The organism is Gilliamella sp. ESL0441 (genome assembly GCF_019469185.1).
Lineage (GTDB): Bacteria > Pseudomonadota > Gammaproteobacteria > Enterobacterales > Orbaceae > Gilliamella.
On sequence record NZ_CP048264.1, the window covers coordinates 1,786,335 to 1,901,677 of the forward strand.

Sequence of the window (115,343 nt, forward strand, 5' to 3'; positions counted from 1 at the left end):
ATCATAAATTTTGGTACTTTGTCCAATAAATACACCCATTGAAATAACAGAACCTTCTTCAACAATCACGCCTTCTACAATTTCGCTGCGAGCACCGATAAAGCAGTTATCTTCAATAATGGTCGGATTTGCTTGCAATGGTTCTAACACGCCACCTATTCCAACACCACCTGACAAATGAACATTTTTACCAATTTGAGCACATGAACCAACAGTTACCCAAGTATCAACCATCGTGCCTTCATCAACATACGCACCGATATTCACATAAGATGGCATTAATACAGTATTACGAGCAACATATGCCCCTTTACGTGCTATTGCCGATGGAACAACACGAAAACCTTCTTGCGCAAATCTGGTTTCATCATAATCAGCGAATTTTAATGGAACTTTATCATAATAATTTGTCGGACCGCCATTGATAAGTTTATTTTCATTAATACGAAACGAGAGCAATACCGCTTTTTTTAACCATTGATGTGTTACCCACTCACCATTAATTTTTTCAGCAACACGCATTTTACCGCTATCTAATAAATGAATACATTGATTGATAGCATCTCGTGTAAGGGTATCGACATTCGATGGTGTAATTTCAGCGCGACGCTCAAATGCAGCGTCAATAATAGTTTGTAAATGTTGCATCTCTTGTTTCCTTTAACTTTGAAGTCCGTAAACAAATTAAAATAGGCAAACAGTATATTATAATAAATGGCACTTTTTAAGCGGTTTGTCATATTATCTTAATATCCTTTGTAAAAAACAGATTAAATTTGTGCACTACTGCTCAGTAAACTAAATAAAAACGTCGCTTGATGATTTGATTTATAAAATCAATATTATTTATTGTTTATTTGATAAATTATGCAGGCTTCTGGTTATTCATTATTAGAAATATTAGTTATCATTTGCATCGGTGCCATTTTAGTTTCAATTGGAATACCACATTGGAAAACACTACAACTGCGTGAAGAACTGGTGTCCACCACTAAGCAATTAGCCTATTTTCTAAACGAAGTTCAAATTAAGGCAAATACCTATAACGATACTTATCATTTTTATCTTTTTTCATCTCCATGGTGCTTAGTTGCGAGTAAACAAGAAGATTCATCTTCTTGTTTAGAAGAAGAACTAAAATTTATAAAACCTGAAAATTCAGTTGAAATAAGTGGGTTAACAGATAAAAAAACCATTTCATTTTGGGGACGACGAAATATGGCACAAACCGGCTCTTTGATACTTCGCAATCAAATAGGTGAAACAAAAGTTTTAATTTCCTTTCGAGGTAGAATTCGGTTTTGCTACGAAACAGGCTATTTATCAGGTTTGCCACCATGTTGAAAAATCAGGGGTTTTCACTGCTTGAAATGATAATCAGTATGCTAATATTAAATCTAATTATTACGGGTACCTCTATGTTTTATAAACAATTACATGCAACTAACATGAATTATTATTTAAACACTCATCTGGAACAAAATATTGAGCAAGCTATCTCAGGATTATTTAAAGACATCAAACGAGCAGGATTTATCGCTAACTCACCATCCAAAATTAATCAAAAATCAATTGAAATTAATGATAACAATAACTGTATCATTATCCGTTATGATAGCGAAATTCGTCATGATTGGATTAACGATCCACAACACCTAAATAATTCAGATATATTTAGTTATCGTTATTACCAAAATAATCTTGAATACAAAACTGGGGCAATGAATTGCCATGGTACAAATTGGCAGAAAATATTCGATCCAAATGATATAAAAGTAACAAAATTTGTCATAAAACAGGATAACAATACTATCGAAATGACTTTAGCTGCAGAATTAAAAAAACATCATCATATTAGTCATCAGATATTTAAAATCATTAGAAATGAAAATAGATTATAAAACGCCTAATCAATCCGGATTTAGTGCTATTGTTTTAGTGATGATTTTAATGATAATTGGCTTAACGCTATTAACCGCTTTTAATTCTTTGGTTAGCTCATGGCAAAAAACTATCCTAATAGAAAAAGACTATTATCAACAATTTAATACCGCAAGATCCTCTTTACACTGGGCGAAAACGCAAAAATGGAATGTGCCTACTGCGAATTGGCAATGCAAAGAGGAGGTTAATTTACACTTAAAAACTTGCATTAAAAAATCAAAATTAAAAATAGGTAATTTTACTTTAGTTCGAGGTGAAGCAGATAAACTTTATTTATATGAGTTAGCTTCATTTAATAACAATAAATTAATTATCGATAAAGGAAATTGGCTTGATTACTGCCCAGAAAAAAAACACAGTGATTGTGAATAATAAACATACCGATGGTTTTAGTATTATTGAGGTGATGATTGCATCATTGATATTTTCACTATTTCTGATTGGTTTTATGAATATTCAAAAAAAACTATTGGATAAACATCATTATTTAAAAAATAAATTACAAGCGGATCAAATTGCTTTTCAGCTACTTGATAGCTATCCTTTTGTCCCTCAGCATATTATTCCAAAAGGTTGGGAATACAGTGTACAAAGACAAACTTATAATAATCAATGTACACTTGTAAAAGTGATTATCAATACATCCCAAAATAATAAAAGTCAACAACAAAGACTGTTTTGTAATTAAATAATCGCACTCAGTTAATTCATTATAAAATCATGCAAAATTTGTAAAACTTGTTCTGTTTTCTCAGCATGAACATTATGACCAGCCCCTGCAACAGTGACTATTTTTGCATTAGGAAATTGTGCCATAATGGTATTCACATATTCATCTGTTATGTATGTTGAATTTTCGCCTCGTATAAAAAGTATGGGTTTTTTACAAGGTTCACCATTGCTATGCCAATCACATAGATCGGAGTATTGTTTAACGATAATTCTAGAATTAAATAACCAGTGTCCGTCTTTGAATGATTTTAATAAAAAATAGCTCGTGGCTAAATCAATGCCTTGTTGTTTCATAATATCCATAATGTGTTTTTTATCAGTCACCTGTTGCAAATCACATTGTTTTAACGCTTCGATTACATTGAGATTGGGGGACTTAACATATTTAACTGGTGCAATATCAATAACCACAACTTTTTCGATAATATCCGGGATTATTTGCATTAATTGCATGGCAACTTTACCCCCCATTGAATGGCCAACAACAATCAAATTTTTTAATTGTAAATGCTGACATAGTGTCGCCACATCTTCTGCCATAACCTCATAGTTCATCTCATTTGACCATGGTGAAAGCCCATGATTACGCAGATCAACTTGAATCGTTTGAAAATTTAAAACGAACTCTTTAGCAAGCATATTTAAATTATCCAAACAGCCAAACATACCGTGCAAAAATAAAATGGGTTGCCCATTACCTTGGATTTTATAGTTTAATTTCATTATTTTCTCAGTTAATTAATTTTTTTATAAAAAATTCCACGCTAAACATGGCTAGCAATTAGTAATTAATTCAGTAACAACAAAAGATATAAGTATGTTAGAATTTAATACTATTTTTTTCATTATATATTAAGTCATATGTTTCAAAATAACCCACTACTCGCACAATTAAAACAAGAACTTCATCAACAAACACCTCGAATTGAAGGCACTATTCGAGCACACGAAAAAGGATTCGGTTTTCTGGATGTTGATGTTAAAACTAGTTATTTTATACCAATGGCTAAAATGAAAACTGTTTGTCATGGCGACAAAGTTTCAGGAATCGTTGTCAAAAATAATGACAAAGAATCTTTTGAGCCTGAAATATTGATTGAAAGTGCTTTAGAAAAATTTATTGGTCGAATTGGATTCCAAGAACGTTCAATGGTTATTTATCCTGAAAATATGCCGAGCAATTTCGCTATACCCTGCAAAATAAGTAATCATATCCAACAAAAATTAAAGGAAAACGACTGGGTGGTTGCAACGCTTACTACACATCCTTTAAAAGAAGGTCGTCAAAAGAACTTTTTTGCTCATGTCACCGATTTTATTATTGAAGATGATTCTATTTTTAAATTATGGTTCAAGACTCTAGCTCGTTATAATTTAGAAAGAGTAGCACCCACAGCAGACAATTTATCAATCAACGCAAAAGAGCTTGAAAATCGTCAAGATTTAACAGATGTCTGCTTTTTTACTATAGATAGTCAAGATACTCAAGATATGGATGATGCCATTGCTATATCTCAAGATGAAAACGGTAATTATGATTTAAAAGTAGCCATTGCCGATCCCACTGCATTTATATCACAAGACAGTACCACCGATAAAATTGCAAAAGAGAGAAGTTTTACGACTTATTTGCCAGATTTTAATATACCAATGTTACCTAAAGAGTTAGCTGATGATTTATGCTCTTTAAAAGCAAATATGAAACGCCCAGCCTTAGTATGTCAGATAAAACTGGATCAATCTGGAAATATCTTGCAGGACAATATTTCCTTTACTACTGCTTGGATTGAATCTAAAGCAAAACTTTCTTATCACAATGTTTCGGACTTTTTAGAAAATAATGAAAAGTTATCATCGGATGTGCCATCTTTATCAGGACAACTTAAGCTATTAGCCGATCTAGCTAATATTCGCTTTAATTGGCGACAAAAGAATGCACTTGTTTTTAAAGATATAAGTGACTATCGTTTTCAACTTGATGAAAATCGGCAAGTAAAAGGTATAATCAAAGAGCCACGCCGTATTGCAAATCAAATTGTTGAAGAAGCAATGGTTATTGCAAATCAAGCATTAACCATGTTATTACAAGATAAAATTGGATTTGGTATCTTTAATATTCATACCGGATTTGATACCAAATATATCGATCAGATTGTAAAAACACTCGTTGACCATGGTATTGCAGATTTCAATAAAGAATACCTAACCAGTTTTGAAGGATATAAAACACTTCGACGATTAATTGATGATAATCCTTTTTTAACAACTCGATTACGTAAATATCAAACCCCCGCTGATTTTTCGATTGAAGCACAGCCTCATTTTGGTATGGGATTCAATGCTTATGCAACTTGGACATCACCAATCCGTAAATATGGAGATATTGTTAATCATCGTTTAATTAAAGCTTATCTGCGTAATGAAGAATTGATTTCACCTGATAAAGAACAACTTAAAAACATGAATGAAAGGCGAAAAATGTTAAGATTTGCTGAACGTGATATGGCTGAAAATCTTTATGCTCAATACTTATCAAATAAAGTAGGAGAAACATTTAATGCTGAAATTGTCGATATAAATCGGGGCGGTGCACGCGTTAGACTTACCGACATCGGTGCTTTTGCTTTTCTACCTTTGTCGATGTTACATCCTGTTAAAGAAGAGATTATATCGCTACCAGAAGAAGGACTTATCAAAATTAACGATACAATACGTTATAAACTTGCTGATAATATATCTGTGTCAATTTATCAAATCAAGACCGAAAATCAATCAATTATTGCAAAGATAACAAACAACGAATAATCAATAAGTAATAAATATGATGTCAAAATTGCTACACAACTTGTTTTTACTTAAAACTGCTGTTTTTTAGAAATTTGACATCGTATATTGACGATAATTTAACGATTTAACTCTTTTTTTTCTATATAAGATCTGTTATCTTTTTGGAATTACTATCAAAAAGAGTGATAAATTGTATTAAGAGGAAGTTATGTTATCAATTCATGGGCACGAAGTTCTACACATGATGGAAGGAAATAATTACACAGAATCATCTTTACTGGAAGCTATTGAACAACGATTTGGCAAAGATGCAAAATTTCATACCTGCTCAAAGACTGATATGGATGCGAAACAGCTGATTTCTTTTTTAAAAACTAAAGGAAAATTTTTACCTATAACAAATAGAGAATTTACAGTAAATAGAGAAAAAATCTGTCATCATTAATTCTTTAAAATTGTGCGAAATTTCATTTCACTTTTTTACAAAAAAATTATCGTGTGTTTAAAAAAATATGAGTATATAATTTTTGCGCTAACATTAGTTAACCTGCCCATAAATTACAACTCAAGAATATAATCATGGAATTTTATATATGAAAATAAGTAATATTTTGACATGCGCCATTGTTTCTATTCTTGTTTCAAGTTGCGCCTTAAACTTTTTTCCATCGCTTCAAAGTGATAAACAAATTAGTAAAATAGAAGAACTAAATCTTTTAAAAAAACAGTCAGAGAAAAATAATACTTTTGTTGTTAATGCCAAAAACCAATTAGCCCAACTTATAGGAAACAAAAATTTCGACAATTATATTATTAAAAATGGCATTCTAAACTGTAAAAATAATGAAAATCAATCATTTTGCGTATTAAATTTTTATCTCAATGAATATTATAAACTGAAATATGATTTACAATTAAAGAAAATAACAGAACAAAACCAAGTTGAACGAGAAATTGAACTTAATAAAATAAAAGCTACTGATAGCAATATTAAAAATTATTGTCAGCTTAGTGCCGATTTTATGTCAGCAATTTATACACAAGATACGGCTAAAATTTCTAGTTATTATCAACCACTTTTTAAAATGTCTGAAGCAGATTTAACCCATTTGTATGGCAAAATCAATAAAGATAATTATTCACACTTTTTGATTGAGCAAAACCCAACTATTCTTTTTGAAATGAAGAGCGATTATGTTGAAAAATGCTTAACTGATCCTAAAAATAATATTATTAATTATCTCAACATTTTTAGACAAAACTAATGTGAGCGTTATATGAACAATTTATTGCCTTTAAATCAATCTAGTAAGATTTTTACCTGCAAAATATTGGGTATTCTTACTGCCTCGTTGATTAGTTTTTCTTCGTGGGCATTTTCATTCGATGACGTGATAAAAAAAGCTGAAGATTTATCACATAAAGCTTACGAACAACCATCGAAAAATTTACCAAAAGAGTTATCATCACTTCAATTTGCCGATTATCAAAAGATTGCTTTTAATCATCAGAAGGCCTATTGGGGAAATCAAAAAACACGCTTTAAACTTGAGTTCTATCATGAAGGTATGTATTTTGATACACCAGTTAAAATAAATGAAATTGTGAACAATCAAGTCGAAGAAATTAAGTATGATCCTAGTTATTTCGATCTTAGCCAACTTCATTTAGATAAACTTGATACCAAACATCTTGGTTTTGCCGGATTCAAAGTTCATTATCCAATCAACTCACCGACTAAAACTGATGATGAAATATTTACCGCACTTGGGGGTAGTTATTTCAGAGCCGTAGGTAAGAACCAAATATATGGTTTGTCTGCAAGAGGGCTTGCGCTCGACACAGGAGAAATTACCGGTGAAGAATTTCCTCGTTTTAAAGAGTTTTGGCTTGAAAGACCAGAACCAAACCAAAAGCATTTAGTCATTTATGCATTACTCGACTCACCTAGTGTAACTGGAGCATATAAAATCACGTTAATACCAAGTGTAGATACAACTGTGACAGTGGAAGCTAAAGTTTTTTTTCGATCATCTGTTAAAAAACTTGGTGTAGCACCTTTAACCAGTATGTTTTTGTATGGACCAAATCAACCTTCACCAATATTAAACTATCGTCCAGCTATGCATGATTCAAATGGATTATCCATTTTAGCCAACAATAATGAATGGATATGGCGACCATTAAATAATCCTAAACGACTATCTTTTTCTTCTTATAGTCTAGAAAGCCCGAAATCTTTTGGTTTAATTCAGCGAGACAAAGGCTTTGATGATTTCCAAGATCTTGATGATCACTATGAAAAACGTCCTAGTGTTTGGGTTGAAATTTTAGGGGATTGGCAAAAAGGTCGAGTTGAACTCGTTGAAATTCCTACCGCTGATGAAACCAATGATAACATTGTCACTTTCTGGGTACCTAAAAAGCACTATGACGCAGGTGATATTCTTGATATAAAATATCGCTTACACTATTCTCTCAATGAACTTCAACGTTATCCAAGTAATATAGCCAGAGCAATTAGCACTCGTTTATCCTTAGGTGACATTAAACAAGCTAATTTGATTCGTAAACTTGATGGTTCTAATGCTTATGTCATTGACTTTGCGGGTCCACAATTGTCCAATCAAGATCCGGTTAAAGTAATTTCAAGTATTAACAATGGTTCAATCGTCAGTACTGAATCACAATACAACTCTTTCACCAAAGGTTGGCGTGTAATTGTACGATTTAATGTTGAAGATAGTAAAAAACCAACTGACATTCGTATTCAATTAGCTTCTGAAAAAACCAACGAGATTTTATCTGAAACTTGGAGCGGTCAATATCCTGCACAATAAAGATAATCAAATGAAAAAAAATTACTTTTCTAATACTTCTGACACCGAGAATTGGTGTCAGATAGCAAAAAACAGTGAAATGCCATCTAATGATGCCGCATTTTTAAAATATCGCTTAAACAAAATCAGTGATACTGAAACGTTCATTGATGATAGGCAGCAACTCCCTACTTACCCTAAACTTGAACGTGTTCCGGTTCAACCTCAGCTTTGGAATAAACCTTATAAAGCAAAATTAAAACCTAAAACAAGTTTAATTGCTCTTTTCCGCCGCTTGGTCATGTTTTTTCTTATTGTCATTCAAACCTATGTAGGCACAAGCTATCTATCTTCACTATTACCTTATCAAAGTTGGCAAAAAATCAACTTTATGGCTAATTGGGAATTAAACCCTGAATTAGCAATTTATAGCGTAATTCCCTATATCATCCAAGGATTTATTATTGCGTTATTTGCCATACTGTTTTTGTGGATTTCTATTGGTTTTTGGACCAGTATAATGGGACTAATTTTAGCTATCATAGGAAAAGATCGTTATACGATCCCAATCCCTAGCGATCCTGCGTCTCATATTGACAACACTCATCGAACAGCACTTGTTATGCCAATTTGTAATGAAGATGTTGCACGTGTATTTGCTGGATTAGAGGCGACTTATCAATCATTAGTTGAAACGGGTCACGCTAAACATTGTGATTTTTATATTCTAAGTGATACCAACGATCCGGATCTTTATATTAATGAGCTTAAAGCATGGACTGATTTTAATGCCCAAAAAGAAGATAATGGTTGTAATATTTTTTATCGTCATCGCAAACGCCGTGTAAAACGTAAAAGTGGTAATATTGATGATTTTTGTCGTCGTTGGGGACATTTATATGAGTATATGATGATTCTCGATGCAGACAGCATTATGACCGGTGATTGTATTTTAAAAATGATCGCCATGATGGAGATGACGCCAAACGCAGGTATTTTACAATCACCACCAAAGTCAGTCAGAATGAAAACCCTATATGGACGAATTCAACAATTCGCCAATCAAATTTATAGCGACATATTCTGTTCAGGAACCCACTTTTGGCAATTAAATGAAGCCCAATATTGGGGACATAATGCAATGATTCGTTTAAAACCTTTTATTGAACACTGTATTTTATCCCCACTACAAAAACGTAAAGGTCCACTTCATATATTGTCACATGATCTCGTTGAAGCTTCATTAATGCGACGAGCAGGTTATGGCGTTTGGATAGCTTATAATTTACATGGAAGTTTTGAAGAGCTTCCTGGCAATATGATCGAAGATCTAAAACGAGATAACCGTTGGTGTATGGGGAACTTAATCAACTTAAGATTAATCTTCAAAAGTGGAATTACACTAACCCATCGAGTCATGTTTGCCACTAGTGGTATGGCTTACATTTCATCTCTATTATGGTTAGTATTTTTAATCTTTTCTACCCTACTTTTATTGGTATTTAATTTCTCTGAACCCCAATATTTTTATCAATCTAATCAATTTTATCCCACTTGGCCTAAATGGGATGAACAGTTAGCAATAAGACTATTATCGACGACATTAATATTATTATTTGCACCAAAATTCTTTAGCTACGGCATTATTCTTGTCAGAACAAGAGCTAAGGATGTTGGTGGTATTTTTAAATTAACGTTGTCTATCATTATAGAAATGATTTGGTCAATGATTTTAGCGCCAATTCGTATGATATTTCACAGTAAATTTGTAGTTAAAGCTTGGTTAGGTAGCAAAATTCAATGGAAATCACCTTCAAGAAATGATGATTCTCTCACTTGGGGTGAATCATTCTACTTTTGCTGGCCATTGTCATTATTAGGAATTGTTTGGTTAGGTGTAATCATTTGGCTTAATCCTCAATTTACATATTGGTATATAGCCATTTTAATACCATTAACAATTTCTCCGTTAGTAATTAGAATTTCTGGACTTTCAAGTATTGGTATGAAAGCAAAAAAAGCCGGATTATTTTTAACACCAGAAGAAACACATCCAGCTAGAGTTGTAGAACTAACAGGAGAGTATTTAGTCAAAACAGAAGCAGCGTCTGTTGAACACGGTTTTATCATGGCATTAATTGATCCTGTTTATAATGCACTTGCTTGCGCATTATCGACTTCTCGTCATTTAAAGAATGATAAAAATCAGCTTCTGCGAGATGAACTGATTAAACACTATGAAAATACTGATCTTGAAAAAATTACTAAAGAACAACAACTAGCAATTTTAGAAGACCCATTCATTCTTTCTGCTTTACATTGCCATGTATGGCAACAACAAGAAAGATACGACAATTTGTTCCTAATATGGCAAAATGAACGTCAATATTAATAAATAGGGCTTAAGCCCTATTTTCCTTTTTTTATAAATAACCAAACTTCATGGATTTTTTATGACTTGGCAACCTTCTGCATCTATCAATAATCTTCTTAAACGAGCAAAAATTGTGTCTCAAGTAAGACAATTCTTTGCTGACCGTTGTATTTTAGAAGTCGAAACTCCAACCTTAAGTCAATATGCCGTCACTGATGTACATTTGAGTTCATTTGATAGCATGTTTTTCAAACCTGGAGAATTTGAGCCATCTAAAGGGCAGAAAATGACCCTGATCACCAGTCCCGAATACCATATGAAACGCTTACTTGCTGCGGGCAGTGGTCCAATCTATCAAATCTGTAAATCCTTTCGTAATCATGAAGAAGTGAGCCGAATTCACAATCCGGAATTTACCATGCTTGAATGGTATCGAATACAATTTGATATGATGCAAATGATTAACGAAGTCGATGATCTTTTACAATTTATCTTAGATTGTGAACCCGCAGAAAGGATCTCATACCAAAAAGCCTTTCAACGACATTTGAATATTGATCCTCTTGAGGCAGATCACCAAACTTTAATCAATGCAGCAAACCAACTGGATATGGGTATTAAGACCGATGATTATGATCGAGATTCATTATTACAGTGCTTGTTTACTTTAGGTGTTGAACCTCATATTGGGCAAGATAAACCTATTGCTGTATTTAATTTCCCCGCTTCACAAGCTGCCCTAGCCGTTATTAGCCAAGAAGATCATCGTGTTGCTAGTCGCTTTGAGTTTTATTATAAAGGCGTTGAGCTAGCGAATGGATTTAAAGAACTGACAAATGCGCAAGAACAAAAGCTACGATTTGAACAAAATAATCAAGACCGTATTAAACTAAACTTACCACAACAAAACATTGATATTGAATTATTAGCGGCGATGGAGGCTGGTTTACCTGATTGTGCTGGAGTCGCTATAGGGTTAGATCGTTTAATTATGCTAGCGCTTGATGCTCAGAGCCTAGCGGATGTTGTATCATTTACTTTTGATAGGGCTTAATTATGTTGAATGCATTAAGCCTAACTGATTGGATAGCAATTTTATTTAGCTTGGTATCATTGATTTTATTGATTATCCTTTTTAAATGCCAATTAACAAATACCAATTTGAAACAACTATTTGAAATTCAATTGTCTCAAAAAAAAGAGGAGTTACAAACTTTAGCCAAGCAAGTGATGCAATTAGAAAACGAGTTGAATCAATATCGCCAACAACATGTTGCCCAAAATATGAAAATTAGCGAGCTGAAAACTCGCTTAGAAGAAACACTTAATTCAGCGCATGAACGACAAACGATACTTGAGCAAAGCGAGCAACGTCTCACTACCCAATTTGAAAACCTTGCTAACCGTATTTTTGAGCACAGCGGCAAAAAAATTGAACAACAAAATAAACAAAGTTTAGATTTTTTATTGTCACCACTTAAAGACCAGCTAGAAGGCTTTAAAAAACAAGTCCAAGATAGTTTTGGTCAAGAAGCGAAAGAGCGTCATACACTGACACACGAAATTCGTAATTTGCAGCAACTCAATGAGCTTATGACTAAAGAAGCAATTAATCTTACCAATGCCTTAAAAGGAAATAATAAAACTCAAGGAAATTGGGGCGAGTTTATTCTTAGTCAAATTTTGGATAATTCTGGATTACGTTTAGGTTATGAATATGAAACACAAGTAAATTTAACCAATGACGATAATCAACGATTACAGCCTGATGTTATTGTACATTTACCTCAAGGTGGTGATGTTGTGATTGATTCAAAAGTCACCCTTGTTGCTTATGAACGCTATTTTAATGGTGAAGATGATGTCATCAAAGCTAAAGCTATGTCAGACCACTTGATAGCTGTCCGTAATCATCTTAAACAACTTAGCCAAAAAGACTACCATAAACTGATTGGGATTAATTCTTTAGACTATATTTTAATGTTTATTCCAGTCGAACCTGCTTTTTTATGTGCTATAGATCAGGATCCGTCATTAATCAATGACGCACTAAAAAATAATATTATGATAGTCAGTCCAACCACACTTTTAGTGGCATTGCGAACTATTCATAATTTATGGCGATTTGAGTATCAAAACCGCAACGCTGAGTTGATCGCCGATAGAGCAAGTAAACTCTATGATAAAGTCCGTGGTTTTGTTGAAGATATGGAAAATCTAGGCAACTGTATAGACAAAGCTCAACAAACCTTTCAAAGTTCAATGAATAAACTATCTAAAGGTCGGGGTAATGTAATTGGACAAATCGAAAAATTCCGTGAACTTGGAGTTGAAGTAAAAAAACCGATCAATCCAGACCTAGCACTGCTCTCAATGGATGAGTTAGAGCGTACAGATGATAAAATTTCAAATTAGTCATCCTAAATCAAGGATTAACAATGCTATAAGTTAAAAATTGCTAAATACCAGAATATACAGAAAAAGTGTCATTCACCATTAATAAAATAACGTGTATACTCACTGAGTAAAAAGAGGAATATCTGATGCCTAAAAAAACGATTAAAGAACCCAGTTTTGAAGAAACGCTTAAACAACTTGAGACCATCGTTACACAATTAGAAAATGGCGATTTACCCTTAGATGAAGCATTGAATGAGTTTGAGAAAGGAGTAAAACTCGCCAGAGCAGGTCAAAAACAGTTAAAACAAGCAGAACAACGAATACAAATTTTACTATCTGAAAATAGTGATGCTGAACTTTCAGATTTTTTAGTTGAGAATAATGAATAGTTTAAAATCGTTACAAGATCGGATCGATGCTTTTTTAGTATCATATTTATCTGAACAACCTGTATCCAAATTACAACAGGCTATGAACTATAGTTTGCTTGCTGGAGGTAAACGAATTCGCCCTATTTTAGTTTATTTAACAGGTCAAATGTTTGGATGCCCTCTTGCTAATCTTGATGAACCAGCAGCGGCTATTGAGTCAATACATACTTATTCGCTTATTCATGATGACTTACCTGCTATGGATAATGATGATTTACGCAGAGGTAAACCAACTTGTCATATCAAATTTGATGAAGCTCAAGCAATCTTAGCAGGTGATGCATTACAAGCACTAGCATTTACACTATTAGCTGAAAGTCAATTGATTGATGCACAATCTAAAATTAGTATGATTGCAGAACTTGCTCAAGCAAGTGGTTTAAATGGTATGTGTTTAGGACAATCCCTTGACTTACAAGCCGAACACCAATCGGTCACATTAGAACATTTACAAAAAATTCATTGTTATAAAACTGGCGCATTAATTAAATGCGCAATTCGCCTAGGAGCTTATGCTAGTGGTAACGGTGCTAAACCTTATTATGAACATTTAGATCATTATGCCGAAGCGATTGGACTTGCTTTTCAGATTCAAGATGACATTTTAGATATCATCGGCGAACAAGCGATCATGGGTAAGCCACAAGGTTCGGATGTTGCTCATGAAAAAAGCACTTTTCCAGCATTAATTGGCTTACAAAAGGCTCAACAAATGACTCAACAACTTTATCAACAAGCTATCGATAGTATTAAGCAAATACCTTATAATAGTAAGCCATTACAAGATCTTGCTAGCTTTATTATTAATCGTAATAGTTAATATACTAACTAAATGATAAAAATGAATTTAGATAATTATCCTCTTTTAAGACAGATTAATTCACCAGTCGATCTTAGACGTTATCCGCTTTCGCAATTGCCAGCAATTTGCCAAGAGCTTAGGCAATTTTTATTAACTTGTGTTAGCCAATCTAGTGGCCATTTAGCATCAGGGCTTGGCGTAGTTGAATTAACTACTGCTTTACATTATGTCTATCAAACCCCATTTGATAAAATTATTTGGGATGTCGGACACCAAGCTTATCCACATAAAATTTTAACGGGTCGTCGTGATCAGATGCTCTCTATTCGCCAAAAAGACGGTATACATTCTTTTCCATATCGAGAAGAAAGCGAATACGATGTATTAACAACTGGACATTCCTCAACATCAATCAGTGCAGCTCTGGGGATTGCTATTAGTGAACAAGCAAAACAATCAGGTCAAAAAGTTGCTGCCATTATTGGAGATGGTGCATTAACAGCAGGTATGGCATTTGAAGCAATGAATCATGCTGGTCATATCAAACCCGATATGTTAGTGATTGTAAATGATAATGATATGTCCATTTCTGAAAATACCGGAGCATTAAATCAGCATTTGACACAAATTTTATCAAGTAAAGCTTACGCATCTTTTCGAGAAAGTGGTAAACGAGTGCTTTCCAATATTCCGCCTTTAAAGGAACTATTCAAAAAAACTGAAGAACATTTAAAAGGTTTAGTCACCCCTGCCATTTTATTTGAAGAACTAGGTTTTAATTACATTGGTCCCATTGACGGACATGATGTCGAAAATTTAGTCGCAACGTTACAAAGAGTTAGGCAATTAAAAGGACCGCAATTATTGCATGTCATTACACAAAAAGGTAAAGGCTATGAGCCTGCTGAAAAGAATCCTACACTCTGGCATGGTGTACCAAAGTTTGATCCCATTGATGGAACATTTCCTTTAGATAAAAAAATAGCCCCCACCTATTCACAAGTTTTTGGTGAATGGCTGTGTGAAATGGCGGAAAAAGACAAACGATTGATAGCTATTACACCGGCAATGAGTGAAGGTTCTGGCATGACAGAATTTGCTAAACGCTATCCGAATCAATTTTATGATGTAGCTATTGCAGAACAACATGCGGTAACGTTAGCGGCAGGTTTTGCTATTAGTGACTTTAAACCGATTGTGGCAATCTATTCTACTTTTTTACAACGTGCTTATGATCAGGTTATTCATGATATTGCAATACAAAATCTACCAGTTCTATTGGCTATTGATCGGGCCGGCATCGTTGGTGCAGATGGCGAAACCCATCAAGGAGCCTTTGATTTAAGCTTTTTAAGATGTGTACCCAATTTTGTTATTATGACGCCGAGTGATGAGAATGAATGCCGACAAATGCTCTATACGGGTTACCTTCATCATGGACCAGTAGCTGTACGATATCCTAGAGGTGAAGGAACGGGTGTGAATTTAGAACCATTAAAAACAATACCGCTTGGACAATCTAAGCTATGTCGAGAAGGTGAAAAGATAGCTTTACTTAATTTTGGCACATTACTCCCCGAAGTTTTACAAGCAGCAGATCAAATTAATGCTACAGTTATAGATATGCGTTTTGTAAAACCATTAGATGAGAAAGTACTTTTGCAGATCAGCCAAACACATAATATACTAGTGACTATAGAAGAAAATAGTATCAAAGGCGGTGCGGGAAGTGGCGTCGGTGAATTTTTGTTATCGAAAAAAATAAAATGTGATATTTTAAATATTGGATTACCTGACAGATTTATTCCGCAAGGATCACAAAGTGAAATTCGTGCTGAAATGGGATTAAACTGTGAACATATTATCGATAAAATCAATAAATTTATAAATTAATAGGTAAAATATGGAAACTCAAGCTGTCACTATTCAAATTTTTGGACGAACATTAAAATTTAATTGTCCAGTTGATGAAGTTGACGCACTAAATAATGCCGCAAAAGATCTTGAATCACGTTTAACAAAATTACGTGAAAAATCACCTCAAGTTGGTAGTGATCAATTGATCATGACTGCGGCACTAAATATTTCTTATGAACTCACAAAAGAAAAAGAAAAAAGTGATCAATTTAGTGGTCGATTAAAATTATTACAACAATTGCTTGATTCAGCTTTAACAACGAACAGTGAATCATTTTAATTGTAAATTTAATAAAAATACAGTTGTGTGATTTTTTAAATTTTGTATTATGTTATTCATCTCTGGGATGTTCGCGATTAAGGGTTAGTCCCCTGAGCCGATATTCTTTATTTTAGAATGACGTGACTTTTAATTGGTGTGTATGCCTTTATATAAGGAAACCTAAAAATTAAAACGCGTTGTTCACCTTGAGCCTTGGGTTCAAGGGTTACGACCCTAACGACATCTTGGAGTGTTATTCTTTCTTATAAGTGATAACGTCATGAATATCCGTCAGATTATTCGTCAAAAGAGGCGCCAATTATCTCATCATGAACGTGCAATGGCACAGCAATTAGTCTATCAAAAAATAGCTAATCATTCTGCGATTCATCAAGCAAGTAATATAGCCATATTTTTATCTTTTGATGGCGAAATCGAAACAAAACCTATTATTGAATACTTGTGGCAACAAAATAAATCTGTCTATTTACCTATTATCCATCCTTTTGTGTCCACTCATTTACTTTTTATTCAATACACTCCTAACAGTCAATTAATCAAAAATAAGTACGGTATACTTGAACCTGTTTTAAATGTATTAGATGTCATTCCCTATCAAAAATTGGATATTGTTTTCACCCCTTTAGTTGCATTCGATAATCGAGGTTATCGTCTGGGAATGGGGGGAGGATTTTATGATCGCTTGCTAGCTAATTATAAAGCAGACCAAATTTTACCTATTGGTTTAGGTTTTGCCTGCCAAAAAGTTCAGCGGCTTCAAAATCAGCCATGGGATATACAATTACCCGAAATTATTTATGCCTAAATCGCATTTACAATTTAATTTGGAAAAATGGTTAAAATTTGTATCATTTAATATTAATAAGCGGTATACTTGTTCTTGCTTCATTTCTTAACATTGTTTTTCAAACAATGGCAATTCAAAAGTAATATTTGTAAATTACAATCTTTTTTTACAGTATGTTATTCATCCTTTTAGTTCTTTTTTTGTTATGTATTATTGTTTCATATTTAAGTCTTAAAGAATAAACATTCTAACTCATGGTGGAATTTTATTCCTTTAAGACTTTTTTTTATATAATAAAAAGGAGTGCTGCAATGTCAGAAAAAAAAGCCTTAACCACCAACAATGGAGCACCAATAGCCGATAATCAAAATTCCCGTACCGCTGGTCCTCGTGGCCCTGTGTTAATTGATGACTATCAGCTTATTGAGAAACTTGCACAATTTAATCGTGAAAACATTCCTGAAAGACGTGTACATGCCAAGGGTTCAGGTGCGCACGGTACGTTTACCGTGACTAATGATATCACTCAATATACTTATGCCAGTATTTTTGCCAAAGTGGGGAAACAAACTCCCGTATTTGCCCGATTTTCTACTGTTGGTGGGGAACGTGGTTCATCCGATACAGCTCGTGATCCAAGAGGATTTTCCGTAAAATTTTATACCGATCAAGGTAACTGGGATATTGTAGGTAATAATACACCAGTATTTTTTATACGTGATACCCTCAAATTTCCAGATTTTATTCATACCCAAAAACGTGATCCCAAAACCAACTTAAAAGATCCACAAATGATGTGGGATTTTTGGTCTTTATCACCAGAATCACTCCACCAAGTCACCATCCTCTTCTCTGACCGTGGTATTCCTGACGGTTTCAGGCATATGCATGGTTTTGGTAGTCATACTTACAGTATTATTAATAAAGATAATGTTCGGACGTGGGTTAAATGGCATTTTAGAACTGAACAAGGCATTAAAAATATCCATCCTAAAAAAGCAGCCGAATTAGATGGGAGTAATCCAGATTCAGCCCAAGAAGACTTATTTAATGCGATTGAACGCGGTGACTATCCTAAATGGCGCCTTTACATGCAAGTAATGACTGAAGAACAAGCCAATCATCATCCCGAAAACCCTTTTGATGTCACAAAAGTGTGGTCACAAAAACAGTATCCATTAATTGAAGTGGGCGTAATGGAACTTAATCGTAATCCAGAAAACTATTTTGCTGAAGTTGAACAAGCCGCATTTGAACCAAGTAATGTCGTGCCTGGAACGGGGTTATCGCCAGATAAGATGTTACAAGGGCGAATTTTTGCGTATGCCGATGCACACCGTTATCGTATAGGCACAAACTACCAACAATTACCAATCAATGCGCCGAAATGTCCGGTACACAATTATCAACGTGACGGAGCAATGCGCTTTTATACACCAGATAATGCGCCTAATTACGAGCCAAATAGTGTTGATAGCGCACCTAAACAACAACCACAATATGCTGAGCCACCGATGCATGTGCCTGCGGGTACAATGGATAGGCATGATCATCGTGTTGACGATGATTATTATTCACAGCCACGCGCATTATTCAATTTGATGAATCCCGATCAAAAACAGCTATTGATTGATAATATTGTCGGTTCAATGAAAAATGTTGATCGTGATATCCAAATTAGGCAGCTTAAGCATTTTTATAAAGTCCACCCTGATTATGGTTCAGGGATTGCCAATGGGTTAGGAATTGAAATCGATCTTATCAAAAGTTAGTTCACCTCATAACCAATGTGCCGACTTTGCTTAATCGGCACGATTTAATTTATGGTTATAATAAATCTGGCGTCAAGTTAAATAGACATGCTATTTATATGCATTTATTCTTATTTTGGCTGGCGAACAGGACTTAACTTTATTGTTGAAATTTAACACGGTTTTGATGGCTATTTGGAAGAATTGTTTGAGAAAAGAATAGAATATTGTTTAATTTACAGCTTGGTTAGTGGTTTAACTAAACCAAGCTTTTTATCCTACTTAGTTATTTATTTTTTTGTCTGACTATCTCAAATAAGCAAACGCCCGTTGCTACCGAGACATTAAGCGAAGACACAATTCCCGCCATTGGAATACTGACCAATTCATCACAATGTTCTTTGGTTAATCGTCGCATTCCTTCCCCTTCTGCGCCCATAACCAAAGCCAATGGAATACTCGTTGATGATTTGTAAAAGTCAGTTTGATAAAGTGTACGTTCTGCTTCTCCAGCCGTGCCCACAATCCACACGCGATACTCATCTTGTAACATTCGCATGGTACGCGCTAAATTGGTAACCCGAACAACAGGGATACTTTCAGCGGCTCCACAAGCTACTTTTTGTGCCGTCGAATTAAGCGGAGCCGAACGATCTTTCGGGACTATAATAAAATTAACCCCTGCTGCGTCTGCTGTTCTGATGCAGGCGCCAAGATTATGCGGATCTGTCACGCCATCTAAAATCAAAATAACGGGATTGGGTTGCTGTTCCATCAATAATGGAATATCATTTTCCTGATAACCACGACAAGGTTTTACTACAGCTAAAATACCTTGATGTACACCATTTTTAGATTTGTCATCTAACCACTGGCGGTGGGTTATTTTAACGATTAAACCAAGTTGCTCTATTTCATGCACAAGACTATTAAGACGTTTATCTTCTCGCCCTTTAGCGATGTAAACCTCAATAATTCTTTCAGGAGCACGTGTTAATAGTGCTTCGATAGCATGAATACCATAAACTGTTTCACTCATCTATTTTTTACTCTTTACTTTCTTACTTTTAGCCGTTTTACTTGTTGATGTCGAGGCGATTTTAGTCGCATTTTTATCTACCTTTTTGCGCTTTCCTTTATTTTTATTTGTCGCTTTGACCTTTTTTTTAACGCTGCCACTCACTACCGATTTTTTATTTTTACGCTTTTTAGTCGACGCAACATCCTTATCATTTTTATCATTTAGCTGTTTAGCCTTAGTTTTTGCGGTTTTGCCTTGCCGTTTAGGCTTATTATTACTACTGACCAAGGCAAAATCAATTTTTCTTTCTTCAGGATTAACATTTTCTACTTTAACGCTAACTTTATCACCTAAACGGTAACTGTAATGGGTATTTTCACCAATTAAACGATTTCGTGAAGCGTCATAAATATAATAATCATTCTCAAGCGATGAAACATGTACCAGACCGTCTATAAACAGATCATCTAATCTGACAAAAAACCCGAAGTTCACAACACTTGATATGGTACCATTAAAGACTTCACCCACATGATCTTGCATATAATCACACTTGAGCCAATCAACCACATCACGCACAGCCTCATCGGCTCGACGCTCAGTCAGTGAACAATGTTCGCCAAAATAGAGCATTTCGTTAACGGTATAACGATGCCCTCCTGTCTTACTGGTTTTATGCTGTTCATTGGCTAATATCCACTTAATGGTTCGATGTAACAGTAAATCCGGATAACGTCGAATTGGCGAGGTAAAATGGCCATACTCTTCAAGTGCAAGCCCAAAATGACCCCGATTTTCTGGATCATAAATCGCTTGTTTCATCGATCGTAAAATAACTGTCTGTAACATATCACTATCAATTCGATCTTCTATCGCTAGCATCAATTCGGCAATATCTTTTGATTTTGGATTAATACCGCCACCTAACGATAATCCTAGTTCTTGTAAGATGCTACGTAAGTTATTCATTCGCTCTTCATCTGGACGATCATGAACACGAAACAAAGCAGGTACTTCGGCCTCAATCACCAGTTTTGCCGCTGCAACATTAGCTAAAATCATACACTCTTCAATAATCTTATGTGCATCATTACGTTGCGCTAACTCAATACTTTCGATCCGTTTATCAGCATTAAAAATAAATTTCGGTTCTTCCGATTCAAAACCAATCGCTCCACGAGTAATTCTCGACTTATCCAATACTTTGTATAAACCATATAAGTTTTCTAAATGTGGCACTAAATCATGATAATGTTGACGGAGTTCTTCATCACCATCTAAAATTTTTGCAACTTTGGTGTAAGTCAATCTTGCATGTGAGTTCATCACAGCGTCGTAAAATTGATAACCGGTCAAACGACCTTTGTTTGATATGGTCATCTCACAAACTAAACATAGTCTATCTACCTGTGGATTAAGCGAACAAAGACCATTTGATAACGCTTCTGGCAACATCGGCACGACACGAGAAGGAAAATAGACTGATGTACCACGTAAGCAAGCTTCTTTATCAAGTGCTTTATCGGGTCTGACGTAATAGCTAACATCAGCTATTGCCACCCATAATCTATAACCTCCACCACGATTTTTTTGGCAATACACGGCATCATCAAAATCACGTGCATCTTCACCATCAATGGTGACTAAAGGTAGATCCCGTAGATCTTTACGTCCTTTTTTAGCTTTTTCAGGCACTTCATCACCGAATTTACTCACCTCTTTTTCAACAGCTTTAGGAAATTCATATGGGATTTCATGATTACGAAGTGCAATATCAATGGCTAAGTTTGTGCCCATGATTTCGCCAAGGACTTCTTTAATGATACCGACCGCTTTTTGGCGACGTTCAGGGCGTTGTTGTAACTCAACAACGACGACCGCTCCCATGCGTACAGTGCGTTTCGGTTTACCAGTGATTAAAATATCAAAATTTAAGCGACTATCATCCGGCACCACAAATCCAACGCCTTGTTCAATAAAGTAGCGACCAACAATTAAATTACTGCGGGGCTCTAAAATACGCACAACACGTGCTTCTGTTTTTCCGCGATATTGGTTACTCAGTGGTTGGGCTAAAATCACATCACCTTGTAAGACTTTTTTCATCTGTTCTGGCGATAAAAAGTAATCTTCAGGTTTTCCTTCAACACGTAAAAAGCCAAAACCATCACGGTGTGCAATCACCTTCCCCTTAACCATATCTAACTTTTCAGGAAGTGCATAACATTTACGGCGAGTGAACACGACTTGACCATCGCGTTCCATTGCACGCAAGCGACGATGTAATGCTTCTTTTTGTTCTTCATTTTTGATAGAAACGGCTTGAGCAATTTTTTCTAAGCTAGCAGGTTTCGCCTCTTTGGTAAGGTAATCTAAAATTAACTCACGACTGGCTATCGGAGAATCATATTTCTGCGCTTCTCGTTCATAAAATGGATCGTTTATCATAAGGAATATCCAGAGATCATATTTAATCGGTAGCATAACATAGAGTTATGTAACTTAAAATAAACATTCCTTTTTACTACTAATCTTTATCGATATAATTTACATAGCTAAACAAAACTAAATTATTAAAATTAAAACCGAATATCATTCGGCTCTTTTAAGTCTATAACTGACATAAATTCAATCATGTTTTAGTTATCTATTGAGTGTTTTTTTCACGTTCAATGGCGCGATAACCGATATCATGACGATAAAAACAGCCATGCCAATGAATTTTATCAACTTGCTGATAAGCACGTTGCTGAGCTTCCAGTACTGTATTTCCTAAAGCGGTAACACAAAGCACGCGTCCACCATTAGTATAAACCCGACCTTTTTCCAAACACGTGCCTGCATGAAAAATTTTACAATCATCAGTTGATTCAACTGGTAAGCCTGTTATAACGTCTTGAGTATTATAATCAGCAGGATATCCGCCTGCAGCCATCACCACGCCAAGGGCAGGTCTTGGATCCCATTTAGATTTCACCGTATCTAATTTGCCATTTACAGCAGCTAGACACAATTCAACTAAATCTGATTGCATACGCATCATAATCGGCTGTGTTTCAGGATCACCAAAGCGACAATTAAATTCAATTACTTTGGGGTTACCCTGTTTATCAATCATTAATCCTGCATACAAAAAGCCAACATAAACATTGCCTTCTTGTGCCATGCCATTTACAGTTGGATAGATGATTTGTTCCATGACTTTGGTAAAGACTTCGTCTGTCACAACAGGGGCCGGAGAGTAAGCGCCCATTCCCCCCGTATTGAGCCCCGTATCACCGTCTCCGACTCGCTTATGATCTTGACTTGTTGCCATTGGCTCGACATGCTTACCGTCAACCATAACAATAAAACTGGCTTCTTCTCCCGCTAAAAACTCTTCAATAACCACACGATGACCAGCATCACCAAATGCATTACCGGCTAGCATGTCACGAACGGCATCTTCTGCTTCTTTTTGAGTCATGGCAACAATCACCCCTTTACCGGCTGCAAGTCCATCAGCTTTAACGACAATTGGAGCGCCTTTTTTTCTGAGATAAGCAAGTGCAGGCTCAATTTCAGTGAAATTTTGATATTCAGCAGTAGGAATATGATGTCGTGCTAAAAAGTCTTTAGTAAATGCTTTTGAACCCTCGAGTTGCGCTGCTGATTTAGTAGGACCAAAGATTTTTAATCCTGCCTTTTGAAAGCTATCAACCACGCCTAACACTAACGGATTTTCGGGACCAACAACGGTTAAGTCTATTTGCTGGAGCTGAGCAAAATTGAGTAAACCATCAAGATCATTCGCTTTGATATCAATGTTTTCTATATTAGGTTCCAGTGCAGTACCTGCATTACCTGGTGCAACAAACACTTTTGTAACGAGTGGTGATTGTGCCACTTTCCAAGCTAAAGCATGTTCACGTCCACCACTACCGATAATTAATACTTTCATCCCCATTCCTTTAACCTGTTATTGAATCACTTTTAATTTGTTAGAATTAATGTCTAAAATGACGCATATTAGTAAAAATCATTGCAAAATTATGTTCATTAGCTGCTTGAATAACTTCATCATCACGAATAGAGCCGCCGGGTTGAATCACGCAAGTTACCCCTACTTTAGCCGCCGCATCAATGCCGTCTCTAAATGGAAAAAATGCATCAGATGCGACCACACAGCCTGCTACTTCTAAATTTTCATCTTGCGCTTTAATACCAGCTATTTTAGCCGAATAAACACGACTCATTTGTCCTGCTCCAATTCCAATGGTCATGTTGTCTTTGGCATAAACAATGGCATTGGATTTAACAAACTTTGCCACTTTCCAGCAAAACAGTGCATCGGATAGTTCTTTGTCAGTGGGTTGTCGTTTGGTCACCACCGTTAATTGATTTTCGATGACCATATCCACATCATGTTCCTGAACTAACAGTCCACCATTTACTCGTTTGAAATCTAAACGGCAATTGGGTGTTTGCGACCATTGACCACACGCTAAGATGCGTACATTTTGTTTAGTTTGAGTAATAGCAAGCGCATCTTGATTGATTGACGGTGCTATAATCACTTCGACAAATTGGTTTTCTACAATCATGGTTGCCGTTTTTGCATCTAAAGGACGATTAAAGGCAATAATCCCACCAAAGGCAGACGTTGGATCGGTTTTAAACGCATTTAAGTAAGCATTAAAAATGGTATCACTCACAGCTACTCCACAAGGATTAGCGTGTTTAACAATCACACACGCAGGTTCATCAAACGATTTAACGCATTCAAGTGCGGCATCCGCATCCGCAATATTGTTATAAGAGAGTGCTTTACCTTGTAGCTGTTTAGCGGTCGCAATCGATGCGTCGTTTATATCTTCATCAATATAAAAAGCCGCTTTTTGATGTGCATTTTCACCATAACGCATATCCTGTTTTTTGATAAATTGAAGATTCAATGTTCGTGGAAATTGTCCAGACACTTTGTCGGTTTCACCATAATAAGGCGGCACTAATTGCCCAAAATAATTGGCAATCATTCCATCATATTTAGCTGTGTGTTCAAAAGCTTTAATTGCTAAATTAAAACGATATGGGTAGCTAAGGGAATTGTGTTGTTGATCCATCAATTCAATGATTGGCTCATAGTCCTTGTAATCAACAACAATAGCAACATCTTGATGATTTTTAGCCGCTGCACGCACCATGGTAGGTCCACCGATATCAATATTTTCAACGACATCTTCTAAACGGCAATCTGATTTAGCGACTGTGTCAGCAAAGGGATACAAGTTAACCACGACCATATCAATAGGTGCAATTTGATGTTGATGCATCACATCATCATCTAAACCTCGCCGCCCTAAAATTCCGCCATGAATTTTAGGATGAAGCGTTTTGACTCTTCCCTCCATCATCTCAGGAAATCCGGTATAGTCTGAAACCTCAATGACGGGAATATTGTGTTTCATAAGCAATTTAGCGGTACCACCCGTTGAAAGAAGTTCAACGTTTCGTTGATGAAGAGCTTGGGCAAATTCGATAATACCGGTTTTGTCAGAGACGCTTAGTAAAGCACGATGAATAGGACGAAACTGCTGCATGATGGGGCTCCGAAGTTAAGACTTTAAATCCAAATCAATTGAATCGGTATTATATAGAAAACCATCATCGATGTTTAGTGATTAGTTTATATTCTGATAAATTTAATTATCTCCAGCAAGGTTAATATATTATCTCAAACGTATATTTAAAAATTTTTGTTGAAAAGATATAAAAAGCTTTTTAATTTTTAGGAAATCTTCTTTCAAAGTAAAAATGAAGAGTATTGTTTTATTGATAAAAAAGGATAACATGATAATTATAGTAATGAATTCGTATCATAATACAATTTCAGTTGAAACAAAATTAGTTATCAATAAGCGAGATAATCAAAACTTAATTGATAACTAATCCAATATCTAAGTAATGAGATTTAATCGTCACTATAGCCAAGACTGCGTAATGCTCGCTCGTCATCAGCCCAACCAGCTTTGACTTTTACCCACAACTCTAAGTGAACTTTGGTATCAAAAAAAGATTGCATATCTTTTCGAGCTTCAATACCTATTTTTTTGATCTTTTCACCTTTATTACCAATAACCATTTTCTTTTGACCATCACGTTCGACTAATATCAAACCATTGATACGATACATGCCCGTACGTTCATCAACTTTAAATTGTTCAATTTCAACGGTTACCGAATAAGGCAACTCATCTCCTAAAAAACGCATTAATTTTTCACGAATGATTTCGGATGCCATGAAACGTTGCGATCGGTCAGTAATATAATCTTCTGGAAAATGGTGTTCCCCAACCGGTAAATGTTTTTTCACAATATCTTTGATGATATCAATGCCCTCACCCTTTTCAGCGCTAATTGGTACGACATCAAGAAAATTGATTTTTTGGCTGATTTCTTGAATATGAGGTAACAATTGGGTTTTATCGGTAACATTATCAATTTTATTGATCACTAATAAGACTGGCGACTTACAATCTTTCAATTTGTTAGCAACCATTTCATCATCATCTGTCCAGTGTGTCCCCTCAACGACAAAAATCACCAATTCTACATCACCAATAGAACTACTCGCCGCTCGATTCATAAGGCGATTGATGGCTCTTTTTTCTTCGATGTGAAGACCCGGTGTGTCAATATAAATTATTTGGTCATTATCTTGAGTATCAATTCCAACAATACGATGGCGTGTTGTTTGTGCTTTACGCGAGGTAATTGAAACTTTTTGACCTAATAATTGATTTAATAATGTTGATTTGCCGACATTTGGTCGACCTACAATGGCAACGAATCCACAATGTTGTGTTGTTTCTGTCATTTTATACCTAATTGATTGAGTGCTTGTTGAGCGGCAGCTTGTTCGGCTTTACGGCGACTAAGTCCTCGCCCTAAATATTGATGGTCATCATTTTCAAGTTTGCATTGAATCAAAAATTCTTGCTCATGTTTATCACCAGTGACTTCAAGGATCAGATAACATGGTCGTTCTTGATGTATACCTTGTAAGTATTCTTGAAGTCTTGTTTTTGAATCTTTTTGTTTCACGCCCGGTTTAATTTCAACTAACCGGCTCTCATACCAAGACAGTATTAATCGCCTTACATTTTCAATATCGCTATCTAAATAGATGGCACCAATAATGGCTTCAACCGCATCAGCAATAATTGATTCCCGACGAAAACCACCGCTTTTTAATTCACCTTGTCCTAAAATCAGATAGTTACCTAAATTAAATGCTTTGCCTATTTCAGCCAATGTTGTACCGCAAACTAAACTTGCTCGCATCTGACTTAAATCACCTTCATCTTGCTGTCTAAATCGATGAAAAAGATCATCTGCAATTACAAAGCTCAAAATAGAATCGCCTAGAAACTCTAGGCGTTCATTGTGTCGTTTATTCGCACTTCGATGAGTCAGCGCTAATTCAAGTAAAGAAAGTTTTTGAAATTGATAGCCTATCGACTGTTGCAATGATTTTAAATTTTTAATACTCATAGCGACTAGTGGATGCCTCCAATACGACTAAAGCGAATACCTGTTGGCCATTCATTTGGTTGTTTTTCAAAGCTAATCCATATTGCTGTCGCTTTACCAACGAAGTTTGATTCAGGCACAAATCCAAAATAACGGCTATCGCCACTATTATCACGATTATCACCCATCATGAAATAATTGCCTTCTGGTACAACCCAAGTCGCAATCGGTTGCCCTTTTTGGTGAAAGAAATATTCTGATTTTTCCATGATTCCTTTTGTTGTTAAGATATCGTGAGTATTATCACCAATAGTTTCTTGCTGTACTTGCATATCAAAAGATCTCAAAGAGTTGGAATCGACAATTCCCCTTTCTTTATAATCTTCTAAAGTATAAAAATCGGGATTTGATTTACTTTGTCGATTAACTTGTTTCCAATCGCTTAATTTCGGTTCGCTATAGTTCATATTTAATGGTTTTGACTCTTGTCCTATACAATTTTTATCAGTGCTCTTACAAGCTGGATAGATAAAAATTTTCTTTTGTTCCACAGAGTAAACAATCTTGTCGCCAGGTAATCCAATAACCCTTTTAATCAAATCTAATTTTGAACCATCGGGATGTTTAAAAACAGCGATATCACCTCGTTTAGGATGTCCAGTTGATATAATGACGGTATTGGTGATGGGATCTCGTAATCCATAAGAATATTTCTGAACAGCAATAAAATCACCCACTAATAGTGTTTTCATCATTGATCCTGAAGGAATCTGAAATGGTTCATATAAAAACGATCGAATAACGAGCACGACAAAAAGGACAGGGAAAAAAGATGCTAAACTTTCGACCCAACCTTTTGGCTTACCAACTTCTGCTAGCACTTTACCATCGATGTCACCGTTACACTGTTTACGGACTTCTTCAACTTTACGTTGCCTTGCAGGCTTCCAACGGTATTTTTCTAAAAACCAAAAGATTCCTGTTATCAATGTTGCTATTGTTAATATGATGGCGAATGTATTAGCCATTTTTTTCCCTCTTTTGCTGGTTAATCTTTACCGACATGTAAAATAGCTAAAAACGCTTCTTGTGGTAATTCAACATTACCGACTTGTTTCATGCGTTTTTTACCTTCTTTTTGTTTCTGTAAAAGTTTTTTCTTACGACTAACGTCACCACCATAACATTTAGCTAAAACGTTTTTACGTAGTTGCTTAACGGTTGAACGAGCAATAACATGATTGCCAATTGCAGCCTGAATAGCGATGTCAAACTGTTGTCTTGGTATGAGATCTTTCATTTTTTCGACTAATTCACGACCACGATAAGGTGCATTATCCTTGTGGGTAATTAATGCCAAAGCATCAACACGCTCTCCATTAATAAGAACATCTAACCTGACCATATCTGCAACTTGGAAACGTTTAAAACTATAATCCAAAGACGCATAACCTCGAGAAGTTGATTTTAGTTTATCAAAAAAGTCTAAAACAACTTCGGTCATAGGTATTTCATAAGTTAGAGCGACTTGATTGCCATGATATACCATATTTGTTTGTACACCGCGCTTTTCGACACATAAGGTTATCACATTACCTAAATAAGTTTGTGGAACTAAAATGTTACATTCAGCAATCGGTTCACGTAATTCATTTATGTTATTCACTGCTGGTAATTTTGCTGGACTATCGACGTAAATAATTTCATTAGATGTGGTTAATACTTCATACACAACTGTCGGTGCTGTTGTAATCAAATCTAAATTGTATTCACGTTCTAACCGCTCTTGAATGATTTCCATATGTAATAAACCAAGGAAACCACAACGGAAACCAAAACCTAAAGCACCAGAATTTTCAGGCTCATAAAATAAAGAAGCATCATTCAAACTTAATTTACCTAATGCATCTCGGAAAGCTTCATAATCATCAGAACTCGTTGGAAATAACCCAGCATATACTTGTGGTTTTACTTTTTTGAAACCAGGTAAAGGTTTATCTGCTGGTGATTTAGCAGAAGTTAACGTATCACCAACCGGAGCACCTAAAATATCTTTGATTGCACAAACAACCCAACCCACTTCACCACAATGAAGACAAGTTTTATCAACTTGTTTAGGCGTGAATATTCCAAGACGATCAACATTGTAAGTCATGCCTGTACTCATGACTTTTATTTTGTCACCTTTATTTAATTCACCATTTTTAATACGAATTAACGATACCACACCTAAATAGTTATCAAACCATGAATCAATAATCAAAGCTTGCAAAGGTGCGTTTGGATCGCCTTCTGGTGCGGGAATATCGTTAACAAGTTGTTCCAAAACATCAATAACGCCAACCCCAGTTTTAGCTGAACATCGAACCGCATTGGATGCATCAATACCAACAATGTCTTCTATCTCTTCTGCAACGCGTTCAGGCTCAGCTGCGGGCAAATCAATTTTGTTCAAAACAGGAACAACTTCTAGATCCATATCTAAAGCAGTATAACAGTTAGCAAGTGTCTGTGCCTCAACACCTTGTCCTGCATCAACGACTAACAATGCGCCTTCACATGCAGCAAGTGAACGTGAAACCTCATAAGAAAAATCAACATGTCCTGGTGTATCGATGAAATTAAGTTGATAGGTTTCGCCATTTTTTGCATGGTAATCTAGGGTAACACTCTGTGCTTTAATAGTTATACCACGTTCACGTTCAAGATCCATTGAATCTAACACCTGTGCTTCCATTTCACGATCTGAAAGTCCACCACAAATTTGTATAATGCGGTCGGAAAGTGTGGATTTACCATGGTCAATATGAGCAATAATTGAAAAATTGCGGATATTTTTATTCATATCAATAAATTATAATTTGTATTTAGTTATAAACTATTAATTATTTAAATACTTCTTAATAATAAGCGGTATTAATAATAATTATTCAGCAAGAAAGATTAGCATTTTACACATTTATCACTACTAAGCATAGTGTTATCGAGAGGTTTGCGGTGATTTCTCGACAATATTTTGTGCAATGCGCTCTATAGTGGTACGAGGTAAATTACCTATGATAATAATATTTTTATGAGCAATATTCGTTGAAAAAATAGTACGACCACCTTGTTGTATTAATTGATTAGATAAATTAGCTTGCTCTGATGATACATTAACAGTGAATGAAAATACACCATCTGAATAGAGTTTTGTTGCTATATCAGAGTTATAAAAATTTACGTTATAAGCAGCAATTTCTTTAAACCCTTTTGGAAGCCATGCTAAACGCCAAGCTTCTAATACGTTTTCTTGTTTTTCAATTGATAATAAAATAGGATAAGTTCTAGTATCAAGGTACTCTTTAACTTTTTGTTTATCGAAATTTTCATCAAGATCAATGACTTTAAATTGACTAATGACTTCACTATGTTGATCTAATAAATCGATACGAATAGGTAAATGAATCTCTTCATCAATCCATATCACATAACTGTAGCGATCTCTATCTTTTGCAATCATTTTTACTAGTTGAACACTTCGGTTTGCAGTTCTTGTTTTTCCTAATAAAGTAAAATCATAGATATCTGCCAGTTCACTAAAATTATTATAAATCACATCAGGAAAAGCTTCGACAATGCGAGGGCTAGTGATCGAGAAGGACTCACTATCTGGTTGAAAATAGCTAGTAACTCCATCATGTAAAATAATTTCTTTCGCCGCTCCCTCTAAAAATAGTAATAGAGCTTTGGTATCTTTTTTTTCTTTTGCACCTAAATGCGTATATTCATAGGTAGTAACATATTGGTTTTTATCCTGAGAAAGAAAGTGTATTTGGTAATCAAGATTTTGAACCGCATTACGCATTTTATTGAGTAATGAAATAGGGGCATCATTATCTAGAGCACAGGCAGGTAAAGAAAGAAAAACGAAAGAAAGAGCAGCAATAAATTGGCTACTCTTCTTTTTAATGATATCAATACTAAAATTAAATAAAGATTTCATTGTAGGTTAATGAGCATTTAATCTTTTTTGTAATTCGTAGTCTTGTACAAGTAATCTGATTTTATCATACTGCCTTTTATCAAGCAGTTGCTGATCATTTTGCTGTTGAAAGCCTCCAACTGGCGCAACATTAACACCAACAGGTACAGTATTGAACATCGGAGCACCATCTTTGTTTTCAGTTTGGCTTTGTTGATACTGAACACCGGCAATAATAGCTAAAGTAACACACGCAGCAAGCCCAACCTGACTCACTTTTGCAAGCGCATCTTTAAAACGAATCCAAATTAGATTTTCTTTTTTAGGAATAGCGACGTTATGGATATTTGGTTGCTCAGTCAATTCATTATAAAGATTATCACTAGCAATGACTTGTGCAACTTGTTTAGAAATATCCATAGTTAATGAACAACTATGCAATTCACTTCGCATGGCTTCTCTTACAAGATGGTAGCGATGCCAACAAGATTGCAAACATTCATCTTTTGAAACTTCATCAATAAAACGATTATCTATAGACTCGCCATCCATGAGTAATGAAAGTTGCTCTTTTTGTTCTATTTGCATAGTAGATACCTTAAATTTATGACTATTCATTATCAATTTAACTATTGTTTTCTAACCAATTAATGGTTTTATTTTTTCATCAATCGCATCTCTTGCTCTAAAAATGCGTGATCTAACTGTTCCAACTGGCGTGTCCATAATTTCTGCAATCTCCTCATAACTTAAACCTTCAATTTCACGCAATGTTATTGCGATTCGTAAATCATCAGGTAGTGAATCAATTGCTTCAAAAACCGCCTTTTTAACTTCTTCTGAAAGTGCTAAATTTTCAGGATTTTCTAAATCCCTGAGCGATTCAGCACCTTCGTAAGTCTCCGCCTCACTTGCATCAATATCAGATGAAGGCGGTCTACGTCCTTGAGATGTTAAATAATTTTTTGCTGTGTTAACAGCTATCCTATATAACCAAGTATAAAAAACACTTTCACCTTTAAACAAGCTTAAAGATCGATAAGCTTTAATAAAGGTTTCTTGTACAACATCAGGGACTTCCGATGCTAATACATAACGAGAAACCAAATGAGCTAACTTATTTTGATAACGAATCACAAGTAAATTGAACGCATTTTTATCGCCGTTTAATACACGATCAACTAAAACTTGGTCTGTTACTTGCTCCCCCATTAAAGGCCATTCCTCATTATGTTAATAACTGTTAATCGGCCCACATTAGTCCACTTAAACAGTTAGAGTCTAAAATTTCAAAAAAGTTCCATTATTTTAATAGAAATATTATTTTTTTTCCAATTGATAAGCTTTGCAAATTGGTTACTATATAATAATTATAGATTTTTTATTAATTTCGCTATTGAGATTTATTGCAAAAAATTTGATCTAATTTAATAAAAAGATCTCACGCTTACCTTTATCATTATAAGTGATTTGATAAAATTGAGGGAGATTAAAATTCACCGAACTACTCGTTTTAAAGGTAAAACGATCATCAGATAATACATAAAAATCATTAATATCTTTGACCATATTTTCTTTCGTTCCATTGCAATTACGATAAATTTCTACTTGGTTGTTTTCGTTTAGAATATAAAGATCAAAACCAGAATCAGTATCTTCAAAGAAAAATTGAATGATCCCTTCATAAGCAACACTATCAATTTCTTTAGGTAATTCATTGGTCTGATCTAACATATTTAAAGGTCGACCCTGTACTTTATTATTCGATACGGCACCATAAAAATCGATCGCATTTTCGAATTGATGAACTGATACGCCCAGTCGTTCGAAAAACAGATACCAAGAAGATCCATCGATCCGCAATGGTTTAACTTGCGTTGAATTATTCTGGGTTGTGGTTAAACGTAACTCAATACATTCATCCATTAATTTCTTCATTTGTTGTTTAATTTCATTACCAAGGTATTTACTGTAGCAAAAGATCTCCATTAAATCTGGTAGATCTGCATCTTTATGCATCCGATTAAGGAGCGTTTTGATGGCTTCTAATACACATAGCGAACCGCTAAAATGCAATACCCGAATCTCATTCCAGGAATTTCGGTATAGTAAATCAACTGACCCCACTAAACTAAGTTCTTTTTTACCATAGTTCAAAACATTCTTACTTATCTCAAATTCAATATCTAAATTTGTACTAGGATCATCTTCAAGATTTAAAATAATAGCTAAATGGCGAATTTCGCATGGACCATAAAGTTGTTCTTCAGTTGCAGCAGGGACTTCAATAGGAAAATATTCTTTCAAGTTTTCAATAAATTTATTAATTTTTGTATTACCTTGCTCATCACCATCTCGATAATGAAATTCGGTTGTGTCCGCTATCAAACCATTGAAATAACACCATCCAACTAATTTAACAAGATATTTACTGTACTCAAGATATTGATGACCTGAAATAGATTCTAATTCAGGTTTTTGGTTATAAACATACCAACCCGCTCGATTTATTCGATCTTCTTTTACGTGAATAAACGTTAACGCTTCTTCTTGCAAATTATTAGAAATATTAAGTTTTAAGGTAGTTATTTTACCCGGCAATACTTCGTAGGATGCATAAAGCTTACGGGTTAAAACAGCCATATCTTGCGGGCTTATAATAGAATCTAAATTATTGCGACGACCAAAATTTAATAAATTACGATATCCCGTCATCATCGTTTGTAATAGTATTTCATGCATTTCACGAACTTGTTCAATTTTCCACGTATGGCTTGAATCAAGTTTTGCTATACGTTCGGAGCTCCACCCCCACTCTTTAACGATATTTTCTAATATTTCACGTCGCCATGAAGATATGTATTGAGTTTGAGATAATTTTTCATTCACTTTAAGATAGAAACACATTCTTATCAGCTCGAGCCGTTCAAAATCCTTAATTTCAACAAGATAAGCGGTTATTCTTTCTAAAAGCATATAATAAGAATCTAGGTTGATTCCTTTCTGAGAGTTAAATTCTTGAATAGATTTCCTCATTTCGTAGGCAATAGGTCTATTTTCGGGGTATATCCAAGAATAAGCTTCTAGCAATAATGTTTTTAACACAGCTTTAAATGGTGAATCAATACTTTTATAAAGTTGCCATAAACTGGCTCCAAAATACTCTTCTGCTGATAACCCTGTTAATGGCCCAAAATCTAACCATTCATCTCTGTTTATCAAATCCAACTCAATTAAAGCTTTCACGCATTGTTTATAGGTAGGATATTTTATATTGTTAATCGTAAAATTATGTGGAACAACAAACCACAATAGATATTTTCCAGCTAATAGTGTTGCAGTTCGATAAAACTCTTCAAGTAATAAAATATGTTGTGCCGAACCACAGTTTTCACCCATCAAACATTCATGATGATTATTAATAAAACGATCAACATCTACCACAAATAATGTTAACTTAACGTTTTGTTGCTTTGCCCATTGTTCAACCAGTCGACATTTTTCATTTAAAGCTTGCTTTCTTGTTTCAGATAAATTACTTTCTACACAGACCCAAATATCAAGATCTGACTCTATTGATTGACCTATAGAACATGTACTTCCCATCGAATATAATGCAGATATTGATGGAATGGAATTTTCTTCAGTACAAACAAAATCAAAATCATTTTTAAGCTGAGCACAAATTGAATCTGGTATTTGATAAAAAGCAATACCGCATGGAGTATCTAATTGGTGAAAGCCAGGTAATTTTGGATCATTAAAATGAAAAATAGCAGGTAGCAACGAAAATACACGTTTAAATTCAACTGACATTCCAGCCAAAGCACGTTCATGTTTAAGATGAACAAGATGTTTAAGTTCTTTTTTTACGTTACTAATATTATATTGCATAGCATTATCTAGATTAGACACATGAACTCCTTACGGACTTTCTAAATCTAACATTTTATGAGTAGAAGGTAAATAGAATAAAAATTTTAAACACAACAATGAAACGGCCATGATTACCCTAGAAAACATTACCCAACGAATAAAAAAGCGAAACAACAGCAAATATACGAAAGATAAAGCTGCTGTTTTACTCCCCATTGTCAATATTGAAGGAAAATTAGCACTATTATTTCAAGTTAGGTCAAAAAAGCTTAGATGGCAGCCGGGTGATATTTGTTTTCCAGGCGGACGCATGGATGACTCAGATTTAACTCCAGAACAGACTGCCAAACGAGAAACTTGCGAAGAATTAGGTATCCCATTGAGTGAAATATTTATTTTAGGTGAATTACCTAAATTTATTGCTTCATTCGGATTGATGATTTACCCATTTGTAGGTCAAATAACCACATTAGCCAACCTTAAACTGAATACCAATGAAGTTGAAGAGGTTTTTACCGTGCCGATAGAATGGTTTATAAATAATTCACCTCAACATTCCATAATAAATCTGGGTCATAAAGGTACGGATAACTTTCCTTTTCACCTAATACCTAATATCACCTCAGAATGGCAAAAAAGATCTGCTCATAACATCTTGTATTATTCCTACAATAATCATATTATTTGGGGATTAACAGCTCAAGTTTTAAATGATTTTATTAACACAATCCGTTGATAAAAATAATAAATAAACATCGTGTTATTTGTCAGAATAAAAAAACTATTACTGATTGCAATTTTAGCAAATAATGCTAAACAACATATCTATATAACAAAAATCCTTGAGAATCACTCCGTAAATATTTTTAATAGATAACGTTGTTCAATTATCTCTCGTTAGCAACTTTAAGTCTGAATACTTTTAAAAGTAAAAAAAGACAATATCTGAGAGCAACTTAAGATTTCAACACTCTCTTTTATAGATTTCATCTCTACCCAATGAATAACGGTTAAACATTGATTATCAATTTCAATCATTTAAAAATAAGGGTATTATCATGAAACGTTTCAATAAATCATCAATTGCATTTGCTGTATTATTATCTTTACCTTTTGTAAATGTTTATGCTGCATTACCATTAACTGACGAAGAAAGTAGTCATTTAATTCCGATGAAAGAAATTTCGGTAACGGGTAATTATTTGCAGGCCCAAAATGCAGCAGATGATATTTCAAAAGCTGCCGATGAAGCTGGAGCTAAGTATTATCATATTACTGCACTTGAAGCAGCAGAAACATCAAATTCAGCTGATTCTGCTATTGTTTATGCTGATATTTATCAATCAAATGCACCGATAACATTAAATGAAGAAGAAACGACATACAACGGTATTGTCGCTTATGAACGTAACAAAGCGCTTTATTATTTACCATTTGAAATTGTTAAATTTAAAGGAAGTTTTAACAATACTTCCGAAATAACTACTGAAGCTAGCAAAATAGCAGCAGAAAAAGATGCTTATGCATTTTACATCAGCTCAATCGAGCCTTCTAATTTAAAAAATCAATCACAAGATATTGAAGTTGCTTTATACAAAAAAGATGCACCTGTAAGAGATTATATTGTCACAAAAGCAATTGCAGGTGAAAATGCTTATGAAATCAGTAGTGATGCATTTAAAACAATGAAACCTTATGCAACAATTGTTTTCCATGGTGTATTTAACAATACAACAGAAGTAAGTGCCGCCGCACAAAAACATGCGATTGCTAACGGTGCTCAATTTTATTATGTTAAAGAGGTTTCAACCAATCCAGCCAATACTGCACAAACAATCTATGTTAATTTATACAAATAAAATATTTTAATTGCATTTTCCACGTGTTAGAGGATTACTTTAACCCGTGGAAAACATAAAATCTTAATATATTCAACTAATGAATAATATTGATTTAAAAGCCAACCTTTATCTATTTAATAATTTATTTGTTAATACAATATATTTCTAAATTCATTAAAAAATATAATTTAAAAAAAGATTCGTTATTTCTAATTTTCAATCATTGCATTAAAACGGTTGGGAAACGTATGTTATTAAAAAATGTTAGGATTAAACGATATTTCCATATCACGAAAAAAATATTAAATCACTATTGTTTTATCATTATGTTAATTAGCTCAACAACCTATGCTTTAGATGCTAAAACAGCTCAAGTTATTCAAGGTACTGCGCCTTATTTTACTCAACCTGACTTAGTGGGTTATGAAGGTGCTCGTGAATACGATAAAGCAAATTTTATTTATTTTGGCGTAAAATTTAATGGTACGACCTATTCGGGAATGAATGATTTAAACATAGCAATAAAACAATCTGGATTTCCTGCTGTCGACCCAAACAAAACGACACCAAATCAACTGTTAGCGCTGCTAAAATCCAATTATGGATTAGCAGGGACATTATTACCTTTTAACCCTATGTTAGTTGACAGTGATAGAAAGAATGTTGCTGATGATGAAGGTGATTTACCAATTAAAATAAATCCACCAGAGGCAGGATTAAATATCGAATGGTTTTACCGCTCCATCAATCAATCTTTTTTATTACTTGAACCTGATAGAAACAGAACCTTTTGTGAACTAGCACGATTAGGTTGGAATCCTTATATCCGAATATCAGGACCTGTTGTGTTAGTTACTGAATTTGGTGTGCCCAACTTTAGAGTTTATGCAAATCCTAAACACGACTTCTTTATTTATAATGCGATAAAACCCACAGTGTGCGCTGCTAAACCGTCTATAGCTTACTCATTTGTTTTCGAAGGTCGAGATTATACGGGAGACTGGGCTAAACTGACTTGGGGTGAAGATAACGAATACACCTATGATTCAGGTCTCGTGAATAAGGTACGATCAGGCGGTTTTCCAACAACTGGATTTGATCATGCCCAATTCACCATGTCTTTTGCAGGTGTTCCATTTGATTTATCAACCATTTCAACATCAACAAACTCTAATGGTGTAAATCTGACAACAAATCTTCTTAAAGATAATGATATTGATGACTACTTAGTTAATACAGCGCTTCAATTTCATTTAACTGGTAAAGCGACTAACAAACCGACTTTTTCAATTAAGTCCAATGATAATGAAATATACTCTTTTACAATTAATAAATGGTTTGTCACATCTAATTTGAGTGCAACAACTTATGACCAAAGTTCACAGGCTTGCCAAGGTAATTATGTTGTTCCAACGATTGAAGACTTTACCAATAGTGATCAAACACTCATCACTTCAGGAGCATGTAAATCAGATAACAATTCTAAGAATTGTTTGGCAATCAACAGTAATCATTATTATCGAAAAGTTGGAAATAGTCTTTTTGCGGAATGGGGTGATATCACTAATGAACAAAATCAATATTATCATGCTTATCCGGGTAATAACTTCCCTAAAAATATTTTATATTGGACATCTGAACAAAGGGATATGAATAATCAATATGCCGTAGGACCATCTATAGGTGCGATTGAATGGATAGCAAAAGATGAACCAATTAATTTTGTTTGTGTGTTGAAATAAGTAATTCTACGTCTAATATTTATTGTTAAAACACATTTTTTATATGTGGAAAAAACAAAAAAGCTAAATGTTTTTCAAGAAATAGAAGGATTAAAGATTATTGAATGACAGTCAATTTTAGACACCATTTGTTAAGACTTAGGTTTAATCTTATGAGAAATATAGGAATTATTAATTGTTTATGTTTAGAAAAGCAGCATAAATGGCTGGGGTACCAGGATTCGAACCTGGGCATGGCGGGATCAAAACCCGCTGCCTTACCGCTTGGCTATACCCCAATATTATTCAGGAAAAAGATATCTAGTGGTACGGGTAGTGAGATTTGAACTCGCACACCTTTTCGGAACTAGAACCTGAATCTAGCGCGTCTACCAATTCCGCCATACCCGTATTGGAATACTCAAGAAAGTAACAAACAGAGATAAAACAGATTAACTAATAGATACCAAAAAACGCAGATTGGAATGGCTGGGGTACCAGGATTCGAACCTGGGCGTGGCGGGATCAAAACCCGCTGCCTTACCGCTTGGCTATACCCCAATAAAGGATAACATTAAGATTAAAATGGTGCGGGTGAAGGGACTTGAACCCCCACGCCTCGCGGCGCCAGAACCTAAATCTGGTGCGTCTACCAATTTCGCCACACCCGCATGATATACTTTCGGTAAAAGTATAACTTAATCTTAATGGTGGCTACGACGGGATTCGAACCTGTGACCCCATCATTATGAGTGATGTGCTCTAACCAGCTGAGCTACGTAGCCATTTCATTCGCAACGTCATAACCAACACTGCGAGGCGCATTATGCTTGTGTTACGGCAAATCGTCAACCCTTTTTTTAAGATATTTTAAAAAAAAGTGATGAGTGATTAAGTTACAATCAGATCCAGTTTAATAACGCTTCATTTCGTTTTTTTTGTAACTCAATACCAATTGATTTACCCGTATAACCTTCGGCAATAATATTCTTTACATCGACATCATTAGCGATGTGATAAGCTTTTTCAAGATATTCAGCTTGCGGAAAGGTATTCTGTTTACTCAACGCTTCACTCGCTATAACTAACTGTCTAAGATGTTGGGGATTACGCCAGACATCAATACCATTAAACAAATTCAATATTTCTTCAGTCGTAAGTTTCTCAGCATTAGCAACTTTCTTCCAATATTGTTGAACCATGAGCGCCATTTTAGAATAATGGTTAGGGGCCTTAATTTGATTACATAATAGTTCAACCGATTTTTTATCAGCTAAATTGCCACATAAAACACTAAAACGAATAGTAAGCTCTTTGGTTAGTTGTACCGATTTTTTTAAAGCATCGATTAAATCATCAGATAAATTTAATGTTGGAAATAAAATTGATAGCGCACCACACTGCTCTAGAACTTGAAAATAAATTTGAGGATCTTCCGTCGATAGAGCTTTTTCAGTTTCTTTCCAAACGCGTTCAGCAGTAAGAAAGCTAACTTCGCCTATTGAAACCATCTCTTTCATTAAATCCATGGTCTGATGCGCAATGACAAAACCTAATTTATGGTAGCGAGCAGCAAATCGCGCGACTCGCAAAATACGTAAAGGATCTTCTCTAAACGCAACAGACACATGTCGTAATAATTTATGATTAAGGTCATCAACCCCATGATAAGGATCCACAATATTGCCCTTATCATCCATAGCAATGGCATTAATAGTTAAATCTCGACGGATTAAATCTTGTTCTAAGGTGATATCTTTACCGAAATCACAAATGAATCCATTATATCCTTTACCAGATTTACGCTCTGTACGAGCCAAAGCGTATTCTTCTTTAGTTATAGGATGTAAAAAAACGGGAAAATCTCTACCAACTTGTTCAAATCCTAATGATATAAGTTCATCAGGGGTCGCCCCTACCACTACCCAATCATTATCGATTACAGGTAATCCAAGAAGTTTATCTCGAACGGAGCCACCAACAAGGTAGATTTCACTCATTTTAACGCATCCAACGGTCTTTTTTACGGCGACGAGGAAGAATGATCGGTAAAATGAGACCCAACAAGAATCCGCCACCAGCAACAAGCCCACCATATGTAAACCAAGTAATGATAAGGTCACGGCGTTTATCATCAACTTGATTTAGCATTGATTCCAATTGCGCTCCCTGTGTTTTTACTTGCGATTCTAATTCACTATTTTTACGTTTTAATGTTTGAACCAATTCTTCAGATGTGCGTAATTTCTGAACATAATCACTGACCATTTTTTGTTGATACTGCTCGGCATTATCAACTTTATCTTTATATTCAGCTATTTTTGCTTCTAAATCAGGAATACGTGTTTTTAGACTAGGCTGATCGCTCAGCTTGGCTGTTTCAATCCAAGCAGCATTACCATTTTTAAGCTGGATTCTTGTGTATTTACCGTCTGCGCTTCTTTCAAACGCATTGACTTTAGAACCACTTTTAATGGTACCAGAAAAAGCATGTTGCTGACTTGGACCACGTCGTAAATAAACTTCAACTTCATCGACAACATATTTTTCAACAGCACTAGCATTGAAAGCTAATGCAATAAAAGAAATAAGAGTAATAATATTCTGTTTTTTCATAAAAATTCAACTAATCATCCATAAATATTTACATAATAACATAAAAAATTATCTTTTCGCATAATCATTTTACTATTTATGCTTTTAAATTAATCATTACGAATTCATTCCGATGAATGGAAACGATTACATTTTTATGCGATCTGAATCACACATTAAAAAAAATGTTATTCCCCTATTAAAAAATAATCGATATCTTATTTCAAAAGACATAAACTTTGGAGTATTTATGAACTATCGCCTTAATAACAACCGTATAGATATCCTTTTACGCACTACCCCCTATGCTGAACTTTGCTACTTTGGAAAACGATTACATCACTTTCAACCAGAAAATGTTGAAATGTGTATGTCTGCTGTTCCCAATTCACGTATTGATGTCAATGTACCATTTACGCTTTGCCCTGAAGAAGGATTAGGTAATTTTAGTACACCAGGTCTTGAAGGGCATAGAAATGGTAAAGATTGGTCTCCCGTTTTTAAAACAAAAGAAGTTATTGAAAATGATAATAATATTACTATTATCAGTGAAGATGAAATAGCCAATTTACGTTTAACCTGTCAGTTTATTCTTGATAATAGTGGTGTTTTACAATGTAAAAATAGTTTAACAAATTTAGGTGAGCAACCTTATCAAGTAAATCGACTTTCAATCACCATCCCCATTCCCGAAAGAGCACAAGAATTAATGGCTTTCCACGGTCGTTGGATAAAAGAATTTTACCCACATAGAACAAAAATAGAACACTGCGGATATTTACAAGAAAATCGCCGAGGAAGAACTTCACATGAATACTTTCCAGGAATGATTGTTGGTACAAATGGATTTAAAGAACAAACTGGCGAAGTTTGGGGATTTCATTTAGGTTGGAGCGGTAATCATCGTATTCAAGTTGCGGTAAAAAGCAATGGTAAACGTTTTATTCAGGCGGAAGCGCTATATCTTGCAGGTGAAATATCGTTAGCCAAAGGTGAAACACTTGATACACCTTGGCTATATAGTACATATAGTGATGAAGGTTTAAATAAAATGAGCCATCATTTCCATCAATATTTACGCAACAATATAATTAATTTTCCACAAAATAAAGCTCGTCCGGTACATTTAAATACTTGGGAAGGCATCTTTTTTGACCATAACCCCGATTACATCATGAAAATGGCAACAAAAGCGGCACAAATTGGTGTTGAACGTTTTATTATTGATGATGGCTGGTTCGGAAAACGAGACGATGACTATCAAGGTTTAGGAGACTGGTATCTTGATGAACGAAAATATCCTAATGGTCTTGAGCCGGTGATAAAACATGTGAAAGATCTCGGTATGGAATTTGGTATATGGGTTGAACCTGAAATGATCAATAAAAATTCAGATCTTTATCGTGCTCATCCTGATTGGTTACTTGAATTATCGGGGTATCAACAGCCAGAAGGTCGTCATCAATATTTGCTGGATTTGCAAAATCCTGATGTGTTTGATTATTTACTTGAAAGATTAACATGGTTGTTGGGTAGTTATGATATAGATTATATCAAATGGGATATGAATCGAGAAATTGTTCAACCTGGTCACAATGGCAATCCAGCTATCGTTGGACAAACAAAAGCATTGTATCGTTTACTCGATATTTTACGTAAAAAATTTCCTAATGTTGAAATTGAATCATGTTCATCTGGTGGTGGTCGAATAGACTATGAAATTTTGAAAAGGACTCAACGTTTTTGGGCTTCAGATTCTAATGATGCATTAGATAGACAAACGATTCAACGAGGCATGAGTTACTTCTTTCCTCCTGAAGTGATGGGCGCGCACATTGGTGGTGCTTTGTGTCACACCACGTTTCGTGAACTCGATATGAATCTTCGGGGACTAACAGCTTTATTTGGTCATATGGGCGTTGAACTTGATCCGGTTAAAGAGTCAGAAAAAGAACAACAAGCTTTTTCCCACTATATAAATTTACATAAAAAATTACGTCATTTATTGCATAATGGTAAAAGTTATCGCTTAGATGTCGATGATAGCCTTGCAATGCAAAGTTATGGGGTTGTAAGTGAAGATCAAACAGAAGCAGCGTTTATTATTGCACAGTTGATTTTACCCACTTATGCTTTAAGTGGAAACTTACGCTTAACAGGTTTACTTGCAGATAAATTTTACAGGATTGAAATTCTTGATATGCCAGACAATATTGATCCTAAAATTAATGGGCATGTAATGAAAGCACTACCTCGCTGGATGACTGTTCAAACAACATTATCAGGAGAATGGTTAATGAATATTGGCTTACCTTTACCTGTTTTAGACCCAGCGACAGCAATGTTAATTAGTCTTAGAAAAGAATAACTTTAAAGACATTACAAATAATTTACAATTTTTTAAAAATTTGAAACAGAACCTAATTTTTAATTCAATTTGTTAACAAATTTTAAGGTGAACCGATTCAGGTGTAAATCGAGTTATTGGCAAATAGACTTTTTTACTTTATTATAATTAATTAGGAATAATAACAAGTTAAGTCAAATTTCTAGAGTATTATAAACTGAATCAACTTAAAGATGTAAGTAAAAGATATTTTAAATGAAGGTTCCCTCCCGCTTTACAAGCCTTTTCGTTTTTATCGTTGATATTCGACAATGCTCTATGTTGACAAACTTTAATTATAAAAATTACAGAACACAGGTATAGTTTCAGTAATCATTTTTAGTTGAAGTAATTTATTAAAAAGGTTTTTTTATGGCGACAATAAAAGATGTTGCATATTTAGCAAAAGTTTCAGTTGCAACAGTATCTCGCGTTATTAATAACGCAAATAATGTTAGTGATAATACGCGAGAAATCGTAAAAAAAGCCATGGAAACTTTAAATTACTATCCAGATGCTAATGCACGAGCGTTATCACAACAAAATTCTAATACTATCGGTATTGTCGTTGCGGATGTTTCCGATCCATTTTTCGGTTATATGGTCACAACCGTTGAAAAAGTCGCGTCTCGAACTGGACATTTTTTGTTGATCGGTAATGGTTATCATAATGAAAAACAGGAATATAATGCCATTACTCAACTTATCGAGCATCGTTGTTCATCATTAGTTGTTCATGCGAAAATGTTGACAGATGAAACCCTCATCAAATTAATGCAACAAGTTCCTGGAATGGTTTTGATAAACCGAATTATTAAAGGATATGAAAAACGTTGTATCGCTTTAGATGATCGTTATGGATCATATTTAGGTGTAAAACATTTGATTCAAAATGGTCACAAAAAAATTGGGTATTTATGTTCTGATCATGAAATTACAGATTCTTCAGATCGTTTAAATGGCTACAAGGATGCATTAACAGAAAACAATATAGAAATCGATCACAATCTTATCGCCTTTTCATCACCAAATGAATTAGGCGGAGAACAAGCCATGAAATCATTGTTAGAACGAAACCGCAAAATAACTGCCGTTGCTTGTTATAACGACTCTATGGCTGCCGGAGCGATGTCCATCTTATATGATAACGATTTAAAAATTCCCACCGATGTATCAATAATTGGCTTCGATGACATTTTAATTGCTAATTATCTGCATCCCAAATTAACAACCGTGAGATATCCATTACATGCAATGGCTGAACAAGCTGCTGAACTAGCATTAATTCTAGCCAAAGGTGAAGAGCCATCAAGCAATTTAGTAAACGTGTTTTCACCTACGTTAACCAAACGCTATTCCGTTAGTTCTATAGGTTAAATTATCTACATAACTGCTATAAACTCATCTTAACGTTGTTAAGATGAAACACTTTTAATATGTAAATTTAGTATTTTGTTTTTATTTTATCAAAAAGCTAAAGCTTTAAATCAAATTAAAACTTTATTCATTGAAACCCATTCCTGCTATCGTAATAGTTTCCGATTCAAAAAAAGTATAGAGACTGATATCTGCTCATGTAAACTTTATAAATAAAATCAGACTTGATTAAACAGTTTAATATTGACAGATTAAGTCTCTATGACATTATAAAAAATTAAAACCACACTTCAGTCTGTACACCAAAACTAATTTGGCGTTTTTTGCCATTAAATTCAAATTTACTAATATCATTATTTAATGACTCAATATAAGAAAGATAAAAACGAATGTCAGGTCGTGAAGATAAAATACTTTCCCCTACTTTAAACGAATGATACAACGTTGTTTTATACCCCTCTTCTTTATAAGTTTTTCCATTAACTTTATTTTTTTGGTTAAAGTAACCAAATTCAACACCACTTTGATTATATTGATCCCAAATATAAGCTGGTCTTACTGCTGATTTAAAACTGGTAAAATCGGTATGAGGTAAATTTAAATCATAAGAATAAACATCTTTACCGGTTGTTAAAGCTAACGCATGCGCCATGATAACATTATCAGATAAATACGCCTCGCCTTCTGAAACTAATCGATAAGCTTTACCACCAGTATGTTTACCTATATAGTCGTTATTCGCATTAGCAGCAAATTCAGGATTATTGGTGTTGATATTGGCTAAATGAGATGCAACGGAATTGGTTGCTGTCTGTAATGTTAACTGATTAAACCCACCCAGAAAATTATTTTGGCGTAAAACAACGCTTCCTACCCAAGCATTTTTAATGGTGACATCATCTTGAAGTTTCGATTTGTTTGGCGCTGAATATCGAGCATTAACCGCAAAAAAAGCATCTTTCCATAAAGGAATATCTCGGTAACGCACTTCAATTTCATTGACATCAACATCTTCATGTTTGACTTTTATTTCATCAGTTCCGGCTATTTTTTTATTAACTTTCACGTTCACATCAGCACGCAATAGCGCTAAATCAAGTTTACCAACACCTATTTCCAGATTTTCAACACCAACACCGCCACCAGCTGGAGATTTTTGGGTTTTCCAATCCAGCATTTGAATTTCATTATACGGTAAAGAGTGCTTACCTACCCACAAAGTCGCTTCAGGAAAGTGAGGAACAAATCCTTTAGTTGCTAAGTAGATATCAGAAAACTGCATAATATTGTCGTCTTGTGTATTGAATAATCCTGCTGCTTTATCGGTTGCCACATTACCATCAATCATGACAATTGCATCAACCCGATGACCATCTTGATCATAGACTTTTTGTTTAAAGACGAGATCATACCAACCTCCATATTCATTCCCAAAGCGGCCTAAAGCACCTTCAGCATAATTTTTTGGTTTACCATTGGTGGATGTTGACCAACCACCACGGAAATATCCATTAAAGGAGAATCCAATTTCTTCTTTAATATAATCTTTAAATTCAGTTAAAGTGAATGACTTTTTATACTCAACAGTTTCATTATCTATGACATCGACAGGATTATGATTAACTAACACAATTTGTCTATCATTATTAGGATGCGTAATACCGACTGGTTGTAAATCAACTGATTTTTGTTGTTTAATTGCAGCGGTATGAATTTTAATTTCTTTTTGTTGATTATTAATAACCAACTGTTGTTTCTGTAAGTTTTGATTTAACTGTGCTATTTGCTTATTTGATTCAATTATCTGTTTTTTCAAATCAATTGACTCTTTTGTCAGACTAATTAACCTTTGCTCTAATGAATTAATTCTAGCTTCTAATTCATCTTGAGAAGCTGCCATCGCATTTGGCAAATAAAACAAACTAAGCAGAGTAATTAATACAATTCGTTTTGGTTTTACTTTATATCCAGATTTTGATAAGTATTTCATTTTTTCCCACTCATTATTGATTAATTCATTAATACATCTCATAAATTTGAGACAAAAAAAAACCTAAAGAATAGGTAATCACTATTCTTTAGGTTTTGCCCGCTTTATATCGGTAGCAATCCAACAGCTAATAATAAGCACTTTCAATATAACAAAGAAAAAAAATGATTCAAAAATTAAATCCTATTGTTGTGACTTAAATCACATTAATACTGAAAATATTATCTTATACATAATTTGTTACCGTATACAAAAAAAACTATTAAAAATAATCAAAAAACATTAAATTTTATATATGTATCCGATTACACAAATGATATATTGATCACTGTTTTATTATTTAATTTATTTATAATGAATACGCATTCAAAAATTAGTTAGATTAACGTAAATCATTTGGTACTAAATTGTTAAGATTAAAATGGTGAAAAAATGAATCTCTCTTTAGATGCAATCATAAACAGAAATGATTGGAATAATTTATCTGTTCTAAGTATTAATAGGCTTCAGACGCATCCTAAATTCCACAGTTGGCGTGATAAATTACAAGCTAAAAATAATATTGATTCTGAATCAATATTATCTTTAAATGGCGATTGGTTTTTTAGCTATTTTGATAATCCCAAACAAGTGCCAGAATCATGGTTAGAGAAAGAAATAGACACTAAAACTATTCCTGTTCCATCCAATTGGCAATTACATGGCTATGATGTGCCTGTCTACACCAATATACGTTATCCATTCCCCTATAACCCTCCTTTTGTTCCAGATGATAATCCTACCGGTTGTTATTCTCGTTATATCAATATTACCCAAGCATGGCTTGAAAAAGGTGAAACAAGAATTATTTTTGACGGTGTCGGATCTGCTTTTCATCTTTGGTGTAATGGTCAATGGGTTGGTTATTCACAAGATAGTCGGATAGCAGCAGAATTCGATTTAACACCTTATTTAAAAATTGGACAAAATAGAATAGCAGTATTAGTTTTAAAATGGTGTGACGGAAGCTATCTAGAAGATCAAGATATGTGGCGCTTAAGTGGTATCTTTCGAAACGTATCGCTGTTGAATAAACCTAAATCACACCTTAAAAATATACAAATTGAAACAGCTCTTGATGCATGTTATCAAAATGCTACATTAAATGTTCAAGTTGACGTTAAACACAATGAAAACATGGATCAACTTAATATTGGGATTGAATTATGGGAAAAAGATGAATTAATTTCGGGACAATTTCAACTAATTGGTACCGAAATTATTGATGAAAAGGGAAATTATCATGATCGCCTGTTTTGTCATATTCCGGTTACCTCACCGAAATTATGGAGTGCTGAAACACCAAATCTTTATCGTATCGTAATCAGTTTATATCATAAAAAGGTCGGACTAATTGAGTCCGAAGCTTACAATGTTGGTTTTCGAGTAGTGGAGATCAAACATGGTCAACTTTGTATAAACGGTAAACCTTTACTCATTAAAGGAACCAATCGCCATGAATTTTATCCTGCGTTAGGTTATGCCATAACAGAAGACGCAATGCTACATGATATAAAATTAATTAAACAGCATAACTTTAATGCCGTACGTTGCAGCCATTATCCGAATGATCCTCGCTGGTACGAACTTTGTGACCAGTACGGTCTTTATTTGGTTGATGAAGCCAATATAGAATCTCATGGTATGTTCCCTATGTCCCGTTTATCAGATGATCCTTATTGGCTAGCGGCTTATAGTGAACGAGTTACACGCATGGTGCAACGGGATCGCAATCACCCATCTATTATTATCTGGTCACTAGGTAATGAATCCGGACATGGTTCATCACATGATGCACTATATGCTTGGATCAAAAGTAATGATCCTACACGACCTGTTCAATATGAAGGTGGAGGAGCAAATACGGCTGCTACCGATATTATTTGCCCTATGTACGCTCGAGTAGACCAAGATCAAGTTCATCCCAAAGTACCTAAATGGGCAATTAAAAAATGGATTTCACTACCCGATGAACATCGCCCATTAATTTTATGTGAGTATGCACATGCTATGGGTAACAGTCTCGGCGCGTTTTATAAATACTGGCAAGCTTTTAGACAGTACCCACGATTACAAGGAGGTTTTATATGGGAATGGGCAGATCATGGCATTGGTTGCCGTACCTCATCCGGGGAAAATTATTGGGCTTACGGTGGAGATTTTGGCGAGGCATATCACGATAGACAATTTTGTTTAGATGGTTTAGTCTTTCCTGATCGAAAACCACATCCAAGCTTAATCGAAGCCAAAAAAGTCCAACAACCTTTTCAATTCAAACTCATTAGTCAAAAACCGTTAATTGTTGAAATTACGAATGAATATTTATTTCGTCAAACTGATAATGAATTGTTGCAATGGGAGATCTTGATCGACGGCAAAAAACAAAAAAACGGTCAAATTACATTAAATATGCAACCAGATAGTACGCTAAGAATAAAATTACTAGAAAGTTTGCCTAATTATATCAATTGTGAAGATGTCCATCTTTCTGTCATTATCATTCAAAAAGAAGAGACACCTTGGTCACCGGTGGGGCACCTTGTCGCATGGGAACAGTGGCGACTTGAAAACGTATTCATTCCACCTCTTAAGTTAAGCAAATTGAGAACACCAATGACATTAGAGGAAAATAAAAACAATTATTTGATTTCTCATCAAAGTCAGAATTGGTTATTTGATAAAACTACAGGTTATCTTAGTCAATGGACTAAAAATGATAAACCCTTATTGGCTTCACCATTTTGTGACCAATTTATCCGAGCAGCGATTGACAACGATATTGGTATCAGTGGCGACTTTGATAGCAATAATAATCCATTTGCATGGGTTGAACAGTGGAAAGCTGCTGGTTATTATGATCTAAGCCATAAATGTCTTGGTATGCAAGCTTCACAATCATCTAGCAATATTATTATCGAAGTGTTACACGGCTATTTTGTCGAAAGCCAGAGAGTTATTCAAAGCAAATGGATTTATCAATTTGATCAGCATGGTTGTTTAACATTATCTGTTGAAGTAGATATTGCCAATAATATGCCTGCTCCTGCTCGTATTGGTTTAACCTATCAACTTACTGAAATCCCAGAAAAAGTTGAATGGTTAGGATTAGGTCCCCATGAAAATTATCCCGACCGCAAAGACTCAGCTATTTTTTGTAGATGGTCATTACCATTTTCTGAACTTTATACACCTTATATCTATCCTTGTGAAAATGGTCTACGCTGTGATGTAAAAAAATTACAACTTAACGAAATGACAATTACAGGTCAGCAATTTCAATTTAACATCAACCAATATGGTACAAAACAATTGATGGCTGTTACCCATCGCCATCTTTTGGTTCCGGAACCTTATGCTTATGTCAGTATTGATGCCTTTCATATGGGCGTTGGTGGCGATGATTCATGGACACCAAACGTTCATCCAGAATTTTTATTGACCAATAAACATTATCGTTATCAATTAACCTTTGAGGTTAACTAAGAAGATTACTAATGCAATAAGGTAATAACTATAAGACATAATATTTTATGCCTTATAGTTATGTACTTTATATGAAAAACAATTACAAATAATTAAATATCCGAATTTTGGAGCAACGATTTAAACAATTTGAAACTGTTTTAATTAACACCATCAAATAATTTGTCTAACTCTTCAATAAAAGCTTGTTCAGGAAGATGATAAAAAATACCGTGCTCAGGCATACCTCGTAAAAATAGATAATAAATTCCGCCAAAATGAGTTTGATATTGATAATTAGGCAATCGTTTTTTTAAAAAACGATGCAACGCAAGGCTATAGAGTTGATATTGCAATTCATAGCGATGTTCACACATCACTCTTTCTAATGCTTTTGGCCCATAATTCTCCGCAGAATAACCTAGCCAATTTGATTTATAATCAACAATATAATATTTACCTTGATATTCAAACACTAAATCAATAAATCCTTTTAGCATACCTTGTACTGTTTCAAAATTGAGCATAGGACATTGAGAAGATAAGTTATCATAGGTTTTACAAATACTATCAAGTTGTTCACAACTTATTGCTTGACGTATAGGAAAATAAAATTGTAATTCATTAATACATTTTCCTGTTAATACATGTGATAGAACTAAACCGTGTTGATTAAGATTTGTGGATAATATTTGGTGTAACCATTCTAATAAAATCGGTTGCCAAGATTTATCTAAATTAAGTTTTACAATCGTATCGCTACATAATGCTTCGATATTCTTCTCTGAGAGATTTTCCATTATATGATGCAGTAATGTACCAACATAAGCCCCTTTGGGAAAATGATGAATATCATATTTTAACGCTGTCTCTAAAGCAGTTTGAGATTCTATCGGCTCTTCATCCCAATCGTCTGTTATTTCTGGATTGACCATCACAATAGGATGCTGTTTTTGCAGTTCGGTATAACTTGTTACACGCCAATGATTATCAAGTTTTCGTTTAAATACATTAGCCGTTAAAGATTGGTTTGGTTGATGACTAGTTGTGTATTTATCACTGATCAGCGGTAATTCCACTTGAACTAAATCACCCATTTCAGCAATATTTTTTAACTCATTCTTTAAAAGATAATGAATCGCTGATTGATTCTTCTTCATTGAAGCAAGACCAATACTACAATGATAAACTGATCGCGTCATTGCCACATAAAGTAATCGTAAGTCTTCAGCTATGCGTTCATCTTCTATCTGTTGCTTTATTTCATCTGTTAATAACCAAGCATAAGTTTGCTGAAAATCGTTATTTTTGTCATGATAAAATTGCGTATCTGCAACACGATATTGGCAGATAAAAGGTAACCAGACTAGAGGAAACTCTAAACCTTTTGATTTATGTATAGTGATAATCTTGATAAGATTTTCATCACTTTCAAGGCGCTGTTCGTGATTTTCGATATTAAAATCAGGATTAACAATCTGTTTTGTTAACCAGCGTACTAGGGCGTGTGGGCTATCTAAATCATCCGCTGCTTCTTGTAACAACTCACCTAAATGCATAAAGTTAGTTAAGATTCGCTCACCGTCTTGCCGTGCCAGAATATTTTCCGCTAAATGACGTTTTTTCATCATTCGACGCAACATCACTAATACACCATAATACTGCCAGGTAACCTGATACTGCTTAAATTCTTCTACTAAACTTTCCCATTTATCTTGATCCTCGGTGATTTGTTCAAGCTCAGACATCGTCTGTCCTAATAAAACTGTCATCATAGCCAAACGTAAAGCGGCTTCATTTTCTGGCATCAATACTGCTTGTAAAAGGCAAAGTACATCCTTTGCTTCATCAGATTCAAACACACTATTACGATTGGATAAATAGACACTTTTGAGACCACAGACGGCTAATTTTTGCTGAATAATCTCAGCCTCTCTACCCGTTCGTACTAAAATCGCTATATCTGAAGTCGATATTGGACGATAAGCTTTACTATCACCAATCAAAATTGAAGTGTCAGATAACCAATGAACTATTTGCTTAGCACAACAATTTGCCATCTGTTCTTGATAATCCGCTTTGGTTGTCACCTCTTCTGGCAATAAATAAGCGGTTAAAGCATTTGCTTCTTGTTCCCTAATTAGTAATGATTTTTGCTTATTTTTTTCTGCACAATTCATTGGTAAAAAAGGAATATCATTAAAAACAAACGGATTTTCATGGTAAGCAAATAATTGATTCACTGCTTTTACCATAGCTGATGAGGAACGATGATTCACATCCATCGTAAAATAGTTATCACCAGTTGAACGTTTTGCCTTAAGATAAGTAAAAATATCCGCACCACGAAAACTATAAATAGCTTGTTTAGGATCGCCTATAAATAGCAACCCCGTGTCAACACGTTTATTATCATAAATACGATCGAAGATTTGGTATTGAATCGGATCGGTATCTTGAAATTCATCAATTAACGCAACCCGATATTTACTTGAAATACTTTGTGCTAATCGTTTCCCTGTTCGTGTTACTAACGCCCGATTAAGCTGCCAAAGCAAGTCATTAAAACTTATCTCAGTGCGTTTAATTTTCTCATCATAAATGCCTTTTTGGATTATGGCTACAATATCCATTAGAATATGGCTTCGCAAATCCAGTTTACGCTTATGTAACATCTCAATTTCAGTAAAAACAAAATGATTTGGAACGGTTTTTCCTTCTTTTGTTTTACTCGTCAGAACGGATTGACAAAATTTCTCTAGCTCATTAGGTAACACAAAAGTGTGGGTTGTACTGTTTGCCCATTCTGAGACTTTTGCAAGCCAAATAGGCAGATATCGGCTACTATAGGATTGTTTACTGACTCCTGATTGATTAATGATATCCGCTAATTGATCAACATGCTTTAACCACGCCTTTTTTACCGTTTCAATCATTTTAAAATTTTGCTGATAAAATTCAGCTATAGCTTCGGCAACATTGAGGTTTAACTCAGTTTTCTCGTTACAGGTTTTCGATAAATAAGGCGTAATATCGGCTAATAATTCCGTCGGGTCTTTCCAACAGTCTCGAACTAAATAAACATATGATTTTTCAAGTGGTGTAAAATAGTAACGCCAGAAATCTTGCACGACTTGTAATTGCAATTGATACTCATCAGTAACTAATTTTTGTTCAAACAGCACTCCTGATTCGAACGCATGGCTAGTCAGTATTCTTTGACAGAAACTATGAATCGTGTAGATTGCTGCGTCATCCATTGATTGTAGAGCATCAGTTAGCCGTTGAATCGCTTGTTGACGATCAATAATTAATGCTATTAGTTGCTGATAAATAGGATCATCATGTTCACCATTTAATAATGCAAGCCTTAATTCTTGTATGTTTTGTCTTATACGTGAACGTAACTCTTGAGTGGCTGCTTTAGTAAACGTCACCACTAAAATTTGGCTAACATCAAGTGGTGTAGGATAGCTATTTTCGCCAATGCCAAGCAATAACCTTAAATATATAAAGGCAAGCGAATAAGTTTTACCAGTACCTGCCGATGCTTCGATTAATGTTCGACCTGTTAACGGTAAATCAAAGAGATTGAGCTTTCTTATTCCGCCTGATGAAACCATTCAAGCTTTCCAATATTTGTTGTTAACTCAATGCAGGCAATTGATGCCGTAGTAAACATTGGTGGAGCGACATCAGGACAAAGTTCATTAACCAAATATCCAACTAATGGAAGATGTGAAACAATAATCACTTGCTCGACACCTTGAGAAGGAAATGTCGATAATAAATTGGCGATATAGGCAGGATTACCACCTGGAACTAAAAGTTTTTCAGTTTCGACTTTTAAAACAGAGACTTGTGTCGATAATTCTGCCAATGTTTGCTGGGCACGTAAATAAGGGCTAACTAAACCAAGATCAAATTGGAAACGTTGCTGTTTAAGCCACAGCCCTGCATGGTTTGCTTGACGAATTCCATAAGGAGTAAGGGAACGGCTTGAATCAGATGAAGCAGAATAACCTGCTTCACCATGCCGCATTATACAAACTTTCATTTATATCCAATTAGCGTAATTTTAATTGAAAAATCAGACATTCAGCACCACAACAAAAAGTAAATTTTGCCGTTAATTTAAAACCACCGTCAACTTTGTCAATACTACTGTTAATTTCGCAAGGCTCAGTTGCAACATCTTTTGCAGCTTGAGTTAAAGATGCTAATTTAGCTTGAGCTTCTGGCTCTGTCGCAAATACATGCTCGTACTCAGCGGTGCAATCTTCATTATCTATGATTGTGCCAACATCTACGCAACAACAAGCTGGAGTATCATTTGCTTTACATTTATTTAGAGAATCTGTCATGCCTTACCTCTGTTTTACCGATTAAATTGACAGTAGTATACTCTCAATCATATCTAAGGGCAAAATTCTCATCATGATTTATTTAGAATAGCTTTACTTTAATAACATTTTTTAAAAGATAAAACAGCCTTGTTATTGACTAAACGGAATTAAGAATCCAAGTGGTGATTTGAATTTTTTCAAATCAAAAAAATTAAAACAAACCTTGTCTATATGTCAGTAACGTTCATCAGCAAATAAACGATCAGTTGATAGTTAACTTTGCCTTATTTTCAGTTCTGTTAAGGTATTCTTTTGTTATGAATCCAAATCCGTTTAACCATGAAGGCGTACAACTTAGATTATTGCGATTGAATTTGATTGAGATAGTTAATGTTTCGGTAATTTTAAAAAGATTTAGAGCATGCACAAAATAAAAAAACCTCTACCAGATGGTAGAGGTTATGATGATTAAAATTTAGGTGCAGATGAACGACCGCGTTTTTTTGCAAAACTTTTATCGTTCGATTCTGCTCGGTTACTTTTACGTCCCCGTTTAGCATCAGACTGAGCACCGCTTACTAAACTCATTTTCATTGGTTGATTAAGTACACGGACTTTTTCCAAATGTTTAAGGATATCTTTTGGCATTCCTTTTGGTAACTCAACCGTTGAATGGGTTTCATAAAGTTTAATGTTACCAATATAACGGCTACTAATATCCGCTTCATTAGCAATAGCGCCAACAATGTGACGAACTTCAATACCGTTCTCTTTACCAATTTCAATACGATACATATCCATGTCACCCACATCACGTCGTTCCCGGCGTTTTGGTGATTCTCGATTATCACCTCGTAGTCGACGCTCGCCACCACGATTATCTCGATCACGATTTTCACGAGATGGTTTAAATACCGGATCAGGTGGTAAAATTAATGGACGCTCACCTTGGGCAAGCTTCAATAATGCAGTTGCAATCGTTTCAAGATCCGCACCACTTTCAGTTTGGATTTGGCTCAGTATTGCTTGATATTGATCTAAATCATTACTTTCTAGCTGTTGTTGAACTTGCTGATTAAACTTAACTAACCGACGTTTTTCTAATAATTCTTTAGAAGGTAAGCCCACTTCTGGGATTGGTTTTTTAATTGTTTGTTCAATATTTTTTAGTAAACGACGTTCACGGCTATCAACAAATAAAATTGCACGACCTGCACGACCTGCACGCCCTGTTCGCCCAATGCGGTGAACATAAGATTCTGAGTCTAAAGTAATATCATAGTTAATAACTAAACTAATCCGTTCAACATCTAATCCGCGCGCTGCCACATCCGTTGCGATTAAAATGTCTAAGCGACCATTACGTAATCGATCGAGTGTTTGCTCTCTTAATTGTTGAGTCATATCACCATTTAATGCAGCACAACTATACCCATGTTTCTCAAGCACTTCAGCAACATCAAGGGTCGCTGTTTTTGTCCGCACAAAAATAATTGCCGCATCGAAATCTTCAGCTTCTAAAAAACGAATAATTGCTTCATTTTTTCGCATTCCTCGTACTAACCAATAACTCTGTTCTATATCAGGAGCAGTTTGATTGGTACCTTTAATTTGCACTTCTTTTGGGTTATGCATAAATCGTTTAGTAATACGACGAATAGGCGCAGGCATAGTCGCAGAAAATAATGCCGTCTGATGATCTTCAGGAATAGCAGCCATGATACTTTCTACATCATCAATAAAGCCCATTCTAAGCATCTCATCAGCTTCATCAAGCACTAAACCTTTAAGATTTGAAAGATCTAATGTTTTACGATTCAAATGATCCAATAATCGACCAGGGGTACCGACTACAATTTGTGGCCCTTGTTTCAAAGCACGTAATTGCACATCATAACGTTGACCACCATATAATGGTAATACTTTGATTCCTTTCATGTATTTAGAATATTCAGCACATGCATCAGCGACTTGTATCGCAAGCTCACGTGTTGGTGCTAACACTAAAAGCTGCGGCGCTTTTAAATTGGCATCAATATTCATTAAAAACGGAATTGAAAAAGCTGCGGTTTTTCCACTACCGGTTTGTGCCATTCCAAGAACATCATTACCATTTAATAATAATGGTATACATTCGGCTTGAATTGGAGATGGTTTGCTAAAACCAAGATCATTTAACGCATTAAGGATGTCCTCAGATAAACCAAGGTCAATAAAAGAAACTTCTTTTGTCATGTAAACTCGCTTATAAATTTATGATATATATAAACTTTCTAATTAAATTATTTTCGATCGATATTATTAAATCGATATAGTTATCTAACAAAGCTAAATAACCTATTAATTTCTGCTTTTCCATCAAATGAAAGTATATATAAATTTATGCCAGCTCACTAAATTGAAAATTTACGATTCACAACAAAAAATCAATCTCCATAATGGTTAATCAATTTAAGTCGTGAATGTTATATGGACAAAGTTAATTTTTGTACCATACTCTGATCCGATAAAGGATAAACCAATTAGTATTATCAGATATATTAGAATAACTATTGGCAAAATCAGAACTAAACTATAACAATATTTTCACTTTTAAAACTGGCATGACCCATGTTACTTTTCCTCAAGTAACTTAATTTCATAGAGTGCCTGTTGATGTTCAACAAAGTTATAAATATTATTAGCTAAAGCATATTTAAATAACATTTTGGCACGCTCATTATTACCTTTATTTTGGTAGTATTTTCCTAAATAAAAGTAGATTTCACAAAGACGCTCAGCTAATTGCCGATTATTTTCAACGTCCTCCTGAACAATTTGCATTAACTTAGATTCATTAATTTTACCTAAATAAAATGCAATGATATTGCTACCATAAATCGTTTTATCATTTAGCTGATCATAACGATTTTGTAACATATTTAATGCTGATTTTTCATCAATTTCTTTTTCAATAAGATAAAGCCAAATAATTCTAATTGGCTCGTTGGTATCATATTGATAAAATCTAACTGCATCCCTTACAGCTGATTGATAATGACCTGTACGATACAACGTAATAGCACGATTCAAATAAGCATATGCATAAGCAGAATCCAACTCTAATGTCGTGTTGAAAGACACTAAAGCAACATCAAAATCACCTTCTCTAAGCGCATAAGTACCTAAAAAGTTATAAACGTCCGGTATTTCAGGATTGTAACTTAATAGTGTCGAAAAATCTATTTGTGCAAAGGCTTTAAAACCTAATGAATCATACACAATACCCCGCTCAAAAATGAGTTGCATTCGGGTAACAGTATCAATATCTTTCCGGGATAATTGTTGGCTGATCTGAGCAATTTTCAATTCATCATCATATGAAACTTGCTCAGGAACAGCGAGCACTAAATGAGATTTTGAACAACCTGACATAAGAATAACAGCTAACATAAAGCATAAAATCCTCAGGTTGAACAGTTTCATTTTAAAACCCCTAGTGAGTAATTTTTTATTCAGCAGTTGGTATATCTTCTATTGCTGGTTCTATAGCATCCTTCATACTTAAACGAATTCTACCTTGACGGTCGATCTCAAGAACTTTCACATTCACTTCCTGACCAACCTTCAAATAATCTGCCACTTTTTCAACACGATGATCGGCTATTTGAGAAACATGAACTAATCCCTCTTTACCACCGATAATAGATACAAAAGCACCAAAATCAACAATTCGTGTTACTTTACCTGTATAAATCTTACCAATTTCAACATCAGCAACCAAATTATTGATACGCTCCATAGCATCTTTAGCTTTGTTCGCATCGGATGCTGCAATCTTAACCGTACCATCATCAGAGATTTCAATGGTTGTGCCTGTTTCTTCGGTTAATGCACGAATCGTTGCGCCACCTTTACCGATAATATCACGGATTTTATCCGGATTAATATTCATAGTGTAAATGCGTGGAGCAAATTCTGATATTTCTTGACGCGGTTTGTTAATCGCTTGATCCATTACCGTTAAAATATGCAATCTTGCACCTTTCGCTTGATTAAGAGCAACTTGCATGATTTCTTTGGTGATACCTTCAATTTTGATATCCATTTGTAAGGCACTAACACCTTCACGTGTTCCGGCAACTTTAAAGTCCATATCGCCAAGATGATCTTCATCACCTAAAATATCTGATAATACGACAAATTTATCGCCTTCTTTAACTAATCCCATTGCAATACCTGCAACTGATGATTTAATTGGCACACCTGCAACCATTAGAGCAAGCGAAGCACCACAAACAGAAGCCATTGACGATGAACCATTTGATTCAGTAATTTCAGATACTACACGCACCGTATAAGGAAATTCTTCTTGGCTAGGCATAACCGCAGCTACACCTCGTTTAGCTAAACGTCCATGACCAATTTCGCGACGTTTAGGTGATCCAACCATACCTGTTTCACCGACAGAATATGGCGGGAAGTTATAATGCAATAAGAAACGTTCGGTGTATTCGCCTGTTAATTCATCAATAATCTGCGCATCACGTTCAGTACCTAATGTTGCCGTTACTAATGCTTGAGTTTCACCACGCGTGAATAAGGCGCTACCATGTGCTCTTGGCAATAAATTAGTACGGATATCCAATGCCCGAACCATATCTTTCTCACGACCATCAATACGAGGCTCACCGGCAATAACACGCTGACGAACAATTTGACTTTCTAAATCAATAATGATGTTCATCACTTCGTTTTCATCAAGTTCTTCATCTTGTGCTTTTAAAGTGGTTAGTACATCTTCTTTGATCAGATCGATTTGCGCATAACGAGCTTGTTTTTCTGTGATGCGGTAAGCTTCACCAAGACGATCTTTCGCTAGTTCAGAAACAGCATTGTATAATGCTTCATTTTTAACTGGTGGAACCCAATCCCATTTTTCACGATTCGCTTTCGCCACAAATTCATTAATGTTATCAATGACAACTTGTTGTTGCTCATGACCTAACACAACAGCAGCTAACATTTGCTCTTCGCTTAATAAATCTGCTTCAGATTCAACCATTAATACTGCGCTTTTCGTACCAGCGACAACTAAATCTAAACGGCTATCTTGAAGTTCTTTTACTGATGGGTTTAATACGAATTCATCGTTGAGTAAACCTACTCGAGCGGCACCAATAGGGCCATGGAAAGGCACACCTGACAAGCAAAGTGCAGCTGAAGCACCTATCATTGCAACTAAATCAGGACTGACATCCGGATTGACTGACACAACTGTTGCAATAATTTGAATTTCATTAACAAATCCCTCAGGAAATAATGGACGTAATGGACGGTCAATTAAACGTGCAATTAATGTTTCTCCTTCACTTGGACGTCCTTCACGTTTAAAAAATCCCCCGGGAATACGACCGGCAGCATAGGTACGTTCTTGGTAATTAACGGTTAAAGGAAAAAAGTCTTGCCCTTCTTTGACTTTTTTATTAGCAACTACCGTAACAAATACAGCGGTATCGTCCATATTAACCATGACCGCAGCCGATGCTTGACGTGCTAAAATACCTGTTTCTAAAGTAACAGTGTGACGTCCATATTGAAATTTTTGATATGTTGGATTAAACAAAATAATATCCTCTTGTTAATAAAGCTGTTGAAATGAAAATCTCGACAGGCAGTAGTATTAAGTACAACTTATTGATTTTTTTATTTCAACTATGTAGGGTCATCAACAAAAGATTATTTCACTGTCACGACTAATGACAGATCTATAAATTATAGAGCTCTCATTAGTCGCGCGAAACATGAGATACAATCTTTTAATATGTTGATTTACAATAAACAATTTAATTTTACTTTTGAGCTGAGCATTATATCAAAGCTCAAATTTTTAACAACGAAAAAGAGGCCTAAGCCTCTTTCAAGTAGATTTTGATTAGCGACGTAAGCCTAATTTTTGAATCAATTGGTTATAACGTTCGATATCTTTACGACGTAAATAATCTAATAATTTACGACGGCTAGATACCATGCGTAATAAACCACGACGGCTGTGGTGATCTTTTTTGTGCTCAGAAAAATGACCTTGTAAATCATTAATACGTGCAGTTAAAAGAGCAACTTGAACTTCAGTTGAACCAGTATCGTTAGTTCCACGACCATATTCAGCTACGATTTTCGCTTTAGCTTCTACAGTTAGAGACATAATAAACCTCATAAAATTAATATAAAACATGGTATGTCCGATCTCTAATTCAGACACACCTCGGCATTCATATAAATATGAATTGTGCGCAATTATACTGGATTCTACCAAAATAGCAATTTGAATTGTATAGCATTAGCTTTGTTTAAGCTCAAAACCATACTCTTCTTGAATGAGTTTTTTTAACGCTTCAATATAATTTTGGGCTGACAGGCTGAGTTGTACTTTTTGCGAAGTGATCCAACCAATCAAAATTTTTTCATCAACTTCAAGTGGTATGGATAAGATATCAGAACCATTTAAATCCGTACTTAACACACCTGTACTAATCGTATAACCATTTAACCCATGCAATAAATTAAACAAAGTGGCTCTATCACTCACATGAATGCTTTTTTTATGATAAACCGTACTTAAAATCTCTTCTGAAAAATAAAATGAATTATATTCTCCCTGTTCAAAAGACAAATAAGGGTAGTTTTCAAGGTCATTCAACGTTAACGATTTCATTGATGATAGTGGGTGATTGGTACTGATAAATACATGGGGTTGAGCTTCAAACAGTGGATGAAATGTTAGCCGATGTTCTTTCAGCAATCGTAGAATCACTTTTTGATTAAAATCAGTTAGATATAAAATCCCAACTTCGCTTCGTAAATTAGCCACATCAGTAATAATATCATATGTTCTGGTTTCTCTAAGGGTAAACTCATATTCATCAGTGTGATTTTTTTTGATAAGATTCACAAATGCATTAACAGCAAATGCATAGTGTTGAGTGGAAATACTGCAAAGTTGTTTTGAAGGGACTTTTTTTGAATAGTGTTGTTCTAATAATTCAGCTTGATCTATAACTTGTTTTGCATACCCCAAAAATTCAACACCATCAGTGGATAATGAAACGCCTTTAGACGTTCGTACAAAAATTTCAATACCAAATTCCGCCTCTAATTCTTTAACTGCTGTGGAAAGACTAGGTTGGGTAATATATAAATTTTTTGCTGCTTCATTGATTGAACCTGAACGAGCAATTTCTAAAATATAACGTAATTGTTGAAGTTTCATATCATCACTTATTAAGTCTTATACGCTCATTATTAAATAATATTACGTTTACTATATACCAAAAACTCGCGTATGTGCAGTAACCTGTTGTTTTAAATTGAATGTAAGTAGTAAAAGTAATAAGATTCAATTTGTTTAAATGTGATTGGGATATATGAATAAAGGGTGAGTTGTAAATCTAAAATAATATGTTCTATGAGGAATTGTTGATAGGAATTAATGGAAGGCTCAATTTTGCAAATTGATTAAGTGAGTTAATAGGTATATTTGATGAAATATACTACTTAACATTGTTTAAATGAACAGCAATAGAATCTTTTTAATTTAATACTAAATTATATGAACAATGATAACTTATTAATCGATTTAAAAAAGTTGCATTATCATTGGATGATTCTATTTGCGATTAAATAAAAAAGTTTTCATAGATTAATTTGATGCTCATAATAGTCGAAACAGTGATTAACATGGGTCTAATTAATCTGCGACCTTTAGTTACTACCATTTTTGCACCAAGCCTTGCTCCGATAAATTGACCGATTAACATAATCAGACCAATTGACCAGACGACTTCGCCACCTAAAATAAAAAAGATTAGCCCAGCTAAATTAGAAGTAAAATTTAAAACTTTGGTATGTGCGGTTGCTTTCGTTAAATTAAAACCTGCAAGGGTTATATAAGCCACAGCGTAAAATGAACCTGCACCGGGGCCAAAAAATCCGTCATAAAAACCGATTCCTAATGCTGGTATTAGTGCAAATTGAATGATAGAGAACCGACTTTTACGATCATCTTCACCTACTTTTGGCGAAAGTAAAAAATAAATGCCTACGCTAATAGTTAGTATGGGTAGTAAAAGTTTTAAAAATTCAGCTTGAATATGGATGACTGAAATCGTACCTATAGCAGAACCAATAAAGGCAAATACAATCGCCCACTTTTGCTGTTTCAAATCAACCATGTGTTGACGAATAAAATAGAGACTAGCGGAAAAAGATCCACCACAACTTTGTAATTTATTTGTTGCTAAAGCACTAGCAGGAGGCAATCCAACCGCTAATAAAGCTGGCACAGTTAATAAGCCTCCACCACCAGCGATGGAATCAATAAAGCCGGCTAAAATGGCGATGGCAAATAATAAAACGAGTATTTCATAACTCATAAACGATTACTCATCATAAATTGACATCGCTGCATTGTGCCCGATAACGGAGATAGTGATCCATAAGAACAATAGCCACCATTGCCTCTGCTATCGGAACTGCACGTATACCTACACATGGGTCATGTCGTCCATGCGTAGAAACATCAACCGATTCACCAACTACATTTATTGAACGACCTGATATTTCGATACTTGGCGTGGGTTTCAGCGCAATATTGGCGATTATCGTTTGCCCGGAACTTATCCCGCCTAAGATACCACCAGCATGGTTAGATAAAAAACCATTTGGTGTGATTTCATCTCGATTTTCACTTCCTCGTTTAGTGACAACCGCAAATCCGTCGCCAATCTCTACCCCTTTTACTGCATTAATGCTCATTAAAGCATGGGCGAGTTCAGCATCTAATTTATCAAAAACAGGTTCCCCCAATCCTACTGGAACATTTTCAGCCACAATACACACTTTAGCACCAATCGAATCTCCTTCTTTTCGTAACGATCTAAGCAATTGATCGAGCGATTCAAGTTTCGATTCATCTGCACAAAAAAATGGATTTTGTTCAACTTGCTGCCAATCTTTTAATTCGCACACAATATCTCCCATTTGTGCCAAATATCCACGTATTTGAATACCGAATTTTTCATGTAGATATTTTTTGGCTATTGCTCCTGCAGCAACACGCATCGCTGTTTCACGGGCAGAGGAGCGCCCTCCTCCCCGATAATCTCTTATCCCATATTTGTTGTGATAAGTATAATCTGCATGGCTAGGTCGAAAAATATCTTTTATTTGGCTATAGTCTTGCGAACGTTGATCGGTATTTTCAATCATTAAACCAATGCTGGTACCCGTTGTTACACCTTCAAAAACACCTGATAATATTTTAACTTGATCAGGTTCTCTGCGTTGAGTTGTATAACGAGATGCGCCTGGACGACGGCGATCTAGATCTATTTGTAAATATGATTCCGTTAATGTAAGACCTGGTGGTACACCGTCGACAATACATCCTAATGCAACGCCATGTGATTCACCAAAGGTTGTGACTTTAAATAATTTTCCGATTGAGTTTCCAGACATAATAACCTTATTCCGATTAATGCATAAATTTATTTAAAATAGTGATGATATTTAATCAAGTCTTGTTGTGTTATTGAAAACACGCCAAAACCACCACGCTCAAAGTCTATCCAATTGAATGGAACATCTGGATATTGTTCTTGCAAACTAATCCAACTATTCCCTACTTCACAAATAAGAACGCCTTCAGGTGTTAAATAATTTGTTGCATCATGCAAAATTCGTTTTACTAAATCCAATCCATCAAATCCGGCTTCCAGCGCCAGTTTCGGTTCATATAAATATTCTTCAGGCAAATCATTCATATCCTCATCATCAACATAAGGTGGATTGGAGACAATAAGATCGTACTGTTTTACCGGTAAATCATCAAAAAGATCCGATAAGATAGGCGTAACTTGAAAGTTCATTTCGTGCAAATTGATATTGGTTTGAGCAACATCAATTGCCTCAAGCGAAATATCAGTAATATCAACATGCGCTTCTGGAAAAGCATAAGCACAAGCAATACCAATGCAACCACTCCCGGTACAAAGATCTAAAATATTTCGAGGCGGTGTGGTTAGTAGCGTTTTAAAATGATTATCAATTAATTCACCAATCGGTGAACGAGGTATTAAAACTCGTTCATCAACATAAAAGCTATGCCCACAAAACCACGCTTGATTCGTTAAATAAGGAGTTGGAACACGATCGTCAATTCGCTTTTGAATAATATCAAACAGAAACTGCCTTTCTTCTTCCGTCAGATTGGCTGCGTAAAATTCTGGAGGAATAGATAATGATAAGCCTAAACTGGCTAAAATAAGTTGTTTTGATTCATCGATAGGATTATCCGTTCCATGTCCTAAATAAATATCTGATTGACTGAGTTGTGAAGTTGTCCAGCGAATAAAGTCCTGAACGGTACTTAAGTTTTCCATAATGGCTCCAAAAGATCGAGGAGAGGAAGATATCATTCGTCAATGAAGGTCATCTTATTCTCAAAAATATCGCAAATCGAGTGTTTAAACAAACCTTTAAAATTGTATCACTCATTTATTTCAACAATTTAATTATTCGCAATATAGGGTGAAGAAAGTAAGTTAAATAAATTAAATATATTCATTATGATAATCTATCATTTTAGAATTAATTTTAATTCATTTATGAATTTTTTAACTACGCAAAATATTATCAAAGTATTTTATTATATTCAATTATTCATTCTCAATCATAATAGTAAGTCATAGAAAGTGTTTTTTTAATAATGACTTGATAAATATAAATTTAACAGATATAAAAAACATTTTAGCTTAATGAGGCAATCATGTTTTTTCTTTCTAAATTATTTAAACCCCTAAATACTCATCCAAAATCCGTTAACAATTGGCTTGATGAATATATTACAATTCTTGCCGAACGTAATTTAAAACCCAAAACAATCGAAATAAAAACGTATTTGCTAAAAGTTATCCGTCAGCAAATAGGCGCTAAACCGATCTCCCAAATAACACCACCCGATGTTGCAAAAATTATCAAAATCTATACAGATCAAGATAAAGCTCCGTCCGCTAAGTGCATGTATCACTTACTTAAAGATATCTTCCGAGAAGCATACGCACTGGGCTGGAATGACAGGAACCCCGCCGAACCAATAAAATGTCCTAAAGTTACTGTGAAACGTTCACGAATGACATTTGTTGAGTTTAAGAAAATTTTAAATGAGGCGGAAAAAACAGGAAATAAAATAATGTATGATGCTATGACGCTTGCGCTAGTTACAGGGCAACGCCGTTCAGATATAGCAGAAATGAAAAAATCAAATATTAAACGAAATTATTTATTAATAGATCAATATAAAACAGGTGCAAAAATCGCGCTACCGATAAAATTGGAATGTAAAAAAATAAGCACTAGTTTACGAGACATTATTGAATCAACTGATAATGACTATTTAATATGTCGCAACAATGAAAAAATAAAATTAGACGATATAACGCGTCAATTTTCACGATTACGTGATAGAGTTTATAGCCGAAATTACTGGGACGGAACACCTACCACATTTCACGAAATCAGGTCGCTGTCAGAGCGTTTATATAGAGAACAACGCATTGACACCATGACATTATTGGGTCACAAATCCCAGCAAATGACTGATAAATATAATGATAGTCGAGGTCGTGAGTATAAAAAACTGAGAATAAATTAAACCTATTTACGTGGTAGGTAGTCATTTAGTTTGTTCTGACTGGATAGGGAGATGGGAATTAATGCCATTTCGTCGTGATGAATTGCCGTTCGGCTGGTATTTTAGGAACGGAGACAATTATTTACTCAGTTCGCCACAGGGGCAGGCTCTAAATAGTTTATCTACTAATTATAAAAACGATCATCGTATTACGATTAAAATCATTAACGGTTTACAATATATTAATGTTCCGACAGCGTTTGCGCCAGATGGTCGAGGTTTTTTTATACGTGCTGTTAATGGGATTACTCGACAGGTAGGTCATGTTGAGGATGACGCAATTCGCAATATACGGGGTGGTTTAGTGCATGTTATGCAGTGGCGTGGTAGTGTCCCGTCCGGTGTTTTTAGTTTACGCCCCTCGAATGGCGGGTCAGGGTTAAATAATAGACATGCATCGGTCGTTTGTAATGTTAACGATTCCGATTACCCAGAGAGACCAATAATATTTGACGCATCACAATCGGTACCAACAGCAAATGAAAATAGGGTTTTGAATGTTGGAGCGACCCCAGCTATCTATTTAGGAGTTTAAAATGATTAATTACTATTTTGATAACACAAACGAATTCAGACCGTACACGCATCAATTAGAGGCTAACAATGACACAATGCCACCCGACAATGCGTTACGGATTGCCCCAGAATTTAGGCGTGGGTATTATCCGTGCGAAAAAAAAGGTGCGTGGGTGCTCGTCGAGGATCATCGAGAAAAAACAGCCTATAATATCGAAACACAGGAGCCTGTTAAAATTGATTATCTAGGTAAAATAAAATCCGGTTATACGTTGTTAGAGCCGTTCGAGTTTTGCAAATGGGAAAAAAATAAATGGGTGCTGGATGAGGAGCAAAAAAACACCTATGTTACCCAACAAAACCAATCAAAATTAGTAAATTTGTTATCTGAGGTTAATAATGAGATAGATATATTGACCGACAAAATAGAGCTAGATATAGCAACAGATGATGATAAAAAACTACTGAAAAAATGGAAATTGTATCGTATACAGCTAAAATCCATTGATACAAATAAATTAGATATTGAATTCCCAGCTAAGCCCTAAACGGGCTTTTTGGGGAATGTGACATTTATATTTGAGGTATCCACACGAGTTAATAAAATGCGGTGTTTCTTCCAGTTTTTTAACTGCTCGTCTTCATTAGATTCTTGCATATCCAAATCTATAACATCCTGTAAAATAGCTATTTTCTCGTTGGCTTCAGATATTAATGCTGTTTTTATTGATTGATTTTGCAATATAATTTGCTCATCAGACAGATGAATAGGCTCAGGATCAACCAGCTTTAGCTTTCCTTTTACCTCTTTTAAAGCTTTGCCTTCTTCATTCGCTTTAATAGCCATTTCGGCGTACTCTTGACTTGTATATATCATGTTAATGTCCTCTTACTGTCCATCTAATCCAAGCCTCGCCAGCCACGGGTGAATATGATGCTAACCACAGCGAGGCTAGGAATAATTCTGCGTATGAATATTCAATATCACCCCATATCCCATTATTTATTTTGTCAATGCTAACCCCGTAGTTTTGTGTTTTCATTGGTATTAACAAATTAATAAAATTGCCGCAAACGGCATTTGCGTATGGGGTTTTAGCTAGAATTACACTAGATTGTTCAATGAATCCGTTTGAATATTTGTTATACCAGCTATCGCCGTGCACATATGACTCAACAATGTATATTCTATTGTTTAACTGATCGATTTTGTTGTTAATATTAGACACATCAGTAATAACTGATTCCCCGTTAACGGTTAATTTAGCAAAATCAACAGAGTTACCTACCACGTAAATAGGTGATCCGTTTACCTGTTTTTGAACAGCAGGGATGGTACCAATATCATCCGCCGTTGGTTTATTATTAGGTGAGTAAACTCGCTGAGAATTTTCAGTTAAATTTTTAACATCTAATGAGCCGTCAATTAACTGACTATCTACACCAGATTTTTTAATGAAAACTGAAGTGTCAATTGAGGATGCGGCTTTTTTGGCATCCTCTGCCGATTTTTCAGCATTCAGTTCAGATGTTTTGGCGTTGCTCTCGGATAGGCTGGCTGAATTTGCACTATTACTAGATTTTTGAGCTGAATTACTTGAAGCTGTGGCTGATGAGCTGGCGCTATCAGCACTGTTTTTTGCTGATGCCGCACTATTGAGCGCCGATGAGCTAGCATCTATGGCTGTATCGGCGTTTTTTGCTGTTTGTTCCGCATAGCTTTTACTTTCCTCTAACAGTTTAGCCAGTTCATTTGAAATTGCATATTGTGATTTTATCGTAACCTGTCGCCCGTCTGGAGCGGTTAGGGTGACCTCGTTTTCACTTGTTAATATTGTGTGCCAAGCGTCAAGTTGAATTTGATAATAATTCAGCATTTCGGATATTCGCAACGCTAAAGCCTCAATTGAAACATTGGGCGATGTTGGGATTTCGTAATTAACCCCAGTTTTTGTATCGCCAATATATTCATTTGCTAGCGTCAACTGTGTATCAGATTGAACAGACGCTATTTCACATATTTCTATTGAATTTTTTGTTTTTAATATTAACATTTGACCTGAACAAACACCAATTAATGGATTTGCCCATTTAGTCTCAATACCCGTTACTGATTTACTACCATTAGTAATTGTAATTGTACCTGTTTTATACCAAGACATAACTTTCCTCAAAGTTAAACAATAAATATAATTAAAGTATTTTTAAAAGATAAGGTTCAGAAAACCTGATTCTATTGATATTTTCTAATATCTATAAAGGGGATGTTTTCAATTTTTGGGAAATTTGTAATATGCTTTCCTTTAATATTGACTAATAGATGAAGACAAACACTCTCATTTATTGCTGTAGAAAAAATATCAAATATCAAATTCCCGAATGTTGGCAAGTTAAATAATTTTGATCCGTAAACAGTACATAAAACAGCGACAGGAAAACCAAGTTCAATTTTCAAGCTATTTCTTTCAAGAGTTTGTTTGCTTTTATTAAACAAATTATGGTCTGGCACCCTACAAAAATCCATTTCAAGCGGTTTGCATGAATTGTTATAAACAAGATTATGTTTTTCATTATAAATTTCTAACCCATAACTAGTTAACCTTGGTACATAGTTTGCAAACAAATAAACTTCTAAATTAAATTCAAAGTTATTACTATAAGCAATTTCTATAAACTTAAATCCGTTAATTGAGCGCACAGATGAAACCATCGCTGGAGCATCTTCAATTAACCCTACAGCTCTCACGAATGGAAGCACAATATGTACATCTGAAATTCCCGTATTAATATTTATTTTTCTGATTTTTATATTTCCCCTAGGAATTGTCACATTTATTTTTTTTATAAAATTCATGGGGGTTACATTTGGTGATATAAAAACTTGCCCAGCATTATTTTTGATTGTCAGTCCATAACTCATTTATTACCTCTCAAAAAAACAAAAATATCAAATGAATACCCCCTACTGGTCCAAGTCAAGGTTTCATTGTCGATCCTAACATCTAAAAAAACTTCTGAGATATTTTCACCGAATGACGAGACCCAATTCATTGTAAACATATCAAGATCAAAGCTATATTTTTTTTGCCCACTACTTCCCGAATTAATGCGAAAAAAATCTAAAACATAGACAGGACTAATAAAATTAATAACATCTCGTTGATTATCATCAAAAACCTGTATTCCAAACATAATTATTACCTCAACTTCCCAAGTTTGACACGCAACAATCCTCTTTCATCGAAAACTTTAACGCCCTCATTATTAATTAACACCTTACTTTGTCCCTCAAAAATTCCATTTATTTCAAATTGTCCATTTTTATGCAAAACCCATCCAGTCCGACCCTGCACATAATTATCGGATTGAATTGAATTCGCAATTTTTGCGCTAGTGATTGATGCGTCCTTGATTTTTGCGTTTGTGATTGTTCCATCCCCTATAACAGCATCATTAATAATCACTTGATCTCCATGCGTTGTGAATACTGTTTGAGGATTTCCATTGGCTGAGTTCATGATTGAAAAACGATCTTGAAGAAAAATGACATTGCTTTGCATTCCATGTTCAGTGTTTTCAACCCCCATTGTCATACCTGCAACATACTGTTGACCTTTGTCATCCACTTCAACTTTCATTGTGCGATGAGCTGAAACTTTACCATTTAAATTGTTTACCGTTTCACTGACATCTGAAATGGTGGTAGAAACATCTCCAACTTTTGTGTTAATTGCCTGTATTGATTTGGCAGTAGCGGCATTTTGTTCCGCTGTTGTCTGTTTTAATTCGGATAAGTTGCTATTTATACTACCGTATTTGGTGTTCAGCTCCTTTAAAGCAATGGCAGTTGTTTCTTTCTCAGTTAATAACACTGAATGAGTTTCTTGAATTTCAGCGGACAAGTTGCCGTTTTCAATTCTACGGCGTCGTGTCTCTGTATCATTTGCCAACGCATTTTCAATAATTGATTTAGCGTTCTCAATTGAACTTACAGCGGTATTATCCACCGAATCTACAATCGAGTTCCAAGCGTCTGTTTCTTTTATTTCTTCAAAAATATGGTCTGTCAAATCGTTAGTATTGGTACTTGAAACACCTCTAACCCAATCTGTCCAATCACTGATGTTACCAATTTTATCGACAAGACGAGCACGGTAGAAAAACTGTTGACCTATAGCTAACCCTGTCTGAGAATAATTGCAAGTTGGGTAACTAACATTGCTTAATAGCAGGGCATTTTCTTCATTTTCAGTCAAACTATATTGAATTTCTGTGTAACTACTATCTCCGCTTCCAATTGGAAACGACCAATTAAGGTCAATACCAAATACCACACTTTCGCTAGCAGTAAAGTCTACTGGTCTGTCAGGTTTACCAACTTTTCCTTTGATTGCTTTGGCTTGTGAATAGGCCCAAGGTGAAGATGCATCAATCGCATTTACTGCTCGTACTCGAACTTCATAAACACCGGCGTAAACACCTTCGACGGTAAAATTCGTTCCATTAGTTCGACCAATATTAATCCAAGACGAATTATCTTTTCTCCATTGAGCAATATAGTTTGTCGCACCCTCTACCACATCCCAAGAAGCTTGTAATGATGCCACTGACAGGCCTTGAGATATATAACTACTTTCTGATAAAACAATATTTTTGGGGGATGAAACTGAACTTGGCGGAGTAACTGTTATTGGTTTTGGCTCTAATCGTATACCTTGATCTATATATTTGAATTTATTTGGATCATGATGAATAGCCGTAATTGTAAACTGACCTTCATTAGACGATGATATTGAGGTTACTCTATAATACTGAATAGCGATATTATCACTATCAATACACCATACTGCGCCAGCAACTGGTGTCAGTTTATAATTAGCCGTAACAGTGAGTGTTTTTTTGTCTGTACTAATCGCTCTAATCGTTCGGCTTTGCGCAGTGCCATCCGGTAAATTAAGGACTAACCGATCGCCCACATCATATTCAACGGCTCTATCTAATGTGATTTTTCGTCCTTCAACGGCGTGAATACGCCCGCCATTTTCTTTGCCAGAACGAGAAGGGTCAGCAATCCCAATGATTCGCGCAGGTAAAGGAATATAGCCATCGAGTCCTACTGAAAATGTGATCACTTCATCTTTTGCATTAGAAAGTAAAGCCCAACGTCCACGTCGTTGCGCTTCAGCTTGCGAAGTACAACCTATCGCTGTTAATTTCATGACATTGACATCATAACGACGCATCAAGTCATGGTCCCACACAGCCTCAACATCATCACAATAATGATTGTTAGGATCAGAATATGCAACTAAACAGGATGTATAACGATTTTTATATGAACCACCAGAATAGGTAAAATCGCCAATAACATTAGAAGGATGATAGATAAAATCTGGTTCATCTTGCGGCATATCTGCGGTTAAACAGATCTGATCATTCCCCCAAAATATAATGCCCCGAAATGAAGCCACTAAATCTTTTAGAACGTTATAAGCCTCTTCTTGACTTTGTATATATTCATTACAAGCAAAGCGAGGTTCCATGCCACCTCGACCATCCGGCACCATTTGATCACAATACTGACCTAATTGGTAAATTGACCATTTATCGAGCATTGTTGAGTCAATTCTTACCCCCATACCTGCTATCTCATCACGCATCAAATAATAAGAAAGCCAAGCAGGATTATTGGTATATGCCATTTTAAATCCACCTGTCCAAGTGCCTGAATAGGTCCTGTTTACTGGATCATAATTGTCTGGTACTTGGACAATTTTTCCTTTCAGTTTACAACTAATTTTAGGAATAGAACCATTAAATTGGCTAGCATCTAACTCGATATAAAGTAGAGCGGTATTAGGATACCGTAATTTACTGTCAATAATTTCCGCATATGAAAAAACACTAAACGCATTAATCAATTTATTCGATTTTGAATCAGGTGTTAGTCGTCTAACACGTATACTCCACCCTTCTAATGCATTTGGTAAATTGATGCGATGATCTCGCTGATATTCTGAGGTTGTTTTTCCATTAAATTCACCACGAATAATCGTTTCAAACGCACTGCCATCTGTTGATAAGTCAATAGTATACTTGGTAACAGTTCCTACCGTATCACCATTTTCTTTATAATGTAAATGACTTGGTAAACTTAATTTGATTCTTATGGCATCTAATTCTAGATTACTAAATGATCGTATCCAAGGATTGTCAGATTTTACTGTAAAAGCGGCTTTTAACTCATTACTTATCTCAGGTATTCCTTGAATATAATCTTGCGTTTGGGCACCATTACGAAATTCCCATGCAACACCATTAAAATTACGTGTGCCATCGAGATTGGCTAGTGGAGTATTATCAATGAATATATTTTGTTCTGTTAGATCGCCTTGAATTTCCCCTTCACTTAATGCTAAAAGCACTTTGAGCTTTGCTGTTGAAAGCAAATTATCGGGTTGTTCATAAGGTCTATGTTGTTTTTTTTTACCGCCCTTTTGACCTTCTATTAATTGCATAATCCACCTATTGTTGATCTTCTGAATAAATACCCGCGTTAATCACTGCGCCACCAATTTCACGATTACCTAATAAAACAGGAACAGGATATCCCACCGCATTGGTATTAACGGGCGCCCCAAAACCATAATTAGGCTTATTTTCAGTATTTGATGCCCCACCTGCGTTAAATTTAGGCTGAGGGGTAAGTAATTGCACAATGCCACCTAATGCCATGCTCAAACCAATACTAGCTAAAACTGAAGATGCAGTAATTTCAGCACCCAATAGCGTTAAAGAGGCACCACCAGTAAAGAAAGCACCAATTAAAGCAACGGCTCCGATCACAACTTGTAATAAACCACCACTTTTGGCGCCTTGAGCTATCGGCATAATCATATAATTTTTGCCATTAACATTAATATCAAACTCATCGATTCCAATATTTTTTCCATCCACAAAAAAGGCAAACTTAATGCCTTTTAAATGAGCCGTACTCATATATTTTTCAAATCCTTTTATTGTCGCACAAAGTGCGCGTAGCAATTCACGGATATTGTTTACGTCATACGTATGCTTTTTTCCAAATTGCCTTGCCATTGCACCTTTCAAAGTTAACTTACTGAGCATTAAATAACTCCTTATGCCGCACAATGCGAACAGTTCTATCTCGAAAATATTTACCGTAAGGTGTACGTGTAGATAATTGACCGTACAGGTGGTGTAAAATAAGATTATCCCCCACATAAATAGCAGCATGATTTGTGACTTGCGAACCAATGCGCATCATAACTATGTCCCCGACTTTCATTTCATTCAGACCGACTTCAACAAATCCTTCTGCTTGCCAATTATCATCATAAAGATGCTCTTTCCCACTATCCCACCATTCTCGTGGCACTGAATAATTGTTTAATTTAATCCCATATTCACGATCATAATAATCCATTATTAATGACCAACAATCAGCGTGACCAAGCAACCATTGCCGTCCGGTATAATCTCGATTTATTCGTGGCGATATTGTGCAAAAATCACCATCAGGGGCAGACATTATTCCCCATTCAATACCTGTATAATCACATTGAATACGGTCAAACTCTGACGGAACCAGTGACGTAACATCAGGATGAGAATGAATAATCATGATAATTTCACCTTGTTTTTCTGCAGCTAACTGTTCTTCTGGTGATATTAAAAAATGCGCTTGTGGATTATCTGAAATGTTTTTACAAGGTAGATAGATCTGTTTTTTTCCCGTATCAATAATGAATCCACAAGCTTCATTTGGGTATTCGCTATCCACATGCTTTTTGATTGAATCAAGTAATTTTTGTCGCATATTACTTACCTTGAAGATTAGCCGCAGGAAAACCGCCAAACGGAAGAGGTTTATTACCATGTCGGGCTTTACAATCTTTTAATAGTCCTCCACATTCATCTTTTGCCGGATCATCAACGGCAATTCCGTCTTTGGTGAAAAACTTATTTCCAGCATAATCACAGCCTGTACCTGAGCGGTACCATCCGCGCATACACCAAGTACATAGTGTTGTGATTTGCCTGGTAGGCAATTGTAAATTTTGAATATCAAATGGCGAACAAAGTTCAAATTCAACAATAGCTTTCGTTTCTTCGCGTTTATTATTAATAAAAAATAATTGAACTCTTTCTTGAGTTGGATCGGCTGTGGCATTACCTGCTAACCAGTTGTCTGAATCAAGGTATTTTGCCATTGTGGTATGAATTTTTACTCTCGCTTGAACTAAATCATCATAATCTATACACAATCTAGTCACTCTTCCGTCAATATTACCGATTGACAATTTAGGGGTAGGTTGTGCACCCGTACTACTTAATTCAAGATCGCTTAATTCATACGGATACGGTAAATATTCTTTACCTTGCCATTTTATAGAAGGTAAATTTCCAACAGCAAAGGAAGCCCACCCTTCAGCAGAGATATTATGAGAATGAAATCGTAAAACCTCATCAAGCCCAAATTTTGTACAATCAACTTCAATAAGTTGTATCAGCTCATTGCCTTCAATGGCTTGTAAATCTTGTGTTATTGACATGTTCTCTCCATCAATCCCCAAAACTTAATTAAGAAAATTTTTTGAGGTCTACATTTGAATAATTAAGGTGCATAAGATTGGACAAAAGTAAAACTTAGCTTTACCACATTCGAAGAGATAAATTCAGATTTGATTGATTCGTTTTGAACACGATATAATCTTTCTTCTCCCCAAGGGTTAACCCACTGAAAGGAATGAATAATATGGCTGTTAAGAAACTGACGGATTTCAGATAATTCGTTACAATGACCCGTATAGGACAAATCCCATGTTTCACCTGATTTATTGATTCCAGAACTCCAAATTTGCGAATATCCATCGTTAAATTTTACTTCTGTGATACTCATTTTTTCCCCTCCATTGGGGGAATGCATTGTTTTCCATTTAAATTTATCTACTTTCATATACTCCTCAAACAAAATTTGGTTTTGAATATGTCTAGGTAATTTAGTTGAATTAAAAACATCAAAATTGAGTAATTAACAATACAATTTTTTGACATAAGCGTGAAAACGGATATTTATTAATGTGATCAATTCTAACTTTATGTTTTTTTTTGCAATAAGAAATTAACTTAATTTTGTTGAACTGAATCCATTTACGCGCTATAGACGACTAAAATACGATGATATTCCAAGAAATAGGGATGACTAAAAATGAGTTGTTATTGTGTTTTAATATTCGAATAAGTATTAAAATTATGCCATTTAGAGATTTTAATAAGAATCTAAATGGTTAATATTATTACTTCATCGCATACATGACGTTGTATAACTCTCCTCCCGGTGAAACTGATTTTTTAAACATCTCATTCATTTGCCGTCTAATAACTGCATCTACTTGAGATTGAACTTGTTTTGGATCGGTATTTTTGCCATGAGTAGAAGTACTATTTTCTGAAGACATATTTAATACAATATTGGGATTAACAGTGATTGCATTTGAAGAAGGAGTTGTGCGTTGGGCTAATGCTATCGGAGCCGAAATAGAGGTATGAATATAACCACCGCTATCGTATCCTTTATGAGAATCATTCATCAGACTATAAAGATAGTCTACACCTAATCGTTTAGTTGCCTCTTTTGTAAAAACAAACTCGCCTTTATGAACAATTCCTGCTGGTTGGTACTTATTACCTCGTCCGGTAAAACCGCCCGGTTCCAATGCATATCCCACACTTCCACCCGAAGCATATCCAAGAATTCCCCCCCCTGTATAAGCTTGTTGAAGCCCTCCGGTCGCTTTTCCTCCACCACCAAAACTCGTTAAAGCAGATTGAATAATCTGCGCTAAAATCAATTTATTAATAATTTCAATTAGATTAACTAAGATAGTTTTTGCAAACTCTTGAAAGTTTGCTTTGCCTGTTGTGACAAGCGTTGTCATCATTTGAGACATAGATCCAATTGAATTTTGCGCAAAATCTTTAGCAACACTAAAAACATCTTGAGATGTTTCAGCAAATTCTTTCAAACCAGTTGTTAAACCAGCTATCCAATCTCCTTTTTGTAAATCTTCTTGCACAAAACTTTCTTCTAAAAGTTGAGCTGCCTCAAGGTAGTTTTGGGTTATAGTGATGATGTTTTCTTGACTTAGATTATTACTCGGATCTAAATCTTGTTCCTTGTTTCTTTCTAAATTAATTCGACTTTGATACCTTGACGATTGAGATGATGTCATTCCAAAGGTCGCTTTTTTATCTGCAATCTCATTTTGTAATTGAGTAGAATTGTGAGTACTATTTTGTAAAATCTGTTGGACTTTGATTCGACCATTGATTTCTTCAGAAATTGACGCATTTTTTTCATATTGAGTAAGTAACGACGCTTTATTGGCTAGTAAATAACGTTCTTCTGCGGTTAGTCTACTTTTATTGTTTTCTTGTTCCAAGATGTTAATCTGAGCTTGCAAATCAAAGTATTTTTTACGTTCTGCCGTTATCGCACCGATCGTTGCATTCTGTTCTTTTAATGATTCTAGTTGAATTTGAAGATTTTTTTCATCCCGTTGACTAGTTTTTAATAATGACGGCGCACTATTTTTTGAAGAAAATAAAGTATTTATTTTATTTACATTGCCTTTATCGCCTTGAGGGTTGCCAGTTAAATCATTTGATGACTTCAGTATTTTTGTTGAATTGCTGACTTTGGTAATAATTTCTTTAAATTTTATTATAAAATTATCTAAATTATCATTTCCTTTACCAGCTATTGATGAAATGTCTCCAAAATAAGCTCCAAGATCATTTAATTTTGCTTCAAACTCGAATGAATTTGAGGCATTTTTAATTTCTAACAATTTATTTAAAAAAAGCTTAGCTTCTTCATTAGTTATATTCCAGGTTTTAGCAAGTTGCTCAGTGCTTGATTTAAAAGAACTAAAGATTTTATCATACACCTCTTGATTAGCCTCTCTATATTGTTCTTTACTCTCCCAAATATTATCAATTTTTTCAGGTACTTCAATTCCATTTGGATGTTTTTGAATATAGTCCAATTCATTAGTTATTCTGTTAAATTTAATCTTTGATTCTTTTAAAATTTCTTCAAACACACCTTTTGAAGACGCAATTGATTTTTCTGAAAGTCTTTTTGAAGTCTGAATAAATGCCGTCGCAAATTTGGGATTTATATTTGCTAGTTCCTTTAATTCATCAGTAAATGAAACTGTTCCATCTTTATTTAGTTTAACAATACTATACAGTTTTTCTTGAGACTCACTTAAACTATCAGTGGCAGATACAGCATTATCAAAATAGTCAAACAAATCCTTACCGACAACGGCACCCACTTTAACTATCGTACCAATAGCTTTCCCAACAGGACCGAACAATTCACCAATTTCTATTCCATGTTCCGCCAGTGTCATTAATGGATTTTTCTTCACATTCGCTTGTGCTGACATCTGTTTCATTTGATTTGAAATCTGACTTAATGCCGCACTCATTTTTTCACTTGTATTGGCAAATGTTTCTTGCGATTCAATTATCCCAATTAATTGATACTTAGAGCTTTCAATTATTGAATTAAAAACTTGAAAAGCATGAGCATCAATAAATCCATTTCCATTATTGTCAGATAATTGTTGTTGCACGTAAAGCAGATTATCCAATGCTTTGTTGACCGGATGAATGATCCCTAATAACTTATTATAGACTCCAATTTGGTTATACAAAGATTCCAATTGACGTTTACTAATATTGTTATGCATTAGTTTAGATGTATTTAGTGTTCTCAAACTTTTATCAGTGGTTTTAAGCTTTACATCTAACTCGTTAATTCTTTTAATCTCTTTATCAAGATTGCCTGTATCAACTTTTAATGATAATGTAGTTGTTTTTGACATAGATTACCCATATTAAATAAACCGACTTTCGTCGGTTATTTTGATTTGTGTATGATTGTTAAGGCCTGACTTTCCATTAACCGAATATCATTAAAAATTTTTTGGTTTCCTTTAATATCAAGCATTTGCATTACCCAAGGTAAGCAATTATAGTCAAGACCTAAAATACCACTCATGCTTGTTCTCCACTGCGTTGACATGGCTTGGAATAACTGGAAAGCATCCCAGTTATCTGACCATATTTCTATATACTCATCTTCATAATCGACTTCCGATAGCCCAAAAGAATCAAGTTCAGCTTTTGAAGGCATTGATGAATAAAGTGCAGTGGCAAGCTCTATGAGTTTTTTTCTCGCTGTCCCAACATCTCTTTATAATAAGTATTGGTTATTGCTTGCCAAGCAGCAGGATAGTTATTTAATAAGATATTTAAATTTTCTTGATTAAACTCTTCATCCAAATTCCAACCGGATACAATTTTCATCATAAATTCAATGATAGGTTTATCCTTAAGCTCGGTCTCAAACACGGTCAGTTTATCAACTGAATAATGTTTGAAATCAAAACTAATTTGACCATCGTCCAATCCAGGACGCGGAATGGAAACTTCACATCTAAATGTCGGATCTGCAATAAGTTTAAATTTTGCCATGATTAAAATATCCTAGTTAATCTTTATAGAAAGTAATTGCTGGTGATTCAACTGTGGCACTCACTTTTACAGTTTCAATATCATTAATGGCTGTTGTTGGCGTTGGATCAAAAGCAATACGGACAGAGTCATAACGTGTTTCTTTAGCTTTAGGAACATACATTTTCATTGCAACAACATTATTGGTTAAATCCAACTGCTGTAACAATGTGTAGATAGGTAATGAGCTGTCATGAGCAATGGTAAAACTTTTACTTTTCGCTGATTTGATAGTCGGTAATTGACGTTCTGCATCATCATCAAGGAACTGAATTTGAATAAATTGCTGTTCACCACCTTCAGTAGCAACCTCTTTAATTTGAGGTAGTTGTTCCCATTCTGTGATTTTGGTGATAGTTCCTTGTCCTTCTCCAACAGGGAATACCGTTGTATTACTAGTATTAATATTACCCAAAGTCACTTCATTGTTATTTACATGAGAAATTTTTGCGACAATATTATTCAATTTAGTCCATGATGAAGTGAGCATGACTTCGTCCCCGACCACTAGTCCATGCCCTGAATTTAAAGTTACCACTGCTTCTTTAGCATTAGAAATTGAATTAAAGTTAGTTACTTCATTGTGTGATTTTTGTACATATACACGTGAACCATTAGGTAAAGCAAAACCCATAATATATATCTCCTTAGATTTTATTTAAAATATAGAATCAGCACGATAGTTAAAGCTGATCGGTAGTGTATAACAAGCATTATCCATTTTTGCTGGATAAACACTTGGTATAGAATTTACATAAAGTGAAAAGTTAGGACTTGTTAACTCTAAATTGAGTGGAAAATGCTGAATAATATCATCAGATATTTGTTGAGAACGTAACTTACCGCTATTGATAGGTGCGACAACAGAAATTTGATAAACACCTCGATAAACCTTCAATTTTCCTTCTGAATCAACGCTTGTTGTTACTTCTGGTAAAATATAAGTTCTGAGATAAATATCGGAATGAGAAAGTATTTCACTATTTTCAGCGAAAACAGGTAAGTTTAGTTTCTTTGCAATAATATCAAGGTGAGATTCAAGCAATGCTGAGATTGTTGAAATCAAATTATCATCTCCTTAGCGACATTTTATAAATAGATCTTGTTAATTATTGTTTGCTCCTAAATTTCATAAAAACTTCAAAAATTAAGGAAGAGTTTTTTAAATTTATTCAATAAATTCGATTAGAAAAAGCTATTTACACCTGATAAAACAATTATCTATTACACATAAACAGTGTGTTATTTTGAGGTGCAATGACTTGACAATAATATTGCTGCCAACCTTCAATTATGGCTCGGTTATAGCCGATTGCGTTGGTGAGACGGTAATAATCTTGTTGAGAAGACTTTGCAAGTCGTAAGGCTTGCTCAGCAACATCGCCGGTGGTGGCACTATTTCGCTCGATGGCGGCAACTTTGACGCGCAACTCGACAAGACCATTATCCACATTATCACGTAAATTCTCTGTTTTAACCTGTTCATCTTTTATTGTCTCAATGATAGTTGACTCAATTTGTTTAATGGCATTATTATTTTGTTGATATGCTTTAAATTGCGCTTCTAACGTAAGGGTTTTAGTGATAGCTATTTGTTCATCCTTCCAACAGCGATACGCAAAATAGAGCGCAAAAAAAGTGATAAAAATACAACAATACGGTAATATTTTAGGGAGTAACGTAAACTTGTTCATCACATCAAACCATTTAAATACACTGTTTTACCGCCATTTTTAATTGCAGTGAGTACTATTTGACGGTTTTTGGTTGGACTAAATCCGATATGCACCCATTGATTATGCTCTTGGATAAGCTTATCAAATACCACACCGGCATCAATTAAGCGTTGACAAATTTGTTTCGGCGTACCAAATGGAGAACGAAAGTCAACCGCTAAACCCTTTGTATGAGCACTATTTGCAGCACCACCGATCCGGGCATTTAATGCCGGACAACGGTAACCGGAAGTAATGATGATTGGGTGCTCAAGGGCTTTTCTGACCAGTTCAAGTTTTATTGCTGTTAATTGGATATTGGGCATCAGTGCTGCCGGTACTGAATTGTCTATTTTTAGTCGACTGGCGGTCAGTGAATAAGTAAACTCTTCCAGTTTGAAGTGTTCAGTCAATTTCATTTGTTTTAATTTCCTCTCAATTATCATGTTCACGTGTTTTTTTTAATAATTGTTCTTCAAGTGTTTTGATTAATGTGGCACCTGACCACCCCGCTAACCCAGCCACACCGCCTGCCAGTTCAAACTGCCAGTTAAAGTAACTTGCCGCTAGCAAAACCAAACCGCCAGCAAAGGTGGAGATAAAGATCTGAGCAATTAAAATCATCAGATTGAACTTATTACCATTGATAATTTGATAGCAATAACTGGCAAGTGAACCAAGTAAAGTGATAAAAAATAAATAAACGACAACATACCAATTGATATGGTCAGGCTCTTTGATTGGCATAGGTTTCATCTTCATCGTGAGCCTCCTGCTGAGGCAGTTAAAAATAAGAAAGGGTTACGCAGCACTTATGTATAAATTATTTTCTGAGATTGCTCTGCGAACCCGTTGAATTGTGATAACTGATAGTTAAATCGTAGACATAAAAAAACCGCAATGAAGCGGTTTAATAAAAGAGACTTATATTAATGAAGTTTATTTAATTTATTTTGATTATTTTATATGAATAAACAGGATGTTAAATAACACATTGCAAATTAAAGGCAATAAAAAAGCCCGCTTAGCGGGCTTAAGTAACAATTCTTGATTTTGAGATAATTATACATACATTAGCGTACGTTGTCAAGATTAACTATCCCATTTTTTAAAACACTAAATGTTGCAATAACTCCAGTTCAGTGCCGGTTAACATCGTTTGCATCGATAATGCACCAATAATGTAACTTTCACCACTACTTTTAATTTTTCGGATATTACCTTCACTACAAGCTAAATCCTGAGCTATTTGACGTAAATTTTTAGGTTTAATGATTAATGTAGACGATTTTTGTGTTTTATTTCTTTCGATATAAATATGATCATCGACAATCATTTCATCACCATAATAGAATTTGATGAGAACTTTCGCTTCTTCTTTTATTTTCGCTATTTTGCTATTTTTCATTGTCGAGATAATTGCATCAATAATTAATCCATCTTTATCTAAACAGACTTGTTTATATTCCTTTTTCTGTGATTGATAAAGACTAAAACCTTTTCGTTGTATGTAAGCTTCTTTTCTAGCCCAATTACCCCATCTGGTTAATACTTGAGTAATATCATAATCAGCGTTCAAGCTTACTTTATTGAGCCATTGTTTCGGGGTAGGACATTCTTCAACATTGATCTGTTTTGCTAGCATTATTCACCTCAGGTATTATTTTATTTCTAATCAAAAATTTGTATTTATGCGTCAGTAATAGTTATTTAAATTATTAATCCGCTATTTATTTGCTTGCTGCTTTTATTAACTTTGTTATTAACATGCTTGTTCATTGAATGAAAAATTAAAATCAGCGCTTAAACTCTTCCTTTACTTTATTAAGTTCATATTGATTAATATGTCTTCGACGGTATTCATAAAGTTGTTCAATAAGTTTTTCTGCTTCTTTTATTTTTTCATCAATAGCATCTAATTGTTGTTGAGGCGTCATTTTTTTTCTTCCATTCTGATAATTTATGTTATTAATATTATCAACAATAAACTGCAAAATCAATAACTATTGTTATTTAAATTTAACTTTAACAATATAATTTTACACAAAAATAGAGATAATTTATTTAAAATCAATTAAATGAAATAAAAATGTTTATTTGCATCTATTAAAATTCGATAACAAATCCTTTTTTTGATAACTTTAGATATTGACAAATTTAATAACTTATATTATCATAATCACCATCAAAACTAATTGAGTTACCAAAAAATTAGCAATACTTCGAGTTACTAGTGGGGTAATAAGATTCAAGTAGCTAGCAGGGGCATATGAACATTCTGCAGTTTTGATGAGATATTGAAAGAACAATTCATTTAATATGATTGTTATTAGATATCTGATAAGTGAAACAATGGTTACATTTCACACTCTTTTGCCCCGAAATCGGGGCTTTTTTAGAGGTTATTATGACTAATCGAGATTTTGTAAAAACAGAGAGAAGATTAAAAGATCGATTTCACAATGATTATCAATTAACACACAGTGAAATTCAATTTGCCCTTTTGTGTACTTTTATTCTAATTATCGGTGGTTTATTTGGATTTTTTTATTGGATTTTACAAATTGCAACGAGTTAAGTGATGAATAGATTATATCAGTTAGTTGAGAATGGCTATGAGCGAAATTATTGGAAAATGATGGAGCGCATTGAGGCTCAAGATGCGATAGAAGAATGGATTGATGAACGAGCGTCTACACTTATTAAAAACTTTAGTAATGAAAATGATTGTCAAATACTTGAACTGATAAAATCAAAGCTCGATAATCACGCTGTTAATGTTGATATTTACCATCAGTTCATTATTGATATTTGTTATTCGCAAGCTAAACAAGAATTAAATAATAAATTATATTAATTGATAAGTCACTTTATTCAAACTAACTAAATTTTCATAATGAGTTTATAAAACAATCAAATAGAATTCTGATAACTCATAAATTTGAATAATATATGGCGGTGAGGAAGGGATTCGAACCCTTGATACGTTGCCGTATACACACTTTCCAGGCGTGCTCCTTCAACCACTCGGACACCTCACCGTTTTATAGAGCCTGCTTTATATTGGCAGGCTGCATACTATAATGATCGTAACAAAATTTTTCAAGTATTTTTAATTCATGCACACAATAATACCGAAAACAGCAATCACCCCCAACGAGGCGATTACAGTTAATAATGCATATTTTAAATCTGTATTCATACTTTATCTCCTATTTTTATTTATTCGCTTTTGTTGTCTATCTTACGGAAATATTGAATGAAGTTATTTCTTCATCACCTTGCCGTAACGCAACATTTGCATAATTTGGAACAAAATCCAGTAATATTTCAATTGCTTCATCTAAATAAGCATCGGGTTTTTTATAATCCTTAGGTAGATCTTCCATTTTTTTAATTGGCGATAAACCAGCACGATTTAAACGCTCATTCATTCGTCGTAAATCACGATCTTCGTCATTTTTTTGTTCTGCTTCACGCTCTTTCTTATTTAACGAAACAATATATTGGCTATCTTTTTTATTGTTGAATCTTTTTATATCTTGTTCAAGATAAATAAACTCAGGATTATTTGCAATTCGCGATAAATGCTCTTTTTTAAGTTTCGATAGCATTGGTTTAAGATTTGCAACTTTAGTATATTTTGCCGAAGGTATCTTATCCCATGGCAGAGCATTATCTAAGAATCGTTCACCTGTTTCATCAACATACTTAGTTCTACTCATTTCAATGTCTGGTTCAACACCTTTTAACTGCGTACTACCACCGTTAATGCGATAAAATTTTTGAACCGTATATTGAACGCCACCCAATTCTGGCCAATCAGGATGTAAACTTGCATCCACTGGATAAGCAATATTTCGAGATGTTTGAACTGTACCTTTACCATAAGTCGTTTCACCTACAATTACGGCACGTCCGTAATCTTGCATTGCTGCAGAAAATATTTCGGAAGCAGACGCACTATATCGATTAACCATAACAACAATTGGACCGGAATACTTGATGCCTTTATTTTTATCGTCATAAACTGTCACTTTTTGTAAGTTATCGCGTACTTGAACAACAGGGCCTTTATCAATAAATAATCCAGTTAATAGGATAACTTCACCGAGCGAACCTCCCCCATTGTCACGCAAATCAATAACAAGACCTTTTAAGTTTTCTTTATTAGCTTGCGTTAATAATGATTCTACTTTATCTGTTAATCCAATATAGAAACTTGGAATCTCAATAACCCCGACTTTTCCTCGTTCATTATCGATGATCTTCAATTTTGCTTCTCTATCTTCGAAATGAATTTTATCGCGAGTTAATTCTATAACTTTGGGTTTACTATTGTTACCTGCTGGTAAAATTTCTAATTTAACTACTGTCCCTTTCGGTCCACGGATTTTATCAACCACATCATCTAAACGCCAACCAATCACATCTTCTATCGCAGCGTTATTTTGACCTACACCAATAATTTTATCACCCACAGCAAGTTGCTTACTTTTCTCAGCTGGACCACCAGTTACAAATGACATAATTTCAGTATAATCATCTTTTTGACTTAGGGTTGCGCCTATACCTTCTAATGATAGACTCATTTCAGAATCAAAATCACGTTTTTTACGTGGTGCCAAATAACTTGTATGAGGATCAATTTCACGAGCAAAAGCATTCATGAAAACTTGAAAAGCATCTTCAGTGTTTGATTGAACTAAAGTTCTTAATACACGGTTATAACGTTTGCTTAGTATATCTCGTATCTCTTGTTCATTTTTACCGGATAAAGATAAGCTCAGTTCATCATATTTAACTCTTTTATTCCAATAAACATCAAGTTCTTTCTCTGAACTTGCCCACGAAATATCTTCCCTTTTAAAATCGATACTATCCTTAGATGAAAAATCCATTGGGCGAGCGAGTACTTTTAAAGCATATTGATAACGTTTATATCGTTTTTGAATAGCTAGATTATAAATATCGTAAGCTAGTTTTAAGTTACCATCTAATAATTCTTGACCTATTGATTCTTGCTTACTTCTAAAACGATTAATATCACTTTGCGTAAATATCGCTTTATTTCCGTCTAATAATTTGAAATAACGATCAAAAATCTTAGCTGAAAAGGCACCATTCAAATCAAAATTACGGTAATGTGCTTGAGTAAAATAATTCGTTACTCGATTCGCTACGATTTGATGGATTTCATCTTGTTTTAAAGTGGGTAGTTGTTCAGCTGTAGGTTGCTTAGCATGAGCACTGTGGCTAACTATAAACATCACTAAGCTTAATTTTAAAATACCTTTTAATAAGTTACTCATGGCAATTCTCTATTTAATTATGTGCTCAGGTTTAACGGTTAATTGCATACCAGAGCCAACTTTTACTTTGATATGATCTTTTTCAATATTGACGATTTGTACCTTTAATGTTTTATTACTTAAACTCACTTTGACAAAATCACCAATCTGTAGAGTTTTGGGCGCTTTCTGTAAGGAAGAATGAACTAAGTTAGGTTTCAAATCTGTTCGCTTTTTAAAATTCTCTTTAGCCTTACCTTTGCTTTCTTTTAATTGTTGCTGTGCATAATCCATTTGTTGTTGGGTAATTATTTCGCCTTCGTTACCATCTAAATCAACACGATGCACGCCCGTTTTAAGACAATATAAGTATCGCCAATTATTAGTATAAACCCTTAAAGCAATGCGAAGCTTTGTTTTGCTAATTTCTTCTTTACCGTCTAGGCGAGAAAGAATATCTTGAAAGATACCTATTTTCAGAGGTTTGGCTTCACCTTCAAGACTAAAACATTTCGGAAACTGTTGAGCCAGATAAACAATAATTTCTTTACTGTTTGTCAATTGAAATTGCTTTTCCATTCTTTTCGCCGTCTCGACTAAACTATTAGAACGAGGTGAAGAATGCACATTTGCTCCAGTTTTATCTTTATTCTCTTTTTTAGATCGTTGTTTAGCTTTTTCTTTACTAATCTTTAGCTGCTCCTGAGCGAGATCCATCTGTTCTTGTGTAATAACTTCATGATCATGTCCATTCAAGTCTATCCGATATTTACCTGTTTTAATACTATGCAAATAACGCCAACTTGTTGTATAAGAGCGTAATGCTAAACGTAGTTTAGATTTACTCAATTCTTGATTTGAATCTAATCGTGAAAGAATATCTTCAAATATATCTATTTTTAATGGTTTAGCTTCACCTTCAAGCGTAAAACAATTAGGAAATAGTTGAGCTAAATAAGCTATAATTTCTTTATTATTTGTCAATTGAAACTGTTTTTCCATTAGTTTTTCCGTAGCATTAAAATTTTAAATTATGAAAGGGAAATATTGGGTTTTTATTTTGTGCTAATAGTTTTGAGTATTTTTCAAATTTCTGATTACTAGCTTCTGGCTGTTGCTTAACATACCGTATTTTTTTCTGATTAACCTCATCTTTTCTGCTTTCAATCCTATTGGGCTTAAACCGTTTAAAAAGGATTATGAAACTTTTTAAATTCCACCTTTTTATAATATCGATATTTAAGATAATTCGTGATTTAACTTTACTCATTATTTCATAGACTTTCAAACGATAAACAATATCGCGTAAAATATCAATCTTTAACGGTTTTGTTATCGTTTGAAAAGTGAAACAAATAGGAAACTGCTGAACTAAATAAGCAATAATCTCTTGACTATCTGTTAGTTGAAATTGTTTTACCATTTGTTATTCCGTTGCAACAAGTTTCCTAATCTTAAGGCGCTAAAGTATATATCAGCTTATGCAATAACACCTAATCATCTTTTTTATTATGTTTTTTGATGAAAGACATAAAATCTTTGATACCATTTCGCATTAACCATGAGGCAACAATGGATTTTTCTTCTGCGGTTAACTGGTCAAAAGCTGTCATCCAAAGTTGAAAAGGTTCGATTGGAGGTATTACATAACTCGCACTCTCTTCTTCAATATATAATGCTTTTTTGACATCAAAAGGTAAACTGCCAATATGGTATTCAAGCGCTTTACCACGAACACCTGTACGTTTACGTGATGTCCATTTTTCGGCTCTTGCTTTACGATTTATACCTTGTATTGTCGAAGGCATCCCTGCAATGTTTGATAGCTCTTTTGATGAGAACCATTCTTTCATTTTAACCATCCTACTTTTAAATAACCAGAAAAAAATACAGAAATTTAAGAAACTTTGATACAATAATTAAGAAACTAATTATTAAAACTTTTAAGCCTTTCATAAGCAAATTACTAGTTTTAATAACTTAAAATCATAACATAGATAATCAAAGTTATAAACTAAGAGGGAATAAAAAAATGGAAATTAAATCCAGCGACTGGCATCAGGCCGATATTATAGCTGCATTAAAAAAGAGAGGGACAACGTTATCTGAACTATCTCGTCAATCGGGATTTAGTTCAACAACTCTTTGCAATGCTCTTGTCAGACCATGGACTAAAGGAGAAATTATTATCGCAACAGCCCTTGATTTAGAGCCTAAAGAGATATGGCCTAGCCGTTATATTGATTTCAAAACTAATCGCCCAATAAAACGAGTGGTAAGAAATATAAAAAGAAAATCAACAACACATAAAGTTGAAAAAAACAAGGAATAAATTCTTAAGAAATAATATGGAAATATAAAGAAATTTATAATTCTATATTTCCATATTATATGCATTTATTTTCTTAATATTCATTTTGTATTATTTTTGTTGAAAACGATAAAACAATCATTGTTGGCTTAAATATTTTATTTTGCTTACTTATCAAATAGATAATTGATAAATAATTTACATATTAAATCAGCTTAAATTGTTTATTTTATTCCGTTCAATAAGAATCGTTATGCCTGTGCATTAAAAGAATATATTGAGCAAGATATTTTTTAGAAATATAACATAGTTAACATGGTGAAAAAACTTTGTTCGAAAAGGAAATAATTAATTTATCAAAAACTCTTTTAGAAAAAGCATAAGTAATAATATAAAGTTATAGATACAAGAAAAACTTAACAGGTTATTCAATGATGGTAAAAAGCAGATTTTTAATAGTTGAAACAAATAACATTGACATTCCTGTGCTCATCAATTCACTGAATTATTAAAGTATTTGAAAAATAAAAATGGACGTTAAATTCAATTAATTTTTAATAATTTCGAGAATTTATGATGTAACGCGCTAACATAACCTAATAATAATTCAATCTTCGTAACATGACGAATAATATAATCATTCCTTTTATAAATCACTCAACCGTTTTAAAACAAAGATTCTTTGCTAGACAAAAAGAAACATTCCGCTATACTTACTGCCGAAATTAACCAGACAATCGCTGCTTTGTTGTAGTCCTTGTAAAAGAGGAGACAAACAGAGGGGAGGAAAGTCCGGGCTCCATAGGGCAGAGTGCCAGGTAACGCCTGGGGAATTTTGGCGTGAGCTAAAATTTACGACTAGTGCAACAGAGAGTATACCGCCGATGGCTTATATTTAAGATCAGGTAAGGGTGAAAGGGTGCGGTAAGAGCGCACCGCGCAACTGGTAACAGTTGTGGCACGGTAAACTCCACTCGGAGCAAGGTCAAATAGGGATTCATTGGCGCGGCCCGCGTTGAATCCGGGTAGACTGCTTGAGCTAATGCGTGAGCATTAGCCTAGAGGAATGATTGTCCACGACAGAACCCGGCTTATCGGTTAATTTCAATTTTTCTCTTGAGGATTCCCGTTTTCAGCAACATTAGCTTGCTTCTTTTTAGTTAGCCAACGTTTTAAAGCTAGCCAGATTGAGAAGATCAATCCTAAAATCAATAAAAATGCAGGAATAAGCATTAAAAGTGACATGATCTGCTTCTCATAGGTTTTAAAAATTGGTGATAAACCAAATAGATAGCCTAATGTAACAATCAAGAAAATCCATAATGTTGCACTAATCCAATTATAAATATGAAATTTTCTGCTATGTAACCCAGACAATCCCGCCATCATCGGTAATAATGTTCGTACAAAGGCGATAAAACGACCAATAAATAGGGCTTGTAATCCATATTTATGGAATAAAACTTCAGATTTATGATGATATTTTTCAGGCAGGTGTTCCATCCAACCTTTTACAAGTTTGGTATTACCTAACCAAAGGCCTTGTATATAACCTAGCCAAGTTCCTAAGGCAGCAGCAGCTATTAATATGACATTAATTAACCCGAAATGGAAAACATCAAGACTAATTAGCACTCCTGTTAAAAACAGTAAACTGTCACCTGGTAAAAAAGCCGCCGGCAATACACCATTTTCTAATAATATAATAACAAACAACATACCATATAATGTCCACAAGACATTAGGGTTTGAAAGTGTTGCAACATCCATATTTATAAAAGCTTGATAAAGAGTAATGATTGTTTCCATTTATTTTAAAATCCTATTCATCTAAGTTATTAGTGGTTAATAGTACCACCTACAGTTAAATTATTCACTTTCAATGTTGGTTGCCCAACACCTACTGGTACACTTTGTCCGGCTTTACCACAGACACCTACGCCAGAATCTAATGCAAGATCATTGCCTACCATAGATATTTGTTGCATCGTTTCAATGCCGGAACCAATAAGCGTTGCACCCTTTACCGGAGTAGTAATTTTGCCTTTTTCAATCAAATAGGCTTCTGAAGTAGAAAAAACAAATTTACCTGATGTTATATCCACTTGTCCACCTGCAAAATTAGGTGCATAGAGACCATAATCAACACTGCTGATAATCTCTTCAAAACTTGAATTACCTGGCAACATGTAAGTATTCGTCATGCGTGGCATTGGAAGACAAGCATAACTTTCTCGACGCCCATTACCTGTTGAGTGGGTATTCATTAACCGAGCATTAAGCTTATCGAACATGTAACCTTTAAGTAAACCATTCTCAATAAGTACAGTTTTTTGACTTGGTGTACCTTCATCGTCAATAGTCAACGAGCCACGGCGATTCTCTATCGTTCCATCATCTACGATGGTACAAAGTTCAGAAGTCACTTGTTCACCGATTTTATTTGAGAATACAGAACTATTTTTACGGTTAAAATCACCTTCTAACCCATGCCCTACTGCCTCATGCAATAATACTCCAGGCCAACCAGCCCCTAAAATTACAGGCATTGTCCCAGCAGGTGCCGCTTTTGCCGATAATAAAACTAAAGCTTGTCTTACCGCCTCGTGAGCAAAACTGTCTGCTACGGTTTCGGAGGTTTTGGGATTAATGGTTAAAAAATGCTCATAACCAAAACGACCACCTCCTCCACTTGATCCTCGCTCACGTTTACCATCTTGTTCAACTAACACTGAAATAGATAATCTTACCAATGGTCTAATATCCGCACACAACGTACCATCAGTTGCAGCAATTAAAACATCTTCATAGCTACCTGTTAAACTTACTGAAACTTCAGTTACTTTAGAATCCAAAGAACGAATCAATTTATCAAGATGTTTTAACAACGCAATTTTTTGTTCTTGGCTAAAACTGTTTATTGGATTTAAAGAATGATAAATCGGAACGGTATCAACGTTTTTAAGTGGTGTGACTAAAACAGGTGCTTGCACTTTAGTAATCGAATTCGCTGCCACTACACTTTGCTCTAAACGCATTAAAGATAGCTGATCCGTATAAGCAAATCCTGTTTTTTCACCAACAATAGCTCTAACTCCGACACCTTGATCACGATGAAAAGAGGCATTTTTAATAATGCCATCCTCAATAGACCAACTTTCATAAAAACCCGATAAAAAGTATAAATCGCCATAATCAATTTGTCTTGAACTCAACATATCTAATAAACGCAAAATATCCGTTTGACTTAGATTATTTGGTTGGAGTAATCGATCACTTACTTCAGTTACAATCATAAATTCCTTTATATTTTCTTCTAAATTAAATACAAGTTTAAAGTTGGTAATACCTATTTGATAGATTAATGTTTATCTCAAGCGTAAACGCTCTACAATGAAATATATTGTTCATTTTTGATATTTCAATACCTTATAGGATTTACATCAATACTACATCATATTGTTCTTGGATATAAAGTGGTTCAACTTTAACTTCAACACGTTTTCCAACAAACACTTTAACTTCAGCAAGTGCATGCGATTCATCATTGTTTAACGCATTAGCAACTGCCGCTGAGGCATACACCAATAGATATTCAGAACGATGTGCTTTATGAACTCGAACTATTTCACGTAATATTTCGTTACATACTGTTTCAACAGATTTAACAATACCTCGCCCCTTACAAGCAGGACATTCTTCACATAAAATATGTCCTAAACTTTCACGGGTACGTTTTCTTGTCATTTCAACCAAACCTAGACTTGAAAATGAATTAATCGTTGTTCTGGCTCTATCTTTTGATAGAAAGTCTTGCAGTGATTGGAGTACACGTTCTTGATGCAAACTTTGTTGCATATCAATGAAATCAATAATGATAATACCACCCAAATTTCGCAAACGTAACTGACGAGCAATAGCAATGGTTGCTTCAATATTGGTATTAAAAATTGTCTCTTCAAGATTTCGATGCCCGACAAATGCCCCAGTGTTAATATCAATCGTCGTCATGGCTTCGGTTTGGTCAATAATTAAATATCCCCCTGACTTCAATTTAACTTTACGATCAAGTGCACGTTGAATTTCATTTTCTGTATCGTAAAGATCGAATATTGGCGCACTTCCACGATAATGTGATAATTTGTCCGTGACTTCAGGCATAAATTCTTGGGTAAACTCAACTAGCAAATCATAGGTCAATTTTGAGTCAACTAAAATTCGCTCAATAGGGTCACCAACGAAATCACGTAACACGCGTTGAGATAATTGTAGTTCACCATATACCAAGTTTTTTGTGGTAGGTCGAGCCATACGCTCTTGAATCTTTGACCATAGCCGTTTTAGAAAATTAGCATCTTGTTCTAATTCATGGGCGCTTGCACCTTCCGCTGCGGTTCGAACGATAAAACCACCTTGTTCAGTGACATATTGCTCAACAATTTTTTTTAATCTTTCTCGTTCTTCTTCGCTATCAATACGTTGCGAAGTCGCCACATGGGCTGAATTAGGACCAGGCATTAAAACTAAATAGCGGGAAGGTAAGGTAATATCAGTAGTCAATCTTGCACCTTTAGTACCTAAGGGATCTTTGACGACTTGTACCATTATATCCTGCCCTTGACGGACAAGTTCCGAGATATCTTTAACTTGAAATTGCTCTTGTTCACTATCTGAAACACATTCAGTATGTGGCATGATGTCAGAAGCATGTAAAAAAGCTGCTTTTTCAAGACCTATATCGACAAATGCAGCCTGCATACCTGGTAATATTCGGATAATCTTTCCTTTATAAATATTACCAACAATACCTCGTCGTGATTCACGATCAACATGAATCTCTTGTAAAACACCATCTTCAATATAAGCGACACGCGTTTCTGAAGGAGTGACATTCATTAATAGCTCTACAGACATAAAAATTTCCTTGATTGAAAGTCAATTAATTGATCGCATAACGTCGTCTTACAAGTCGCAAAAATAGGTAAATTACTATCCATAATAAACTGTCAATCAAACTTGATAGTAAAATAAGTGGGGACATAGTTATAATGTGATAAATAGCTATCTGAAATAATATTAATAATAAATTATAACATATTGAGATACCAAATATGATGAAGGATTGCTGCCATAATGCTAAATTACGCACCAATTGATATCTAAAAATTAATAGATAAGCAATTATCGAAAAAATGAACGCATGGATACCTAATATCGTACCAGAAAATAGATCCATGACAAGCCCAAAAATAAAAGCAGTACCTATTCCAACACGATGTGGTAAAGCAATAAACCAGTAAGCCAATATTAACATCAACCAATGAGGTTTAAAAATATTGTAAGATGACGACCAAGGTATAATTTGCAAACACAACCCAAAAAATAGGGTAATCCAAATAATTAATATTCCTCTATGGCTCCTCATGTTTTACTCCTTGGTCACCCCATAGTAACAATAGATAACGCAGACGTTTTAAATCGGCTGTTGGTGTTGCTGAAATAAGTGGGGATGAATCGCTAATATCAATCTTCACTGATGTCACTATCGCTACAGGGTATCCTTCAGGAAATCGCCCATCTAGTCCAGAAGTGACTAAAACATCCCCTACTTTAATGTCAACATTATTCGGTAAAAAATCAAGGGTGAGATCATTGTTACATCCATTACCGACAGCAACCATTGATATATCATTTCTTTGTATTTGAACGGGTATTGCATGTTGATAATCACAAACTAAAATAGCTCTGCTAGTGTTCTGTGCGATTTCGTAAATTTGCCCAACGATTCCCTTTTCATCAATGATAGGTTGCCCTATATATACACCATCATTTTTTCCTTTATTGATTACTACCTGATAAGCATATGGGTTAGTATCAGCCAATAAAACTTGTGCAGCCATTTTATGCTCTTCATGCCATAAAGGTGCTTTCAATAACTCTCTCAACCGATTGTTTTCATGTCTCAAATGTTCAAGCAACAAAAGATCTGCTTTTTTATTCATTAACTCTTCATTTAATTTTTCATTTTCAGAGGCTAACTCTTCTCGTGTTTTTGCCATTTCATGAAGTGAATCAAACGAAGCTCTAGGTGAATTTGAAACATGATAAAGTGGTGAAACAATACTATCTAAGTAATAACGAACTTCGTTAAAAGGACGATAATTTATATCAAGTATTATTAAGATCAAAGCGAGCAATATTGAGGTCAATAATTGCACACTAAGAGGAGAACGATTAGAAAAAAGTAATTTCATTGTTCAGTACTTACCTATAAAATACTCAAGTTAAATTTGAATAAAGATATGTTTCCGCCGAGAATATCGACGGAAAAAAGTAAGATACATAATTACGACGAACATAATTGATAATGGCTTCATCAAATCGGTCACCACCAATACGTGCGGAAGCAGAATAAACAACGCCATTAAGCGAAATCACGGCAACTTCAGTTGTTCCACCGCCGATATCAACCACCATCGATCCCGTTGGTGAAGATACTGGTAATCTGCAAAACGTAACATTTTTTCCGTCACAGAAAAGTCAGCAATAACACCATCTTTCATTGGTCTAATTGCTGCAATATTACCCGGAGTACGCCCTAACATCTGTTTCGCAGCCTGTCCGACAGCAGCAACACTTTTCGGTGTTCCAGAACGGTCTTGTCGAATGGCCACAACGGAAGGCTCGTTCAACACGATCCCCTGCCCTTTTACATAGATAAGTGTATTGGCTGTACCTAAATCGATCGATAAATCATTTGAAAACAGGCCGCGAACTTTTTTGAACATAATAAAAACTCTTCCTAGAATTAATCTTGTTTAAGTATATTTTAGAGTTTGAAGCAAGCTAATTATAAAACAATTTTCTTTTAAAATTGTACAAATAATATCTTATTTAATCTTGTAATTCCATAGCTAGCCCCAATAATAATTGAGTCTTATTATTGTAGCGCAATTCTAAAATAATACCTAGAAAATAGTATAGAAATAGAATGTAAAGGAGATATATAATGACAAATAGTATTTTACAGTGTATCCTTCGGCGTTAATGTTGAGTTACAGCCTTATTATCACCTTAAAAGATTACTTTTAAGATATTAAGGATGCATTAAATAATCGTTACTTATATCAAATAAACACGGTGTAATTCATGGATATACGCAAAATTAAAAAATTAATCGAGTTAGTTGAAGAATCAGGTATTTCAGAACTTGAAATATCTGAGGGTGAAGAATCAGTACGCATTAGTCGCACTGTAGCAACAACAAACTATTCTGCGCCTGTACAAAATATTCAAATACCTCAACCAGCTCCTGTTGTTGTAACTTCAGCTTCTTCAGCAGAAGAAGTCATCAACGATGTAGCATCAGTTGATGTTTCTGGTTCAACAATAAAATCTCCAATGGTAGGGACCTTCTATCGTACTCCAAGTCCTGAGTCAAAAGCTTTTGTTGAAGTTGGACAAACTGTCAATGTTGGCGATGTACTTTGCATTGTCGAAGCGATGAAAATGATGAATCAAATTGAATCAGAAAAAGCAGGGACTATTAAAGCTATTTTAGTTGAAAATGGTCAACCCGTTGAATTTGATCAACCATTATTCATTATTGAATAATCAGAATTTATTTAATTAATTTATACGATTAAGAGATTGAATATGCTTGATAAAATTCTTATTGCTAATCGTGGAGAAATTGCTCTACGCATTTTACGTGCATGTAAAGAACTTGGAATTAAAACTGTTGCTGTTCATTCTTCGGCAGATAAAGATCTGAAACATGTGCTTCTTGCAGATGAAACCGTTTGTATCGGTCCTGCAGCATCTGCCAAAAGTTACCTTAATATTCCAGCATTAATCTCTGCAGCCGAAGTAACAGGTGCAGCAGCTATTCATCCAGGATATGGTTTCTTATCAGAAAATGCTGATTTTGCTGAACAAGTTGAACGTTCTGGTTTTATTTTTGTCGGTCCAAAACCTGATACAATCCGTTTAATGGGTGATAAAGTATCAGCCATTGAAGCGATGAAAAAAGCGGGTGTGCCTTGCGTACCTGGTTCAGATGGCCCGTTGAGCAATAATATTGAAACAAACAAAGAAATTGCTAAAAAAATCGGTTACCCTGTTATTATCAAAGCATCTGGTGGTGGCGGTGGTCGTGGTATGCGTATTGTTCGTGAAGAAAAAGATCTTGAACAATCGATTAAAATGACCAAATTAGAAGCCAAAACCGCATTTAATAATGATATGGTTTATATGGAAAAATTCCTTGAAAATCCACGTCATATTGAAATACAAGTGCTTTCAGATGGTCAAGGTAATGCAGTTTATTTAGGTGAGCGTGATTGCTCAATGCAAAGACGTCACCAAAAAGTAGTAGAAGAAGCACCAGCCGTCGGTATTACGCCTAAAATGCGTAAATTTATCGGAGAGCGTTGCGTTAATGCTTGTATTGAAATTGGTTATCGTGGCGCAGGTACATTTGAGTTTTTATTTGAAGATGGCGAGTTTTACTTTATTGAAATGAACACGCGTATTCAAGTAGAACATCCTGTTACAGAAATGATTACTGGTGTTGATTTAATTCGAGAACAAATCTTAATTGCAGCAGGAAAACCGCTTTCAATTAAACAGAGTGATATTCATATTAAAGGTCATGCGATTGAATGCAGAATTAACGCAGAAGATCCAAAAACATTTATGCCATCACCTGGTAAAATTACCCGTTTTCATGCTCCGGGTGGGTTTGGTATTCGTTGGGAATCTCATATCTATGCCGGTTATACTGTACCGCCATATTATGATTCGATGATTGGTAAATTGATTGCATATGGAGAAACTCGTGAAGTAGCAATCGCTCGCATGAAAAATGCGTTAGCAGAACTCGTTATCGATGGTATCAAAACTAATATTGATCTTCATATCGAAATTATGAATGATAAAAACTTCCAAAAAGGTGGAACAAATATCCATTACTTAGAGAAAAAATTAGGCATTTACGAGTAGTCTGCTAATGTCTAATCTCGACAATAATATTGATATATTATTATGTTAATTATCTGATTTATCAGATTATTAACAAAACTTAATGATTCCACTTATCCGCCGACTTATGTCGGCGGTATTTTTTTACCGCTTAGCTTCTTAATCCTTTACCGCTCTCAATTAATCGCCATACAGCAATATACAGAATCACCACAAACAAGATAAGCATAGAAAAAGTGATCCATAGCGAAACATCGGTGGTGCCAAGAAAACCATAACGGAAGCCATTAATCATATAGACAATAGGATTCAATTTAGATACCCATTGCCAAAATGTCGGTAGTAACGTAATTGAATAAAATACACCACCTAGATAAGTCAGTGGCGTTAATACAAATGTAGGAATAATACTAATATCATCAAATGTCTTTGCATAAACTGCATTCAATAATCCAGCTAGCGAAAATAGAATTGAAGTGAGTAGTAATGTGAAAACGACAAATACCCAAGAGTGAACTTCATATGTCACAAAAAAGAGCGATACTATTGTCACTAAAGTGCCTGTTAAAATACCTCGAATAACGCCACCACCAACAAATCCCCAAATTAAGATATGTGTTGGTACCGGTGCAACTAAAAGCTCTTCAATATTACGTTGAAATTTGGCACTAAAAAATGATGAACAAACATTCGTATAAGAGTTGGTAATTACCGACATCATAATTAATCCTGGTACTATAAATGCCATATAACTATGACCACCCATATTGCCAACTCGTGACCCAATTAAATTGCCAAAAATTATAAAATAAAGTGACATAGTAATAACGGGTGGTATCAAGGTTTGGATCCAAATTCTTAAAAAACGTATGACCTCTTTGCGCCAGATACTTTTTAAGGCTATCCAGTATAAATTATTCATTATCGGCTCCTTTTGTTTGAGTATCATTACGCACCAAATCAACAAATAACTCTTCAAGTCGATTGGTTTTATTGCGCATGCTGATTACGTTGATTTTTTGTTGATTAAGTTGCTCAAACAATTGATTTAATCCATGCTGTTTATCGACTTTAACTTCTAATATACCTGGCTCAATGTTAGTAAAGGTATACCCGGTTAGCTCCAAGGGGTGAGAGGTTGGCAAATAATCAATAATAATCGTTTCAGATTGACTATTCGCCAGTAAATCACGCATAGAGGAATTAGCAATGAGTTCACCATGTTGAATAATACCAATATGCCGACATAACATCTCTGCTTCTTCTAAATAATGTGTAGTCAGAATAATAGTAATACCCTGACGATTAATTTCTCTTAAAAAATCCCACATGGAACGTCGTAATTCAATATCAACCCCTGCCGTTGGTTCATCGAGAATTAATAATTTAGGTTCATGAACAAGCGCTCTTGCTATCATCAATCGTCTTTTCATGCCACCTGATAACATGCCTGCCCGGCTATTACGCTTATCCCAAAGATCTAAAATCCGTAAATATTTTTCAGCACGTTCGAGTGCTAATTTACGGGGTAATCCATAGTATCCTCCTTGGTTTGCAACAATTTGGAGTACTTCTTCAAACTGATTGAAATTAAATTCTTGTGGCACTAGCCCTAACTGCCTTTTGGCATTGACGATATCTTTATCTAAATCAAATCCAAAAATTTTAACTTGACCCGATGTTTTGGTAACTAGCGAACTAATAATACCAATTGTAGTCGATTTCCCGGCACCGTTTGGTCCAAGCAAAGCATAAAAATCACCTGCCTGAACAGTTAAATTAATACCTTTTAATGCTTCTACACCATTTTTGTAAATTTTTTTGAGTTCAATTAACTCAAGAGCAGGAATAGATGACATGTATGTATCCTAAATGAGTAATTTATGATTAAAATGATATAAGATCCTATTTGATGAGATTTAATATTGACAATATAATCAATCATTGTAAAGCGCTTTTTAGCATTATTTGAATTGATATTAAGATAAAATTATTACTAAATTTAAAAAATTATAAATTTGCTTAATTTAATATTTATTAATTTCGTAAAGCTCTAATACGCTATAATTCTTAAAGAACTAGTTTAGATATATATTATTGTTGAGGTAGGAATACTATGCTAAAAATCGGACTCGTTTCTGTATCAGATAGAGCTTCAAAAGGAATTTATGAAGATGAAGGTATTCCTTCACTGCAATCTTGGCTTACAATGGCGTTGAAAACACCATTTAAAATTGAAAAACGAATTATTGCCGATGAAAAACCACTTATTGAACAAACATTATGCGAACTCGTTGATAATTTACATTGTGATTTAATTCTAACTACTGGCGGAACCGGTCCAGCAATAAGAGATGTAACACCTGATGCAACCTTGGCAATAAGTGATCGTGTTATGCCAGGTTTTGGTGAGCAGATGCGTCAAATTAGTCTCCATTTTGTACCTACGGCTATATTGTCCAGACAAGTGGGTGTAATACGAAAAAAATGCTTAATTTTGAATCTTCCTGGTAGACCTAAATCGATCAAAGAAACACTCGAAGGAGTAAAAGACACTCAAGGTAATGTAATAGTAAATGGAATTTTTGCTAGCGTTCCTTATTGTATCGACTTATTAGAAGGACCTTATATTGAAACGAATGAAAATATTATTAAATCGTTTCGCCCCAAAAATGCGATAAAGACCTAACTTTAGTTTTATGCAAATTTCATGCATAATTATGACGATAATATAGTAGATTTAATTGTTAAAAATGAAAAACGTTAAATCAATAACTATTACAAGTCGTTAAAACGAATCAATTTCAAAACTGTTATAAATAAAATCCCAAAGGTACATTATGAAACAAGATGATCTCACTAAAGTTTTTAAAGAGATGCTTAGCCAAGAAAAGTTTAGTTCGCAAGTAGAAATAGTACAAGCGCTTCAAGAACAAGGATTTGATAATATTAACCAATCTAAAGTATCAAGAATGTTAACTAAATTTGGCGCGGTGAGAACTCGTAATGCAAAATCTGAAATGGTCTATTGCTTACCAGCTGAAATTAGTGTGCCAACGACAAGTAGCCCTTTAAAAAATTTAGTGCTGGATATCGATTATAATAGTTCCATGGTCGTGATTCGCACTAGTCCTGGTGCAGCACAGCTTATCGCAAGATTACTAGATTCAATTGGTAAATCTGAAGGCATATTAGGCTCAATTGCTGGTGATGACACAATTTTTAGTACACCAACGAAAGGGTGTACAGTCAAAAAATTATACCAGACCATACTGGCTCTATTTGAACAAGAACTGTAAAGTCATCAAAATTATATTTTATTAATATTCACTGATTTTTAGTGATAACCTATTGACACAATTATCAGAATCGTTAATTCTATATGACACTGATTTTGTAACCTATGTTACAAGAACGAAGAGGCGCATTACTCAGGTAAATCATTTTAAGGACTGGAACTGTTGACAAATGATTGAGGGGATGTAGTGCCGAGATTTGATAACTGTCCAGGAAGTTATTAAATCGACTGCAAGGGCTGAATCCCTTGGGTTGTCACCTTAACAGGTGGAGCGCTTCGCGGTGTGTACTTGTTTAACGGTAAATAGAACATACCCCGCTCTATCTCTGTTAAAAATAAAAAATTTTTAATATGAGGAATCCATGGAAACATCATTTGTAATTGCTAAATTTGGTGGTACCAGTGTTGCCGATTACCAATCTATGGTAAACAGTGCAAATATCGTTATCGCCAATCCGAATGTCAAAGTTGTGGTATTATCTGCATCTGCAGGTATTACAAATTTGTTAGTAGCCTTAGCTGAAGGACGAGATGCTGAAGTAAGAGCACAACACATCGCGAAAATTCAATCCATTCAATATAGTATTTTAGAACAACTTCCTGAAAACCCTACATTGCGTGCTGAGATAGATCAGATAATTGCTAATATTGCCTCTTTATCAGAAGCTGCTAGTCTAGCTACATCATCGGCCCTAACCGATGAACTTGTCAGTCATGGCGAAATCATGTCATCTAAACTTTTTGTAGAAATATTGAAAGAAAGACAAAAAAATGTGTTATGGTTTGATGTGCGTAAAGTAATGCGTACAGATAACAAATTTGGCAAAGCCACACCAATAATTGAAGATATTAAACAGCTCTGCTGTGCGCATTTAAAATCATTGTTTTCCAATAATATCATTGTTACACAAGGGTTTATTGGTTCAGAAAGCACCGGTAAAACCACTACATTAGGGCGTGGTGGTAGCGATTATACTGCCGCTTTACTTGGTGAAGCATTAAATGCAACACAGATCGATATTTGGACAGATGTTGCCGGTATCTATACTACCGATCCTAGAATTGCGCCATCCGCTAAACGGATTGACGAAATTTCCTTTGCTGAAGCAGCAGAAATGGCGACATTCGGCGCCAAAGTATTACATCCTGCAACACTAGTGCCAGCTGTTCGAAGCAATATCCCAGTATTTGTCGGTTCTAGCAAAGCCCCACAAGCAGGCGGAACTATTGTTTATAATACTAACAGTATCAAATCAGACTTGCCATCCTTTAGAGCATTGGCGTTGCGTCGCAAACAAACATTACTCACCTTAACTAGTTTAAATATGTTACATGCGCAAGGCTTTTTAGCAAATGTGTTTACTATACTCGCTAAACATAATATTTCTGTTGATTTGGTTACAACTTCAGAAGTCAGCATTGCATTAACTATCGATACTATGGGAACTAATACTAATGGGACTAGTTTATTAACCAAAGCACTATTTGATGAGCTATCAACTCTTTGTCATGTTGAGGTTGAAGAAGATTTAGCATTAATTGCTATCATTGGCAACAAACTCACATCAACCAAAGGTATAGCTAAAAACGTATTTGGTGTTTTAGATGATTTCGTCATTAGACTGTGTTGTTACGGTGCTAGCACACATAACCTCTGTTTATTATCAAGAAGTAATGATGCTGAAGAAATTATTAAAATACTCCATAAAACAATATTTGAATAACGATATCTATGAGGAAGATAAAATCTCTTCCTCTTTTATTATTTAGTAAAGCAACAAATCCAATCCAAAAAATAAATTGTAAAGCCAAATAAAATATCTAAACATTTAATAAAAAAAATTATAGAATATAGACAATCTACTTTATGTAGTGCGTTCATAAAACTATTCTTTATATTTCAATATAGTCATCAATCTTCATATTGTTTGTTATTAGTGATTTATACGTTTAAAAAATGTATTGCTTTTAGTTCAATTTACTACATCAGTAAGCTAACATTAAACACAACAAAATAAGGGTAAATTATCATGGGTATTATAAGTTGGATTATTCTAGGATTAATTGCTGGTTGGATCGCTAAATTTTTTATGCCATTAGGCAGTGTAGGAGTGGTTAAAACCATTCTGCTTGGTATAGCGGGTGCCTTGGTTGGAGGCTATATAAGTACATTCTTTGGCTGGGGTAGCGTAACTGGATTTAATTTTCCAAGCTTGTTTATCTCAGTATTAGGGGCGATTTTATTGATATATCTTTATCGTCTTTTTAGATAAAAATTGAAGTTTGTTTAAACCTGGCGGAATAATTCCGCCAATTAATTTCTCTATACAAATAAAGAACATATTTTAATCAATAATTTAAATAATCCTTTTATTATTCCAAAACAAATATAACCAACAACTAAGCAAACAAAGAGTGTCGCACATAAGATACCATATGCTATTAACGCTAAAATAAAACAACCAAACAGTACAGGTATAACATAAATAATGTCGATGGATATTATCCTATTAATAAAAACATAAAAAGCGATTGTTGTCGCTATTAAAATAGTCCAATAACATATTTTGAAAACTTTCTTTTTAGGTTTAGAGTCAACAGCAATTCCTATCGCTTCCAAACATCCACCTATGGCATCACCAAAATCTAATGGCATAATTTATATTCCTTTATTTTTCGTTGTAAAGATGTTAATAAGTAATTTCGCCCTATGTAGATTTTTGTTATATTAATCACCAAAATCACTTATATATAAATAGTAAACTATAATGCTCAAAATATTCAATACATTATCTCGAGAAAAAGAAGTTTTTCAATCTATTACACCTAATAAAGTCGGACTTTATGTCTGTGGGGTGACGATTTACGATCTTTGTCATATTGGTCATGGGCGTACTTTTGTCGCATTTGATGTTGTTTCCCGTTATCTGCGCTTTTTAGGCTATGAGTTAACTTATGTCCGTAACATTACAGATATTGATGATAAAATCATTAAAAGAGCCCTTGAAAATGGCGAAACCTGTGAGCAATTGACCGAACGTATGTTACAAGAGATGTATGCTGATTTTGATGCATTGAATATCAAACGTCCTGACGTTGAACCTCGTGCAACTCAACATATGCAACAGATTATTGAATTGGTAGAAGAGTTAATAAAAAAAGACCATGCTTATATTGCTGATAATGGCGATGTGATGTTTTCCGTCGATAGTGACCCTAACTATGGTATTTTATCTCGTCAAAATTTAGAACAACTACAAGCGGGGGCCCGTGTTGATGTTGTTGATGTGAAACGCAATCCAATGGACTTTGTGTTATGGAAAATGTCTAAACCAAACGAACCAAGTTGGGATTCGCCATGGGGTAAAGGTCGCCCTGGTTGGCATATAGAATGTTCAGCAATGAATAGCTACCAATTGGGTAATCATTTTGATATTCATGGTGGTGGGTCTGATTTGATGTTCCCACACCACGAAAATGAAATTGCTCAATCAACTTGTGCCCATGATGGACAATATGTGAATTATTGGATGCATTCGGGTATGGTAATGATTGACCAAGAAAAAATGTCAAAATCACTAAATAACTTTTTCACGATTCGTGATGTATTAAAGCATTATGATGCAGAAACAGTTCGCTATTTCTTATTATCAGGTCACTATCGCAGTCAACTCAATTATAGTGAAGAGAATCTAAAACAAGCTCGAGTGGCACTAGAGCGTTTATATACAGCTTTACGGGATACCGATTCTAATCATCCTCATACCACACCAGACAGTGATTATTACCGTCAATTCTGTCAAGCAATGAATGATGACTTCAATACACCTGAAGCTTATTCCACACTATTTGATCTTGCGCGTGAAATTAATAAAGCAAAAGCGGAAAATGATATGGCGCATGCCAATGAATTGGCAGCCGAATTACGCTATTTATCCTCTGTTCTAGGTTTATTAGAACAAGATCCAGTCAAATTTTTACAAGGCGAATCACAAGACGATGTTGATAGCACCTTAATTGATGCTTTGATTCAACAACGTAATGAAGCCCGTGCCAGTAAAAATTGGGCGTTAGCCGATGAAGCTCGAGATAAATTAAATGCTATGAATATCGTGCTTGAAGATGGTGCTAATGGTACCACTTGGCGTAAAAAAAGTTAGGAATATCAATAAAAGGTAAAACACCCATTTAAAAGTGGGTGTTTACGCCACCTGTTACAATTTTTTATCCACTGACGTTAAAATACCCCGTAAAATATTTAACTCTTGTTGTTCAATTCGTGCTCGAGTAAATAACCGACGTAAGCGCCCCATAATTTGACCGGGGTGATTAGCATTAATAAATTCTGTCTTCAATAAAGTTTGTTCTAAATGCTGATAGAAACGTTCGATATCTTCATCTTTTGGAAACTCAATACTGTCTATATCAGCCTCTGGTTCAGTTAAAACAGAACCCAAGTTTAACATCGACATACGAATTTCATAACAAAGCACTTGTACTGACATTGCCAAATTCAATGAGCTATACGCTGGATTTGCAGGAATCCCTACATGATAATGGCACTTTTGCAACTCCTCATTAGTTAACCCCACTCGTTCACGACCAAAGACCAAAGCAACTTTTGCGTCACTATTCGATGCCTCTTGAATAATTTTATCGCCACACTCTTTAGGTGTGAGATTCGGCCATTGTAAGCTGCGAGGACGAGCACTAGTCCCAATCACTAGCCGACAATCTCCAATCGCCTCTTCCAAAGATGAAAAAATTTGGGCTTGCTTAATAATGTCACTCGCCCCAGCTGCTAAAGAAATGGATTGAGAATCTGGTTTTATCACCGGATTAACTAAACAAAGATGCGTTAATCCCATTGTTTTCATTGCTCTAGCGGCTGACCCCATATTACCAGTATGCGAAGTTTCAACTAAAACAATCTTCACGTTATCTAAATAATTCACATCATCCCCATTAAAATGTATCAAGTTCCTATTAGGAGTAAATAATTAACAGTATATAGGAAAAAGATTGCAAAATGCAGATTTGAAATTTTAGTGATAAAAATCGTCATAACTCATTTTTAAATGTTAATCACAAAATTTACAGAAAAAACAAATAACTGATTGACGAAATTAAAATAATTTGCCAATGTAGAGACAGAACCCTTGTTTGGGTTAGCTCAATTGGTCAGCAAACTTTTTAGCAAACATAGTGGAGGTCAATCATGACGTTAAGTATTACCAGTAAACAAATGGATATTACTCCTGCAATTCGTCGTTATCTTGAAGATAAGTTTTCTAAATTAGATAAATGGAGAGCACTGTTAATCAACCCTCACTTTATATTATCAAAGGAGCCCGATGGATTTATTGTTGACGCAACCATTGCAACCAAAGGGACACCTTTAGTTGCTTCAGCTAAACACATTGATATGTATGCGGCTATAAATGATCTTATTGGAAAACTCGAAAAGCAACTCAATAAGATTCAGCATAAAGGGGAATCACGCCGTGCCTTTGATAGCATCAAAGGTGTCGTACCTGAAGAGCAAGTTTAAACAATAGCTGATCACAAATGAATTAAAAGGCACTTTGATAGTGCCTTTATTTTTTAGCTTGTTATAATATTGCACATCTATTTTTTATTTACTTAAGCCAAATGACTGTTAATCCTTTACTACCCTTGCGAGATCAAATTAATGAACTTGATGCGAAGTTATTAGAACTTGTCGCTAAACGTCGCCAAATTTCAACACAAGTCATTCAAACAAAAATTGAAGCTAACATTCCTGTACGTGATTTGAAACGTGAACGCTCATTAATCAACTCACTTATTCATCAAGGAAAAGCCTATCATCTTGATGATATTTTAATAAAACGGTTATATCAGGTCATTATTGAAGATTCCGTATTATTACAACAGAAGATCTTACAAGAAAAACTCAATCACAACACCATAGCGACAGCAAAAGTTGCTTTTTTAGGGCCAAAAGGTTCTTATTCCCATTCTGCTGCGCGACGTTATGCGAGTGCTCACTTTGAAGAAATGACGGAATCCAGTTGTTCAACTTTTAAAGATGTTTTTGAGCAAGTCGAAAAAGGAATAGTTGATTTTGGTATTTTACCTATTGAAAACTCAAGTTCTGGTTCGATTAATGAAGTTTATGATCTTTTACAAAAAACCAATTTACATATCATTGGTGAACTTTCATTACCTATTGATCACTGTGTACTTGCTATCGCTGATGCCAAACTGGAGCAAATTGACACTATTTATAGTCATCCACAACCATTTCAACAATGCAGTAACTTTTTAGAAAAATCACCTCATTGGAAAATTGTCTATTGCGATAGTACCTCATCAGCCATGGAGATGGTAGCAAGCCTCAATAAGCCAAATGTTGCAGCAATGGGTAACAAAGACGGGGGTGAATTATATGGACTACAAGTACTTGAACATGATTTTGCTAATCAAAAAGAAAATATCACCCGCTTTATTGTGTTAGCTCGACAACCTGTTGACGTTTCAAATCAGATACCTGCTAAAACAACTATCCTAATGAAAACAGGTCAACAAGCTGGGGCCCTAGTTGATGCATTACTAGTATTGCGCAATCACAACATTGTCATGACGAAGCTGGAGTCTCGACCAATCCACGGTACGCCATGGGAAGAGATGTTTTATATCGATTTGCAAGGTAATCTTAATTCTCATGAAATGCAAACCGCACTCAAGGAACTCTCAGCTATTACCTTATACACCAAAGTGCTTGGCTGCTATCCAAGTGATTCAATTTCATCTCTCATGTAATATATTATTAACACTATGCAAAAATTTTCCAATGCCGTGCTCAAGTGGTATGAACAGTACGGCAGAAAAACGTTACCTTGGCAAATTGAAAAAAGTTCTTACCATGTTTGGTTATCTGAAGTGATGCTACAACAAACTCAAGTTGCTACAGTCATCCCCTACTTCAATCGTTTTATTGAGCATTTTCCTAAGATAACCGATTTAGCGCACGCCCCGATTGATGATGTATTACATTTGTGGACTGGACTGGGTTACTATGCTCGAGCCCGTAATTTACATAAAGCGGCGAAAATGGTTACTGACAAGTTTAAAGGTCACTTCCCTACTCTATTTGATGATGTCGTTGCTTTACCCGGTGTTGGGCGTTCAACTGCTGGCGCAATTTTATCGCTATCTCAAAACCAACATTACCCTATTTTAGATGGTAATGTAAAACGGGTTTTAACACGCTTTTTTGCAGTTGAAGGTTGGCCTGGCAATAAAAACATTGAAAATAGACTTTGGCAATTGAGTGAACAGGTCACACCAAAACACGAGGTAGCAAAATTCAATCAAGCGATGATGGATATTGGCGCAATGGTTTGCACCCGCACCAAACCTAAATGTAACTTATGTCCACTACAAAGTGATTGCATCGCTAATCAAACAGACAGTTGGCAACAATACCCTACCAAAAAACCGAAAACAACCATTCCTGAAAAATCGGCTTATTTTCTGATGCTTGAATACAATCAGTGTATATGGCTTGAAAAACGACCACCATCGGGTATTTGGGGCGGTTTATATTGCCTACCACAATTTGCAACAGAGCAAGCATTAATCAATTGGCTAAACGATTGTGGAATTCAAACAACCCCACCAAAACAAATGATTTCTTTTCGCCATACTTTTAGCCACTTTCATTTAGATATCATACCGATTCATTGCATCATGGTTAACAACACGAAATGTTTAGATGAAAGTAATGGCTACTGGTATAACTTAACAGCAGAAAATGCAAAAATTGGTTTAGCAACACCCATTTACAATTTATTGCAGCAATTGAATGCATGATTTAGAAATAATCTTCAGACAGAAAGTTAAAATTATTGATGAAACAAGTTTAAAATTAATTTGTTTTAGCAACTAGCTATTGAATTAGCTATATTATATTTTAAATATTCTTCACAAAAAGTTGGTAATTAATTGTTCACCAGTAATTTAAAGGAATTCCATATGGCTAAAATATCTTATTTGAACACACCCTTTACGATCAAAAAATTATCTTTAAAAAATCGTATTGTTATGCCACCAATGTGTCAATATCAGGCTAAAGACGGCCTACCGAATGATTGGCATTTTATTCATTATGTTTCAAGAGCTGTTGGGGGCGTTGGATTAATTATTGTTGAAATGACTAACGTTGCACCAAATGGACGAATCTCGCCTAATTGTCTAGGTTTATGGAATGATGAGCAACGAGATCAGTTCAAACGTATTGTTGATGCCGTTCACGCCCAAAATGGCAAAATAGCCATTCAAATTGCCCATGCAGGGCGTAAAGCTTTAGGAGCTGATGATGTGGTATCTTGCTCTCCTCTTCTTTATGACGGCACTAACGAAGCTAATAAACAGTGGCAATATCAAATGCCAAGAGAATTATCAAAAAATGAAATCGCTGACATTATTCAAAAATTTAAAGAATCAACTCAACGGGCAGTTGAAGCAGGTTTCGATGCAATTGAAATTCATGGTGCACATGGTTACTTAATACATCAATTCAGTTCACCTAAAACCAATTTACGAACCGATGAATATGGTCAAGATAAGTTGCTATTTGGCGAACAAGTCATTAAAGCAGCTAAATCCGTTATGCCAAATGACATGCCACTTATTATTCGCTTTTCAGCCCAAGAATATGGTAAAGATGGATATGGTATTGATTATGGATGCAAGATTGCTAAACGTTTTGCTGATGCAGGTGCAGACGTTTTAGATGTCAGCGGTGGTGGTGACGGACAACTCGATCCCGCTCACACCCCTGATTTTCATGCCGGTTATCAGGTTTACTTGGCTAGCGCGATAAGACAATCGATAGATTTGCCAATAATAGCTGTTGGTATGCTTGAAGATCATTACTTAGCCGATTATGTTTTAAGCCGAGGCGATGCAGATTTAATAGCTGTTGGTCGAGGCTTATTAAATGATCCATATTGGCCTTTACGTATTCCTTCATCGCCATTTATTCCGACATCATATCAAATAGCATTCAAATAATTTAATCAAAAAAGTTATATCCTGTAGCACAAGTTACAGGATAATTAACATCAGCTAAATTATATCTTCATGGCATATTTGATTAACTGTTTTTTTAATGGTGAACAGTGATCGATAGTATTCATGCCTACCGTTCTTACTGCCTTTTTAAGCAAATTATCCCCATTAAACATATCTTGAATAGTTTGCATTGCCGCTAACATTACCACCGTATCTTTACGACGCGTAAACTGAAATGATTTTAGATTACTGACTAAACCAATATCCTGATTCGCATCGATTAATTTTTTTATTGTCGATACTAACAAGGCCGAATCTTGAAAACCTAAGTTGACTCCTTGCCCGGCTAAAGGATGAATTGTGTGCGCTGCATCGCCAACTAAAACTAAACGATGTTTAATAAACTGCTTGGCAAAGCGTGCTTTCAAGGGAAATATCATTCTCGGATTAACCAACTGACAAAAACCTACTTTATCACCGGTTAATTGAAATAATTGATATGAAAACTCCGTTTCGGATAATGAAACTAAATTAGCTGCATTGTCAGGTTTAGTTGACCATACTAAACAACTTCTATTAGGATGATAAAGCGGAAGAAAAGCAACTATACCATTAGGATAAAAAATTTGCTTTGCACAAGCATGATGTGGAAATTCAGTTTCAACAGTTGTAATTAGGGCATGATGAATATAATCGCGTTCAAAAACAGCAATGTTTTCATGATTACGTATCCAAGAATTTGCACCATCTGCACCAATTATAAGTTTAGCTTGTAAAGTAACCTGATCTGCCAATGTCAAAAATGCACAATTATCATCAAACTCACTATTAATCACTTCTTGACTAAAAAGCGTAATATTGTTGCTAGCCAAAGCATTGTGATAGAGATAATGAGATATAACATGATTTTCAATGATATAACCTAAATTTGGATAACCATAATCTGTAGCATGTGCAGATAAATGAGCCTGCCCATTCTTTTCCCACACATCTATTTCTGCAAATTCTTGTACTCGACCACTTGAACAAAGCGCATCCCAAATACCAATTTGAGTAAAATAGCGCTGGCTAGCACCATTTAGCGCTGAAGCTCTGACCCCAATCTTATCCGTTTGTAAACATTCATGTTGATGAATATTTTTATCAATAATGGCAATTTTCAAATCATAATGACTTAAAGCACAAGCCGTTGCCAAACCTACTAAGCCACCACCAACAATGGCTACATCAAATTGAATACTCATATTTTAATTATTTATTATCTAATTTAGGATCATTATTGGATTCAATATCTTCACTCATTTCCTTTTTAAATCCTTTCAATGCCGAACCTAAATCAGCCCCTAAGTTTCGTAGCTTTTTAGTGCCAAATAACAACACGACGACGGCAAGAAAGACTAAAAGATGTGGGATACTAAATGACATAATAAAATCCTCTTAATTAAATTTTATTAATTCGTCTAACAATAGAATTGTAAACAAATGGTATATATTTTTATGTATTATACCTTTTTAAAAAGAGATTTCATAAGAAGTTTAAACAAAAAAAAAGACCTGCATATAAATATGCAGGCCAACATGAAATATAAGGAATATAAGGAAAGAAAACAATGAAAAATCCTTACACTGCTTATTATCCATTTTTTTTCGTTTTAGTCAACGTTTTTATTTGTTTTTTTATTTATTTTAAAAATAAACTAAATTTCAAAATAATTCTTTTAAAATCAATACAAAACATACTTAAAAATAGCAACGCATTAAAATTGGCGTATTTGATATATATCAAATATGAACAAAAAAGCATTTAAAAAGCAAATGAAAAAAAATTTTTTCGCAGAAAATAAATAATTTTCAGCAGAAAAACAAAAATATTTATTTTTTTAAAAAAACCATATCAATCATTTTTTTGTACGAAAAGCAATCTAAAAACTTGACTATAAAACGAACATTTCAACTCAGAATTATATAAAAAAACTTTTTATATCAGCTTTTCAGTTGTTGTGCTATGTAAAACTTATAAAATATACACTATAATTAAAAAACGGAAGTAATAGGAGAAACAAATTAGAAATGAATATGATTAAAAATAAAAATGTAAAAACATTTAAAGATAGATTACATAGCTCAATGCAAGGTTTATCTGTTTCTGCCTTCGCTAAAAAATGTGACATGTCTGAAACCGTAATTAGAGACTATTTATCTGGTAAAACTTATCCATCACTTACACGCTTAGAAGTGATTGCCGAAAAATGTAATGTTTCATTCAATTGGCTAGCTACGGGTTATAAATTAGAAGTGTTAGATCCAAAAAATGACGATGATGTTTACAATGAAAATATCTATCGCATTCCTGTTTACAAAAAACAATTACCCACTAAAGAAGAAGCACAATTACAACGCTATGTCCGTGAAACTCCACCAGTTATGAATTACCCAATTGTCGAAGGTTGGGCATCTCATCGAGGATTGGACATAAAAAAACTAATTATTTATTGGGCTAAAGGCGATTTGATGTCACCGGAAATCAACAACAACAATGGACTTATTATTAATACAGACGTCGGCGAAATAATTGACGGTGCAATTTATTTAGTTGAATATGAAGATATCACTTTTTTACGAAAAGTTCGCTTAACGCTCAATGGTTGGATACTGATTTGCAATAATAATCAATACCCTACAATTGAAGTATCTAAAACAGATTTCAATAAATATCATTTTGTAGGTCGTGTTGTACAAATTATCAAAGATATTTTTTAGTTAATTAATAGTCAAAAATTTTTATTCAAGATATAATTGTAAAACAAGGGAGAGCAATAAAATTTTTCTCCCTTACTACTTCTTTTTAGTACATTTCTTTAGTAAGAATAGGTGAAATATCAAATGTTTTTTATTCAATTATCAATACCGCTTTAAATACAAAAATATTCTATTCTAAAGTGATCAACTTCAATTCTCATATTTAATATTATTGACTAAATTCAATGCGCAATTTTAAGAACAATTAGGTCTACTATGTATCGATTTTTTGAAAAATTGGTGTCACCTTATCCTAAAAGTGAACCACAGCCAGCAGCAAAAGGTTTTTTAAATTTTATATGGCAGTCCACAAAAGGCACTCGATTATTTATGTTATTACTGGTGATATTTAGTGCACTAAGTGGAGCGTTTGAAGCTTTTTTATTTGCAGCACTTGGTAAAGTTGTTGATTGGCTAGCTGTTGTTGAACCTAATCAGCTATGGCAGAAAGAAAAAACAACTTTATTATTATTAACTCTTATTATTTTATCGAGTACTTTGATTATTGCTTTGCAAACAATTATAAAACATCAATGTTTAGCCGGTAACTTTCCTATGAGAATGCGCTGGAATTTTCACCGTTTAGTCCTTAATCAAAGCATGCGTTTTTTTCAAGATGAATTTGCAGGAAGAATATCAGCTAAAGTTATGCAAACAGCGCTTGCTGTTAGAGATACCTGTTTTTTAGTTGCCGATATTTTAATCTTTGTTCTTATTTCGTTTATTACGATGGCGGCAATAATTGGACAGTTAGATCCATGGTTACTTCTCCCTTTTATTGGCTGGTGCATCATTTATGCTTTAGCTATGTATTATTTTATTCCTCGTTTAAGTAAAGTTGCCAGTATGCAAGCTGATGCACGCTCGACGATGACCGGACGAGTGACAGATGCGTACACAAATATTATGACAGTTAAACTGTTTTCGCATGCAGGCAATGAAGCCAAATATGCACAAGAATCAATGGATGAGTTTTTAACGACAGTCAACAAACAAATGCGTTTGGTAAGTAGTTTTGAGATTGTAAATCATCTATTATCAATTTTATTAATATTATCAACAACCGGCATTGCATTATGGTTGTGGTCAAATCAATTAGTGGGAATTGGCGCAATTGCAACCACCACGGCAGTAGCACTTCGATTAAATGGTCTATCCCATTGGATTATGTGGGAAATGGCAGCTTTATTCGAAAACATTGGTGTTGTAAAAGATGGTATCAATACCTTCTCAACCGCAAAAACAAATGTGGATAAACCAAATGCAAAAGATCTTGTGATAACGCAAGGAAAAATTGAATTCCAAAATATACATTTCACCTATGATGAAAAAATCGGCAATACAATTATTGAGGATTTAAATTTAACAATCAAATCCGGTGAAAAAATAGGACTTGTTGGGCGTTCTGGTGCGGGTAAATCAACACTGATTAACTTATTGTTACGATTCTACGATTTGCAAAATGGAAAAATAATTATTGATGGGCAAGATATTACAGAAATTAGTCAAGAGAGTCTGCGAGCTCAAATTGGAATGGTGACACAAGATACCTCATTGTTACACAGGACAGTTCGTGAAAATTTACTCTATGGTAATAATCAAGCTACTGAAGAAGAAATGATTAATGCAGCTAAAAAAGCTCATGCAGATAAGTTTATTCAAACTTTAATTGATGCAAGCGGTAGAACTGGTTACGATGCCTTTGTTGGTGAACGGGGTATAAAATTATCTGGTGGACAAAGACAACGAATAGCAATAGCTAGGGTTATTTTAAAAAATGCACCGATATTATTATTGGATGAAGCAACAAGTGCATTAGACTCTGAAATTGAGCAAGCCATTCAAGAAAGTCTTTATACATTGATGGAAGGTAA

General features: G+C 34.6%; 104 protein-coding genes, 6 tRNA genes, 2 other RNA genes, 1 pseudogene and 1 riboswitch (2 of these 114 cut by a window edge). Of the genes and pseudogenes, 43 read left to right on the top strand and 70 right to left on the bottom strand.

Features of this window, described 5'->3' with window-relative positions; all coding sequences use genetic code 11:
• A protein-coding gene (gene dapD, locus GYM75_RS07970; RefSeq protein ID WP_220215447.1) for a 2,3,4,5-tetrahydropyridine-2,6-dicarboxylate N-succinyltransferase crosses the window boundary here: on the bottom strand, positions 1-648 show its 5' portion. The gene continues 177 nt to the left of window position 1, outside the view; the window shows 648 of its 825 coding nt (coding positions 1-648); the start codon lies at positions 646-648; the stop codon falls past the left edge of the window.
• A gap of 219 nt (positions 649-867) precedes the next feature.
• Between dapD and GYM75_RS07975 the strand changes: the two genes are divergently transcribed.
• Genes GYM75_RS07975 through GYM75_RS07990 form a run of 4 tightly spaced genes read left to right on the top strand, consistent with a single transcriptional unit; the run spans position 868 to position 2,632 of the window.
• Positions 868-1,344 carry a hypothetical protein gene (locus GYM75_RS07975; RefSeq protein ID WP_220215448.1) on the top strand — a complete coding sequence of 159 codons (477 nt, stop codon included), beginning with the start codon at positions 868-870 and terminating at the stop codon, positions 1,342-1,344.
• Positions 1,338-1,901, top strand: a complete 564-nt coding sequence (locus tag GYM75_RS07980; protein ID WP_220215449.1) for a prepilin peptidase-dependent protein — start codon at positions 1,338-1,340, stop codon at positions 1,899-1,901. The genes GYM75_RS07975 and GYM75_RS07980 overlap by 7 nt, the downstream gene beginning before the upstream one ends.
• Positions 1,885-2,316, top strand: coding sequence for a DUF2509 family protein (locus GYM75_RS07985; protein ID WP_220215450.1), 432 nt, complete (start codon positions 1,885-1,887; stop codon positions 2,314-2,316). The genes GYM75_RS07980 and GYM75_RS07985 overlap by 17 nt, the downstream gene beginning before the upstream one ends.
• The gene (locus GYM75_RS07990) at positions 2,276-2,632 is read left to right on the top strand and encodes a prepilin-type N-terminal cleavage/methylation domain-containing protein (protein ID WP_220215451.1); all 357 of its coding nucleotides are present in this window, start codon (positions 2,276-2,278) and stop codon (positions 2,630-2,632) included. The genes GYM75_RS07985 and GYM75_RS07990 overlap by 41 nt, the downstream gene beginning before the upstream one ends.
• Before the next feature lie 14 nt (positions 2,633-2,646).
• Here GYM75_RS07990 and GYM75_RS07995 read toward each other — a convergent pair whose 3' ends face one another.
• Positions 2,647-3,399: an alpha/beta fold hydrolase gene (locus tag GYM75_RS07995; RefSeq protein WP_220215452.1), complete on the bottom strand. Its 753-nt coding sequence runs from the start codon at positions 3,397-3,399 to the stop codon at positions 2,647-2,649.
• 138 nt (positions 3,400-3,537) lie between these two features.
• Here GYM75_RS07995 and GYM75_RS08000 point away from each other — a divergent pair, with 138 nt between their 5' ends.
• The 14 genes from GYM75_RS08000 (at position 3,538) to GYM75_RS08065 (ending at position 19,048) form a co-directional block, all read left to right on the top strand.
• Entirely contained in the window at positions 3,538-5,481 is a 1,944-nt protein-coding gene (locus tag GYM75_RS08000) for an exoribonuclease II (RefSeq protein ID WP_220215453.1), read from the top strand.
• A 190-nt stretch (positions 5,482-5,671) separates the two neighbouring features.
• Positions 5,672-5,908, top strand: a complete 237-nt coding sequence (locus tag GYM75_RS08005; protein ID WP_220215454.1) for a YecH family metal-binding protein — start codon at positions 5,672-5,674, stop codon at positions 5,906-5,908.
• Positions 5,909-6,056: 148 nt separating this feature from the next.
• On the top strand, positions 6,057-6,728 hold the full coding sequence (locus GYM75_RS08010) for a hypothetical protein (RefSeq protein ID WP_220215455.1): 672 nt from the start codon (positions 6,057-6,059) through the stop codon (positions 6,726-6,728).
• 12 nt (positions 6,729-6,740) lie between these two features.
• Positions 6,741-8,303 carry a glucan biosynthesis protein G gene (locus GYM75_RS08015; protein WP_220215456.1) on the top strand — a complete coding sequence of 521 codons (1,563 nt, stop codon included), beginning with the start codon at positions 6,741-6,743 and terminating at the stop codon, positions 8,301-8,303.
• A 10-nt stretch (positions 8,304-8,313) separates the two neighbouring features.
• Positions 8,314-10,674, top strand: coding sequence for a glucans biosynthesis glucosyltransferase MdoH (mdoH, locus tag GYM75_RS08020; protein ID WP_220215457.1), 2,361 nt, complete (start codon positions 8,314-8,316; stop codon positions 10,672-10,674).
• A gap of 61 nt (positions 10,675-10,735) precedes the next feature.
• Entirely contained in the window at positions 10,736-11,710 is a 975-nt protein-coding gene (epmA, locus tag GYM75_RS08025) for an elongation factor P--(R)-beta-lysine ligase (RefSeq protein ID WP_220215458.1), read from the top strand.
• Positions 11,711-11,712: 2 nt separating this feature from the next.
• Positions 11,713-13,071 (top strand): DNA recombination protein RmuC, encoded by a 1,359-nt coding sequence (rmuC, locus tag GYM75_RS08030; RefSeq protein WP_220215459.1) that lies wholly within the window; start codon positions 11,713-11,715, stop codon positions 13,069-13,071.
• A gap of 128 nt (positions 13,072-13,199) precedes the next feature.
• Positions 13,200-13,445 (top strand): exodeoxyribonuclease VII small subunit, encoded by a 246-nt coding sequence (gene xseB, locus GYM75_RS08035; RefSeq protein ID WP_220215460.1) that lies wholly within the window; start codon positions 13,200-13,202, stop codon positions 13,443-13,445.
• Complete coding sequence (gene ispA, locus GYM75_RS08040; protein ID WP_370632173.1) at positions 13,435-14,307, top strand: (2E,6E)-farnesyl diphosphate synthase; 873 nt, start codon at positions 13,435-13,437, stop codon at positions 14,305-14,307. The genes xseB and ispA overlap by 11 nt, the downstream gene beginning before the upstream one ends.
• Positions 14,308-14,322: 15 nt before the next feature.
• Entirely contained in the window at positions 14,323-16,182 is a 1,860-nt protein-coding gene (gene dxs, locus GYM75_RS08045) for a 1-deoxy-D-xylulose-5-phosphate synthase (protein ID WP_370632174.1), read from the top strand.
• Positions 16,183-16,192: 10 nt separating this feature from the next.
• Positions 16,193-16,486 carry a cell division protein ZapA gene (zapA, locus tag GYM75_RS08050; protein ID WP_220215463.1) on the top strand — a complete coding sequence of 98 codons (294 nt, stop codon included), beginning with the start codon at positions 16,193-16,195 and terminating at the stop codon, positions 16,484-16,486.
• A gap of 56 nt (positions 16,487-16,542) precedes the next feature.
• A non-coding RNA gene (ssrS, locus tag GYM75_RS08055) (6S RNA) lies at positions 16,543-16,723 on the top strand.
• Between the two features lie 25 nt (positions 16,724-16,748).
• Complete coding sequence (locus GYM75_RS08060; RefSeq protein WP_220215464.1) at positions 16,749-17,294, top strand: 5-formyltetrahydrofolate cyclo-ligase; 546 nt, start codon at positions 16,749-16,751, stop codon at positions 17,292-17,294.
• A 293-nt stretch (positions 17,295-17,587) separates the two neighbouring features.
• Positions 17,588-19,048 (top strand): catalase, encoded by a 1,461-nt coding sequence (locus GYM75_RS08065; protein ID WP_220215465.1) that lies wholly within the window; start codon positions 17,588-17,590, stop codon positions 19,046-19,048.
• Positions 19,049-19,313: 265 nt separating this feature from the next.
• Here the strand turns inward: GYM75_RS08065 and rlmB are convergent, their stop codons facing one another.
• The 12 genes from rlmB to GYM75_RS08125 all read right to left on the bottom strand — a co-directional run bounded on the left by rlmB (position 19,314) and on the right by GYM75_RS08125 (position 35,439).
• Complete coding sequence (rlmB, locus tag GYM75_RS08070) at positions 19,314-20,066, bottom strand: 23S rRNA (guanosine(2251)-2'-O)-methyltransferase RlmB (RefSeq protein WP_220215466.1); 753 nt, start codon at positions 20,064-20,066, stop codon at positions 19,314-19,316.
• Complete coding sequence (rnr, locus tag GYM75_RS08075) at positions 20,067-22,496, bottom strand: ribonuclease R (RefSeq protein WP_220215467.1); 2,430 nt, start codon at positions 22,494-22,496, stop codon at positions 20,067-20,069.
• Between the two features lie 199 nt (positions 22,497-22,695).
• Complete coding sequence (gene purD / locus GYM75_RS08080; RefSeq protein WP_220215468.1) at positions 22,696-23,988, bottom strand: phosphoribosylamine--glycine ligase; 1,293 nt, start codon at positions 23,986-23,988, stop codon at positions 22,696-22,698.
• A gap of 46 nt (positions 23,989-24,034) precedes the next feature.
• Positions 24,035-25,627 carry a bifunctional phosphoribosylaminoimidazolecarboxamide formyltransferase/IMP cyclohydrolase gene (purH, locus tag GYM75_RS08085; RefSeq protein WP_220215469.1) on the bottom strand — a complete coding sequence of 531 codons (1,593 nt, stop codon included), beginning with the start codon at positions 25,625-25,627 and terminating at the stop codon, positions 24,035-24,037.
• A 371-nt stretch (positions 25,628-25,998) separates the two neighbouring features.
• Positions 25,999-26,904, bottom strand: coding sequence for a GTPase Era (gene era / locus GYM75_RS08090; protein WP_220215470.1), 906 nt, complete (start codon positions 26,902-26,904; stop codon positions 25,999-26,001).
• The gene (rnc, locus tag GYM75_RS08095) at positions 26,901-27,581 is read right to left on the bottom strand and encodes a ribonuclease III (protein ID WP_220215471.1); all 681 of its coding nucleotides are present in this window, start codon (positions 27,579-27,581) and stop codon (positions 26,901-26,903) included. The genes era and rnc overlap by 4 nt, the downstream gene beginning before the upstream one ends.
• Before the next feature lie 5 nt (positions 27,582-27,586).
• A complete protein-coding gene (gene lepB, locus GYM75_RS08100) occupies positions 27,587-28,588 on the bottom strand; it encodes a signal peptidase I (RefSeq protein ID WP_220215472.1) in 1,002 nt (333 codons plus the stop codon).
• 20 nt (positions 28,589-28,608) lie between these two features.
• Positions 28,609-30,405 carry a translation elongation factor 4 gene (lepA, locus tag GYM75_RS08105; RefSeq protein ID WP_220215473.1) on the bottom strand — a complete coding sequence of 599 codons (1,797 nt, stop codon included), beginning with the start codon at positions 30,403-30,405 and terminating at the stop codon, positions 28,609-28,611.
• Between the two features lie 135 nt (positions 30,406-30,540).
• On the bottom strand, positions 30,541-31,545 hold the full coding sequence (locus GYM75_RS08110) for a MucB/RseB C-terminal domain-containing protein (RefSeq protein ID WP_220215474.1): 1,005 nt from the start codon (positions 31,543-31,545) through the stop codon (positions 30,541-30,543).
• 6 nt (positions 31,546-31,551) lie between these two features.
• Positions 31,552-32,112: an RseA family anti-sigma factor gene (locus GYM75_RS08115; protein ID WP_220215475.1), complete on the bottom strand. Its 561-nt coding sequence runs from the start codon at positions 32,110-32,112 to the stop codon at positions 31,552-31,554.
• A 51-nt stretch (positions 32,113-32,163) separates the two neighbouring features.
• Positions 32,164-32,736 carry an RNA polymerase sigma factor RpoE gene (gene rpoE, locus GYM75_RS08120; RefSeq protein WP_220215476.1) on the bottom strand — a complete coding sequence of 191 codons (573 nt, stop codon included), beginning with the start codon at positions 32,734-32,736 and terminating at the stop codon, positions 32,164-32,166.
• A gap of 210 nt (positions 32,737-32,946) precedes the next feature.
• Positions 32,947-35,439: a class I adenylate cyclase gene (locus tag GYM75_RS08125; RefSeq protein ID WP_220215477.1), complete on the bottom strand. Its 2,493-nt coding sequence runs from the start codon at positions 35,437-35,439 to the stop codon at positions 32,947-32,949.
• Between the two features lie 88 nt (positions 35,440-35,527).
• Between GYM75_RS08125 and GYM75_RS08130 the strand changes: the two genes are divergently transcribed.
• The 3 genes from GYM75_RS08130 (at position 35,528) to GYM75_RS08140 (ending at position 38,983) form a co-directional block, all read left to right on the top strand.
• Positions 35,528-36,136 (top strand): CoA pyrophosphatase, encoded by a 609-nt coding sequence (locus tag GYM75_RS08130; protein WP_220215478.1) that lies wholly within the window; start codon positions 35,528-35,530, stop codon positions 36,134-36,136.
• Between the two features lie 322 nt (positions 36,137-36,458).
• Positions 36,459-37,259: a YdgH/BhsA/McbA-like domain containing protein gene (locus GYM75_RS08135; protein WP_220215479.1), complete on the top strand. Its 801-nt coding sequence runs from the start codon at positions 36,459-36,461 to the stop codon at positions 37,257-37,259.
• 308 nt (positions 37,260-37,567) lie between these two features.
• Positions 37,568-38,983 (top strand): hypothetical protein, encoded by a 1,416-nt coding sequence (locus GYM75_RS08140; protein ID WP_220215480.1) that lies wholly within the window; start codon positions 37,568-37,570, stop codon positions 38,981-38,983.
• A gap of 203 nt (positions 38,984-39,186) precedes the next feature.
• On the opposite strand, the gene GYM75_RS08145 is transcribed toward GYM75_RS08140, so the two are convergent.
• From GYM75_RS08145 to GYM75_RS08175, 7 genes are all read right to left on the bottom strand, one after another.
• Positions 39,187-39,261: transfer RNA gene (locus GYM75_RS08145), tRNA-Gln, on the bottom strand.
• 26 nt (positions 39,262-39,287) lie between these two features.
• Positions 39,288-39,373, bottom strand: a tRNA-Leu gene (locus GYM75_RS08150).
• A gap of 75 nt (positions 39,374-39,448) precedes the next feature.
• Positions 39,449-39,523 (bottom strand) — tRNA-Gln (locus GYM75_RS08155).
• A 25-nt stretch (positions 39,524-39,548) separates the two neighbouring features.
• Positions 39,549-39,633, bottom strand: a tRNA-Leu gene (locus tag GYM75_RS08160).
• Between the two features lie 37 nt (positions 39,634-39,670).
• Positions 39,671-39,747 (bottom strand) — tRNA-Met (locus GYM75_RS08165).
• A 117-nt stretch (positions 39,748-39,864) separates the two neighbouring features.
• Positions 39,865-40,962: a hypothetical protein gene (locus GYM75_RS08170; protein WP_220215481.1), complete on the bottom strand. Its 1,098-nt coding sequence runs from the start codon at positions 40,960-40,962 to the stop codon at positions 39,865-39,867.
• Between the two features lies 1 nt (position 40,963).
• Positions 40,964-41,578: a TIGR04211 family SH3 domain-containing protein gene (locus GYM75_RS08175; protein ID WP_220215482.1), complete on the bottom strand. Its 615-nt coding sequence runs from the start codon at positions 41,576-41,578 to the stop codon at positions 40,964-40,966.
• Positions 41,579-41,807: 229 nt separating this feature from the next.
• Between GYM75_RS08175 and GYM75_RS08180 the strand changes: the two genes are divergently transcribed.
• Together GYM75_RS08180 and GYM75_RS08185 are read left to right on the top strand one after the other, a co-directional pair.
• Positions 41,808-43,925, top strand: a complete 2,118-nt coding sequence (locus GYM75_RS08180) for an alpha-galactosidase (protein WP_220215483.1) — start codon at positions 41,808-41,810, stop codon at positions 43,923-43,925.
• A 390-nt stretch (positions 43,926-44,315) separates the two neighbouring features.
• The gene (locus GYM75_RS08185) at positions 44,316-45,320 is read left to right on the top strand and encodes a substrate-binding domain-containing protein (protein ID WP_220215484.1); all 1,005 of its coding nucleotides are present in this window, start codon (positions 44,316-44,318) and stop codon (positions 45,318-45,320) included.
• A 277-nt stretch (positions 45,321-45,597) separates the two neighbouring features.
• On the opposite strand, the gene GYM75_RS08190 is transcribed toward GYM75_RS08185, so the two are convergent.
• Positions 45,598-47,310 (bottom strand): carbohydrate porin, encoded by a 1,713-nt coding sequence (locus tag GYM75_RS08190; protein ID WP_220215485.1) that lies wholly within the window; start codon positions 47,308-47,310, stop codon positions 45,598-45,600.
• A 432-nt stretch (positions 47,311-47,742) separates the two neighbouring features.
• On the opposite strand from GYM75_RS08190, the gene GYM75_RS08195 reads away from it, so the two are divergent.
• On the top strand, positions 47,743-50,832 hold the full coding sequence (locus GYM75_RS08195) for a beta-galactosidase (RefSeq protein ID WP_220215486.1): 3,090 nt from the start codon (positions 47,743-47,745) through the stop codon (positions 50,830-50,832).
• Positions 50,833-50,972: 140 nt separating this feature from the next.
• Here GYM75_RS08195 and recB read toward each other — a convergent pair whose 3' ends face one another.
• The 11 genes from recB to prmB all read right to left on the bottom strand — a co-directional run bounded on the left by recB (position 50,973) and on the right by prmB (position 65,575).
• Positions 50,973-54,434, bottom strand: a complete 3,462-nt coding sequence (gene recB / locus GYM75_RS08200) for an exodeoxyribonuclease V subunit beta (RefSeq protein ID WP_220215487.1) — start codon at positions 54,432-54,434, stop codon at positions 50,973-50,975.
• Positions 54,413-54,868, bottom strand: a complete 456-nt coding sequence (gene sixA / locus GYM75_RS08205; protein ID WP_220215488.1) for a phosphohistidine phosphatase SixA — start codon at positions 54,866-54,868, stop codon at positions 54,413-54,415. Before sixA ends, recB begins: the two co-directional genes overlap by 22 nt.
• 10 nt (positions 54,869-54,878) lie before the next feature.
• Entirely contained in the window at positions 54,879-55,175 is a 297-nt protein-coding gene (locus tag GYM75_RS08210) for a YfcZ/YiiS family protein (protein WP_220215489.1), read from the bottom strand.
• Positions 55,176-55,625: 450 nt separating this feature from the next.
• Positions 55,626-57,392: a DEAD/DEAH family ATP-dependent RNA helicase gene (locus tag GYM75_RS08215; RefSeq protein WP_220215490.1), complete on the bottom strand. Its 1,767-nt coding sequence runs from the start codon at positions 57,390-57,392 to the stop codon at positions 55,626-55,628.
• A 378-nt stretch (positions 57,393-57,770) separates the two neighbouring features.
• Positions 57,771-58,589 carry a lipoprotein NlpI gene (nlpI, locus tag GYM75_RS08220; protein WP_220215491.1) on the bottom strand — a complete coding sequence of 273 codons (819 nt, stop codon included), beginning with the start codon at positions 58,587-58,589 and terminating at the stop codon, positions 57,771-57,773.
• Between the two features lie 58 nt (positions 58,590-58,647).
• Positions 58,648-60,762: a polyribonucleotide nucleotidyltransferase gene (gene pnp / locus GYM75_RS08225; protein WP_370632104.1), complete on the bottom strand. Its 2,115-nt coding sequence runs from the start codon at positions 60,760-60,762 to the stop codon at positions 58,648-58,650.
• A 309-nt stretch (positions 60,763-61,071) separates the two neighbouring features.
• Entirely contained in the window at positions 61,072-61,341 is a 270-nt protein-coding gene (gene rpsO / locus GYM75_RS08230) for a 30S ribosomal protein S15 (protein ID WP_065559597.1), read from the bottom strand.
• Between the two features lie 135 nt (positions 61,342-61,476).
• A complete protein-coding gene (locus GYM75_RS08235) occupies positions 61,477-62,406 on the bottom strand; it encodes a LysR family transcriptional regulator (protein ID WP_220215492.1) in 930 nt (309 codons plus the stop codon).
• A 406-nt stretch (positions 62,407-62,812) separates the two neighbouring features.
• Positions 62,813-63,568: a TSUP family transporter gene (locus GYM75_RS08240; RefSeq protein ID WP_220215493.1), complete on the bottom strand. Its 756-nt coding sequence runs from the start codon at positions 63,566-63,568 to the stop codon at positions 62,813-62,815.
• A 13-nt stretch (positions 63,569-63,581) separates the two neighbouring features.
• Complete coding sequence (gene aroC, locus GYM75_RS08245) at positions 63,582-64,652, bottom strand: chorismate synthase (RefSeq protein ID WP_220215494.1); 1,071 nt, start codon at positions 64,650-64,652, stop codon at positions 63,582-63,584.
• Positions 64,653-64,681: 29 nt separating this feature from the next.
• Entirely contained in the window at positions 64,682-65,575 is an 894-nt protein-coding gene (prmB, locus tag GYM75_RS08250; protein ID WP_220215495.1) for a 50S ribosomal protein L3 N(5)-glutamine methyltransferase, read from the bottom strand.
• A gap of 386 nt (positions 65,576-65,961) precedes the next feature.
• On the opposite strand from prmB, the gene GYM75_RS08255 reads away from it, so the two are divergent.
• The 3 genes from GYM75_RS08255 to GYM75_RS08265 all read left to right on the top strand — a co-directional run bounded on the left by GYM75_RS08255 (position 65,962) and on the right by GYM75_RS08265 (position 67,949).
• The gene (locus GYM75_RS08255) at positions 65,962-66,846 is read left to right on the top strand and encodes a tyrosine-type recombinase/integrase (RefSeq protein WP_220215496.1); all 885 of its coding nucleotides are present in this window, start codon (positions 65,962-65,964) and stop codon (positions 66,844-66,846) included.
• Positions 66,847-66,907: 61 nt separating this feature from the next.
• The gene (locus GYM75_RS08260; protein ID WP_220215497.1) at positions 66,908-67,420 is read left to right on the top strand and encodes a hypothetical protein; all 513 of its coding nucleotides are present in this window, start codon (positions 66,908-66,910) and stop codon (positions 67,418-67,420) included.
• A 1-nt stretch (position 67,421) separates the two neighbouring features.
• Complete coding sequence (locus GYM75_RS08265) at positions 67,422-67,949, top strand: tail fiber assembly protein (RefSeq protein ID WP_220215498.1); 528 nt, start codon at positions 67,422-67,424, stop codon at positions 67,947-67,949.
• Here GYM75_RS08265 and GYM75_RS08270 read toward each other — a convergent pair.
• From GYM75_RS08270 to GYM75_RS08360, 19 genes are all read right to left on the bottom strand, one after another.
• The gene (locus GYM75_RS08270; protein ID WP_220215499.1) at positions 67,946-68,278 is read right to left on the bottom strand and encodes a tail fiber assembly protein; all 333 of its coding nucleotides are present in this window, start codon (positions 68,276-68,278) and stop codon (positions 67,946-67,948) included. The two genes, GYM75_RS08265 and GYM75_RS08270, sit on opposite strands and share 4 nt — an antisense overlap.
• Before the next feature lies 1 nt (position 68,279).
• On the bottom strand, positions 68,280-69,563 hold the full coding sequence (locus GYM75_RS08275; protein ID WP_220215500.1) for a hypothetical protein: 1,284 nt from the start codon (positions 69,561-69,563) through the stop codon (positions 68,280-68,282).
• A 71-nt stretch (positions 69,564-69,634) separates the two neighbouring features.
• On the bottom strand, positions 69,635-70,321 hold the full coding sequence (locus GYM75_RS08280) for a hypothetical protein (RefSeq protein ID WP_065559609.1): 687 nt from the start codon (positions 70,319-70,321) through the stop codon (positions 69,635-69,637).
• Positions 70,318-70,593, bottom strand: a complete 276-nt coding sequence (locus tag GYM75_RS08285; protein ID WP_065559610.1) for a hypothetical protein — start codon at positions 70,591-70,593, stop codon at positions 70,318-70,320. The genes GYM75_RS08280 and GYM75_RS08285 overlap by 4 nt, the downstream gene beginning before the upstream one ends.
• Before the next feature lie 5 nt (positions 70,594-70,598).
• Entirely contained in the window at positions 70,599-73,919 is a 3,321-nt protein-coding gene (locus GYM75_RS08290) for a host specificity protein J (protein WP_220215501.1), read from the bottom strand.
• 7 nt (positions 73,920-73,926) lie between these two features.
• A complete protein-coding gene (locus GYM75_RS08295) occupies positions 73,927-74,529 on the bottom strand; it encodes a tail assembly protein (RefSeq protein ID WP_220215502.1) in 603 nt (200 codons plus the stop codon).
• A complete protein-coding gene (locus GYM75_RS08300) occupies positions 74,519-75,241 on the bottom strand; it encodes a C40 family peptidase (protein ID WP_220215503.1) in 723 nt (240 codons plus the stop codon). Before GYM75_RS08300 ends, GYM75_RS08295 begins: the two co-directional genes overlap by 11 nt.
• 1 nt (position 75,242) lies before the next feature.
• Positions 75,243-75,977, bottom strand: a complete 735-nt coding sequence (locus GYM75_RS08305; RefSeq protein WP_065559614.1) for a phage minor tail protein L — start codon at positions 75,975-75,977, stop codon at positions 75,243-75,245.
• Positions 75,978-76,039: 62 nt separating this feature from the next.
• Positions 76,040-76,381 carry a phage tail protein gene (locus GYM75_RS08310; protein WP_220215504.1) on the bottom strand — a complete coding sequence of 114 codons (342 nt, stop codon included), beginning with the start codon at positions 76,379-76,381 and terminating at the stop codon, positions 76,040-76,042.
• A 340-nt stretch (positions 76,382-76,721) separates the two neighbouring features.
• Complete coding sequence (locus tag GYM75_RS08315; RefSeq protein ID WP_220215505.1) at positions 76,722-79,322, bottom strand: phage tail tape measure protein; 2,601 nt, start codon at positions 79,320-79,322, stop codon at positions 76,722-76,724.
• Positions 79,323-79,357: 35 nt separating this feature from the next.
• Positions 79,358-79,633: a DUF1799 domain-containing protein gene (locus tag GYM75_RS08320; protein ID WP_220215506.1), complete on the bottom strand. Its 276-nt coding sequence runs from the start codon at positions 79,631-79,633 to the stop codon at positions 79,358-79,360.
• 26 nt (positions 79,634-79,659) lie between these two features.
• Positions 79,660-79,974, bottom strand: coding sequence for a phage tail assembly chaperone (locus GYM75_RS08325; protein ID WP_065559617.1), 315 nt, complete (start codon positions 79,972-79,974; stop codon positions 79,660-79,662).
• 16 nt (positions 79,975-79,990) lie between these two features.
• Positions 79,991-80,647, bottom strand: coding sequence for a phage tail protein (locus GYM75_RS08330; RefSeq protein WP_220215507.1), 657 nt, complete (start codon positions 80,645-80,647; stop codon positions 79,991-79,993).
• A gap of 24 nt (positions 80,648-80,671) precedes the next feature.
• A complete protein-coding gene (locus tag GYM75_RS08335; RefSeq protein WP_220215508.1) occupies positions 80,672-81,079 on the bottom strand; it encodes a phage tail terminator-like protein in 408 nt (135 codons plus the stop codon).
• A 151-nt stretch (positions 81,080-81,230) separates the two neighbouring features.
• Positions 81,231-81,707 carry a lysis system i-spanin subunit Rz gene (locus GYM75_RS08340; RefSeq protein ID WP_220215509.1) on the bottom strand — a complete coding sequence of 159 codons (477 nt, stop codon included), beginning with the start codon at positions 81,705-81,707 and terminating at the stop codon, positions 81,231-81,233.
• A complete protein-coding gene (locus GYM75_RS08345; protein ID WP_220215510.1) occupies positions 81,707-82,147 on the bottom strand; it encodes a D-Ala-D-Ala carboxypeptidase family metallohydrolase in 441 nt (146 codons plus the stop codon). The genes GYM75_RS08340 and GYM75_RS08345 overlap by 1 nt, the downstream gene beginning before the upstream one ends.
• 16 nt (positions 82,148-82,163) lie before the next feature.
• Positions 82,164-82,490: a phage holin family protein gene (locus GYM75_RS08350; protein ID WP_220215511.1), complete on the bottom strand. Its 327-nt coding sequence runs from the start codon at positions 82,488-82,490 to the stop codon at positions 82,164-82,166.
• Between the two features lie 346 nt (positions 82,491-82,836).
• The gene (locus GYM75_RS08355) at positions 82,837-83,373 is read right to left on the bottom strand and encodes an antiterminator Q family protein (protein ID WP_220215512.1); all 537 of its coding nucleotides are present in this window, start codon (positions 83,371-83,373) and stop codon (positions 82,837-82,839) included.
• A 151-nt stretch (positions 83,374-83,524) separates the two neighbouring features.
• Positions 83,525-83,665, bottom strand: a complete 141-nt coding sequence (locus tag GYM75_RS08360; protein ID WP_220215513.1) for a hypothetical protein — start codon at positions 83,663-83,665, stop codon at positions 83,525-83,527.
• A 644-nt stretch (positions 83,666-84,309) separates the two neighbouring features.
• On the opposite strand from GYM75_RS08360, the gene GYM75_RS08365 reads away from it, so the two are divergent.
• Positions 84,310-84,585: a hypothetical protein gene (locus GYM75_RS08365; RefSeq protein ID WP_220215514.1), complete on the top strand. Its 276-nt coding sequence runs from the start codon at positions 84,310-84,312 to the stop codon at positions 84,583-84,585.
• Positions 84,586-84,681: 96 nt separating this feature from the next.
• Here GYM75_RS08365 and GYM75_RS08370 read toward each other — a convergent pair.
• The 6 genes from GYM75_RS08370 to GYM75_RS08395 all read right to left on the bottom strand — a co-directional run bounded on the left by GYM75_RS08370 (position 84,682) and on the right by GYM75_RS08395 (position 88,872).
• Positions 84,682-84,769, bottom strand: a tRNA-Ser gene (locus tag GYM75_RS08370).
• Between the two features lie 71 nt (positions 84,770-84,840).
• Positions 84,841-84,930: a YnhF family membrane protein gene (locus GYM75_RS08375; RefSeq protein WP_220215515.1), complete on the bottom strand. Its 90-nt coding sequence runs from the start codon at positions 84,928-84,930 to the stop codon at positions 84,841-84,843.
• Positions 84,931-84,967: 37 nt separating this feature from the next.
• The gene (gene prc / locus GYM75_RS08380) at positions 84,968-87,040 is read right to left on the bottom strand and encodes a carboxy terminal-processing peptidase (RefSeq protein ID WP_220215516.1); all 2,073 of its coding nucleotides are present in this window, start codon (positions 87,038-87,040) and stop codon (positions 84,968-84,970) included.
• A gap of 9 nt (positions 87,041-87,049) precedes the next feature.
• The gene (gene proQ / locus GYM75_RS08385) at positions 87,050-88,021 is read right to left on the bottom strand and encodes an RNA chaperone ProQ (protein WP_220215517.1); all 972 of its coding nucleotides are present in this window, start codon (positions 88,019-88,021) and stop codon (positions 87,050-87,052) included.
• Between the two features lie 16 nt (positions 88,022-88,037).
• On the bottom strand, positions 88,038-88,442 hold the full coding sequence (locus GYM75_RS08390; RefSeq protein WP_220215518.1) for a ProQ/FINO family protein: 405 nt from the start codon (positions 88,440-88,442) through the stop codon (positions 88,038-88,040).
• Between the two features lie 70 nt (positions 88,443-88,512).
• Complete coding sequence (locus GYM75_RS08395; protein WP_220215519.1) at positions 88,513-88,872, bottom strand: DNA-binding protein; 360 nt, start codon at positions 88,870-88,872, stop codon at positions 88,513-88,515.
• Between the two features lie 179 nt (positions 88,873-89,051).
• Between GYM75_RS08395 and GYM75_RS08400 the strand changes: the two genes are divergently transcribed.
• The gene (locus tag GYM75_RS08400) at positions 89,052-89,351 is read left to right on the top strand and encodes a helix-turn-helix transcriptional regulator (protein WP_220215520.1); all 300 of its coding nucleotides are present in this window, start codon (positions 89,052-89,054) and stop codon (positions 89,349-89,351) included.
• A gap of 700 nt (positions 89,352-90,051) precedes the next feature.
• Positions 90,052-90,440: RNase P RNA component class A (rnpB, locus tag GYM75_RS08405), an RNA gene on the top strand.
• On the opposite strand, the gene GYM75_RS08410 is transcribed toward rnpB, so the two are convergent.
• The 6 genes and pseudogenes from GYM75_RS08410 to GYM75_RS08435 all read right to left on the bottom strand — a co-directional run.
• The gene (locus tag GYM75_RS08410) at positions 90,435-91,139 is read right to left on the bottom strand and encodes a DedA family protein (protein ID WP_220215521.1); all 705 of its coding nucleotides are present in this window, start codon (positions 91,137-91,139) and stop codon (positions 90,435-90,437) included. The two genes, rnpB and GYM75_RS08410, sit on opposite strands and share 6 nt — an antisense overlap.
• Before the next feature lie 29 nt (positions 91,140-91,168).
• Positions 91,169-92,626 carry a metalloprotease TldD gene (gene tldD, locus GYM75_RS08415; protein WP_220215522.1) on the bottom strand — a complete coding sequence of 486 codons (1,458 nt, stop codon included), beginning with the start codon at positions 92,624-92,626 and terminating at the stop codon, positions 91,169-91,171.
• Positions 92,627-92,768: 142 nt separating this feature from the next.
• Positions 92,769-94,244, bottom strand: a complete 1,476-nt coding sequence (rng, locus tag GYM75_RS08420) for a ribonuclease G (RefSeq protein WP_220215523.1) — start codon at positions 94,242-94,244, stop codon at positions 92,769-92,771.
• A gap of 25 nt (positions 94,245-94,269) precedes the next feature.
• Positions 94,270-94,755: a rod shape-determining protein MreD gene (mreD, locus tag GYM75_RS08425; RefSeq protein ID WP_220215524.1), complete on the bottom strand. Its 486-nt coding sequence runs from the start codon at positions 94,753-94,755 to the stop codon at positions 94,270-94,272.
• Positions 94,742-95,584: a rod shape-determining protein MreC gene (gene mreC / locus GYM75_RS08430; protein WP_220215525.1), complete on the bottom strand. Its 843-nt coding sequence runs from the start codon at positions 95,582-95,584 to the stop codon at positions 94,742-94,744. Before mreC ends, mreD begins: the two co-directional genes overlap by 14 nt.
• An 82-nt stretch (positions 95,585-95,666) precedes the next feature.
• Positions 95,667-96,118 (bottom strand): annotated as a pseudogene (locus tag GYM75_RS08435) (rod shape-determining protein); the annotation flags it as partial.
• Positions 96,119-96,479: 361 nt separating this feature from the next.
• Here GYM75_RS08435 and accB point away from each other — a divergent pair.
• Both accB and accC read left to right on the top strand, forming a co-directional pair.
• Positions 96,480-96,944 (top strand): acetyl-CoA carboxylase biotin carboxyl carrier protein, encoded by a 465-nt coding sequence (gene accB / locus GYM75_RS08440; protein WP_220215526.1) that lies wholly within the window; start codon positions 96,480-96,482, stop codon positions 96,942-96,944.
• 42 nt (positions 96,945-96,986) lie between these two features.
• A complete protein-coding gene (gene accC / locus GYM75_RS08445) occupies positions 96,987-98,333 on the top strand; it encodes an acetyl-CoA carboxylase biotin carboxylase subunit (protein ID WP_220215527.1) in 1,347 nt (448 codons plus the stop codon).
• A gap of 130 nt (positions 98,334-98,463) precedes the next feature.
• Here the strand turns inward: accC and GYM75_RS08450 are convergent, their stop codons facing one another.
• Together GYM75_RS08450 and GYM75_RS08455 are read right to left on the bottom strand one after the other, a co-directional pair.
• Positions 98,464-99,234, bottom strand: coding sequence for an ABC transporter permease (locus GYM75_RS08450; protein WP_220215528.1), 771 nt, complete (start codon positions 99,232-99,234; stop codon positions 98,464-98,466).
• Complete coding sequence (locus GYM75_RS08455; protein ID WP_220215529.1) at positions 99,227-100,171, bottom strand: ABC transporter ATP-binding protein; 945 nt, start codon at positions 100,169-100,171, stop codon at positions 99,227-99,229. Before GYM75_RS08455 ends, GYM75_RS08450 begins: the two co-directional genes overlap by 8 nt.
• A 257-nt stretch (positions 100,172-100,428) precedes the next feature.
• Between GYM75_RS08455 and mog the strand changes: the two genes are divergently transcribed.
• The 4 genes from mog (at position 100,429) to GYM75_RS08475 (ending at position 103,883) form a co-directional block, all read left to right on the top strand.
• Positions 100,429-101,001: a molybdopterin adenylyltransferase gene (gene mog / locus GYM75_RS08460; protein ID WP_220215530.1), complete on the top strand. Its 573-nt coding sequence runs from the start codon at positions 100,429-100,431 to the stop codon at positions 100,999-101,001.
• A 151-nt stretch (positions 101,002-101,152) separates the two neighbouring features.
• Positions 101,153-101,611, top strand: a complete 459-nt coding sequence (gene argR / locus GYM75_RS08465; RefSeq protein WP_220215531.1) for a transcriptional regulator ArgR — start codon at positions 101,153-101,155, stop codon at positions 101,609-101,611.
• A 110-nt stretch (positions 101,612-101,721) separates the two neighbouring features.
• Positions 101,722-101,895: riboswitch (Lysine riboswitch) on the top strand.
• 77 nt (positions 101,896-101,972) lie between these two features.
• On the top strand, positions 101,973-103,334 hold the full coding sequence (gene lysC, locus GYM75_RS08470) for a lysine-sensitive aspartokinase 3 (RefSeq protein WP_220215532.1): 1,362 nt from the start codon (positions 101,973-101,975) through the stop codon (positions 103,332-103,334).
• A 306-nt stretch (positions 103,335-103,640) separates the two neighbouring features.
• Entirely contained in the window at positions 103,641-103,883 is a 243-nt protein-coding gene (locus GYM75_RS08475) for a GlsB/YeaQ/YmgE family stress response membrane protein (RefSeq protein ID WP_065558750.1), read from the top strand.
• Between the two features lie 50 nt (positions 103,884-103,933).
• Here the strand turns inward: GYM75_RS08475 and GYM75_RS08480 are convergent, their stop codons facing one another.
• Positions 103,934-104,266, bottom strand: a complete 333-nt coding sequence (locus GYM75_RS08480; protein WP_220215533.1) for a hypothetical protein — start codon at positions 104,264-104,266, stop codon at positions 103,934-103,936.
• Between the two features lie 112 nt (positions 104,267-104,378).
• Here GYM75_RS08480 and cysS point away from each other — a divergent pair, with 112 nt between their 5' ends.
• Entirely contained in the window at positions 104,379-105,770 is a 1,392-nt protein-coding gene (gene cysS / locus GYM75_RS08485; protein ID WP_220215534.1) for a cysteine--tRNA ligase, read from the top strand.
• Between the two features lie 54 nt (positions 105,771-105,824).
• Here the strand turns inward: cysS and trmJ are convergent, their stop codons facing one another.
• Positions 105,825-106,508 carry a tRNA (cytosine(32)/uridine(32)-2'-O)-methyltransferase TrmJ gene (gene trmJ, locus GYM75_RS08490; protein WP_370632175.1) on the bottom strand — a complete coding sequence of 228 codons (684 nt, stop codon included), beginning with the start codon at positions 106,506-106,508 and terminating at the stop codon, positions 105,825-105,827.
• 320 nt (positions 106,509-106,828) lie between these two features.
• On the opposite strand from trmJ, the gene raiA reads away from it, so the two are divergent.
• The 4 genes from raiA (at position 106,829) to GYM75_RS08510 (ending at position 110,670) form a co-directional block, all read left to right on the top strand.
• Positions 106,829-107,161, top strand: coding sequence for a ribosome-associated translation inhibitor RaiA (gene raiA, locus GYM75_RS08495; RefSeq protein ID WP_220215536.1), 333 nt, complete (start codon positions 106,829-106,831; stop codon positions 107,159-107,161).
• Between the two features lie 101 nt (positions 107,162-107,262).
• Entirely contained in the window at positions 107,263-108,414 is a 1,152-nt protein-coding gene (pheA, locus tag GYM75_RS08500; RefSeq protein WP_220215537.1) for a bifunctional chorismate mutase/prephenate dehydratase, read from the top strand.
• 15 nt (positions 108,415-108,429) lie between these two features.
• Entirely contained in the window at positions 108,430-109,467 is a 1,038-nt protein-coding gene (mutY, locus tag GYM75_RS08505; RefSeq protein WP_220215538.1) for an A/G-specific adenine glycosylase, read from the top strand.
• Positions 109,468-109,629: 162 nt separating this feature from the next.
• Positions 109,630-110,670, top strand: a complete 1,041-nt coding sequence (locus tag GYM75_RS08510; protein ID WP_220215539.1) for an NADH:flavin oxidoreductase/NADH oxidase — start codon at positions 109,630-109,632, stop codon at positions 110,668-110,670.
• Positions 110,671-110,729: 59 nt separating this feature from the next.
• Here GYM75_RS08510 and GYM75_RS08515 read toward each other — a convergent pair whose 3' ends face one another.
• The gene (locus tag GYM75_RS08515; RefSeq protein ID WP_220215540.1) at positions 110,730-111,914 is read right to left on the bottom strand and encodes an FAD-dependent monooxygenase; all 1,185 of its coding nucleotides are present in this window, start codon (positions 111,912-111,914) and stop codon (positions 110,730-110,732) included.
• 7 nt (positions 111,915-111,921) lie between these two features.
• Positions 111,922-112,095, bottom strand: coding sequence for a twin-arginine translocase TatA/TatE family subunit (gene tatA / locus GYM75_RS08520; RefSeq protein ID WP_363317424.1), 174 nt, complete (start codon positions 112,093-112,095; stop codon positions 111,922-111,924).
• Positions 112,096-112,746: 651 nt separating this feature from the next.
• On the opposite strand from tatA, the gene GYM75_RS08525 reads away from it, so the two are divergent.
• Both GYM75_RS08525 and GYM75_RS08530 read left to right on the top strand, forming a co-directional pair.
• Positions 112,747-113,430, top strand: a complete 684-nt coding sequence (locus GYM75_RS08525) for a S24 family peptidase (protein ID WP_220215541.1) — start codon at positions 112,747-112,749, stop codon at positions 113,428-113,430.
• 255 nt (positions 113,431-113,685) lie between these two features.
• On the top strand, positions 113,686-115,343 hold the 5' portion of the coding sequence (locus tag GYM75_RS08530) for an ABC transporter ATP-binding protein (RefSeq protein WP_220215542.1). 178 nt of this gene lie beyond the right edge of the window; only the first 1,658 of its 1,836 coding nucleotides appear in the window; it begins with the start codon at positions 113,686-113,688; the stop codon falls past the right edge of the window.

What these genes read in the sequence shown, in the direction of transcription:
- GYM75_RS08295 (WP_220215502.1), bottom strand. Translation starts at nt 74,529, where the DNA reads ATGCTCAGTAAGTTAACTTTGAAAGGTGCAATGGCAAGGCAATTTGGA.
- GYM75_RS07980 (WP_220215449.1), top strand. Translation starts at nt 1,338, where the DNA reads ATGTTGAAAAATCAGGGGTTTTCACTGCTTGAAATGATAATCAGTATG.
- GYM75_RS08190 (WP_220215485.1), bottom strand. Translation starts at nt 47,310, where the DNA reads ATGAAATACTTATCAAAATCTGGATATAAAGTAAAACCAAAACGAATT.
- GYM75_RS08330 (WP_220215507.1), bottom strand. Translation starts at nt 80,647, where the DNA reads ATGGGTTTTGCTTTACCTAATGGTTCACGTGTATATGTACAAAAATCA.
- argR (WP_220215531.1), top strand. Translation starts at nt 101,153, where the DNA reads ATGAAACAAGATGATCTCACTAAAGTTTTTAAAGAGATGCTTAGCCAA.
- GYM75_RS08065 (WP_220215465.1), top strand. Translation starts at nt 17,588, where the DNA reads ATGTCAGAAAAAAAAGCCTTAACCACCAACAATGGAGCACCAATAGCC.
- GYM75_RS08320 (WP_220215506.1), bottom strand. Translation starts at nt 79,633, where the DNA reads ATGCCTTCAAAAGCTGAACTTGATTCTTTTGGGCTATCGGAAGTCGAT.
- GYM75_RS08275 (WP_220215500.1), bottom strand. Translation starts at nt 69,563, where the DNA reads ATGTCTTGGTATAAAACAGGTACAATTACAATTACTAATGGTAGTAAA.
- GYM75_RS08305 (WP_065559614.1), bottom strand. Translation starts at nt 75,977, where the DNA reads ATGTCAATAACACAAGATTTACAAGCCATTGAAGGCAATGAGCTGATA.
- lysC (WP_220215532.1), top strand. Translation starts at nt 101,973, where the DNA reads ATGGAAACATCATTTGTAATTGCTAAATTTGGTGGTACCAGTGTTGCC.
- GYM75_RS08375 (WP_220215515.1), bottom strand. Translation starts at nt 84,930, where the DNA reads ATGAATACAGATTTAAAATATGCATTATTAACTGTAATCGCCTCGTTG.
- rlmB (WP_220215466.1), bottom strand. Translation starts at nt 20,066, where the DNA reads ATGAGTGAAACAGTTTATGGTATTCATGCTATCGAAGCACTATTAACA.
- GYM75_RS08395 (WP_220215519.1), bottom strand. Translation starts at nt 88,872, where the DNA reads ATGAAAGAATGGTTCTCATCAAAAGAGCTATCAAACATTGCAGGGATG.
- GYM75_RS08365 (WP_220215514.1), top strand. Translation starts at nt 84,310, where the DNA reads ATGAATAGATTATATCAGTTAGTTGAGAATGGCTATGAGCGAAATTAT.
- GYM75_RS07975 (WP_220215448.1), top strand. Translation starts at nt 868, where the DNA reads ATGCAGGCTTCTGGTTATTCATTATTAGAAATATTAGTTATCATTTGC.
- rnr (WP_220215467.1), bottom strand. Translation starts at nt 22,496, where the DNA reads ATGATAAACGATCCATTTTATGAACGAGAAGCGCAGAAATATGATTCT.
- sixA (WP_220215488.1), bottom strand. Translation starts at nt 54,868, where the DNA reads ATGAAAGTTTGTATAATGCGGCATGGTGAAGCAGGTTATTCTGCTTCA.
- mutY (WP_220215538.1), top strand. Translation starts at nt 108,430, where the DNA reads ATGCAAAAATTTTCCAATGCCGTGCTCAAGTGGTATGAACAGTACGGC.
- cysS (WP_220215534.1), top strand. Translation starts at nt 104,379, where the DNA reads ATGCTCAAAATATTCAATACATTATCTCGAGAAAAAGAAGTTTTTCAA.
- trmJ (WP_370632175.1), bottom strand. Translation starts at nt 106,508, where the DNA reads ATGGGGTCAGCCGCTAGAGCAATGAAAACAATGGGATTAACGCATCTT.
- GYM75_RS07985 (WP_220215450.1), top strand. Translation starts at nt 1,885, where the DNA reads ATGAAAATAGATTATAAAACGCCTAATCAATCCGGATTTAGTGCTATT.
- GYM75_RS08525 (WP_220215541.1), top strand. Translation starts at nt 112,747, where the DNA reads ATGATTAAAAATAAAAATGTAAAAACATTTAAAGATAGATTACATAGC.
- tatA (WP_363317424.1), bottom strand. Translation starts at nt 112,095, where the DNA reads ATGTCATTTAGTATCCCACATCTTTTAGTCTTTCTTGCCGTCGTCGTG.
- GYM75_RS08515 (WP_220215540.1), bottom strand. Translation starts at nt 111,914, where the DNA reads ATGAGTATTCAATTTGATGTAGCCATTGTTGGTGGTGGCTTAGTAGGT.
- GYM75_RS08315 (WP_220215505.1), bottom strand. Translation starts at nt 79,322, where the DNA reads ATGTCAAAAACAACTACATTATCATTAAAAGTTGATACAGGCAATCTT.
- GYM75_RS08180 (WP_220215483.1), top strand. Translation starts at nt 41,808, where the DNA reads ATGAACTATCGCCTTAATAACAACCGTATAGATATCCTTTTACGCACT.
- recB (WP_220215487.1), bottom strand. Translation starts at nt 54,434, where the DNA reads ATGGTTTCATCAGGCGGAATAAGAAAGCTCAATCTCTTTGATTTACCG.
- purH (WP_220215469.1), bottom strand. Translation starts at nt 25,627, where the DNA reads ATGCAGCAGTTTCGTCCTATTCATCGTGCTTTACTAAGCGTCTCTGAC.
- GYM75_RS08280 (WP_065559609.1), bottom strand. Translation starts at nt 70,321, where the DNA reads ATGAGTTATGGACTGACAATCAAAAATAATGCTGGGCAAGTTTTTATA.
- GYM75_RS08360 (WP_220215513.1), bottom strand. Translation starts at nt 83,665, where the DNA reads ATGACGCCTCAACAACAATTAGATGCTATTGATGAAAAAATAAAAGAA.
- prmB (WP_220215495.1), bottom strand. Translation starts at nt 65,575, where the DNA reads ATGGAAAACTTAAGTACCGTTCAGGACTTTATTCGCTGGACAACTTCA.
- era (WP_220215470.1), bottom strand. Translation starts at nt 26,904, where the DNA reads ATGACAGAAACAACACAACATTGTGGATTCGTTGCCATTGTAGGTCGA.
- GYM75_RS08345 (WP_220215510.1), bottom strand. Translation starts at nt 82,147, where the DNA reads ATGAAATTGACTGAACACTTCAAACTGGAAGAGTTTACTTATTCACTG.
- raiA (WP_220215536.1), top strand. Translation starts at nt 106,829, where the DNA reads ATGACGTTAAGTATTACCAGTAAACAAATGGATATTACTCCTGCAATT.
- GYM75_RS08000 (WP_220215453.1), top strand. Translation starts at nt 3,538, where the DNA reads ATGTTTCAAAATAACCCACTACTCGCACAATTAAAACAAGAACTTCAT.
- GYM75_RS08240 (WP_220215493.1), bottom strand. Translation starts at nt 63,568, where the DNA reads ATGAGTTATGAAATACTCGTTTTATTATTTGCCATCGCCATTTTAGCC.
- lepA (WP_220215473.1), bottom strand. Translation starts at nt 30,405, where the DNA reads ATGAATAAAAATATCCGCAATTTTTCAATTATTGCTCATATTGACCAT.
- GYM75_RS08340 (WP_220215509.1), bottom strand. Translation starts at nt 81,707, where the DNA reads ATGAACAAGTTTACGTTACTCCCTAAAATATTACCGTATTGTTGTATT.
- rmuC (WP_220215459.1), top strand. Translation starts at nt 11,713, where the DNA reads ATGTTGAATGCATTAAGCCTAACTGATTGGATAGCAATTTTATTTAGC.
- GYM75_RS08390 (WP_220215518.1), bottom strand. Translation starts at nt 88,442, where the DNA reads ATGGTAAAACAATTTCAACTAACAGATAGTCAAGAGATTATTGCTTAT.
- rnc (WP_220215471.1), bottom strand. Translation starts at nt 27,581, where the DNA reads ATGAGTATTAAAAATTTAAAATCATTGCAACAGTCGATAGGCTATCAA.
- accC (WP_220215527.1), top strand. Translation starts at nt 96,987, where the DNA reads ATGCTTGATAAAATTCTTATTGCTAATCGTGGAGAAATTGCTCTACGC.
- GYM75_RS08115 (WP_220215475.1), bottom strand. Translation starts at nt 32,112, where the DNA reads ATGCAAATAGAACAAAAAGAGCAACTTTCATTACTCATGGATGGCGAG.
- purD (WP_220215468.1), bottom strand. Translation starts at nt 23,988, where the DNA reads ATGAAAGTATTAATTATCGGTAGTGGTGGACGTGAACATGCTTTAGCT.
- GYM75_RS08285 (WP_065559610.1), bottom strand. Translation starts at nt 70,593, where the DNA reads ATGTTTGGAATACAGGTTTTTGATGATAATCAACGAGATGTTATTAAT.
- GYM75_RS08510 (WP_220215539.1), top strand. Translation starts at nt 109,630, where the DNA reads ATGGCTAAAATATCTTATTTGAACACACCCTTTACGATCAAAAAATTA.
- GYM75_RS08060 (WP_220215464.1), top strand. Translation starts at nt 16,749, where the DNA reads ATGAATATCCGTCAGATTATTCGTCAAAAGAGGCGCCAATTATCTCAT.
- GYM75_RS08475 (WP_065558750.1), top strand. Translation starts at nt 103,641, where the DNA reads ATGGGTATTATAAGTTGGATTATTCTAGGATTAATTGCTGGTTGGATC.
- mog (WP_220215530.1), top strand. Translation starts at nt 100,429, where the DNA reads ATGCTAAAAATCGGACTCGTTTCTGTATCAGATAGAGCTTCAAAAGGA.
- GYM75_RS08110 (WP_220215474.1), bottom strand. Translation starts at nt 31,545, where the DNA reads ATGAAATCTTTATTTAATTTTAGTATTGATATCATTAAAAAGAAGAGT.
- GYM75_RS08210 (WP_220215489.1), bottom strand. Translation starts at nt 55,175, where the DNA reads ATGACAGATTCTCTAAATAAATGTAAAGCAAATGATACTCCAGCTTGT.
- GYM75_RS08310 (WP_220215504.1), bottom strand. Translation starts at nt 76,381, where the DNA reads ATGAAAGTAGATAAATTTAAATGGAAAACAATGCATTCCCCCAATGGA.
- GYM75_RS08170 (WP_220215481.1), bottom strand. Translation starts at nt 40,962, where the DNA reads ATGAGTGAAATCTACCTTGTTGGTGGCTCCGTTCGAGATAAACTTCTT.
- rng (WP_220215523.1), bottom strand. Translation starts at nt 94,244, where the DNA reads ATGTCTGTAGAGCTATTAATGAATGTCACTCCTTCAGAAACGCGTGTC.
- GYM75_RS07995 (WP_220215452.1), bottom strand. Translation starts at nt 3,399, where the DNA reads ATGAAATTAAACTATAAAATCCAAGGTAATGGGCAACCCATTTTATTT.
- GYM75_RS08325 (WP_065559617.1), bottom strand. Translation starts at nt 79,974, where the DNA reads ATGGCAAAATTTAAACTTATTGCAGATCCGACATTTAGATGTGAAGTT.
- mreD (WP_220215524.1), bottom strand. Translation starts at nt 94,755, where the DNA reads ATGAGGAGCCATAGAGGAATATTAATTATTTGGATTACCCTATTTTTT.
- lepB (WP_220215472.1), bottom strand. Translation starts at nt 28,588, where the DNA reads ATGGCTAATACATTCGCCATCATATTAACAATAGCAACATTGATAACA.
- GYM75_RS08175 (WP_220215482.1), bottom strand. Translation starts at nt 41,578, where the DNA reads ATGAAAAAACAGAATATTATTACTCTTATTTCTTTTATTGCATTAGCT.
- GYM75_RS08350 (WP_220215511.1), bottom strand. Translation starts at nt 82,490, where the DNA reads ATGAAGATGAAACCTATGCCAATCAAAGAGCCTGACCATATCAATTGG.
- proQ (WP_220215517.1), bottom strand. Translation starts at nt 88,021, where the DNA reads ATGGAAAAACAGTTTCAATTGACAAATAATAAAGAAATTATAGCTTAT.
- pheA (WP_220215537.1), top strand. Translation starts at nt 107,263, where the DNA reads ATGACTGTTAATCCTTTACTACCCTTGCGAGATCAAATTAATGAACTT.
- GYM75_RS08215 (WP_220215490.1), bottom strand. Translation starts at nt 57,392, where the DNA reads ATGACAAAAGAAGTTTCTTTTATTGACCTTGGTTTATCTGAGGACATC.
- GYM75_RS08185 (WP_220215484.1), top strand. Translation starts at nt 44,316, where the DNA reads ATGGCGACAATAAAAGATGTTGCATATTTAGCAAAAGTTTCAGTTGCA.
- epmA (WP_220215458.1), top strand. Translation starts at nt 10,736, where the DNA reads ATGACTTGGCAACCTTCTGCATCTATCAATAATCTTCTTAAACGAGCA.
- GYM75_RS08235 (WP_220215492.1), bottom strand. Translation starts at nt 62,406, where the DNA reads ATGAAACTTCAACAATTACGTTATATTTTAGAAATTGCTCGTTCAGGT.
- tldD (WP_220215522.1), bottom strand. Translation starts at nt 92,626, where the DNA reads ATGATTGTAACTGAAGTAAGTGATCGATTACTCCAACCAAATAATCTA.
- GYM75_RS08265 (WP_220215498.1), top strand. Translation starts at nt 67,422, where the DNA reads ATGATTAATTACTATTTTGATAACACAAACGAATTCAGACCGTACACG.
- GYM75_RS08300 (WP_220215503.1), bottom strand. Translation starts at nt 75,241, where the DNA reads ATGCGACAAAAATTACTTGATTCAATCAAAAAGCATGTGGATAGCGAA.
- GYM75_RS08400 (WP_220215520.1), top strand. Translation starts at nt 89,052, where the DNA reads ATGGAAATTAAATCCAGCGACTGGCATCAGGCCGATATTATAGCTGCA.
- GYM75_RS08455 (WP_220215529.1), bottom strand. Translation starts at nt 100,171, where the DNA reads ATGTCATCTATTCCTGCTCTTGAGTTAATTGAACTCAAAAAAATTTAC.
- GYM75_RS08355 (WP_220215512.1), bottom strand. Translation starts at nt 83,373, where the DNA reads ATGCTAGCAAAACAGATCAATGTTGAAGAATGTCCTACCCCGAAACAA.
- nlpI (WP_220215491.1), bottom strand. Translation starts at nt 58,589, where the DNA reads ATGTTAGCTGTTATTCTTATGTCAGGTTGTTCAAAATCTCATTTAGTG.
- GYM75_RS08140 (WP_220215480.1), top strand. Translation starts at nt 37,568, where the DNA reads ATGTTAATTAGCTCAACAACCTATGCTTTAGATGCTAAAACAGCTCAA.
- GYM75_RS08260 (WP_220215497.1), top strand. Translation starts at nt 66,908, where the DNA reads ATGCCATTTCGTCGTGATGAATTGCCGTTCGGCTGGTATTTTAGGAAC.
- prc (WP_220215516.1), bottom strand. Translation starts at nt 87,040, where the DNA reads ATGAGTAACTTATTAAAAGGTATTTTAAAATTAAGCTTAGTGATGTTT.
- GYM75_RS08015 (WP_220215456.1), top strand. Translation starts at nt 6,741, where the DNA reads ATGAACAATTTATTGCCTTTAAATCAATCTAGTAAGATTTTTACCTGC.
- GYM75_RS08195 (WP_220215486.1), top strand. Translation starts at nt 47,743, where the DNA reads ATGAATCTCTCTTTAGATGCAATCATAAACAGAAATGATTGGAATAAT.
- xseB (WP_220215460.1), top strand. Translation starts at nt 13,200, where the DNA reads ATGCCTAAAAAAACGATTAAAGAACCCAGTTTTGAAGAAACGCTTAAA.
- GYM75_RS08130 (WP_220215478.1), top strand. Translation starts at nt 35,528, where the DNA reads ATGATTACCCTAGAAAACATTACCCAACGAATAAAAAAGCGAAACAAC.
- GYM75_RS08010 (WP_220215455.1), top strand. Translation starts at nt 6,057, where the DNA reads ATGAAAATAAGTAATATTTTGACATGCGCCATTGTTTCTATTCTTGTT.
- GYM75_RS08135 (WP_220215479.1), top strand. Translation starts at nt 36,459, where the DNA reads ATGAAACGTTTCAATAAATCATCAATTGCATTTGCTGTATTATTATCT.
- GYM75_RS08410 (WP_220215521.1), bottom strand. Translation starts at nt 91,139, where the DNA reads ATGGAAACAATCATTACTCTTTATCAAGCTTTTATAAATATGGATGTT.
- mreC (WP_220215525.1), bottom strand. Translation starts at nt 95,584, where the DNA reads ATGAAATTACTTTTTTCTAATCGTTCTCCTCTTAGTGTGCAATTATTG.
- zapA (WP_220215463.1), top strand. Translation starts at nt 16,193, where the DNA reads ATGGAAACTCAAGCTGTCACTATTCAAATTTTTGGACGAACATTAAAA.
- GYM75_RS08450 (WP_220215528.1), bottom strand. Translation starts at nt 99,234, where the DNA reads ATGAATAATTTATACTGGATAGCCTTAAAAAGTATCTGGCGCAAAGAG.
- mdoH (WP_220215457.1), top strand. Translation starts at nt 8,314, where the DNA reads ATGAAAAAAAATTACTTTTCTAATACTTCTGACACCGAGAATTGGTGT.
- accB (WP_220215526.1), top strand. Translation starts at nt 96,480, where the DNA reads ATGGATATACGCAAAATTAAAAAATTAATCGAGTTAGTTGAAGAATCA.
- GYM75_RS08290 (WP_220215501.1), bottom strand. Translation starts at nt 73,919, where the DNA reads ATGCAATTAATAGAAGGTCAAAAGGGCGGTAAAAAAAAACAACATAGA.
- GYM75_RS08255 (WP_220215496.1), top strand. Translation starts at nt 65,962, where the DNA reads ATGTTTTTTCTTTCTAAATTATTTAAACCCCTAAATACTCATCCAAAA.
- rpoE (WP_220215476.1), bottom strand. Translation starts at nt 32,736, where the DNA reads ATGGGGGAGCAAGTAACAGACCAAGTTTTAGTTGATCGTGTATTAAAC.
- rpsO (WP_065559597.1), bottom strand. Translation starts at nt 61,341, where the DNA reads ATGTCTCTAACTGTAGAAGCTAAAGCGAAAATCGTAGCTGAATATGGT.
- GYM75_RS08005 (WP_220215454.1), top strand. Translation starts at nt 5,672, where the DNA reads ATGTTATCAATTCATGGGCACGAAGTTCTACACATGATGGAAGGAAAT.
- GYM75_RS08480 (WP_220215533.1), bottom strand. Translation starts at nt 104,266, where the DNA reads ATGCCATTAGATTTTGGTGATGCCATAGGTGGATGTTTGGAAGCGATA.
- GYM75_RS08270 (WP_220215499.1), bottom strand. Translation starts at nt 68,278, where the DNA reads ATGATATATACAAGTCAAGAGTACGCCGAAATGGCTATTAAAGCGAAT.
- aroC (WP_220215494.1), bottom strand. Translation starts at nt 64,652, where the DNA reads ATGTCTGGAAACTCAATCGGAAAATTATTTAAAGTCACAACCTTTGGT.